The sequence below is a fragment of the Ulvibacterium sp. genome (assembly GCF_965248315.1).
In the GTDB taxonomy this organism is placed as follows: Bacteria; Bacteroidota; Bacteroidia; order Flavobacteriales; family Flavobacteriaceae; genus Ulvibacterium.
In genome coordinates, this window is record NZ_CBDFIX010000002.1 from 3,537,916 (window position 1) to 3,653,258 (window position 115,343).

At 40.4% G+C, this 115,343-nt stretch carries 103 protein-coding genes and 1 other RNA gene (2 of these 104 only partly in view); 49 read left to right on the forward strand and 55 right to left on the reverse strand.

Features of this window, described 5'->3' with window-relative positions; all coding sequences use genetic code 11:
* Together uvrA and ACP2AF_RS16745 are read left to right on the forward strand one after the other, a co-directional pair.
* Nucleotides 1–2,278 carry the 3' portion of an excinuclease ABC subunit UvrA gene (uvrA, locus tag ACP2AF_RS16740; RefSeq protein WP_425237295.1) on the forward strand. The gene continues 500 nt to the left of window position 1, outside the view, so the window shows 2,278 of its 2,778 coding nt (coding positions 501–2,778); the start codon falls outside the window, past its left edge; its stop codon occupies nucleotides 2,276–2,278.
* 381 nt (nucleotides 2,279–2,659) lie between these two features.
* Nucleotides 2,660–3,964: a hypothetical protein gene (locus ACP2AF_RS16745; RefSeq protein ID WP_425237296.1), complete on the forward strand. Its 1,305-nt coding sequence runs from the start codon at nucleotides 2,660–2,662 to the stop codon at nucleotides 3,962–3,964.
* A gap of 117 nt (nucleotides 3,965–4,081) precedes the next feature.
* Here the strand turns inward: ACP2AF_RS16745 and ACP2AF_RS16750 are convergent, their stop codons facing one another.
* The 4 genes from ACP2AF_RS16750 to ACP2AF_RS16765 are packed head-to-tail and all read right to left on the reverse strand — an operon-like array spanning nucleotide 4,082 to nucleotide 9,560.
* On the reverse strand, nucleotides 4,082–5,551 hold the full coding sequence (locus ACP2AF_RS16750) for a lipopolysaccharide biosynthesis protein (RefSeq protein ID WP_425237297.1): 1,470 nt from the start codon (nucleotides 5,549–5,551) through the stop codon (nucleotides 4,082–4,084).
* Nucleotides 5,551–6,822 carry a glycosyltransferase family 4 protein gene (locus tag ACP2AF_RS16755; RefSeq protein WP_425237298.1) on the reverse strand — a complete coding sequence of 424 codons (1,272 nt, stop codon included), beginning with the start codon at nucleotides 6,820–6,822 and terminating at the stop codon, nucleotides 5,551–5,553. Before ACP2AF_RS16755 ends, ACP2AF_RS16750 begins: the two co-directional genes overlap by 1 nt.
* Complete coding sequence (locus tag ACP2AF_RS16760; protein ID WP_425237299.1) at nucleotides 6,819–9,263, reverse strand: YfhO family protein; 2,445 nt, start codon at nucleotides 9,261–9,263, stop codon at nucleotides 6,819–6,821. The genes ACP2AF_RS16755 and ACP2AF_RS16760 overlap by 4 nt, the downstream gene beginning before the upstream one ends.
* Before the next feature lie 33 nt (nucleotides 9,264–9,296).
* Entirely contained in the window at nucleotides 9,297–9,560 is a 264-nt protein-coding gene (locus tag ACP2AF_RS16765) for a DUF4834 family protein (RefSeq protein WP_425237300.1), read from the reverse strand.
* A 125-nt stretch (nucleotides 9,561–9,685) separates the two neighbouring features.
* On the opposite strand from ACP2AF_RS16765, the gene ACP2AF_RS16770 reads away from it, so the two are divergent.
* Entirely contained in the window at nucleotides 9,686–10,765 is a 1,080-nt protein-coding gene (locus ACP2AF_RS16770; RefSeq protein WP_425237301.1) for a transporter, read from the forward strand.
* 97 nt (nucleotides 10,766–10,862) lie between these two features.
* Complete coding sequence (locus tag ACP2AF_RS16775; protein WP_425237302.1) at nucleotides 10,863–11,981, forward strand: GTP cyclohydrolase; 1,119 nt, start codon at nucleotides 10,863–10,865, stop codon at nucleotides 11,979–11,981.
* 70 nt (nucleotides 11,982–12,051) lie between these two features.
* On the opposite strand, the gene ACP2AF_RS16780 is transcribed toward ACP2AF_RS16775, so the two are convergent.
* The 3 genes from ACP2AF_RS16780 to ACP2AF_RS16790 form a co-directional block, all read right to left on the reverse strand.
* The gene (locus tag ACP2AF_RS16780) at nucleotides 12,052–13,311 is read right to left on the reverse strand and encodes an aminotransferase class I/II-fold pyridoxal phosphate-dependent enzyme (RefSeq protein WP_425237303.1); all 1,260 of its coding nucleotides are present in this window, start codon (nucleotides 13,309–13,311) and stop codon (nucleotides 12,052–12,054) included.
* 129 nt (nucleotides 13,312–13,440) lie between these two features.
* A complete protein-coding gene (locus ACP2AF_RS16785; protein ID WP_425237304.1) occupies nucleotides 13,441–14,481 on the reverse strand; it encodes a PLP-dependent cysteine synthase family protein in 1,041 nt (346 codons plus the stop codon).
* Between the two features lie 83 nt (nucleotides 14,482–14,564).
* On the reverse strand, nucleotides 14,565–16,700 hold the full coding sequence (locus ACP2AF_RS16790) for a S9 family peptidase (RefSeq protein ID WP_425237305.1): 2,136 nt from the start codon (nucleotides 16,698–16,700) through the stop codon (nucleotides 14,565–14,567).
* Between the two features lie 62 nt (nucleotides 16,701–16,762).
* Here ACP2AF_RS16790 and ACP2AF_RS16795 point away from each other — a divergent pair, with 62 nt between their 5' ends.
* Entirely contained in the window at nucleotides 16,763–17,089 is a 327-nt protein-coding gene (locus ACP2AF_RS16795) for a YbaB/EbfC family nucleoid-associated protein (RefSeq protein WP_425237306.1), read from the forward strand.
* Between the two features lie 121 nt (nucleotides 17,090–17,210).
* Complete coding sequence (locus ACP2AF_RS16800; RefSeq protein WP_425237307.1) at nucleotides 17,211–17,534, forward strand: DUF1508 domain-containing protein; 324 nt, start codon at nucleotides 17,211–17,213, stop codon at nucleotides 17,532–17,534.
* Here the strand turns inward: ACP2AF_RS16800 and ACP2AF_RS16805 are convergent.
* Together ACP2AF_RS16805 and ACP2AF_RS16810 are read right to left on the reverse strand one after the other, a co-directional pair.
* Nucleotides 17,529–18,551, reverse strand: coding sequence for a threonine aldolase family protein (locus ACP2AF_RS16805; protein WP_425237308.1), 1,023 nt, complete (start codon nucleotides 18,549–18,551; stop codon nucleotides 17,529–17,531). The two genes, ACP2AF_RS16800 and ACP2AF_RS16805, sit on opposite strands and share 6 nt — an antisense overlap.
* A gap of 65 nt (nucleotides 18,552–18,616) precedes the next feature.
* Entirely contained in the window at nucleotides 18,617–21,019 is a 2,403-nt protein-coding gene (locus ACP2AF_RS16810; RefSeq protein ID WP_425237309.1) for a zinc-dependent metalloprotease, read from the reverse strand.
* 202 nt (nucleotides 21,020–21,221) lie between these two features.
* On the opposite strand from ACP2AF_RS16810, the gene ACP2AF_RS16815 reads away from it, so the two are divergent.
* The 6 genes from ACP2AF_RS16815 (at nucleotide 21,222) to ACP2AF_RS16840 (ending at nucleotide 26,913) form a co-directional block, all read left to right on the forward strand.
* Nucleotides 21,222–22,685, forward strand: coding sequence for a circularly permuted type 2 ATP-grasp protein (locus ACP2AF_RS16815; protein WP_425237310.1), 1,464 nt, complete (start codon nucleotides 21,222–21,224; stop codon nucleotides 22,683–22,685).
* 135 nt (nucleotides 22,686–22,820) lie between these two features.
* Entirely contained in the window at nucleotides 22,821–23,768 is a 948-nt protein-coding gene (locus ACP2AF_RS16820; protein WP_425237311.1) for an alpha-E domain-containing protein, read from the forward strand.
* Nucleotides 23,769–23,807: 39 nt separating this feature from the next.
* Nucleotides 23,808–24,665, forward strand: coding sequence for a transglutaminase-like domain-containing protein (locus ACP2AF_RS16825; protein ID WP_425237312.1), 858 nt, complete (start codon nucleotides 23,808–23,810; stop codon nucleotides 24,663–24,665).
* 92 nt (nucleotides 24,666–24,757) lie between these two features.
* A protein-coding gene (gene prfB, locus ACP2AF_RS16830; RefSeq protein WP_425237313.1) for a peptide chain release factor 2 occupies nucleotides 24,758–25,856 on the forward strand; the annotation gives its coding sequence in 2 pieces (ribosomal slippage) (nucleotides 24,758–24,820 and nucleotides 24,822–25,856; 1,098 coding nt in all).
* Between the two features lie 90 nt (nucleotides 25,857–25,946).
* Nucleotides 25,947–26,288 (forward strand): arsenate reductase (glutaredoxin), encoded by a 342-nt coding sequence (gene arsC, locus ACP2AF_RS16835; protein WP_425237314.1) that lies wholly within the window; start codon nucleotides 25,947–25,949, stop codon nucleotides 26,286–26,288.
* Between the two features lie 130 nt (nucleotides 26,289–26,418).
* Nucleotides 26,419–26,913 (forward strand): hypothetical protein, encoded by a 495-nt coding sequence (locus ACP2AF_RS16840; protein ID WP_425237315.1) that lies wholly within the window; start codon nucleotides 26,419–26,421, stop codon nucleotides 26,911–26,913.
* Nucleotides 26,914–26,968: 55 nt separating this feature from the next.
* Here ACP2AF_RS16840 and ACP2AF_RS16845 read toward each other — a convergent pair whose 3' ends face one another.
* Complete coding sequence (locus tag ACP2AF_RS16845; protein WP_170158840.1) at nucleotides 26,969–27,142, reverse strand: hypothetical protein; 174 nt, start codon at nucleotides 27,140–27,142, stop codon at nucleotides 26,969–26,971.
* 159 nt (nucleotides 27,143–27,301) lie between these two features.
* On the opposite strand from ACP2AF_RS16845, the gene fumC reads away from it, so the two are divergent.
* The gene (fumC, locus tag ACP2AF_RS16850; protein WP_425237316.1) at nucleotides 27,302–28,699 is read left to right on the forward strand and encodes a class II fumarate hydratase; all 1,398 of its coding nucleotides are present in this window, start codon (nucleotides 27,302–27,304) and stop codon (nucleotides 28,697–28,699) included.
* A gap of 125 nt (nucleotides 28,700–28,824) precedes the next feature.
* On the opposite strand, the gene ACP2AF_RS16855 is transcribed toward fumC, so the two are convergent.
* Entirely contained in the window at nucleotides 28,825–29,712 is an 888-nt protein-coding gene (locus ACP2AF_RS16855) for a hypothetical protein (RefSeq protein ID WP_299536593.1), read from the reverse strand.
* Nucleotides 29,713–29,880: 168 nt separating this feature from the next.
* Here ACP2AF_RS16855 and ACP2AF_RS16860 point away from each other — a divergent pair, with 168 nt between their 5' ends.
* Together ACP2AF_RS16860 and ACP2AF_RS16865 are read left to right on the forward strand one after the other, a co-directional pair.
* Complete coding sequence (locus tag ACP2AF_RS16860; RefSeq protein ID WP_425237317.1) at nucleotides 29,881–30,354, forward strand: GNAT family N-acetyltransferase; 474 nt, start codon at nucleotides 29,881–29,883, stop codon at nucleotides 30,352–30,354.
* A gap of 3 nt (nucleotides 30,355–30,357) precedes the next feature.
* Nucleotides 30,358–31,185 (forward strand): MBL fold metallo-hydrolase, encoded by an 828-nt coding sequence (locus ACP2AF_RS16865; protein WP_425237318.1) that lies wholly within the window; start codon nucleotides 30,358–30,360, stop codon nucleotides 31,183–31,185.
* 15 nt (nucleotides 31,186–31,200) lie between these two features.
* Here the strand turns inward: ACP2AF_RS16865 and ettA are convergent, their stop codons facing one another.
* The 3 genes from ettA to ACP2AF_RS16880 all read right to left on the reverse strand — a co-directional run bounded on the left by ettA (nucleotide 31,201) and on the right by ACP2AF_RS16880 (nucleotide 34,276).
* Entirely contained in the window at nucleotides 31,201–32,892 is a 1,692-nt protein-coding gene (gene ettA, locus ACP2AF_RS16870) for an energy-dependent translational throttle protein EttA (protein ID WP_425237319.1), read from the reverse strand.
* A gap of 143 nt (nucleotides 32,893–33,035) precedes the next feature.
* The gene (locus tag ACP2AF_RS16875) at nucleotides 33,036–33,218 is read right to left on the reverse strand and encodes a CAL67264 family membrane protein (RefSeq protein WP_299536584.1); all 183 of its coding nucleotides are present in this window, start codon (nucleotides 33,216–33,218) and stop codon (nucleotides 33,036–33,038) included.
* Nucleotides 33,219–33,292: 74 nt separating this feature from the next.
* Entirely contained in the window at nucleotides 33,293–34,276 is a 984-nt protein-coding gene (locus tag ACP2AF_RS16880) for a Gfo/Idh/MocA family protein (RefSeq protein ID WP_425237320.1), read from the reverse strand.
* 73 nt (nucleotides 34,277–34,349) lie between these two features.
* Between ACP2AF_RS16880 and ACP2AF_RS16885 the strand changes: the two genes are divergently transcribed.
* Complete coding sequence (locus tag ACP2AF_RS16885; protein WP_425237321.1) at nucleotides 34,350–35,978, forward strand: acyl-CoA carboxylase subunit beta; 1,629 nt, start codon at nucleotides 34,350–34,352, stop codon at nucleotides 35,976–35,978.
* Nucleotides 35,979–36,038: 60 nt separating this feature from the next.
* On the opposite strand, the gene ACP2AF_RS16890 is transcribed toward ACP2AF_RS16885, so the two are convergent.
* The 16 genes from ACP2AF_RS16890 to ACP2AF_RS16965 all read right to left on the reverse strand — a co-directional run bounded on the left by ACP2AF_RS16890 (nucleotide 36,039) and on the right by ACP2AF_RS16965 (nucleotide 54,836).
* Complete coding sequence (locus tag ACP2AF_RS16890) at nucleotides 36,039–37,796, reverse strand: carboxypeptidase-like regulatory domain-containing protein (RefSeq protein WP_425237322.1); 1,758 nt, start codon at nucleotides 37,794–37,796, stop codon at nucleotides 36,039–36,041.
* A gap of 266 nt (nucleotides 37,797–38,062) precedes the next feature.
* Nucleotides 38,063–39,763 (reverse strand): carboxypeptidase-like regulatory domain-containing protein, encoded by a 1,701-nt coding sequence (locus ACP2AF_RS16895; protein ID WP_425237323.1) that lies wholly within the window; start codon nucleotides 39,761–39,763, stop codon nucleotides 38,063–38,065.
* Between the two features lie 68 nt (nucleotides 39,764–39,831).
* Nucleotides 39,832–41,178, reverse strand: a complete 1,347-nt coding sequence (locus ACP2AF_RS16900) for a M24 family metallopeptidase (protein WP_425237324.1) — start codon at nucleotides 41,176–41,178, stop codon at nucleotides 39,832–39,834.
* Between the two features lie 48 nt (nucleotides 41,179–41,226).
* Entirely contained in the window at nucleotides 41,227–42,309 is a 1,083-nt protein-coding gene (locus tag ACP2AF_RS16905; RefSeq protein WP_425237325.1) for an AMP-binding protein, read from the reverse strand.
* Complete coding sequence (locus ACP2AF_RS16910; protein WP_425237326.1) at nucleotides 42,290–43,225, reverse strand: lysostaphin resistance A-like protein; 936 nt, start codon at nucleotides 43,223–43,225, stop codon at nucleotides 42,290–42,292. The genes ACP2AF_RS16905 and ACP2AF_RS16910 overlap by 20 nt, the downstream gene beginning before the upstream one ends.
* Nucleotides 43,216–44,268: an o-succinylbenzoate synthase gene (locus tag ACP2AF_RS16915; protein WP_425237327.1), complete on the reverse strand. Its 1,053-nt coding sequence runs from the start codon at nucleotides 44,266–44,268 to the stop codon at nucleotides 43,216–43,218. The genes ACP2AF_RS16910 and ACP2AF_RS16915 overlap by 10 nt, the downstream gene beginning before the upstream one ends.
* Before the next feature lie 81 nt (nucleotides 44,269–44,349).
* Nucleotides 44,350–45,030 carry a metal-dependent hydrolase gene (locus tag ACP2AF_RS16920; protein ID WP_425237328.1) on the reverse strand — a complete coding sequence of 227 codons (681 nt, stop codon included), beginning with the start codon at nucleotides 45,028–45,030 and terminating at the stop codon, nucleotides 44,350–44,352.
* Between the two features lie 29 nt (nucleotides 45,031–45,059).
* A complete protein-coding gene (locus ACP2AF_RS16925; protein ID WP_425237329.1) occupies nucleotides 45,060–46,964 on the reverse strand; it encodes a sensor histidine kinase in 1,905 nt (634 codons plus the stop codon).
* An 802-nt stretch (nucleotides 46,965–47,766) separates the two neighbouring features.
* Nucleotides 47,767–48,519: a LytR/AlgR family response regulator transcription factor gene (locus ACP2AF_RS16930; protein ID WP_425237330.1), complete on the reverse strand. Its 753-nt coding sequence runs from the start codon at nucleotides 48,517–48,519 to the stop codon at nucleotides 47,767–47,769.
* A 32-nt stretch (nucleotides 48,520–48,551) separates the two neighbouring features.
* The gene (menA, locus tag ACP2AF_RS16935; RefSeq protein WP_425237331.1) at nucleotides 48,552–49,460 is read right to left on the reverse strand and encodes a 1,4-dihydroxy-2-naphthoate octaprenyltransferase; all 909 of its coding nucleotides are present in this window, start codon (nucleotides 49,458–49,460) and stop codon (nucleotides 48,552–48,554) included.
* A 7-nt stretch (nucleotides 49,461–49,467) separates the two neighbouring features.
* Nucleotides 49,468–50,067 carry an SPOR domain-containing protein gene (locus ACP2AF_RS16940; protein ID WP_120711611.1) on the reverse strand — a complete coding sequence of 200 codons (600 nt, stop codon included), beginning with the start codon at nucleotides 50,065–50,067 and terminating at the stop codon, nucleotides 49,468–49,470.
* Between the two features lie 188 nt (nucleotides 50,068–50,255).
* On the reverse strand, nucleotides 50,256–51,086 hold the full coding sequence (locus ACP2AF_RS16945) for a CvfB family protein (RefSeq protein ID WP_425237332.1): 831 nt from the start codon (nucleotides 51,084–51,086) through the stop codon (nucleotides 50,256–50,258).
* Between the two features lie 84 nt (nucleotides 51,087–51,170).
* Nucleotides 51,171–51,515 (reverse strand): DUF2853 family protein, encoded by a 345-nt coding sequence (locus ACP2AF_RS16950; RefSeq protein WP_425237333.1) that lies wholly within the window; start codon nucleotides 51,513–51,515, stop codon nucleotides 51,171–51,173.
* A gap of 20 nt (nucleotides 51,516–51,535) precedes the next feature.
* A complete protein-coding gene (gene menD / locus ACP2AF_RS16955; protein WP_425237334.1) occupies nucleotides 51,536–53,314 on the reverse strand; it encodes a 2-succinyl-5-enolpyruvyl-6-hydroxy-3-cyclohexene-1-carboxylic-acid synthase in 1,779 nt (592 codons plus the stop codon).
* Nucleotides 53,315–53,374: 60 nt separating this feature from the next.
* Nucleotides 53,375–54,412 carry an isochorismate synthase gene (locus ACP2AF_RS16960; RefSeq protein ID WP_425237335.1) on the reverse strand — a complete coding sequence of 346 codons (1,038 nt, stop codon included), beginning with the start codon at nucleotides 54,410–54,412 and terminating at the stop codon, nucleotides 53,375–53,377.
* 1 nt (nucleotide 54,413) lies between these two features.
* The gene (locus ACP2AF_RS16965; RefSeq protein ID WP_425237336.1) at nucleotides 54,414–54,836 is read right to left on the reverse strand and encodes a PaaI family thioesterase; all 423 of its coding nucleotides are present in this window, start codon (nucleotides 54,834–54,836) and stop codon (nucleotides 54,414–54,416) included.
* Between the two features lie 71 nt (nucleotides 54,837–54,907).
* Here ACP2AF_RS16965 and ACP2AF_RS16970 point away from each other — a divergent pair, with 71 nt between their 5' ends.
* Together ACP2AF_RS16970 and ACP2AF_RS16975 are read left to right on the forward strand one after the other, a co-directional pair.
* Nucleotides 54,908–55,549 (forward strand): alpha/beta hydrolase, encoded by a 642-nt coding sequence (locus ACP2AF_RS16970; protein ID WP_425237337.1) that lies wholly within the window; start codon nucleotides 54,908–54,910, stop codon nucleotides 55,547–55,549.
* Nucleotides 55,546–56,142, forward strand: coding sequence for a GNAT family N-acetyltransferase (locus ACP2AF_RS16975; protein WP_425238040.1), 597 nt, complete (start codon nucleotides 55,546–55,548; stop codon nucleotides 56,140–56,142). The genes ACP2AF_RS16970 and ACP2AF_RS16975 overlap by 4 nt, the downstream gene beginning before the upstream one ends.
* Here ACP2AF_RS16975 and ACP2AF_RS16980 read toward each other — a convergent pair.
* Nucleotides 56,115–57,047, reverse strand: coding sequence for a hypothetical protein (locus ACP2AF_RS16980; protein WP_425237338.1), 933 nt, complete (start codon nucleotides 57,045–57,047; stop codon nucleotides 56,115–56,117). The genes ACP2AF_RS16975 and ACP2AF_RS16980 overlap by 28 nt on opposite strands.
* A gap of 140 nt (nucleotides 57,048–57,187) precedes the next feature.
* On the opposite strand from ACP2AF_RS16980, the gene ACP2AF_RS16985 reads away from it, so the two are divergent.
* Nucleotides 57,188–58,093: a metallophosphoesterase gene (locus tag ACP2AF_RS16985; RefSeq protein WP_425237339.1), complete on the forward strand. Its 906-nt coding sequence runs from the start codon at nucleotides 57,188–57,190 to the stop codon at nucleotides 58,091–58,093.
* A gap of 101 nt (nucleotides 58,094–58,194) precedes the next feature.
* Here the strand turns inward: ACP2AF_RS16985 and dnaK are convergent, their stop codons facing one another.
* Together dnaK and ACP2AF_RS16995 are read right to left on the reverse strand one after the other, a co-directional pair.
* Nucleotides 58,195–60,108: a molecular chaperone DnaK gene (gene dnaK, locus ACP2AF_RS16990; protein ID WP_425237340.1), complete on the reverse strand. Its 1,914-nt coding sequence runs from the start codon at nucleotides 60,106–60,108 to the stop codon at nucleotides 58,195–58,197.
* Nucleotides 60,109–60,266: 158 nt separating this feature from the next.
* Nucleotides 60,267–60,722, reverse strand: coding sequence for a nuclear transport factor 2 family protein (locus ACP2AF_RS16995; RefSeq protein ID WP_425237341.1), 456 nt, complete (start codon nucleotides 60,720–60,722; stop codon nucleotides 60,267–60,269).
* 122 nt (nucleotides 60,723–60,844) lie between these two features.
* Here ACP2AF_RS16995 and panB point away from each other — a divergent pair, with 122 nt between their 5' ends.
* The 3 genes from panB (at nucleotide 60,845) to ACP2AF_RS17010 (ending at nucleotide 62,959) form a co-directional block, all read left to right on the forward strand.
* Complete coding sequence (gene panB / locus ACP2AF_RS17000; RefSeq protein ID WP_425237342.1) at nucleotides 60,845–61,663, forward strand: 3-methyl-2-oxobutanoate hydroxymethyltransferase; 819 nt, start codon at nucleotides 60,845–60,847, stop codon at nucleotides 61,661–61,663.
* 118 nt (nucleotides 61,664–61,781) lie between these two features.
* Nucleotides 61,782–62,264 carry a signal peptidase II gene (gene lspA / locus ACP2AF_RS17005; protein WP_425237343.1) on the forward strand — a complete coding sequence of 161 codons (483 nt, stop codon included), beginning with the start codon at nucleotides 61,782–61,784 and terminating at the stop codon, nucleotides 62,262–62,264.
* Nucleotides 62,264–62,959 (forward strand): RluA family pseudouridine synthase, encoded by a 696-nt coding sequence (locus ACP2AF_RS17010; RefSeq protein ID WP_425237344.1) that lies wholly within the window; start codon nucleotides 62,264–62,266, stop codon nucleotides 62,957–62,959. The genes lspA and ACP2AF_RS17010 overlap by 1 nt, the downstream gene beginning before the upstream one ends.
* A 64-nt stretch (nucleotides 62,960–63,023) precedes the next feature.
* Here the strand turns inward: ACP2AF_RS17010 and ACP2AF_RS17015 are convergent, their stop codons facing one another.
* Both ACP2AF_RS17015 and ACP2AF_RS17020 read right to left on the reverse strand, forming a co-directional pair.
* Nucleotides 63,024–63,887 (reverse strand): DMT family transporter, encoded by an 864-nt coding sequence (locus ACP2AF_RS17015; RefSeq protein WP_425237345.1) that lies wholly within the window; start codon nucleotides 63,885–63,887, stop codon nucleotides 63,024–63,026.
* Nucleotides 63,888–63,890: 3 nt separating this feature from the next.
* Complete coding sequence (locus tag ACP2AF_RS17020) at nucleotides 63,891–65,435, reverse strand: hypothetical protein (RefSeq protein WP_425237346.1); 1,545 nt, start codon at nucleotides 65,433–65,435, stop codon at nucleotides 63,891–63,893.
* 147 nt (nucleotides 65,436–65,582) lie between these two features.
* On the opposite strand from ACP2AF_RS17020, the gene ACP2AF_RS17025 reads away from it, so the two are divergent.
* The 3 genes from ACP2AF_RS17025 (at nucleotide 65,583) to pheT (ending at nucleotide 70,455) form a co-directional block, all read left to right on the forward strand.
* Nucleotides 65,583–66,755 carry a 2-isopropylmalate synthase gene (locus tag ACP2AF_RS17025; protein WP_425237347.1) on the forward strand — a complete coding sequence of 391 codons (1,173 nt, stop codon included), beginning with the start codon at nucleotides 65,583–65,585 and terminating at the stop codon, nucleotides 66,753–66,755.
* Nucleotides 66,756–67,874, forward strand: coding sequence for a 3-isopropylmalate dehydrogenase (gene leuB, locus ACP2AF_RS17030; RefSeq protein ID WP_425237348.1), 1,119 nt, complete (start codon nucleotides 66,756–66,758; stop codon nucleotides 67,872–67,874). It begins immediately after the preceding gene.
* A gap of 172 nt (nucleotides 67,875–68,046) precedes the next feature.
* Nucleotides 68,047–70,455, forward strand: coding sequence for a phenylalanine--tRNA ligase subunit beta (gene pheT / locus ACP2AF_RS17035; protein ID WP_425237349.1), 2,409 nt, complete (start codon nucleotides 68,047–68,049; stop codon nucleotides 70,453–70,455).
* A gap of 3 nt (nucleotides 70,456–70,458) precedes the next feature.
* Here pheT and ACP2AF_RS17040 read toward each other — a convergent pair whose 3' ends face one another.
* Nucleotides 70,459–71,028 (reverse strand): fasciclin domain-containing protein, encoded by a 570-nt coding sequence (locus ACP2AF_RS17040; RefSeq protein WP_425237350.1) that lies wholly within the window; start codon nucleotides 71,026–71,028, stop codon nucleotides 70,459–70,461.
* A gap of 203 nt (nucleotides 71,029–71,231) precedes the next feature.
* On the opposite strand from ACP2AF_RS17040, the gene ACP2AF_RS17045 reads away from it, so the two are divergent.
* Nucleotides 71,232–71,951: a hypothetical protein gene (locus tag ACP2AF_RS17045; protein WP_425237351.1), complete on the forward strand. Its 720-nt coding sequence runs from the start codon at nucleotides 71,232–71,234 to the stop codon at nucleotides 71,949–71,951.
* Nucleotides 71,952–72,016: 65 nt separating this feature from the next.
* Here ACP2AF_RS17045 and ACP2AF_RS17050 read toward each other — a convergent pair whose 3' ends face one another.
* Together ACP2AF_RS17050 and ACP2AF_RS17055 are read right to left on the reverse strand one after the other, a co-directional pair.
* Complete coding sequence (locus ACP2AF_RS17050; protein WP_425237352.1) at nucleotides 72,017–73,162, reverse strand: hypothetical protein; 1,146 nt, start codon at nucleotides 73,160–73,162, stop codon at nucleotides 72,017–72,019.
* A 26-nt stretch (nucleotides 73,163–73,188) separates the two neighbouring features.
* Entirely contained in the window at nucleotides 73,189–74,817 is a 1,629-nt protein-coding gene (locus ACP2AF_RS17055; RefSeq protein WP_425237353.1) for an ABC-F family ATP-binding cassette domain-containing protein, read from the reverse strand.
* A gap of 180 nt (nucleotides 74,818–74,997) precedes the next feature.
* Here ACP2AF_RS17055 and ACP2AF_RS17060 point away from each other — a divergent pair, with 180 nt between their 5' ends.
* Nucleotides 74,998–76,383 carry a transaldolase gene (locus ACP2AF_RS17060; RefSeq protein WP_425237354.1) on the forward strand — a complete coding sequence of 462 codons (1,386 nt, stop codon included), beginning with the start codon at nucleotides 74,998–75,000 and terminating at the stop codon, nucleotides 76,381–76,383.
* A gap of 68 nt (nucleotides 76,384–76,451) precedes the next feature.
* Here the strand turns inward: ACP2AF_RS17060 and fsa are convergent, their stop codons facing one another.
* The 3 genes from fsa to ffs all read right to left on the reverse strand — a co-directional run bounded on the left by fsa (nucleotide 76,452) and on the right by ffs (nucleotide 78,213).
* On the reverse strand, nucleotides 76,452–77,105 hold the full coding sequence (gene fsa, locus ACP2AF_RS17065) for a fructose-6-phosphate aldolase (protein ID WP_120711635.1): 654 nt from the start codon (nucleotides 77,103–77,105) through the stop codon (nucleotides 76,452–76,454).
* Between the two features lie 64 nt (nucleotides 77,106–77,169).
* The gene (locus ACP2AF_RS17070) at nucleotides 77,170–77,979 is read right to left on the reverse strand and encodes an SDR family oxidoreductase (protein WP_425237355.1); all 810 of its coding nucleotides are present in this window, start codon (nucleotides 77,977–77,979) and stop codon (nucleotides 77,170–77,172) included.
* A 135-nt stretch (nucleotides 77,980–78,114) separates the two neighbouring features.
* Nucleotides 78,115–78,213, reverse strand: an RNA gene (gene ffs / locus ACP2AF_RS17075) — signal recognition particle sRNA small type.
* 202 nt (nucleotides 78,214–78,415) lie between these two features.
* Between ffs and ACP2AF_RS17080 the strand changes: the two genes are divergently transcribed.
* The 8 genes from ACP2AF_RS17080 to ACP2AF_RS17115 all read left to right on the forward strand — a co-directional run bounded on the left by ACP2AF_RS17080 (nucleotide 78,416) and on the right by ACP2AF_RS17115 (nucleotide 86,297).
* Complete coding sequence (locus ACP2AF_RS17080; protein WP_425237356.1) at nucleotides 78,416–79,462, forward strand: glutaminyl-peptide cyclotransferase; 1,047 nt, start codon at nucleotides 78,416–78,418, stop codon at nucleotides 79,460–79,462.
* Nucleotides 79,459–79,851, forward strand: coding sequence for an acyl-CoA thioesterase (locus ACP2AF_RS17085; RefSeq protein ID WP_425237357.1), 393 nt, complete (start codon nucleotides 79,459–79,461; stop codon nucleotides 79,849–79,851). The genes ACP2AF_RS17080 and ACP2AF_RS17085 overlap by 4 nt, the downstream gene beginning before the upstream one ends.
* 70 nt (nucleotides 79,852–79,921) lie before the next feature.
* Nucleotides 79,922–81,451, forward strand: coding sequence for a choice-of-anchor Q domain-containing protein (locus ACP2AF_RS17090; protein WP_425237358.1), 1,530 nt, complete (start codon nucleotides 79,922–79,924; stop codon nucleotides 81,449–81,451).
* A 148-nt stretch (nucleotides 81,452–81,599) separates the two neighbouring features.
* Complete coding sequence (locus ACP2AF_RS17095) at nucleotides 81,600–82,331, forward strand: LytR/AlgR family response regulator transcription factor (RefSeq protein ID WP_425237359.1); 732 nt, start codon at nucleotides 81,600–81,602, stop codon at nucleotides 82,329–82,331.
* Between the two features lie 140 nt (nucleotides 82,332–82,471).
* Nucleotides 82,472–82,630 (forward strand): hypothetical protein, encoded by a 159-nt coding sequence (locus tag ACP2AF_RS17100; RefSeq protein WP_425237360.1) that lies wholly within the window; start codon nucleotides 82,472–82,474, stop codon nucleotides 82,628–82,630.
* Nucleotides 82,631–82,725: 95 nt separating this feature from the next.
* Nucleotides 82,726–84,810, forward strand: a complete 2,085-nt coding sequence (locus tag ACP2AF_RS17105) for a tetratricopeptide repeat-containing sensor histidine kinase (RefSeq protein ID WP_425237361.1) — start codon at nucleotides 82,726–82,728, stop codon at nucleotides 84,808–84,810.
* 5 nt (nucleotides 84,811–84,815) lie between these two features.
* Nucleotides 84,816–85,484, forward strand: coding sequence for a histidine kinase (locus ACP2AF_RS17110; protein ID WP_425237362.1), 669 nt, complete (start codon nucleotides 84,816–84,818; stop codon nucleotides 85,482–85,484).
* Between the two features lie 171 nt (nucleotides 85,485–85,655).
* The gene (locus ACP2AF_RS17115; RefSeq protein ID WP_425237363.1) at nucleotides 85,656–86,297 is read left to right on the forward strand and encodes a hypothetical protein; all 642 of its coding nucleotides are present in this window, start codon (nucleotides 85,656–85,658) and stop codon (nucleotides 86,295–86,297) included.
* A gap of 9 nt (nucleotides 86,298–86,306) precedes the next feature.
* Here the strand turns inward: ACP2AF_RS17115 and glyA are convergent, their stop codons facing one another.
* Nucleotides 86,307–87,584, reverse strand: coding sequence for a serine hydroxymethyltransferase (gene glyA, locus ACP2AF_RS17120; RefSeq protein WP_425237364.1), 1,278 nt, complete (start codon nucleotides 87,582–87,584; stop codon nucleotides 86,307–86,309).
* A gap of 111 nt (nucleotides 87,585–87,695) precedes the next feature.
* Between glyA and fahA the strand changes: the two genes are divergently transcribed.
* Complete coding sequence (gene fahA, locus ACP2AF_RS17125) at nucleotides 87,696–88,985, forward strand: fumarylacetoacetase (RefSeq protein ID WP_425237365.1); 1,290 nt, start codon at nucleotides 87,696–87,698, stop codon at nucleotides 88,983–88,985.
* A gap of 117 nt (nucleotides 88,986–89,102) precedes the next feature.
* Nucleotides 89,103–90,290 carry a hypothetical protein gene (locus ACP2AF_RS17130; RefSeq protein ID WP_425237366.1) on the forward strand — a complete coding sequence of 396 codons (1,188 nt, stop codon included), beginning with the start codon at nucleotides 89,103–89,105 and terminating at the stop codon, nucleotides 90,288–90,290.
* Nucleotides 90,291–90,321: 31 nt separating this feature from the next.
* Here the strand turns inward: ACP2AF_RS17130 and ytxJ are convergent, their stop codons facing one another.
* Nucleotides 90,322–90,717 (reverse strand): bacillithiol system redox-active protein YtxJ, encoded by a 396-nt coding sequence (gene ytxJ / locus ACP2AF_RS17135; protein ID WP_425237367.1) that lies wholly within the window; start codon nucleotides 90,715–90,717, stop codon nucleotides 90,322–90,324.
* Between the two features lie 169 nt (nucleotides 90,718–90,886).
* Here ytxJ and clpB point away from each other — a divergent pair, with 169 nt between their 5' ends.
* Together clpB and ACP2AF_RS17145 are read left to right on the forward strand one after the other, a co-directional pair.
* On the forward strand, nucleotides 90,887–93,487 hold the full coding sequence (gene clpB / locus ACP2AF_RS17140; RefSeq protein ID WP_425237368.1) for an ATP-dependent chaperone ClpB: 2,601 nt from the start codon (nucleotides 90,887–90,889) through the stop codon (nucleotides 93,485–93,487).
* Between the two features lie 119 nt (nucleotides 93,488–93,606).
* Complete coding sequence (locus tag ACP2AF_RS17145) at nucleotides 93,607–94,203, forward strand: TetR family transcriptional regulator C-terminal domain-containing protein (protein ID WP_425237369.1); 597 nt, start codon at nucleotides 93,607–93,609, stop codon at nucleotides 94,201–94,203.
* 12 nt (nucleotides 94,204–94,215) lie between these two features.
* On the opposite strand, the gene ACP2AF_RS17150 is transcribed toward ACP2AF_RS17145, so the two are convergent.
* Entirely contained in the window at nucleotides 94,216–95,931 is a 1,716-nt protein-coding gene (locus ACP2AF_RS17150; RefSeq protein ID WP_425237370.1) for a PorP/SprF family type IX secretion system membrane protein, read from the reverse strand.
* Between the two features lie 203 nt (nucleotides 95,932–96,134).
* Between ACP2AF_RS17150 and ACP2AF_RS17155 the strand changes: the two genes are divergently transcribed.
* Complete coding sequence (locus ACP2AF_RS17155) at nucleotides 96,135–96,683, forward strand: SixA phosphatase family protein (RefSeq protein WP_425237371.1); 549 nt, start codon at nucleotides 96,135–96,137, stop codon at nucleotides 96,681–96,683.
* Here ACP2AF_RS17155 and ACP2AF_RS17160 read toward each other — a convergent pair.
* Complete coding sequence (locus ACP2AF_RS17160) at nucleotides 96,655–97,407, reverse strand: DUF6503 family protein (RefSeq protein ID WP_425237372.1); 753 nt, start codon at nucleotides 97,405–97,407, stop codon at nucleotides 96,655–96,657. The genes ACP2AF_RS17155 and ACP2AF_RS17160 overlap by 29 nt on opposite strands.
* Before the next feature lie 117 nt (nucleotides 97,408–97,524).
* Between ACP2AF_RS17160 and smpB the strand changes: the two genes are divergently transcribed.
* Nucleotides 97,525–97,986, forward strand: coding sequence for an SsrA-binding protein SmpB (gene smpB / locus ACP2AF_RS17165; RefSeq protein WP_425237373.1), 462 nt, complete (start codon nucleotides 97,525–97,527; stop codon nucleotides 97,984–97,986).
* A gap of 2 nt (nucleotides 97,987–97,988) precedes the next feature.
* On the opposite strand, the gene ACP2AF_RS17170 is transcribed toward smpB, so the two are convergent.
* Nucleotides 97,989–98,630 carry a protein-L-isoaspartate(D-aspartate) O-methyltransferase gene (locus ACP2AF_RS17170; protein WP_425237374.1) on the reverse strand — a complete coding sequence of 214 codons (642 nt, stop codon included), beginning with the start codon at nucleotides 98,628–98,630 and terminating at the stop codon, nucleotides 97,989–97,991.
* 163 nt (nucleotides 98,631–98,793) lie between these two features.
* On the opposite strand from ACP2AF_RS17170, the gene ACP2AF_RS17175 reads away from it, so the two are divergent.
* The 8 genes from ACP2AF_RS17175 (at nucleotide 98,794) to ACP2AF_RS17210 (ending at nucleotide 106,297) form a co-directional block, all read left to right on the forward strand.
* Nucleotides 98,794–99,753, forward strand: a complete 960-nt coding sequence (locus ACP2AF_RS17175; protein ID WP_425238041.1) for a Gfo/Idh/MocA family oxidoreductase — start codon at nucleotides 98,794–98,796, stop codon at nucleotides 99,751–99,753.
* Between the two features lie 74 nt (nucleotides 99,754–99,827).
* On the forward strand, nucleotides 99,828–100,715 hold the full coding sequence (locus tag ACP2AF_RS17180) for a 3-hydroxyacyl-CoA dehydrogenase family protein (protein ID WP_425237375.1): 888 nt from the start codon (nucleotides 99,828–99,830) through the stop codon (nucleotides 100,713–100,715).
* A 7-nt stretch (nucleotides 100,716–100,722) separates the two neighbouring features.
* Nucleotides 100,723–101,958 (forward strand): DUF1015 domain-containing protein, encoded by a 1,236-nt coding sequence (locus ACP2AF_RS17185; RefSeq protein ID WP_425237376.1) that lies wholly within the window; start codon nucleotides 100,723–100,725, stop codon nucleotides 101,956–101,958.
* Between the two features lie 22 nt (nucleotides 101,959–101,980).
* A complete protein-coding gene (locus tag ACP2AF_RS17190; RefSeq protein WP_425237377.1) occupies nucleotides 101,981–102,640 on the forward strand; it encodes a YggS family pyridoxal phosphate-dependent enzyme in 660 nt (219 codons plus the stop codon).
* A gap of 39 nt (nucleotides 102,641–102,679) precedes the next feature.
* The gene (locus ACP2AF_RS17195; RefSeq protein WP_425237378.1) at nucleotides 102,680–104,047 is read left to right on the forward strand and encodes an exonuclease domain-containing protein; all 1,368 of its coding nucleotides are present in this window, start codon (nucleotides 102,680–102,682) and stop codon (nucleotides 104,045–104,047) included.
* A gap of 3 nt (nucleotides 104,048–104,050) precedes the next feature.
* Nucleotides 104,051–104,887, forward strand: coding sequence for an ion transporter (locus tag ACP2AF_RS17200; RefSeq protein WP_425237379.1), 837 nt, complete (start codon nucleotides 104,051–104,053; stop codon nucleotides 104,885–104,887).
* Nucleotides 104,887–105,807: a tRNA (adenosine(37)-N6)-dimethylallyltransferase MiaA gene (gene miaA / locus ACP2AF_RS17205; protein WP_425237380.1), complete on the forward strand. Its 921-nt coding sequence runs from the start codon at nucleotides 104,887–104,889 to the stop codon at nucleotides 105,805–105,807. The genes ACP2AF_RS17200 and miaA overlap by 1 nt, the downstream gene beginning before the upstream one ends.
* Nucleotides 105,800–106,297 carry a gluconokinase gene (locus tag ACP2AF_RS17210; protein ID WP_425237381.1) on the forward strand — a complete coding sequence of 166 codons (498 nt, stop codon included), beginning with the start codon at nucleotides 105,800–105,802 and terminating at the stop codon, nucleotides 106,295–106,297. The genes miaA and ACP2AF_RS17210 overlap by 8 nt, the downstream gene beginning before the upstream one ends.
* Before the next feature lie 56 nt (nucleotides 106,298–106,353).
* On the opposite strand, the gene ACP2AF_RS17215 is transcribed toward ACP2AF_RS17210, so the two are convergent.
* From ACP2AF_RS17215 to coaBC, 9 genes are all read right to left on the reverse strand, one after another.
* A complete protein-coding gene (locus tag ACP2AF_RS17215; protein ID WP_425237382.1) occupies nucleotides 106,354–107,064 on the reverse strand; it encodes a response regulator transcription factor in 711 nt (236 codons plus the stop codon).
* A gap of 6 nt (nucleotides 107,065–107,070) precedes the next feature.
* Entirely contained in the window at nucleotides 107,071–108,651 is a 1,581-nt protein-coding gene (locus ACP2AF_RS17220; protein ID WP_425237383.1) for a sensor histidine kinase, read from the reverse strand.
* An 82-nt stretch (nucleotides 108,652–108,733) separates the two neighbouring features.
* On the reverse strand, nucleotides 108,734–109,318 hold the full coding sequence (gene coaE / locus ACP2AF_RS17225; RefSeq protein ID WP_425237384.1) for a dephospho-CoA kinase: 585 nt from the start codon (nucleotides 109,316–109,318) through the stop codon (nucleotides 108,734–108,736).
* Nucleotides 109,315–110,271, reverse strand: a complete 957-nt coding sequence (locus ACP2AF_RS17230) for a CdaR family protein (protein WP_425237385.1) — start codon at nucleotides 110,269–110,271, stop codon at nucleotides 109,315–109,317. Before ACP2AF_RS17230 ends, coaE begins: the two co-directional genes overlap by 4 nt.
* A gap of 1 nt (nucleotide 110,272) precedes the next feature.
* A complete protein-coding gene (locus ACP2AF_RS17235; RefSeq protein WP_425237386.1) occupies nucleotides 110,273–111,283 on the reverse strand; it encodes a glycosyltransferase in 1,011 nt (336 codons plus the stop codon).
* Nucleotides 111,284–111,347: 64 nt separating this feature from the next.
* On the reverse strand, nucleotides 111,348–112,160 hold the full coding sequence (locus ACP2AF_RS17240) for an enoyl-ACP reductase FabI (protein WP_120711664.1): 813 nt from the start codon (nucleotides 112,158–112,160) through the stop codon (nucleotides 111,348–111,350).
* A gap of 106 nt (nucleotides 112,161–112,266) precedes the next feature.
* On the reverse strand, nucleotides 112,267–113,919 hold the full coding sequence (recN, locus tag ACP2AF_RS17245) for a DNA repair protein RecN (RefSeq protein WP_425237387.1): 1,653 nt from the start codon (nucleotides 113,917–113,919) through the stop codon (nucleotides 112,267–112,269).
* Nucleotides 113,920–113,978: 59 nt separating this feature from the next.
* Entirely contained in the window at nucleotides 113,979–114,866 is an 888-nt protein-coding gene (locus tag ACP2AF_RS17250) for a DUF4835 family protein (protein ID WP_425237388.1), read from the reverse strand.
* Nucleotides 114,859–115,343, reverse strand: the final stretch of a protein-coding gene (gene coaBC / locus ACP2AF_RS17255) for a bifunctional phosphopantothenoylcysteine decarboxylase/phosphopantothenate--cysteine ligase CoaBC (protein ID WP_425237389.1). It continues 721 nt past the right edge of the window; 485 of the gene's 1,206 nt are visible here — the last part of the coding sequence; its start codon lies off the right edge, out of view — the gene reads right to left on this strand; the stop codon is at nucleotides 114,859–114,861. The genes ACP2AF_RS17250 and coaBC overlap by 8 nt, the downstream gene beginning before the upstream one ends.

A 115,343-nucleotide genomic window follows, 5' to 3' on the forward strand; every position in this document is an offset into this window, starting at 1 on the left:
CGATAGAGATCCCATAAAATCGCTCCAACTTTTTTCCAAACAGGGATATGCCAGGATAAAATACAAGGGAGAAGTTATTCGTATAGATAATGCACCCAACGATATTGGCCGGGAATTCCATTTGGTAGTGGATCGTATTATCACAAAAGACGATGAGGATTTTTACAATCGGTTGGCCAATGCTGTGGATACCGCTTTTTTTGAAGGTAAGGGTGAATGTATCATTGAAGAACTGGTCACGGGAAAACAAACGAAATTCAGTAGTAACTTTGAACTGGATGGTATGCAGTTCCTGGAACCCAATGTACATCTGTTCAGTTTTAACAATCCTTACGGAGCCTGCCCAAAATGTGAAGGATATGGTGACGTAATCGGTATAGACGAAGATTTGGTGGTTCCCAACACCTCCTTGTCCGTTTACGAAAATACAATCTTTCCCTGGCGCGGAGAAAGTATGGGTTGGTATCGGGACCAGTTGGTGAATACGGCCTATAAATTCGATTTCCCAATACACAAACCTTGGTTTCAATTGTCCGAGGAACAAAAGCAATTGGTCTGGGACGGGAACGAACATTTCACCGGGCTCAATAAATTCTTTGCCCAGCTTGAGGAGAAAAGCTATAAAATCCAGAATAGGGTAATGCTTTCCCGATATCGTGGCAAGACCAAGTGTAACGTCTGTAAAGGAAGGCGATTGCGCAAGGAGACCGATTATGTAAAAGTAGACGGAAAATCGATTTCCGACCTCGTGGAACTATCCATAAAAAATTTGGCCATGTTCTTCGAAGGATTGGAATTGTCGGAGCACGATCAAAAAATTGCTTCCCGTTTATTGAAGGAAATCAATACCCGTTTGGGTTTTTTGGACAAGGTAGGCTTAAGTTACCTTACACTTAATCGCAAATCGAACACCCTTTCCGGAGGCGAAAGCCAGCGCATCAACCTGGCCACTTCGTTAGGAAGCAGTTTGGTGGGATCCATGTATATTTTGGATGAGCCCAGTATTGGACTGCATCCCAAGGATACGGAAAATCTGATTGAAGTACTGAAATCCTTACGCGATTTGGGCAATACTGTCATCGTTGTAGAACACGACGAGGATATTATGAAAGCTGCTGATGAAGTCATTGATATTGGTCCAGAGGCCGGCACTCATGGCGGTGAAGTAGTGGCTTATGGTCCTTTAAGTGAGATACTGAAATCACAATCGCTTACCGCTAGCTACCTAAACGGTTCCGAAGAAATATCGGTACCCAAGGAACGGAGGACCTCAAAAAATCATATTGAAATTAAAGGAGCACGTGAAAATAACCTCAAAAACATTGATGTTACCTTTCCCCTAAATATGCTCACTGTGGTTACTGGTGTTTCGGGAAGCGGCAAAAGTACTTTGGTGAAAAAACTACTGTACCCCATTGTTCTGAAGAAAGTAGGCGGCTATGGCGAAAAAGCGGGGCAGTTTACTTCGGCCGATGGGAAATACCAAAGCATTAAACATGTGGAATTTGTAGATCAAAATCCTATTGGTCGTTCATCACGTTCCAATCCGGTAACCTATATCAAAGCATATGACGACATACGATCTTTGTTCGCTACACAAAAATTGAGCAAGATTCGCGGATATCAGGCCAAGCATTTTTCATTTAATGTGGATGGCGGCCGCTGTGAAAAATGTAAAGGAGAAGGTGAAATTACCGTAGAAATGCAATTTATGGCCGATGTGCATTTGGAATGCGATACATGTGGCGGCAAGCGATTCAAAAAAGAAGTGTTGGAAGTAAAGTTTAATGATGCATCCATTAGTGATGTCCTAAACATGACCATTGACGATGCCATTATCTTTTTTGAGCATGGAAAGCAGACAAAAATCGTTACCAAATTAAGGCCTTTACAGGATGTGGGGTTGGGCTATGTGACCTTAGGGCAGTCTTCCTCTACCCTTTCCGGTGGAGAGGCGCAACGGATTAAACTAGCTTCTTTTTTGGTAAAGGGAACGACAAAGGATAAGGCCTTATTTATTTTTGACGAACCTACAACGGGACTTCATTTCCATGACATTAAAAAATTATTAAAATCTTTTGATGCCCTATTGGGCCGTGGCCATTCCATTGTGGTCATTGAGCACAATATTGAACTCATAAAATGTGCCGATTACATCATTGACTTAGGACCTGAAGGTGGAGAAAATGGTGGTAATCTTATGGTTCAGGGTACGCCAGAGGAAGTAATACAGGGTAAAAAGTCCTATACCGCGAAGTACTTAAGAGAGAAATTGTAAGTTGTGAGTTAGGAACGAAGAAGTCATTCCAATAGTGAAATCTTGCAGCTTTTATATCTCCTTCTTGGAAATAGATTAAAGTTCCACATATTCCATCAAACTTTATCTTATAATGGTACGTTTCCCTTCTCAATTCTTCGGGATTTTTTTCATTGATTTGAATTCTAGCTAGGGAGAAGTAAGCCTTACTTTTTTAGTAATTAAACTTGTCGACTTCACACCAGATCTTCGCTATTCTGTTTATTATCATTTTAAAAAACTGATAATTAGTAAGTTACATTTTTATCAATTTTTTGGCACGCTGTTTGATTTCTCCTAAGCGGAATGCAAATAGTTGCTTCCGGAACCACCCGTCAGCAGACAGGTTTAAAATCGCATATCATGAAACAGTTAGTACTCTTATTTACAGCCCTTGTCTTGGGAACCACGGGTACCCAAGCTGTAAGCACGGAAAATAACACTGCCATAAGCAGTGCCTACCGATTCAATAACTCCTTCATCTTTGTAGAGAATGGAATTACATTTTCGGTTTATCCAGATGGCGAATTTGATTTTTATATAGATAACCGCGCTAATTTTGGTGCCAATGTCAATATCGGTCGTTCCAATTTCACCTTTAACTCAGGATTCGATTACAATCCCTTTGTTCAGTATGATGATTACGGTGCAGTGATACAAGTGGAGAACGTTCCTGTTTTTTATGACCATTATGGACGTGTTGCACAAATTGGTAACATTTTTATAAACTATCGCAATGGGTTTGTATCCCGATTAGGTGGTATGAATATCTTTTATAATAATGGTGTATACGCCTACCACACCGGGTTTATAAATGTATATAACAGACGTTACATCTTTAGACCTTTCCACAGGTTCTTTGTAAGGCCAGCATTAGGATTCTGTTTGGTGTATAATAGACCGTATAGAAGGTTTTATAGCCCTATTCGATACACCTGGTACAGACCATACCGATATAATAAGCGTAGGGCCTATGCCAGAATTGGAAGAGAGCATAGATACAACCGTATCCGTAGGGAACGTGCCCGCGTCTATAGAAATGACAGAAGGGTAGCTGTACGCCAGAATAATAGTAGGAGAGCCGATGCACTACGTACGGAAAGAGGTGTTACGCGAAGGAACAACAATGTGGCACGAACCAATCGTTCGGTAACGCAGAGAGGTAATGTTTCCCGAAGCAACACTAGAAGAGCGGAAACCGTCAGAACAGAAAGAGGTGTTACACGAAGAGGTAACCTTTCCCGAAACGATGGTAGAACGGTACGTAGGGATGCCGCAATACGTTCCAACAACACTAGGGGAACTGCGGTAGATCGAACTCGAAAAATAGAGAGTCGTAACGTCCGTAAGGCAGATGCCAGACCTGCAAGGCAGAGAACGGTTACGCAACGTTCTACAACGGTACGCAATCCTAAGCGGAATGCAGTTACCAAAAGGACGGTAACCCAAACACCTAGGAGCAGAACGGTAACACGTAATACCAAGACCTATAAGAGCCCACAAAGGGCAACAACAAATAGGTCGGTACGAAAAGTGGCACCGACAAGGAATAGAAGTACTAGTGTTGCTACCCGTAGTAACTCAAGAAAAAAAGTAAGTAAGGCTCCTTCTAGAAGCACAAGGAATAGCGGAACTAGATCGCAATCCAGAAGTTCCAGAAGGCAATAAAAATAGTTTTTAGGTTGGTTAGTTGTTTAGCCCCGTAGTTGGATTCGTCCACTGCGGGGTTTTTTCAATTCAGTCCACTTGCAGAAAACAGGCCAAATTGTATAAACAGATTGGTTCTTATTCTTTAGGGGAAGCCTTTCCCAAAACTCTAGAAATCAAATTAAAAACGTCTTCGGACAATTTAAACCGATAAAGCACAGCTGTATAAATGGCCGTGATAAGTATACTCTTGAGTACAATATTTAAAATGGGGTGAAACGGAAATTGGACAAAATAAAAACCTAAACCTATGAGTAGTAAAAGTGCCAATACCTTGAGGGTTTCCGATGTAAAAGGTTGAATATTAAATTTGGATTTTACATAAAGTAGTTTGATCGTGTTGTAAAGGAAAATGGCCAAAAAAGTACCAAATGCAGCTCCTTCAATACCATAGTTCGGAATGAGCCATAGATTAAATACAATTATAGAAACTGCGAGAAACACGCCCATAACCAACAAAGTGCGGTAATATTCCGAGTTGTACAGAATTGAATTGTTATTCCCTAAAACCGAGTCGTACACTTTTGCTAATCCAACAAAAAAGACAATGAGGAAGCCATCACGGTATTCTTCCGGAAGCAACAGGTACAAGTCCTTTAAGTTGAGTACGATAAGCAAAAACAATAATCCCGAAACGATAAAAAGCGTTAAAGAGCTTTTTTGATAGAGCGTTTTTAAGGTAGGAATATCATGTTTCGTCAACAATTCTGCGGTAATGGGATAGGTAATTTGATGCATTGATCGAGAGGGAACGATTATGGTTGTCGCAATATAAACAGCCACTCCATAATAGGCCACATTTTCAATTTGGATAAACTGATTGATCATAAACTTATCAATTTCCAAAATGACTATAGCCGCAGATCCACCTAAAATAATTAGGGCGCTATAGTTAATAATACTTTTGGTATTTGATGGTAGATTAAAAGTCAATGTGGGCATCCGCAGTCGATAGGCATATATCTTCATGAGAATTGTCCGTAATAGATAAAGCGCAACCAAAGCTTTCAAAAAAACAGGTACTGATATGAATTCAAAATGGACCAAGACCAAGAGAATCATAACCACAATACGATTGAATACTTCTTTCATAAAATTTCCAAAGACCGATCTCATTTGGACCTTGGCCCAAGCATAGAATATTTCAAAATACGCCATCGCCATCCCGATCAAAAAAATATACCAGACATATTCCCGGACCATAGGGTTTTCCAGAGACAAAAAATTGCCAATGGTATCATAGGCCAAAAAGGAAATAGCAGCAATGGGAAGTACCATCAACAGGGGTAAAAATAGCATGAGGCTCAGGAAGCTATCGGAATTTTTCCGGTCAGAAAAGGTACTGTAAAACTTAACCAAGGTATTGGGTACACCAAAGGCCAATAATGGCATTAAAATAGCCGAGGTGGAGAGGATTACCGTTACCAGTCCATAGTATTCGTCGGATAAAAATCGGGTGTATAAAAAGAGGGTGTTTATGGCAGCTATACCAAATCCCAGATAGGTAATCACGGTGTTGCTCAATGATTGTTTTAATACTATACCCATCAGAGATATTCGGACAGTTGTTCGGTAAGCGCCTTACGACTATACTTTTCCACGTCTTTTGAAACCACATTCAATTTTCCTTGTTGATATGCGGCAAACCATTCTAAAAGTACATTTTTTAATTGGGAATTATCCTGATAGTCAAACACCTTGCCCGAATGTGTCTTCAAAATAATGGTACCTGCCTCCCAATTATTGGGGCCTAAGGCCAAAATAGGCCTTCTAGCGGCCATATATTCAAACAATTTCCCTGGAACAATGCCTTTGGTATCTTCCGAATCAATTTCAACCAATAGCAGAATTTGAGCGCGTTGTTGCCTGCGAAGGGCCTGGGCATGGGATACGTATCCTTTCATTTGAATATATGGGGCCAGTTCGTTTTTGTAAAGATTATCCATAACGTCCTCACTCACTACCCCGATAAACTCCAATTGTAACTCCTTTCTAAAAATTTCGTCTTCCCGGGCAATTTCCGATAGTACTTTCCATAGATTGTTTGGACTGCGACCCGAAAGTAGAGATCCAATATGGGAAATGGTGAATTTATCATCCAAATCGGCACCTCCCTTGTAGTCAGAATCAAAGCCATTGGTTATTAATTCAATAGGCTTATCCGTTAGGGTCTGGAATTCCTTTCGTGTGGTATCGCTTGTAGTAATCAACAAGTCCGCCCCGTTAAGTACCAAGCGTTCCAAAGCTTTATGCTTTTTTTGGGAGGATTTGGTGAGTCTGAGCTTTTTGTGATAACCAATGGAGGTCCAGGGATCTCGGAAATCAGCAATCCATTTCACTCGGTGTTGTTGCCTTAATTGCTGTCCGATTAAATGAACGCTATGTGGTGGCCCCGTGGTGGTGACCGTTTTGATGTTTTGTTTTTCAATAAGTTCGGAAAGGTAAGATACCGAAGGTTTTACCCAATATTTTCTGGCATCAGGAATAAAAAAATTACCCCGAATCCATAACATGGCTTTTTCCAAGGCAGATTGATTTTTAGTCCGAATAATCCCAGAGCTGATGCGTTTGGTCTTTTTTGTGGACAAGATTTCCGCAAAACTATAGGGTTCAAAAATCGGTTTTCTATGAATTTCAATCCCATGGGGTACTTCATCCAACAAAGAGTTGTCTTGAATAGGATAATGCGGATTTTCGGGGATAAAAACAATGGGGTCTACCCCGAAATCGGGCAAGTATTTTACAAATTTCAACCACCGTTGTACTCCTGGCCCCCCAGCAGGCGGCCAATAATAGGTAATGATAAGCACCCTTTTCATGGGGTAGTTCCTTTTTCTTTCTTTCGAGAGCGCCAAAAGGTATATCCAAGCCCGCTTAAAATAATCAACCCAAGCAAAGCGGAACTTGCCAAGGTAATTTGGCCTCCTAAGGCTACTATTTTCGGCTCAAACTTGAACTCTATGGTATGCTCCCCTTCTGGGAGCATTAGCGCTCTTAAAACATAATTTACCCTAAAATGCTTTTTGGGTTTTCCATCTACATAAACATTCCAGCCATACGGATAGTACATTTCCGAAAAGACAGCGGTACCCGCCTTGGAATTTACAGAACGATATGTCAAATGGTTGGGCTCGTAATCCGTTAAGGTGATGGAAGCGATGGAATCTACCGTAAAATTGAACCGGTTGATATTAGGAAACTTGGTGGTATTAACAAGGGCATTTCTTTTGGTATCTAGACTATCCAGGTCAAGAATTTCAGTATTGGCGTCCTCTACAGGTACTAGTTTTTCTACAAACCAAGCATTGCCATTAGCATCAGGATTCAAAACAGGGTAACTCCTACCCTCTTCATCTTGTTGAATCACATATTTTATGTTCAACATATTGAGAATCCCGATATTCCCTTGAGCGATATGAAAATAGAAGAGGTCCTCCATACCTGCAGGTTTTGCCGCATGGTAGCCTGATATGGTCTTATGAAAATATGAGGTGCGCGCACCTTCAAAGCCCTGTGTTTGATCGAACACCCTAAAATGGGTGATATCCTTTAGGATTTCAGTATCCGCGGGTGATTCCTGAAATGGCCTTGTCATACGTCTTTTGGCTATAAAATTTTCTTTGTTTACATACCTGAGGTTTACCCCTACCAAGTCCGATACCATTAATGCACCGAGCAGAATAACCGCAACATTCTGCTTGATTTTTTCTTTAAGAAAGAACCATAGGGCCAAAGCGGCCAAAAACACATAGATAAGTGAGCGAAAAAGATCACTGGTGTACACCGCCTTCCTATCGGATTGGATAAGATCCAATATTTCATCTCCGTAATACCGTTTTATGGTGTCATCATGATAGCCAGAAAAATCAAACATCCCCTTTACCAAAAACAATAGGATACCTAACCCAAAAACAATAAAAAACGAAATTCTGAGTGCCTTCAACTTATCGGTCTGTGAAACCCTATTCTTAAAAAGAACTTGTAGGGCCAAAATTGCCAAAACTGGCGCACAAAGCTCCAAAACCACCTGTATGGAAGATACCGCACGAAACTTATCGTATAGCGGAAAATAGTCGATCATGAAATCGGTCAGAAAGCTAAAATTCTTTCCCCAGGACAGGAGCAAGGACAGTAATGTACCTCCTAAAAGCCACCATTTTGCCTTTCCCTTTACCAAAATGAGCCCTAGAATGAAAAGGAAAAAGATAATGGCACCAATGTACGCTGGGCCAGAAGTTCCTGGTTGATCACCCCAATATAAGGTTACCCCACTTGAAAAATTTAGGGCTTGGCTGCGTGGAATGCCCTGGTCTATCAAAAAACCGTAGGTTTTTGAATTCTCTCCCAAATTTTCTTGGGATGATCCTCCAAAAAGACGGGGAACGAATAAATTCAAGGATTCCGAAATCCCATAACTCCATCGGGTAATATATTCCTTGTCCAAACCATCCGGATTCTCTTTGGTATTACCCTGATAATCTATGGTCAATTCAGATTTTCCCCGGGTACTCCAGTCAGCGTATTGCTTTGTGGCCATAAGACTGGTAGCATTGGTGGCAATTCCCAAGGCCACAGCTACCAATAAAATTCCAATGGAAACAAAAAAGTGCTTTAGCTCTCCCTTTTGTATGGTATAGACAAGATATGCCATACCCAATATAAGAATCAGCAGCATACCATAATAGGTCATTTGGTAATGGTTGGCCACCACTTCCAAGGCCATGGCCATAGCCGTAAGGACAAAGCCCCAAAGGTATTTTTTTCTAAAAGTTAATACGATTCCTCCTAGAAGTATGGGCAAATATCCCAAAGCGTGGGCTTTGGCATTGTGTCCCACACCCAGAATAATGATCAAATACGTTGAGAAACCAAATGCCAGGGCTCCTAAAACCGCAAGGCGATAATCTACCTTTAAGCAACAAAGTAGGATATAAAACCCTATAAAATAGAGAAACAAATAGTCCGCCGGACGAGGCAAAAAGCGAATAAGCCTGTCTAGTTTTTTTATATAGTCATGTGGATAGTAAGCCCCTAATTGATATGTGGGCATCCCTCCAAAGGCACTGTTTGTCCAATAAGGCTCCTCCCCGGTGCGCTTTCTGAAGTCATTCTGTTCCTTGGCCATGCCCGTAAACTGAACAATATCCGATTGTTCTATGACCTTCCCCTGAAGGACCGGGTGAAAATAGGCCAAGGCGGCAATAACAAAAAAAACAGTTACAAAAAAATGGGTGAAAAGAGCTTTAAGCGAGTTCTTCATTGGTCAATGCGAAGGTTGATCAAGGCAAGATAATCAATCAATTTCCTCAAAGTCAATATATTCCCCTACTTTTTTGGAAGCGTTGAATTTTTTAGACGGTTTCTTGTCTATAATTATATCCCCAATAGGCTCATCTCGTTGTCCGTTCTGTTTTGCAAACTCATCAAACCTTTCCTTAAAATGGGCCTCCGTTTTTTTGGCGGCATAGCTAAAAAGTCTTGGAGCAAACATTCTGAAGAGCATCTTTACGAGATAGTAAACCAGCAGAAGTATTAAGATTACTTTTAAAAACCCCATATTATTTCAATTGTATTATATCAAAAGTACAATTCTAGCGTTGTATTATCAGGGCAAAAGTGCTAAAATAATGATAAAACCACTAAACGATATGCCCATTTAGACTATTAATCAGCAGTTCAAAGATGAAGCAACTCGTTTATTTGATTGTATTTAGCTTTTCAATTTCTACATTCTCACAATATACCGATGTTATAAACTCCAACCGGCCGGGACTTTCCGTAAGTGCCTATGCCGTGGGAAAAAATGTGGTTCAAGCGGAAATGGGTGTCTTTTATGAACAACAGGACCATAACTTGTTGAATACCCAGTCCAATATCTGGGGAACCAACATTTCCTTACGATACGGACTTTTATTTGAAGAATTGGAGCTCAATTGGGAAGGCACTTTTCAAAACCAAAACATAACCTTTGCCAATTTTGGAATCGAAGAATCACGTACCAATTTCGGTATGAACCGTTTAGGTCTCAAGTTTTTGATTTATGACCGGTATAAGGCTCCTGAGCGCAACAAACCCAATTTATACAGTTGGCGTGCCAATAATCTATTCCAATTAAAAAACCTTATTCCATCCGTTTCCGTTTATGCCGGTGCAAATTTTGTATTGGGAGACAATCCCTTTTTCGCAGGAGACCCAACTGTATCACCTCGTATTATGGTAGCCACGCAAAGTAGACTAACACCTAGGTTCGTATTGATTTCCAATATCGCCTATGACCGGATTGGAACCGATTTTCCCGAATGGAGTTATTTGGTTTCCCTCTCCCATGCCTTCAGAAATCCAAAATGGAGTGTTTTTGTAGAGAATCAAGGTATAGACAGTGACAGATATTCCGACATCCTGCTACGCAGCGGGGTGGCCCATTTGTTCAATGAAAACCTTCAGGCAGATATTAATCTTGGGGCAAGCTTTAAAAACAACCCATCCCGCATATTTGTTACCATGGGGGCATCCTATAGATTTGATTTTCACAAGGATACCTTTAAACCTATTGATGAACAAAAGGCCGGTGAAAATGGAGGCCCTATTCAAAAAAACTCTATGAAGAAAAAGGAACGTGAGGAAAGGAAGAAGCTCAAAAGAAGTAAAAAAGGAAGCGGTGCAGAGGACATCGATTTGGGGCCCACCAAAAAGCAACTGCGAAAATTGAAAAAGGAGGAGAAAAAGAAAAAAAACAGGGATGGCGGTACCATTACGTTTTAACTTTCAAAACCGCATAATTGACTACTCAATAATTTAGTAGACAGGATTTTATTACCAAGTTAAATATACCTAATATTGACCCTACAAAAACTAACGTATGGTCACCCTCAAAGAGGTAACATCAAAATCTGAATTAAGGAAGTTTGTCAAGTTTCCTTTCGCCTTGTACAAGGACTCGCAATATTGGGTGCCACCAATCATCAAAGAAGAACTGGAAACCTTTGATAAAACCAAAAATCCCGCATTCAAAACTGCTGATGCTTGGTTTTTTCTAGCTTACAAAAATCAGGAAATCGTAGGGCGCATTGTTGCTATCGTCAATTGGCTTGAAGTTAATGAACAAAAAATTAGAAAAATTCGTTTCGGTTGGTTCGACTTCATCGATGATACGGAAGTTTCGGAAGCCTTGCTGAAAAAAGTGAGTGAGATAGGCCAAGAAAATGGGTTGGAATATATGGAAGGTCCCATGGGTTTTTCCAATTTGGACAAGGTGGGCGTGCTAATTAAAGGATTTGACCATATTGGGTCAATGGTAACTTGGTACAATTATCCTTACTACGAAAAGCATTACGAAGCGGCTGGATTTATCAAGGAGAAGGAGTATGTGGAAAATAAATTCCCTGTTGAGAATGCCGACCCGGCGATTTTTACCAGAATGAACGAGCTGGTAAAGCGGAGATATGGTCTAAAAGAGGTTAATTTCACAAAAACAAGGGATATTCTTCCCATGGTAGACCGGATGTTCGACCTCTTCAACGAAACCTATTCCAAATTGTCCTCATTTACACCGGTTACCGATCTTCAAAAGGCCTATTTCAAAAAAAAATATCTCGGGTTTATAAATCCGGAATACATTAAGTTCATTACAGATAAAAAAGATCATCTAGTTGCCTTTGCTATTGTAATGCCATCGTTTTCCAGGGCATTGCAAAAGGCAAACGGAAAACTAATCCCTTTTGGACTGTTTCATCTTTTAAGAGCCAAGAGAAACAATAAAAATGTATTGTTTTATTTGATAGGAATCCATCCGGAGTACCAGAATAAAGGTGTGACGGCCATCATCTTTAATGAATACTATAAAACCTTTACAGAGAAAAACATTGAGATGTGTTATCGAACCCCGGAGTTAGCGGATAATGTGGCCATTCGTCAAATGTGGAAGCATTTCAATCCCGTTATTTATAAGCGTAGAAGAACCTATAGCCAAAAGCTGTAATAATAGAATGGAGAGGTAATCCTTCTTAAACTTTCCGGAATTTGAAAATCGAGGTACAATCTAGGGATTGTTACTCCCCCATAGCAGCAGCTACAGCTGCTGATAACTTCTTGTATGTCCCATTTTGAAGGCGTTCGCGAATAGCGGAAAAAGCGTCCAAGGTCTCATCTATATCTTCCAACGTATGCGTGGCGGTCGGAATCATTCTAAGTAAAATTAATCCTTTAGGTATAACAGGGTAAACCACTATGGAACAGAATATTCTATGATTTTCCCTAAGGTCTTTAACCAACGCCATGGCTTCAGGAATGCTCCCGTTCAAATACACTGGGGTTACACAGGTATTGGTGTTTCCTATGTCAAAACCCTTATTCTTAAGTCCGTTTTGCAATGCATTCACGTTTTCCCATAACTTGGCCTTGAGCTCTGGTTGGGTCCGCAACATTTCCAAACGCTTTAGGGCTCCCTTCACATAAATCATGGGCAGGGATTTTGCAAACATTTGGGATCGTAAATTGTATTTGAGGTAGTCTATGATTTCCTTGTCCGCGGCTAAAAATGCCCCAATACCCGCCATAGATTTGGCAAAAGTGGCAAAATATACGTCAATATCATCCTGAACCCCCTGCTCCTCACCGGCTCCCGCACCTGTAGCTCCTAAGGTCCCAAAACCATGGGCATCATCCACCAACAGGCGGAATTGATATTTTTTCTTCAAGGCAACTATTTCCCTTAGTTTGCCTTGCTCTCCCCGCATACCAAAAACACCTTCGGAAATAACAAGGATACCTCCTCCTGTCTGTTCGGCCATCCTGGTCGCCCTCTCCAGGTTCTTTTCCAGGCTATCTACATCGTTATGCTTAAACGTGAATCGTTTTCCCATATGAAGACGCACACCATCAATAATACAGGCATGCGAATCTACATCGTAAACGATAATATCATCCTTTGATACCAAGGCATCGATTGCAGACATAATACCCTGATAACCAAAATTCAATAAATATGCGGATTCTTTGTGTACGAAATCTGCCAACTCACTCTCCAGTCTTTCATGATAGTCGGTATGGCCGCTCATCATTCGAGCTCCCATCGGGTAGGCAGCACCATGTTCCATTGCCGCTTCGCCATCAATCTTCTTAATTTCCGGTAAGTTGGCCAGACCCAAATAATCATTTATACTCCAAGTAATGACTTCCTTGCCCTGAAATCTCATTCGGTTGGAAATTGGGCCTTCCAATTTTGGAAAAACGAAGTAGCCTTCCGCCTGTGAGGCCCATTTTCCCAAAGGACCCTTATTTTCTGTTATTCTATCAAATAAGTCTCTCATGTAGCTTGGGTTGATTTTACCTGCAAAAATATGGATTTTTACCTTGGATTCATAAATTTTTACAGGCAAACAAAAAAGCAATGCCCAAACGGTATTGCTTTTTTGCGCACCACCAAGATGATGCTAAAGTTATTTTATAAATTGGATTTCTTGGGTCTCCTCCACAGTGTTACTATCAAAGAAACCCTGGTCTTCCATCCATTTATCGCTGTATATCTTGCTCATATAACGCGAACCGTGGTCTGGGAAAATCATCACAATATTACTGTCCTTATCAAAAATATCCTTTTCGCTTAATTGCTTTATGGCCTGCATTACGGCACCACTGGTATAGCCCACAAACATTCCTTCTGTCCTAGAAATCTCACGTGCGGTATGGGCACTTTGTTCGTCCGTAACCTTTACAAATTCGTCAATGGCCTCAAAATCCGTCGCTGCGGGAATTAGGTTTTTTCCAAGCCCTTCAATTCTATACGGATAGATTTCCTTGGAATCAAACTCTCCCGTTTCATGATATTTTTTTAATACCGAGCCATAGGCATCCACTCCTATGACCTTAATGTTAGGGTTCTGCTCCTTTAAAAACCGCGCCGCACCGGAAATTGTGCCACCAGTACCGCTACAGGCCACCAAATGGGTTATATTTCCATTGGTCTGTTTCCAGATTTCAGGTCCTGTTGTCTTATAATGGGCGTCTATATTCAGTTCGTTGAAATATTGATTTATGTAAATTGACCCTTTGGTTTCTTCATGCAATCGTTTGGCAACCTGGTAATATGATCTAGGGTCATCCGCACTTACATGGGCCGGACAAACGTAAACTTTGGCACCCATGGCTCGCAGCATATCTATCTTGTCCCTGGAAGATTTAGAGGTTACCGCTAGAATACATTCATAGCCCTTGATAATGCTTACCATGGCCAAACTAAAACCAGTATTTCCCGAAGTGGTCTCTATTATGGTGCTACCTTCGGAAAGAATTCCCTTTCTCTCGGCTTCTTCTATGATATAGGCCGCCACGCGATCCTTTGAGGAATGGCCTGGATTAAAGGCCTCTACCTTGGCATAGAAATTACCCTTGAGCTTGGCAGTTATTCTATCTAATTTTACAAGTGGGGTGTTTCCTATGAGTTCCAGGACATTGTTACAAGCGTTGATCTCATGTTCCATAAAGGCAGTATAAGTTTTGAATCAAACGGACTATTGAAAAATCCCTAAAATTCCTGGGCAAAATTACATTTTTTTTTGAATTATTATATTTTCCCTTCCAAATCTAATAAAAAGGCATATTCCTTTGCAGTTTCCTTCAAAGCTTCAAAGCGACCCGAAGCCCCTCCATGACCTGCATCCATATTGATATTAAACAGCAATAGGTTATCATCCGTCTTATGTTCGCGAAGTTTTGCCACCCATTTGGCCGGTTCAAAATACTGTACTTGGGAATCGTGTAGCCCTGTTGTTACCAACATATTCGGATAGGCTTTGGCCTCAACATTGTCATAAGGTGAATAGGACTTCATATACTCATAATACTCCCTTATGTTGGGATTTCCCCATTCATCGTATTCCCCAGTGGTTAAGGGTATGGAATCATCGAACATAGTGGTTATTACATCTACAAAAGGTACTTGGGCAACAATTCCCTTATAGAGTTCGGGGGCCAAATTGGCCACGGCTCCCATAAGAAGTCCTCCCGCCGATCCACCCATAGCATATAAATGATCTGGAGAGGTATATCCCATTTCTATTAAATATCGTGAACAATCTATAAAATCGGTGAAGGTATTCTTCTTCTTTAAGAGTTTGCCATCCTCGTACCAGGGCCTACCCAAATACTCCCCTCCACGAATGTGAGCAAGAGCAAATACAAAGCCCCGATCCAAAAGGCTTAAGCGTACCGTCGAAAAATTGGGGTCCAGGGTTACACCATAGGAACCATAGGCATATTGTAAAACAGGCGTATCCCTATTTAACGGGGTATCCTTGTGATATACAATTGACATTGGAATTTTTGCTCCATCCTTAGCGGTGGCCCATATGCGCTTTTCAAGATAGTTTTCCTTTTGGAATTGACCACCAAGTACCTCCTGCTCCTTCTTTACCTCTTTCTCCTTGGTCTTCATGTTAAAATCTATTACCGAACTGGGGGTAGTCATGGAGTTGTATCCAAATCGCAAGGTATCCGTATCAAATTCCGGATTTCTACTCACATAGGCTGTATAGGTCTCACTCTCAAAAGGGAGGTAATATGTATTGGTATTGTCCCACCGTGTAATCTTGATCCGGTTTAGACCGTTCTCTCTTTCAGAAAGCACATAATAATCCTTAAATATTTCAATATCTTCCAAAAGAACATCCTCACGATGTGGAATAAACTTTTCCCATTTTTCGGAAGATGTATCTTCTTCGCGGGCCCTCATTAACTTAAAATTGGTTGCCTTATCCTTGTTGGTCAGTATATAAAAAGCGTCCTTATAATGAACTATTGAATATTCCAGTCCTCTTTCCCGTGGTGAAAAAATCTTGAACTCTCCATCCGGTTCATCTGCCCTGAGGGTTCTAAATTCAGACGTAAGCGTGCTATAGGAACCTATAACGATGTATTTTTTGGATTTTGTCTTGTACACATAGGTGCCAAAGGTTTCGTCCTGCTCATGAAAGACTTCTGTATCTGATGAGGACGGCGTTTCCAATTTGTGTTTTAAGATTCTGTCGGCGCGTAAGGTAACGGAATCCTTTTTCACATAGAACAACGTTCGGTTGTCATCTGCCCAAACTGATCCACCCGTAGTATCTTCAATTTTGTCTTCATAAATCTCTCCGGTCTCCAAATTTTTGATTCTCAGGGTATACTGCCTTCTAGAAACTGTATCTACCCCAAAAACGGCCAATTTGTTATCTGGGCTAATACTAATGCCTCCTATGTTGAAGTAATCATGGCCTTTGGCCATTTCATTGCCGTTGAACATAATTTCTTCCGCAGCATCCAAGGAACCTTTAAATCGACTATAAATTGGGTATTCCTTGCCTGTTTCATAGCGGGTAACATACCAATAGCCATTCTGCTTATAGGGAACCGATGAATCATCTTCCTTTATCCGTGACTTCATCTCGTTGAACAGCTCTTGCTGAAAATCCTTGGTATGTTGGGTCAATTTGGTATAGTACTCATTTTCTTGCTCCAAATAATCGATTACGTCCGTATTGTCCCTTTCATTGAGCCAATAATAATCATCTATCCTAACTTCACCATGCGCAACCAATTCCTTATGTATTTTTTTGGCTACTGGAGCTGTTGTATCCGTCATATTTTTATTTTGCTGTGTACAGGAAATGGCAAAAGTAACATATCCCAAAAAAACTATTGAACGTTCCACTTTGTTAAACATGCAAATACAGTTATTTCGCACAATTTAGTAATTTTGAAGGTAACTAATCTAATTAACACAATATGTTTGGAGATATGATGGGTATGATGGGGAAACTCAAGGATACCCAAAGAAAAGTAGAGGAAACCAAAAAACGATTGGATACGGTAACATTGGAAGAAAGCACCACTGATGGACTCCTAACGGTAGAAATTACCGCCAACCGAAAAATAAAGAAAATACAGGTTGATGATAGTCTGTTACAGGACAAGGAACAATTGGAAGATTATCTTATCCTTACGTTGAACAAGGCCATTGAAAAGGCCACCCAGGTCAATGAAACGGAACTGGCCGCCGTGGCCAAGGAGGGTATGCCAAATATTCCAGGGATGGACAGTTTCTTCAAATGACTTGACCCCGCGAAAAAAAGAAGACCATTAGGTCCACAGTCTAATTTTGTTCTTCAAAAATTAATTGTTCGTATCGCTTTTCAGATACAAAAGATGTAACTTTAGGAAAAGCTAAATGTAAATGGTTGCAATTGAAAAAAACAATGGGGACGGATACCGATTTATTTTGAAATCAGAAAGTGGACAAACCCTTTTGAGCAGCATTCCATTTCCAAATGAATCCGAAGTCCAAAAATCCTTGCAAACACTTAAAAACTTAAAAAAGATTCCAATCGGTTTTGAAAGAAAGACCGACAATGAAGGTAAATTTCTTTTTAATATAAAGGACGATACTGGAAGTCTCATTGGACATAGCGAGCTTTATACTTCCGAGGCCGGAATGGAAAATGGAATAAAAAATTTAAAAAATCGCATTTACAGGCTTTCCGATTTGGGCGAACTATAATGCTTCCAAAATGGATAAAAAGATGTGATGCATCTCATCCGTATAGTCCAAATGGGTAACCATTCGTAATTTTCCCTGACCCATGCCGATGATATACACATTTTTCTCCTCCAGTCTTTGAACAAATGTTTCTGCGGACATTAGATTCTCATTGATCTCAAATATGATGATATTGGTTTCTATCGGCTCTATTTTTTTAATATAGGGTAGTTTTTGCAGCACTCCCCCAATTACTTTGGCTTTGGTATGATCCTCTGCTAATCTATCCCTGTGATGATCCAAGGCATAATTGCCGGCTGCAGCCAAATAACCGGCTTGGCGCATTCCTCCACCCAATATTTTACGAATACGCAGGGCTCTATCTATTTTTTCCTGACTACCTACCAAGACCGAGCCAACAGGACAGCCTAAACCTTTGCTCAAACAAACACTTATGGTGTCGAAAAGGTCGCCATATTGTTTTGGTGATTCGTTTTTTGCAACTAGGGCATTCCATAATCGGGCACCATCCAGATGGTACCCAAGGTTATATTTCTCACATACCTTTTTAATACTTTGTAATTCCTGAAAATCCCAACAAGCACCACCGCCTTTGTTCGTTGTATTTTCAATGCAGACCAATGAAGTTAACGGACTGTGATAAAAATCGGGTGGATTTACGGCTGCTTCCACTTGTGAAGCTGTCATCATACCCCGCTTACCATCCACTAGTTTACAGGAGACCCCACTATTGAAACTGGCCCCTCCCCCTTCGTAGTTATAGACATGGGCATACTTATCACAAATGAGTTGATCCCCTGGATTCGTATGCAGTTTAATGGCGGTCTGGTTGGTCATTGAGCCTGAAGGGAAAAAAAGCGCGGCTTCCTTACCGAAAAGATTCGCCACCTTGGCTTCCAGGGCGTTTACAGAAGGGTCTTCCTTAAATACATCGTCTCCAACTTCTGCTTTCATCATGGCTTCCAACATACCCGATGTGGGTTTAGTGACCGTATCACTTATAAGGTTTATTTTCAATGGATAGTTTTTATGGCTTTTGAATAAAATTCTGGCTCGAATATAAACTATGTTTTTTGAACTATCTAGTGGAAACAATCCATTCCAATGGGCGAGCCATCCGGGATTTTGGGAGCAGAATTCATTTTGAACTTGTCCGGGTGCTCATAAAAATTACGGATACGACGTAGCATTTCCAAGGCATCGATCTGCTCCAGAGCTTTACCGAAATTGGTTTCATTTATACTTTTTAGTTTGTCATTGGCCAAGGCATTCACTCCTGGGTGCACATTTTTGTTGGCCGCTAAATTCATGAGATGGTCCAACACCTTAAAATTTATGCTGTTCTGTACCTCAAATAGATAGGGATCCTTATGAACTCTTCCCAATGTGTACACAATTACCATGTCCAATACCTCTTCAAGACCTAAATTCTTGGGATCCAAAGCTTTTTGCTGTATTAATCGTGAGGCACGTTCTGGATGCAATAAAAAACCCAAGGTCATATCTGCCGCAGTTTCGGCAGCGGACAACGGATCGAACGAAACCCCGGTCTTTCCTTTGATGGATTCCCTTGTCCTGGGGTAGCCAAAGGCTCTAGGAGGGAACAATGATAGTTTCTCCTTGGGGATAGCGATTACGGAAGCGTTCAAGGTCTTTACCAAACCCGTCAACGCTTGCCTCTGTATAGCTGAATTTGCGATTTCCAAGGTGGTCTGTCCGTCTCCTTTTACCGAATAATTATATTCCATTCCCCCCAACATTTTGGCCGCAGCTTCCGTCTGGTAACGATGAAAAAAATACAATGGGACAAATACGTCTTCCAAAACAGTGTTAGGCTCACCAGACCGGATGTTGTCCAGTGAAAAATTAGAAATGGCAGTCTTTCTAACTTCAAGTACTTTATCCAACTCTTCACTTGCATTGGTTCCATTATCCCACAGATGTGCCAAGATATGTGAACTTCCGGCCGGACGTGCATCTTGATCGGTAATGAAACGAAGGCCTTCTTCCCTTGCCGTTTCCAAAATTTGGTCAAGACCTTGTTTTTCATCGGCACCTTCAGGGAAATCCATGTAGGAATAGGCAACCGTTACCTTGTCCCATTCCCCAATTCCCGTGGCATAGGTATCAGAAAAATCAATTTCCTTTTTTTTGACCGAAAATTGAGGATGCGGATAGTCCATTACCGAAGTCCTGCCATTGGTACTGGCTGCAAAATTGTGGGCAAAACCAAGGGTATGACCAATTTCATGTGCGGAAAGTTGCCGAATACGGGCCAATGCCAGTTCGAGCATAAGTTTGTGGTTATCGTCCCTTTCGGCAAAAGGTCTGTTCATTAAGGCTTGGGCTATCAAGAAATCTTGACGTATACGTAAACTCCCCAAGCTTACATGTCCCTTTATGATTTCCCCGGTACGTGGATCCGTAATACTACTTCCATAACTCCAACCCCGGGTAGAACGGTGTACCCATTGAATAACATTATATCGGACATCCAATGGGTCCGCATCATCGGGTAATATCTTTAATTGAAAGGCATCTTTGTATCCAATGGCCTCAAATGCCTGGTTCCACCATCTACCCCCTTCCAAAAGAGCGGACCGCACTGGTTCTGGGGTACCATTATCCAAATAATAGATAATAGGGTCCATGGCTTCACTAACTTTTAGGGAAGGATCTTTTTTTTGTAATCGATGTCTGGTAACAAAACGTTTTAAAATAGGTTCCTGGATGGGAGTGGCATAGTCGTAATAGGAAAAGGGATAGGAACCACAGCGCGGATCAAATTCCCGCTTCTCGTATCCATCGTCAGGTAATTCTATAAAAGAATGGTGCTGGGCCACGGTAACCAATGAAGGATTTGGTGTCACGGATTTTATCCAATCGCCTTTGGGTTCACCTTCAAAAGTCAACATAACATCAAATTCTACATTTTTTGGAAAGGCTTTGGTACGGTCCATATCCACCGCACTCCTGGACTTATCCAATTTATAGATCCCTTGTTCCCTACTTTTCAACCTTTGAGATACCCCATGCGCATCGCGCATTAAAAAATCGGTCAGGTCAATAATAAAACTACCGTTGACTTCTTTTTCTATTTCAGCTCCATAAAGCACTGATTTTGCAAAGGCTTGCCCAACGGATTTTCTTTCCAAGGCATTGTCCGTCAGGGCCCGAAACTTAAGATTGGGTTGTACCAAAAAAAGCTTGTTCCCGGCTTTCTTAAAATAAACCACTTGTTCATTCCCCAGTTGTCCCCGATCAAGACCAATATCGTTGCTTCCAATTCCGCTACTAAGGGAGTATATATAAAGGAATTCTTTTTCGAGATCATCGACTTCCAAATAGACTTTTCCATCTGCTTCATCATAATAAAATGTAAACAATCCCTGGAATTTTTTATAGTTTGTGTCCGTTTCATCAAATTGGGCATTTGAAGGCCGAACAAAAAAAACCAAAATGAAAATTAAAACAAGATATCTCATAAGATAGGGGTGCTGAGTTAGACAATTAAAAGTAGACAAAAAACCTCAAATTCGGATGCTCCTATGATATTCTATCCTAAAAATAAAATGACAGAAATTGACCCGTATTTTTACGTGTATGCTCAAAAAACAAAGGGATTATTAGGAATTTCTTATGGTAAGATATGCCGAAAACCGGTATATTAATAGGAAACAAAATAGCATGGGCAATCTTGAAAATCGAATATTCTCATCGTATCAAAGAAACCCGGAAATGTTTGATGAAATATTCGATAAAAAGGGTGAGGTGAAGGAAGTTTATCAAACGCTATTCAACCTATATGGAGGGCATTCGATTCAGGATTATGTTCGACTTAGCGAAAAGGCCAAAGCGTCTTTCTTTAACCAAGGGATTACCTTTCAGGTATATGGGGATAAGGAAACCAAGGAGAAAATTTTCCCATTTGATCTATTTCCCCGAATCATAGATACCGATGAATGGGATATAATCGAACGGGGGTCGATACAACGTAGTCGTGCTTTGAACCTCTTTTTATGGGATATCTACCATGATAAAAAAATCCTTAAACAAGGAATCGTGCCCTTGGAACTGGTAAGTTCATCATCCAATTATCTCCATCAAATGATGGATGTAGACCCTCCGGGAAGAATCTATAACCATGTTTCCGGAACTGACGTCATAAAGCATACAGATGGAAGCTATTACGTTTTGGAAGATAACATCAGATGTCCATCCGGGGTCAGCTATGTCATCTGCAATCGTACCGCTTTAAAAAGGGCACTTTTTGGCGTATTTAATCATTACCAGACCCACACGGTTACCAACTATGCCGAAAACCTTCTCGATTTGTTGGAAACCGTAAAACCAAAAGGAGTGGATATGCCAAATTGTGTTGTAATTACGCCGGGCATGTACAATTCCGCTTTTTATGAGCATTCCTATTTAGCAAAGACCATGGGTGTTGAACTTGTGGAGGGGCGCGATCTTTTCGTGGAAAACGATTTTGTCTACATGAAGACCATAAAGGGTCCAGAAAGGGTGGATATCATCTACCGTAGAATAGATGACCTTTTTATAGACCCTCTGGAATTTCTTCCGGATTCTGCCTTGGGAGTGCCTGGACTTTTTGCCGCATATAAAAAAGGGAATGTTACTCTGGCCAATGCCCCTGGAACAGGGGTTGCGGACGACAAGGCCGTATATACCTATATGCCCGACATTATTAAATACTATTTGGACGAAGAACCGATTATCAAAAACGTACACACCTACCATTGCAGTCGCTCCAATGAGCTAAAATATGTTCTGGAACATATATCCGAACTTGTAATAAAACCTGTGGACGAGGCAGGTGGATATGGAATATCAATTGGGAACAGGTTAACCAAAGATGAAATTGATGCGGTAAAAAAGAAGGTTTCCCAAAATCCAAGAAAGTATGTGGCCCAACCTATTATGTCGCTTTCCGTGCATCCTACTTATATAGATGGAAGTGAATCTTTTGAACAACGTCACATTGATCTCAGAACCTTTACGGTATTAGGCAAGGATAGGGAATTTGTACTTAAGGGAGGGCTGACCCGGGTAGCTCTTGAAAAAGGGAACTTGGTCGTTAACTCGTCCCAGGGCGGTGGGTCCAAGGACACTTGGGTTCTTAAGGAATGAACAATGGTAATTATTCGTAGTTGTAAATATTGGCAGGCCATCTGTATATTGTTCGCCCAACCTATTGAAAATGACCGAAGCCTATGCAAAACGAAAAAAATTGAATGACCTAAGAAAAATCAAAACAAAAACTACATGCTAGCACGAGTAGCCAACAACCTTTTCTGGATGGGACGTTACATAGAACGTTCTGAGCATATGGCCAGATACCTTAATGTAAATTATTTTTCCTCCCTGGATGCACCCAATCAGCTTTCCCAGTCCAGACAGTTTGTTCTTCGATCTATGCTTTTTATGGTGGGGGAACCGGAATATGATGACACGGTTACCCTAAACGAAGAAGAGGTACTGCATAAAATTGGTCTAAATAGGGACCTTCCTTTTTCGATTATCAGTAACATAAAATATGCCCGGGAAAATGCCAATAGTGCGCGTGACCTGATTTCTACCGAACTTTACGAGGCAATCAACAAATTTTATTACTTTATCCTTAACTATCCCGTTGATACTTTCGTAAAAAGGGGACTTTATGATTTCACGGTCAACATCACTGAAATGACGGCCGTATTGCGCGGAAAAATAAGGGGTACGTTACTTCACGATGAAGTATACGCCATTATAATGATGGGCATGAATATAGAACGAGCTACCCAGATCATACGAATTATCAATGCAAAATATAACGATGCCTTAAAAGCCCAAGGAAGCTATGGCGACAAGTTCAGTCATAGTTTTGAATGGACTACCCTCCTAAAATGTGCTGAAGCCTATGACATGATGCGCCGGTTCTATAAAAAAACCCCGACCAGTGTTACTACCCTTGAGTTTTTGATATTGAACCCCAATTGCCCAAGGTCCATTATGAATAGCTTAAACCAAGTCTATAACCATATTAGGGTATTGGATTCCAGCCTGCGCTACAATAAAAATTCCACCGCTTTCTTAGTGGGAAGGGTACGAGCGGAGTACCAGTACAAGTATATAGAAGAAATAGAGGGTGACATTAAAAAATTTATCAACACGCTTTTGAACGACCTTACCGAAATCAGCCAAAAAATGGAAAAGGAGTTTTTCAATTATTGATGTTGTTCTTTCCTATATTTACCGCACTCAACTTTCTACATGTATCAGGAATATTCTATTGAATATAGGGCAAAAAACCATTATGATAGCCTGGTTGATGATGCCTACTGGCAGTTTTTAATCATTCCAGAGGATAATGAAACCCAGCAATTGGTATCTCTGGAATTCTCCAATTCATTACACGATGTAAACCAGACTTCCATTAACGGTTTTGGATTTAAAACCATAAAAGTACATCCCAGACAAAAATTCAATGATATTTCCTTTGAGGCCTTCTTTAAGGTCATCAAAAAGGAAATGAATCCTTTTGACTTTTCGTTGACCCATGATATCGAAATGGACTACCAAAGATTGGAAGACTTGGAATTTAAGGTAGATTTTGAGCCTTTCTTGCGCGGAACGCGTTTTACCCATTTACCAGAAAAGCATAAGAATATCTTTTGCTTCGACAAAAGTAAGTCCATCTTCGAAAATTTGCAGGATTTAAATCAGTGGGTGTTCGACCAAGTCTATTTTAAAGTTGGTGTAACCGATGTAAATACCACTTTGGAAGAAATCATTGAGAAAAGGCATGGGGTATGTCAGGATTTTACGCATTTGTTTTGTGCACTGGCCAAGGCTAACCAAGTTCCAACAAGGTACGTTTCCGGTTACCTCCATCAGGGCAATGGTTATTTTGGCGATTCCCAAATGCACGCTTGGGCGGAAGCATATCTTCCCCATGTAGGTTGGATCGGGTTTGATCCCACAAATAATCTCATAGCCAACACCAATCATATAAAAGTCTGTCACGGCAAGGATTATGAAGATTGTTCCCCTTTAAAGGGCGTTGTATATACCTTAGGGGATAATAGAACCTCATATACCGTTAAGGTATTGGGGGAACAACAACAATAAGGAATTTGTAAGGTGAACTATCGCCATTCAATACCTTTGATTTTTCTTCTACATCAAAAAAAGAACCTTATTTTTACTGGAAATTAAATTACATGATAACTACAGATCAATCCAAAGATCTTATTGAGCGCCTTGGTGCGTTAAGGAGGTATCTTTGACATCGATGCCAAACGTATTGAGATAGAGAACGAAGAGGAAAAAACCCTGGCCCCGGATTTCTGGGACAACCCCCAGGAGGCACAGGCCCATATGAAATTTATCCAGTCCAAGAAGCAATGGGTGGACGATTACCAAGCCGCGGAAACTCTAGTAGGCGATTTAGAGGTATTGCTTGAGTTTCAGCAAGCTGGAGAGGTTTCGGAAGCTGAGGTTGAAAATCAGCATGAAAAGGCTTTGGGCGCCTTAGAGAAATTGGAGTTCAAGAATATGCTTTCCGAAGAAGGTGACGAACTTACGGCCGTGCTTCAGATTACGGCCGGCGCCGGTGGAACGGAAAGTTGTGACTGGGCAGCCATGCTCATGAGAATGTACATGATGTGGAGCGAAAAGAACGGTTTTAAGGTACGCGAACTCAACTATCAGGAAGGTGATGTGGCCGGCATAAAAACGGTTACCCTGGAAATTGAGGGCGACTTTGCCTTTGGCTGGTTGAAAGGAGAAAACGGGGTACACCGTTTGGTACGTATTTCTCCTTTTGACAGCAATGCCAAAAGGCATACTTCTTTCGCGTCGGTCTATGTATATCCCTTAGTGGACGATAGTATAGAAATAGAGGTGAACCCGGCCGATATAGAAATCACAACGGCACGATCCAGCGGTGCAGGCGGGCAGAATGTAAATAAGGTAGAGACCAAGGTACAACTGGTCCATAAGCCTACCGGTATTCAAATTTCCTGTTCAGATTCCCGAAGTCAGCATGACAATAGGGCTACGGCCTTGAAAATGTTGAAATCACAATTGTATGAAATCGAGTTGCGTAAAAAAATGGAGGCTCGTCAGGAGATAGAATCATCCAAAATGAAAATAGAATGGGGATCTCAGATCAGAAATTACGTAATGCATCCCTATAAATTGGTGAAAGATGTCCGTACCAGTGAGGAAACCGGAAATGTGGATGCGGTTATGGATGGGGATATCGATAGGTTTTTAAAGGCCTATTTAATGATGATGGGACAAAAAGAAGAGGATTGATTCCCAGGCCGTTGGTAAGACATGCATTGTTGACCACATTCGACCCCATAGTACGATGGTTTCGAAAAATTAATAGCTAAGACCCAAACAATGATAAAGATATATCACAACCCCAGATGTCGTAAGTCTCGTGAAGGATTGGAACTCCTAGAAAAATCCGGGAAGGAATTTGAAGTTATTAAATATTTGGAAGATGTACCCACAAAGGAGGAACTTCGCCAGATATTAAGCTGTCTTTCCATTTCCCCTGAAAACCTTGTACGCAAGAATGAGGCTATTTGGAAGGAAAAGTTCAGAGGTAGATTGCTCTCCGACGAAGATATATTGGATGTCATGATCCAATATCCCAAACTAATAGAACGCCCTATCGTGGTGAATGGGAACAAAGCAGTGGTCGGTAGACCGCCTGAACGTATCCAGGAGGTCTTATAGAGATACTGTTCGCTTCTTTAGTTTAAAGTTTAAGAATTTGGTATATTTATTGATTGCTTGCTTTAGCAAGGTTTTAACCAAGGATCGTTGGGCCTTGGGTTACATTTAGAACACTATAAAACAGAACGTCATGAAAACCAATACACGCTTTCTAATAGCTTTTTTTGTGCTTCTGCTCGCGGGTGCGGAACTGCAAGCGCAATACGGGTATGGAAGAAGGAATGGATATGGCTACGGTTATGGAAGGGGCAGAAGTGCTATTCCACAAGCAGATATTACACCCAAAGAGCCTGAGCCCAAGACCGCCGAAGAAATTGTGGATGGTGAAATGCCAAAAATAGCGGCAACTTTGGAACTCAATGAATTTGAGACCGCTGTTTTGAGTTCGGTTCTTAAAAAATATCTACAGAAACGTATGGAATTGCGAATTTTGGAGCTTCCCCCTGATAAAATGCGAGAGGGTATGGCAAAAATTACCGAGGAGCAGGATGAGGAACTAAAAGCTGGACTGCCTTTGGAAAAATATGAGGCCTTTGTTCAACTTCAGAAAGACGGCCTTCAAAAAGCGCAAAAGAAGCAAAAAAAGCAAAAGAGAAAAAAGAAGAAATCCAAGGACAAGGAATAACGGTTTCATTGATGTCTTTTTGCAAAAAATAAAAGAAGCCAAATGGCTTCTTTTTTTATGCTTCTCTCTTGGCCTTCTTGGCCTCTCTTTTTTCTTTAAAGAGTTCTATCAAATTACCTGTCAACCAATACGGAACAACAAAGACCAGTAGAAAAATCATCAACCAAAAACCTATGGTTAAAATGGTTAAAAAAGCTAGGAATCCCAAATATTGGTCAAATTCGAACATATCTCTTATTTTAACGATACAAAGATAGTTTGAAAAATAGGAATATTGCAAATTGAAATCAAAAAAATATCATCCTTATTATTACCGATTTTTTGAAGAGTCTCAATGGAAATGAAACCGCTAAGGCGTACCTTTGTTGTAAATCAAATCACTTTAAAAATGAGCTTTAGAATAGAAAAAGACACCATGGGCGAGGTAAAGGTACCTTCGGACAAATATTGGGGTGCCCAAACGGAGCGTTCAAGAAATAATTTTAAAATAGGGCCATTGGGATCCATGCCTTTGGACATCGTATATGGTTTTGCCTATTTAAAAAAGGCGGCGGCCTTTGCCAATCATGAGTTGGGTGTTCTTTCCGAAGAAAAAAGGGATTTGATCGCCAAGGTTTGCGATGAGATCTTAAACGGGCAGCATGATAGCCAATTTCCTCTGGTCATTTGGCAGACCGGTTCGGGCACTCAAAGCAATATGAACGTTAACGAGGTAATTGCCAACAGGGCCCATGAAATTGCCGGAAATACAATAGGTGAGGGTGAAAAGACCATTCAGCCGAATGATGACGTAAATAAGTCACAGTCTTCCAATGACACATTTCCTACTGGAATGCACATCGCCGCGTATAAAAAAGTAGTTGAGACCACAATTCCCGGGGTGACCCAACTTAGGGAGACACTACATAAAAAAGCGCAGGAATTTGGAGAAGTGGTAAAAATTGGCCGGACACATTTAATGGATGCGACACCATTAACCTTGGGGCAGGAATTTTCTGGTTATGTTTCCCAGTTAGACCATGGATTAAATGCCTTGAAAAACACTTTGGACCATTTAAGCGAACTGGCTTTGGGGGGCACAGCTGTAGGAACTGGGCTCAATACCCCAAAAGGTTATGATGTTTTGGTGGCGAAATACATTGCCGAGTTTACAGGACTCCCTTTTAAGACTGCAGAAAACAAGTTCGAGGCCTTGGCCTCACATGATGCCATTGTGGAAAGCCACGGGGCATTGAAACAATTGGCTGTTTCCCTAAACAAAATTGCCAATGATATTCGTATGATGGCCTCAGGACCACGGTCAGGTATCGGGGAAATAATTATCCCGGCCAATGAACCAGGCAGCTCCATTATGCCAGGAAAGGTAAACCCCACCCAATGTGAAGCTCTGACCATGGTCTGCGCACAGGTAATGGGCAATGATGTGGCCATTACGGTTGGTGGAACACAGGGACATTATGAGCTAAATGTATTTAAACCTGTAATGGCGGCCAACATACTTCAATCTGCCGAATTGTTGGGAGATGCTTGTGTAAGCTTTGATATAAATTGTGCAGCAGGTATTGAACCGAATCATGAAACTATTAAAACCCTATTAAACAATTCCTTAATGCTGGTCACCGCTTTGAATACCAAAATAGGATACTATAAAGCTGCTGAAATTGCCAATACCGCCCATAAAAATGGAACGACACTTAAGGAAGAGGCCATTAATTTGGGGTATGTTACTTCAGATGAATATGATGCGTGGGTAAAACCTGAAGATATGGTGGGTAGCCTTAAATAGTCTGGAATTCGCCTTCTACAACGGAAGTCAAATAGAATAGGTATATCCAGGAACAGGTTTTCAGAAACAAAAAAAGGGTCGATTCTTAAGAATCGACCCCTCTTTGTATTAATGGATAGTGTATATTATTTAAGTGTGAACTTGGAGGTTCCCAATAATTTCAATCGGTCGTCATAAACGTTTACCATGTAATTTCCTCCTTGAAAATCACCAGCTGGCTTATTGATATAATCACAAACGTCCAACGATTTATTCTCATAGTAGAAATTGGTTCCTTTGCTATAAGTTACGGACGCTCCAGAATCATTAGTCTTGGAGAAGCTTTCTCCTAGGACATTCCCTTGAGGATCCAATACTTCCAAAAAGAACTCCCTGTCACCGGCCTCGGCAATTACGTTATCCGCAACAGTGAAGCAAATTTTAAATTTGTCCGTTCTTTTGGCCCTGGAAGTAGAAACCAATTTTCCATTGTTGCGCTCTTTTACAGCATCAACATTGAATTTAGATAAGTTTAATGCAGAACCTTTCTCAACAGCATCGGCCAATTGTGTGTTCTGTACAACCAAGGAATCGTTAAAAATGGTCTGCTTCTCCAATTCGTTGTAAGTGCTGTCCCGTTGCATAGCAATGAGAGTGTTTGAACGTGTCAAAGAATCTACTTGTTTCATCAATTGTTCCCTTTCCGCCTTTAGCACACTAACTTGTCTTCTGTACCTTGACAATGAGGCAATATCCCCTTTCATAGATTTTACAGAATCGATATACTTGGCAATGTTGTCTCGTGCCTCTACCAATTCCTCATTGGTAGCATTACTCTCCAAAATAGCTTTGTCATATTCTGATTTTAGGCTATTGAGATCCTCGACCACAAGTGCCTTTTCTTCGGTAAGTACGGTCTCCGTTTTCTTTTTATCCTGATAAAGACTAACGGTGTAGATGATAGTACCTAGAAGTACCACACCTAGCAAACCTGCTAATACCTTCAATCCGTTGTTACTTTTTGTTTCAGTCATAATGTTAAAATTAAAATAAGCTTGTTTAACTTTTAAAAAGTGTTTGTTCGTATCAGTCTATATACGGTTCATTTTTCTTTTTAGATTTTTTGGCCGAAAAAAACTAAAAAACCTACAACACAAATCGGCACATATAGTAACTTTACAGTAAAGCGATTTTACTTTCCCATGTCCCTAAGAATAGTACCATTTGAACCCAAATATGCCCATAGCTTTAGGGATTTGAACATCGCTTGGCTCAAAAAGTATTTTCATGTGGAGGACAAAGATGCATTGCTACTTGAAAATTGCCAAGAATCCATTATCGATATAGGTGGATTTATTTTTTTAGCTGAATATAAAGGTAAAATTGTGGGTTGTTTTTCCTTTATCCCTTATGACGAGAAAGTTTTTGAATTAGGCAAGATGGCCGTCGATCCCAACCATCAAGGTTTAAAAATCGGTCAAGAGTTGTTATCCTTTGCCATAGAGTTTGCGAAAGAAAACCATTGGAAAAGCATCGTATTGTATTCCAGCACCAAATTGGATGCCGCCCTTCATATCTATCGGAAATATGGCTTTGTAGAGGTAGAATTGGAAAAAGAGCTTCCCTATGAACGAAGCGATATCAAAATGGAATTAATATTCAATTCAAAAAATTGATTCATGAAAAAATTGTTTTTTGGACTTTTGGGCTGTTGTTTTACTTTTTTGGGCTGCAAGGAAAAAGCAAAGCCTTCACCTCACATAGACTCGGATCCTTTCCAAGCAATTGAAAAACCTGCTCCACCTGCTCCACCTTCTCTAAATGGCGAACAGGGTTCCGAGATTAAGATTATCCCTATCTCCCATGCCACGGCCGTATTGGAATGGAAAAACATTACCATTTATGTAGATCCCGTTGGCGGCGCGAAAGTCTTTGAGGGACAAAAAAAACCGGATCTAATTCTAATCACGGACATTCACGGTGATCATCTTAGTTTGGAAACTTTGCAGGAGTTGGACACAAAAAGGGCAAAAATAATAGTTCCGAAAGCTGTAGCCGATAAAATACCCGAAGAATTCATTCCTCAAATCGACGTTTTGAACAACGGCGATTCCAAGGAACGCTATGAAATAAATGTTGAGGCTATTCCGATGTATAACTTACGGGAAGAAGCTAAAAAATTCCATGAAAAGGGCCGTGGCAATGGATATGTTTTGAATATGGGTGGCCAAAGACTTTATTTTTCAGGTGACACGGAAGATATCCCTGAAATGCGAAGCTTAAAAAATATCGATAAAGCTTTTGTTTGCATGAACCTACCCTACACCATGACCGTGGAAAATGCCGCTGAGGCGGTCTTGGAATTCCGGCCAAAGGAGGTATATCCCTACCATTATAGAGGAAACCCCAATGTTAGCGATGTTGCTAAATTCAAGAGACTGGTTAATCAGAAAAATCCCAATATAAAAGTCGTGCAATTGGATTGGTACCCCGAGGATGACTTTTGAGGCTATTTAAGATGATTATCGTATCAATTTCTTGTATTTTATCCGTTTCGGCATAAGATCGGAACCCAGACGTTTCTTTTTATTCTCTTCATAGTCCGAGAATGAACCTTCAAAGAAATATACCTGCGAATCACCTTCAAAGGCAAGGATATGCGTACAAATACGATCTAGGAACCAGCGATCGTGAGAAATGATAGCCGCACAGCCTGCAAAGTTCTCAAGACCCTCTTCCAAGGCCCGTAAGGTATTTACATCCAAATCGTTGGTAGGCTCATCCAATAATAGCACATTGCCCTCCTCTTTTAAAGTCATGGCCAAATGAAGCCTATTGCGTTCTCCGCCGGACAACATGTTTACCTTTTTGTTCTGCTCACTACCTGAAAAGTTAAAACGACTTAGATAGGCCCGGGAATTCACCTGTCTTCCGCCCATCATGATCAATTCCTGTTCATCGCTAAAGTTTTGCCAAATGGTTTTCTCAGGATCAATATTTGAATGACTTTGGTCTACATAGGCGATTTTTGCCGTATCCCCTACTACAAATTCTCCGCTATCTGGAGTTTCTTCGCCCATTATCATCCTGAAAATAGTTGTTTTCCCTGCACCATTTGGTCCAATAATGCCTACGATACCTGCTTGGGGCAGTTTAAAATTCAAATTTTCATATAGCAATTTGTCCCCATAGGCCTTGCTAACCCCTTTAGCTTCAATAACATTAGTTCCTAAACGGGGTCCATTGGGGATATATATTTCTAGTTTCTCATCCAATTGTTTTTGGTCCTGGCTCATTAATTTATCGTAGTTCTTTAACCGGGCCTTTTGTTTGGTCTGTCTTCCTTTCGCGCCCTGTCGCACCCAATCCAATTCCCTTTCCAGTGTCTTTTGACGTTTGGAGGCTTGCTTGCTTTCCTGTGCCAAACGTTTTGCCTTTTGGTCCAACCAACCGGAATAATTGCCTTTCCAAGGAATGCCCTCCCCCCTATCCAATTCCAGAATCCATCCGGCTACATTGTCCAGAAAATAACGATCATGGGTTACGGCTATTACGGTTCCCTTATACTGGGCCAAGTGATGTTCCAACCAGTGTACGGATTCCGCATCCAAATGGTTGGTAGGTTCGTCCAGCAATAAAACCTCAGGTTCCTGAAGCAACAATCTGCACAAGGCTACCCTTCTTCTTTCCCCTCCTGAAAGTACCGAGATCTTTTGATCACCCACTGGGGTACGTAACGCATCCATGGCAATCTCAAGCTTAGTATCAAGCTCCCAAGCGTTAGAGGCATCGATCTTATCCTGGAGGTCGGCTTGCTTATCCATTAGCTTTTGCATCTTATCCGCATCTTCATATACCTCTGGCAAACCGAACATATCATTGATCTTGTTATATTCGTCCAAAATGGCAACGGTTTCCGAAACTCCTTCCTTTACTACTTCGAGCACAGTCTTCTCCTCATCCAGTTGTGGTTCCTGTTCCAGATAACCCACGTTGAACCCAGGGGAAAAGACAACATCCCCTTGATAGTTCTTATCTACTCCGGCGATGATTTTTAGCAAAGTGGATTTTCCAGATCCATTAAGGCCAAGAATCCCAATTTTCGCACCGTAAAAAAAACTGAGGTAAATATTTTTAAGTACCGGGGTATTCGCATTCTTGTACGTTTTTGTAACCCCTGCCATTGAGAAAATGACTTTCTTATCGTCGCTCATTTCTTAAGTATTAGTTTTTGGATTAATGTTGAAGAGACTGTTTTAATGGGTTGTACCTTTTAAATGGGATTCCTATAGATAAGCCAAAGTTATACATATCAAAAGTGAACCTACCGTACTTGATTAAGAGGAAATTTTAAGTTTTAGACCCTTCCCTTTAGTGCATTAAAGACCCATGCGATAGCAAAAAAACCGATACCGACCGATGCAAAGCCCCATCCTGCAACGTCATCATATCTAAATGCTCCAAGCGCTATCAGCGCGCACCCTACTACGATCATAATAAATGTTGCCCAGGCAAGCACCGTGTTTTTGTTCATTCCCATTTGTGCTAGTTTGGTTTGTGGTAGCTCCAAATATCGGAATTTTATGGGATTTTCTGTGATTTGGATCGGTAACTTTATTCTTCAAAGGGAAAAACGATTCCCGTAAGTCGGCGGACTTCATCCAATAATCCTATCAAATCCAAACTATTTTGATGGGACCATAGGTCACTTTCCAGCTTTTGGGATTTTAAACAGGAATGTACTTCCTCAATTTCATAGGTGTATCCCTTACCCTTTGTTGGTAGATCAAAGCTATCCAAGCCATCACCCTTTTCCATGGAAAACCCTTGTGCCTCATGCCATCTAGGGTGAATGAAAATTGAACCCTCGCTACCAGCTATTTCAGCTTTCATTTCTGAATTGGAGGTCAGTCCGCTGTACAATAGGGCCTGGGCCTTTTCATATTCAAAAATCATGGAAGTTTGCACTTCAACCCCGGTTTTGTAAAATTGGGAGGCTGCCTTTATTTTTTCTGGTTTGCCTAGCAGTACATAGGCTAAAAAAATAGGATAAATCCCAATATCCAACAATGAGCCCCCAGCCAAATTTGGATTTAACACCCTTCCTTCCTTCGATCGGTCCAGTCCGTAAAACGCAAAGTCTGCATGGAGGTAGCCAATTTTACCAAGTTCACCAACATCAACCAATTCCTTTACTTTACGTATGGTCGGGTTGAATCTACTCCAAAGGGCCTCCATTAAAAAGACTTGGTTCCGTTTGGCGCAAGCTATCATTTCTTCAACTTCGGAAAGGTTTACGCCCATAGGTTTTTCGCAGAGTACATGTTTGCCATGATTCATCGCCTTAATACTCCATTGGGCATGTAGGGTGTGTGGAGTGGCGACGTAGATGACATCAATTTCGTCACAATTGAATAACTCCTCATAACTTCCAAAAGCATGTTTTGCATTGTACTCTTTTGCAAATAGTTCTGCTTTTTCAATATTTCTAGAGGCCACGGCTGTTAAAATTCCATCCGAAACCAGCTTCAGGTCCTTTGCAAAACTATGGGCAATCTTGCCCGGACCTATGATTCCCCAACGAATTGTATCTCCCATATCGGTTTTTTATTTTGCCAAAGTTAATCAATAATACTGCTATCTTTATGCTTTAAAAGAAACTACCAATAGCATGGATCTGAAGTTCAACAAAAATGAAGATCATAACAAATTATTGCTTTCCGAGCTTAAAAAGCGTTTGGCACAGGTAAAACTTGGGGGAGGTAAATCCCGGATAGAAAAACAACATTCACTCGGAAAAATGACCGCTCGTGAACGTATCGATTACCTATTGGACAAGGGGAAGGATAGTTTGGAAATTGGAGCTTTGGTCGGTGAAGATATGTATCCGGAACATGGCGGCTGCCCATCCGGAGGTGTTGTTGTAAAAATCGGATATGTATCCGGAAAACAGTGTTTGGTAGTTGCCAATGACGCCACCGTAAAGGCCGGCGCATGGTTTCCAATTACAGGGAAAAAGAATTTAAGGGCGCAGGAAATTGCCATGGAAAACAATCTGCCCATTATTTATTTGGTGGATAGTGCCGGGGTATTTTTGCCTATGCAGGATGAAATCTTTCCTGACAAGGAACATTTTGGTAGAATTTTTAGGAACAATGCCCAGATGAGCAGTATGGGAATACCTCAAATTGCCGCGGTAATGGGCAGTTGTGTAGCTGGTGGTGCTTATTTGCCCATTATGAGTGACGAAGCGCTTATCGTAGACAAGACTGGTAGTATTTTCCTGGCTGGAAGCTATTTGGTAAAAGCGGCCATTGGAGAGGAAATAGACAATGAAACCCTGGGCGGGGCCACTACCCATTGTGAAATTAGCGGTGTAACCGATTATAAGGCCAAGGACGATTCGGACGCATTGGATACTATTAAACGTATTATGGGTAAAATAGGGGGTGTCAATGAAGCCGGATTCAATCGAATTGAAGCCACGAAGCCCAAAAAAAATCCGAAGGATGTATATGGTATTCTTCCTGGTTCGCGTACCGACCAATATGATATGCTGGAAATTATAGAACGGTTAGTTGACGCTTCGGAATTAGAGCAGTACAAAGAAGGCTATGGAAAAACCATTTTAACCGGCTATGCAAGAATCGATGGTTGGGCCGTTGGGATCGTAGCCAACCAACGTAAAGTAGTTAAAACAAAAAAGGGGGAAATGCAATTTGGGGGTGTTATCTATTCCGATTCGGCGGACAAGGCTACCCGTTTTATTGCCAACTGTAACCAAAAGAAGATTCCCTTGGTTTTTCTACAGGATGTCACCGGCTTTATGGTCGGTAGCAAAAGTGAACATGGTGGTATCATAAAGGATGGTGCCAAAATGGTGAATGCAGTGGCAAATAGTGTGGTTCCCAAGTTTACCATTATTATTGGAAATAGCTATGGTGCAGGAAATTATGCCATGTGCGGAAAGGCTTACGACCCAAGATTCATCGTATCCTGGCCGAGTGCCGAACTTGCCGTTATGAGCGGTAATTCGGCTGCCAAGGTATTGTTGCAAATAGAAAAAGCTTCCTTACAGAAGAAAGGTGAGTTGATTACCAAAGAATTGGAAAACGAGCTTTTTAACCGGATTAAGAATCGATATGACAACCAAGTATCCCCTTATTATGCAGCAGCGCGCTTATGGACGGATGCTATAATTGATCCATTGGAAACAAGAAAATGGATTTCTATGGGCATTGAGGCAGCAAATCATGCGCCAGTTAAGAAACCGTTTAATATGGGGGTGTTACAGGTATAAAAACCAATAAGTTGCTTACATCACAGGTAAGACCCAGACCCTTATTTGAACTCCCCTTGTCTACCTAACGGAAAGCATTCCGTCTGCTTTAATCTTGAACAATTCTTGATTGCGATTCTTGGCCATCAACTTAAAAACCCTGGATTCCTGTTGTTGGGAGGGTTTTCCATAATTTTTATAGACAGTAGCCTTAAGATAGGACGGGGTTAGACTTTTATTTCCCAAATAATTTACATTCACCTGCCAGATACCTTCCGGGTCATAAATAAGATGTTCTTGACAGGAAAAACCGTTTTGTTTTTCATCCTTAATAAGCTCCTCATTGTCAAACCCCGTGTGCTTAAAGGTATAATACTGTTTGTTACCATTAACGAACTGTAATTCAAATTCTGCCTCACCATCGTTCCATTCGAAGACCAGCCGTGTTCCGTTAAAATCATCCTCATCGGATACGTAAAACATTTTTTCCTGGGAAAGTACTTCTCCCTCTTGGCCTAATAAATTGTTGAAGTCCCGATTTAGAATATTGGAAAAGGTATCCGACTTGCCAAAAAACCCTTCGCGCATCAAAAACTGGTGCCGGGCGTAGAGCAGAGCGGCCCGTTCAATTTTTCCGCTGTTTCTGTAGGCATTCGCCAAATCATGGTAGGACTGCTGGTAATGAGGGCGAAGGACGAATATTTTTTTATAGAGCTCCACCGAAGCCTCGTAATCTCCCTCTTCATCCGTTTGATAGGCCAAAGCCTTGAGGATAGTCGGATTATCGGAATACCGTGCCTCAATAGTCTTTGTAATCATTTCCACCATCATTTTATCTTGCCATTCCTTTTGAAAGTAGGTACGCGTATCCAAATAAAAATAGGGAGATCTACCATTTACTTTTTCAAGTTGGGCATAGCTTTCCTTGGCCTCTTTAAAGCTAACCGTAGAGCGTAAAGTTTGTAGGTAAATGGGTGTGGTTACATCGTCTAGGCCAATGGCATCGCCTTTTTTAAAAAGGTTGTTCCGTAATTTTGCCTGGTCGTATGGAGTGCTTTTTCCAGGTTCCCTATTGAAATTGGCCGTTTTCGTATTGATGATAACGAGACCACCCGCGGCTAGGCTACCATATTTGTTCAACGCCCCCAGGCCTTGTATAACGGCCATTCTTTCAATATTTTGTATGTCGATGAACATGGGAACTTGTTGGAGCAAAATCCCATCCACTTCGAATAAAACCGGTGTTCTTGTATTAATAGATGTAATCCCTCTGCGAAAAAAAACCTGAATATCATTTAAATTTAGGCCCGTAGTATTAGTGGGGGTTAAGATATTTGGAACTTGCGCGCGCAAGAGTGTTAAGATATCAACCGTAGATGGATTAATATTCTTTTCGTATATGATTTGGACCCTGGATGGCATCATTCTGGTATCCATAATACCATGAATTGTTTTAATCAAGTTTTTATCGGTATTGTAAGCCAGGCGAAGTTCCTTTTGCGTCCTGTGGTATTTTTTTTTGGTTACAACCACCTCATCCAATTCTTGAATATCCTCCTTTAAGGTTACGTTTAAAAAGGTCGTAACATCTTCTACCAAAATCTCCAAGGTTTTTTTGCCTACGTAACTGTAGACCAAGGTTTCTCCCTCATGGGCGCTGATTTCATATTTCCCGAATTCATCGGTCCTTGCCAGCCTGTCCGTATCTTTAACTGAAATGTTGACGTCCTTAAGAGGGTCTTGGCCATCAGAAACCGAACCCCTTATTGTTCTAAGGGTTTCTTGCGAATAAACTTGGGAAAAGAGCAAAAAAAGAAATGCAGGAAAAAGATACTTCATAGGGGTTCGTGTTTTAGTATTGTTTAATAAAACCATTAAAAAGTACCACAAAAATTACGCCAAACATCATCCATGTAAATGTGATTTTGCTCTTGAAGTTGAAAAGAATTTCTATTATTTCCAATCTGCGTGTCCGGCACGATCTCGACTGCTAGCGGTATCCCAACTTTTTGATACAATCGTAACTGAATCCCCTCTCGTTTTTGTAATCACATCAATGAAAGACAGTATGCAAGTTGTAGCAGAAAGTAATTTCCATACCAATTTCACCTAGCAGTGAGCATATCACTCGTTTGAACCTTGAACAACTCCTGATTGCTATTTTTGACCCTTAATTTAAAAACCTTGGATTCATGTCTTTGATAGGGTTTTCCATAGTCATAGTAAGCCGTGGCCTTTATATAGGTGGGCGTAAGACTTTTATTTCCCAGATAGTTGACATTTACTTGCCAAGTTCCATCGGGTTCGTAAATTAAATATTCCTGGCACGAAAAACGGTTCTGCTTCCCATCCTTGAAATGGGTTTCATTGTCAAACGACGTGTGTTTAAATGTATAATACCGCTTGTCGTTGTTTACAAATTGTAGTTCAAATTCGGCTTCGCTATCGCTCCATTCGAATACCAGCCGTGTCCCGTTAAAATCATCCTCATCGGATGTAAAAAACACCTTTTCCTGCGACAGTACTTCTGCCTCCTGTACCAATAAGTTATTGAAGTCCCTGTCTAAAATATCCGAAAAGGTTTCAGACTTATTGAAGAGCCCTTCGCGTAACAAAAATTGGTGTCGGGCATAGAGCAGAGCCGCCCGTTTGATCTTTCCACTGTTTTTGTATGCATGTGCCAAATCATGATAGGATTGCTGATAGTGCGGGCGTAGGATGAAAATTTTCTTGTACAGTTCCAATGAGGCACCGTAATTCCGTTCTTCATCCAATTGATAGGCTAAAGCTTTAAGGATAATAGGGTTATTGGAGTAATTGGCCTCAATATTATTCGTAATCATTTTGACCATAGCCTTATCCATGTATTGTTTTTGAAAATAGGATCTCGCATCCAAATAAAAATAAGGCGACTGGCCATATATCTTTTCAAGCTGGAAATAACTCTCCTTAGCTTCGTTCCAATCAACCGTAGCGTGTAACATCTGTAGATACATCGGTACAGCCAAATCCTCCGGGCCTATCGCATCCCCTTTTTCAAAAAAATTGTTTCGCAACTTCGCCTGGTCATAGGGGAGGTTTGTTCCAGGTTCCCGGCTGAAATTAACCACTTTTGTGTTGATGATTACAAGCCCCCCCGAGGCGAGACTACCATATTTGTTCAGTGCTCCTAGTCCTTGTATAACAGCGATTCTATCTATGTTTTGTATGTCTATAAATGTGGGTGGAGTCCGAAACAATACACCATCTACCTCCCATAGACGCGTAGAATTAGCCATGACAGCTGATCCGCTAGGATAAAAAGCTGGGATTCTTGCCCGTAAAATTGATGAAATATTAAGAGCAGAAGGATTAATATTCTTACCATCAATAATGTGGGCCCTAGATGGTATCCTTCTGATATCCAAAATTCCAAAAATCGTTTTTATCAAATTCTTATTGCTATTATATTCAGCAAAAAGTTCTTGTTGGGTCTTATGATATCTTTTCGTAACCACCACCTCGTCCAATTCCTGAATCTCATCCCTTAAGGTTACATTCAAGAAGGTGGTTACGTCCTCTACCAAGATCTCCAAGGTTTCCTTGCCCATATGACTATAGACCAAAGTCTCACCTTCGCGGGCCTTGATTTCATATTTCCCGGAGGCATCGGTCCTCGCCAACCTATCGGCATCCTTAATGTTGATATTTACGTCTCTTAAAGGGTATTGGCCATCAGATATTATGCCCTTTATCGTTTTGATTGTCTCTTGGGAATGGACATGACCCAAAAATAAAAACAGAAATACTGGAAGAAAATGCTTCATAATTTCGGGGGTTTTTGATATTTTTTACTAAATATATAGAAAAAAAACCACAAAAACAATGCCAAATACTATTCTCCTAGATGTTCCTCTACCCTTGGTATAAGGAGTAATTTCGTTTGTCTTCCATTCACATATCTAAATCCATCCTCACCATAGAACCCGGCCTCTTCCAACATAATCCGGATGTCCCGTTTCCATTCTGGAATGGTTACCGTTGTATTTAGCTCTATGGCATAGACCGTATTGGGCCGTAACGGATAATTTTCTCCATCGGCTTTCATAACCCCGTCTTGTGCATCCCACATACCTATAGTGGTGCCCGCGGAATGCCCGTAAGATCCCAAGGGATGGGTATAAATGGCAGGGCGTAGCCCTGCTTCACGTCCGTCATGTAAGGCCTTGGCTAAAATCTGATTTCCTGTACGGCCCACAATCATATTTTCGGTCAGGAAATCCTGAACCTTATTCCCTTCTTTTAAAGCGTCTTGCAGGAATTTAGGTGCTTCCTTTTCCTTAGGCTTAAGTATATAGGCCAATTCTTGGCAATCGGTATTTAAACGTAAGTAGGTGATCCCAAAATCGCAATGCAGCAAATCGCCGGGCAGAATAACCATATCCTCAGGGCGATTGGAAAAGGAATATAGGTGACTCACAATTTCCTCGCTGGTCCGTTGTACATCAACGGTAGGATGAAACCAAGTTTCTAGTCCCAAATCCGTCACTTTTTGACGCATCCACCACTCTACATCTGTGGTCGTTGTAACTCCTGGGGTTATGACCTTTTCTGAAAATGCTTCCGCTATGATGTCATGCGTTATATCCACCAACTGATTGTAAATAATCATTTCACGAGCGGTCCGGGTCTCTATCCATCCAACCGTCAATTGCTCTGCCGAAATCACTTTTTTGTGATGCTTTTTTGGTAAATTCTGCATGAATTCCTCATGGTCGGTCTTATCCAGGCCATCCGCAATATTATGGTCCTTGGAAAAGTTGAGCCCAATTTTCTTTGGATTTCTTTCCTCGATCAATTGCATCAAACGCTTCCATTGTTCGGGTTCCTTTTCCTTATCCCAAACGGATAGGATATTATCCCCAACATTGTAACGGGCTACTGCCAATTTATCAATCGTGTTTTGCGTTTTGTCTCTATAGAAAACCAAAATGGTGCGCCTGCGAGCATTCAACCAGGTGGCTGGTAACATGGTACGTAGCACGGGATCCTCATTATATTCCCTTGAAATCAGTATCCACATGTCAATATCCGTTTCGTCCATCAGTTGGGGCAAGAGATTATTGAAACGATCGGCCAGAATCTCATCTATTACTTTGGCCCTTTCGATTTCCGGGAGGATTTGTTGAGAAAACAGAGATAGATATAGCAGGAAGAAAAAAAGAGATAACTTACTTTTCATAGAACATTTTTTTTTATAAGAATTAGTAAAAATCTTAGGTTGGTGATTTCAAAGTATTTTTAATGTTTCATGCCTTAGGATTTTTCCATTATCCGTTTCGCTAAACTTTGAAACCGCATAAATGGCCTTCGGAACTTCAAATTTATCCAAAACCCCAGAAGATATGATTTCTTGTAAAAAGTAATCGGTATCCGTTTCACCTTCAACAAGCAATACTAATTTTTGCCCCAGCTTCTCATCAGGCAATCCTGCGACAAAGAATCGATCTGTAATTATTTGGGACAATTTGGCCTCGATTTGCTCTGGAATCAGTTTTATGCCTCCAGAATTGATTACGTTATCATACCGCCCCAACCATATAAATTCGGTTTTTGAAATAAGATGTACCAAGTCATTGGTAATTACCTTATCATCACAAACGTCCGGTGCATCAATAACAAGACAGTCCCTAGAGTCTGTGGAAACGGTTACCCCAGGAAGCGTTTGGAAAGAGGTTTCCACTATTTTTGAAGGGATTGCAGAGTGTATTTTTCTAACCGCTATATGGGTTATGGTTTCCGTCATTCCATAGGTCTCAAAAATAGTAGTGGACTCATGTTCTACTTTTTTCTTCAATGTATTCGATACCGAGGCACCTCCAACCAATACTATTCGTATTCGTTTTAACCGACCCAATGATTTTTCCAGTTGTAACGGTACCATTGCACAGAAATCATAGGAATTGGTATTGTATTCCAACGGATTTGAGGAAGGTTCTACATAATGGAGTTCAAGACCCAAAACCATGGCACGTACCAACATCATTTTCCCGGCGATGAAATCACAGGGCAAACACAGCAATGCAGAACTTCCCGGTTCCAGTTCGAAGAAATCTCCGGTGGCCAAGGCGGAATTCACCATTTGGCTTTTCTTGAGAAGAATCGATTTTGGTATTCCCGTGGAACCAGAAGTCTTAACTTTAACATCTGGCTTTTCATCAAGCCAATCCAACAAAAAATCCCCAATGGCCTGTTCAAAAAGTGCACCCTCCTTTATTAAGCTATATCCTATCTCCTTTAGTTCATCTACGGATGGATGAAAGCCATTAAACTTAAACCTAAAGTGAATGTCGCTATACTTGGGTTTCGTCATTATTAGATGTGAAAAACTCTTCTCGAGATAAGATGGGGCCGGCCAATCGTTGCTTCCAATTTTTCCATTGGTACTTTTTGGAAAAGATATATAGAAGTATGGGAAAGACCACAAAAACTGGCAAAAAGGCGTCAAACCCCAAATCCGGTTCGGCCACGTTTTTATAAATGGCATCCACCTGAAAAGCCGTACTGTCTGCCGTTATTAAAAGTGCCGTTACCAAGTTATTGGATGCATGAAAACCCAAAGCCAATTCCAGGCCTTCGTCCATTAAAGTCATAATCCCCAAGAAGAAACCAGTACCGATGTAATAGACCATAATACCGTAGCCCAATTTACCCACTTCCGGATTTCCCAAATGCATCAACCCGAACAAAACGGATGTAATGAACAATGGTACCCACCGATTTCTTGCCATAATACCTATTCCTTGCATCATATAGCCCCGAAACAAATATTCCTCGAAACTGGTTTGTATGGGAATCAGTAATATGGCTATTATCAGCAAATACAAAAATGGCTCCCATCTGAAATTAAGGATATAGTCCTCTGGGGCCACCACAATATCTATTCCGGTTATTACTATGGTAATAGTTGACCAAAGTGCAAAGGCAAAGAAAACCCGTTTCCAATCTATTTTTTGTCTGGAAGTCGTTAATGAGGTTAGTGTCTGTTTGTGAATGAACTTCACCCAGAGAAACAACAAGGCAAGACCGACTATAAAGGGAATCAGCATCTCAATTAAAAATCGGTTGGCTCCTTTCCTGTTAATTTCCGCCTCCATTATGGCTTCAATATCCAAGTCCAAAAGCACTATGGCCAAGTAGTTGAGTACCATGAGCCCAATGAAGCCCAAAGGGATCAAAAAATATTTCCAAATACCTATTTCTCCTTTGTACCCTTGTTCTACATACATAAGTTCTCGATTAAATTGGTTTCCCAATATTTATCATTTCCATAACCCAATTGGCCGTCTTTTACGGCCAATGGGCAGTTAAAATTATTAGTAAACAAACTTCCGGTGCCCAATCCTTGGGGCATTGGGTTGTTAAAGGTAAACGTCCACTGTGCAATGGCATTAAGGCCTATATTGCTTTCCAAGGCACTGGTTACCCACCAGTCAATATCGTATTCATTGGCCAAGGCTATCCATTCTTCACTGCCCTTAAAACCTCCAATCAAACTGGGCTTTAAGATAAGATAATGTGGCTGGATGATCTGCAACAACTTTTTCTTTTCCTTAAGTTCAAAAATTCCGATCAATTCTTCGTCCAAAGCAATAGGCAAGGGAGAATCTTTACACAACCTTTTCATTTCCAGGTATTGACCTGGCATAATCGGTTGTTCTATGGAATGTAGGTCATAACTGGACAAGATTTGAAGTTTTTCCAATGCCTCTTTTGGCCCAAAGGCGCCATTGGCATCTACTCGAAGTTCAATATCCGCTTTCGAATATCTTTTGCGAATAGATTCCAAAAGCTCTATTTCTTTATTGAAATCGATGGCCCCAATTTTCATTTTTATGCAAGAAAAGCCTTCCACCAATTTTTGTTGGATCTGTTCATACATAAAACCTGCATCTCCCATCCAAATAAGGCCATTGATGGGGATTGTGCTTTCTCCTCTTGTAAAAGGGGATTCAAAAAGTTCGAGAGAATTTTTGGATCTCAAGGAAATAAAAGCCTGTTCTATACCAAATTGGATACTGGGAAAGAGTTTTAATTCCTCATAAAGGGTTTCCCTGCCCAAAGAAATGTTATCGCAAATCCATTGGAGCTTATCTTCATAACCCACCACATCGTCTACACTTAGGCCTCGTAATAGTCCACATTCCCCTATCCCCAATTTTCCATTTTCTTCCAAGATAAGAAACCAAGTCTCCTTTTGGGTTAGTATGCCCCGCGAAGTGCCACTGGGACGTTTAAAATTGAGAATATGTTTTTTATACCTGGCTTTCATCCGTTACGCCCAAATTTAGACATATTTTTGGGGTCATAGATGATGGAAACACCTTAAAGTTTACCAAAAATAAGAAGAGTATCAAACGGTCAATTCCTGTCCTATATCCAATAAATGGAGTGTTTTACCCGCTTCCTTGAACTTTCTTTTGGCTTCTCCATGGTCAATTTCAATATATCCAAAAGTATCAAAATGGTAGCCCAATATTTCAGGACACTCAATGAAATCCGAAGCTAGAATAGCATCGTCTACACCCATTGTAAAGTTGTCGCCAATGGGCAAAACGGCCAAATCCAATTTTGTTTTCATAGGAATCAGCTTCATATCCATGGTCAATGCCGTATCCCCGGCAATATAGATTTCCTTGTTTTCCGCTGAGAGAATGAATCCACCTGGCTGCCCACCGTAGGAACCATCCGGAAAGGAAGAAGTATGAATGGCGTTTACGTATTTCAATCGTCCAAAATCAAAATTCCATTGACCGCCGTGGTTTATAGGGTGCGCCTCAAGACCTTTGTTCTGATAGTGTACCGCAATTTCATAGTTGCTTATTATAGTCGCACCTGAAGCTTTGGCAATTTGTTCCACATCCAAAGTGTGGTCTTGATGCGCGTGAGTCACTAATATGTAATTCGGATTAAGGTCATCAATGTTTATTTTACCAGATGCCTTTTCATTGCCCGTGATAAAAGGGTCTACTAAAAGTGTTTTGTCTTTAGTCTCAATGAGCAAAGAAGCGTGGCCCAAAAAAGTAAATTTCATTATTGAAGAGTTTAGGTTACTCTCCAAATTTATTTAAAATTGAACCAAAAGCGAACCCCTTCCGCTGTTTTATCAATGTTCAATTTGGTCTGTAGCTGATTGGCCAAACGGTTCATTAATCGTATCCCCATAGAGGAGTTGGTTCGTTCCTCGGTATCTTCCGGTAGACCGACCCCGTTGTCCGAGTACTCAAAAAAGCCTTCTTTGTCACCCATTTTTCTCAGGTGGATGTAAATTTTGCCATTTTCCTCGTCATAGGGAAAGGCATATTTAAAGGAGTTGGAGACTAGTTCGTTCAAAATGAGCCCAAAAGGGATAGCTCTATCAATATCCAGTTCTACACCTTCGGCGTCTATTGTAATATTGATATTATGTCCGCCTTTTTTATAGACCGATTGTACACTGTTAATTAAGCTTTCGATATACCCCTGCATTTCGATTACCGAAAGGTCATCGTTCTGATAGAGTTTTTGATGAATCAACGCCATGGCCTTTACCCTACTTTTTCCTTCTTCAAGGGCCTCTATAGCCGCTTTACTTCGTGTATTTTTAGTTTGAAGGCTCAATAGGCTGGAGACCATTTGTAGGTTGTTTTTAACCCTATGATGTATTTCCTTAAGAAGTGAATCCTTTTCTACCAGGGAATTTTCAATTATATGTTTCTGTTCTGCGATCAACCGTTGGTTCTTTATACTTTTTAGATAGGCATAAACCAAACCTGCAAATCCCAATAGTGTGAAAATCAAGGAAATGAACACTAGATTTATCCGTTCGTCCTGTGCTATCATTTCACTGCGCTGCTCCTCCAAAGCCTGCTTTTGGGCTGCCATTATAGATCGTGTGTTTGCCTTTTCCTCAGCCATGACCGTGGCCAATTGTTGCTTTCTTAATTCTGATTCATTGATACTTATGGAATCGTTGATTCGAATGTTCTTTCGCAAATAAAATGAGGCGTTTTTATAGTCGTCGGTCCTTTCATAATAAATGGACAGCAATCTATTCTTTTTTATTTTGTTCTCTGTTTTCCTTAGCTGCATATCATCACTCAAAAAGTCCGTAGCCTTTTCCAGATCCGCCAATTGCAAGTAGCATTCGGCAATGGCCAGACGATTTTCGATGATATCCGCAGAATACAAACCTTTGGTATACTCGGTCATTTCTTCGATACTCTGCTCCAAAAAAGGAATGGCATCCTCGTATTCTCCTAATTGCAGGTGACATTTTCCAATGTTTCCACGTATTTTACTACTTAAAAGGTTTGCCTCTTGTACCTCCGCCTCAGATTTAATCTTGGTTACATCGTTCAAAAAAACATCTATGAAACCTTTGGCTTTTTTATAGGAATTCAGAGAGGTAGGTGTGGATTTGTCCAACCTTAGGTAGGTTCCGACATTATTGTAGAATTCGGCCTGGGCAAAATAGTCCTTTTCGTCCACGGTTTTTTTAACGTGTTCGAAGTAATCGTCCATGGCCTTGCGATGTAATCCTAAATTGGAATAAATGTCATAAAAAGCGATGTTTTCCGTAATTCCCAATTCCTTCTTTTCCTTCCGAATATCTATTTGTTCCGCGTAAAGTTCCAATTTGGAATAGTTCTCGTCCATGAGATTCAAAAGAATGGTTCTGGTATCCAGATCAAGGCCTTCCTTTTTGGCATACAATTCCTTGTTTATGGCAAGACTCTTATCATAATCCCCAATGTCATAATATATTTGGGATTGCATAAGTTTGTATTGCTTTACCGCGGTTGTATCTTCTTGTTTTTGAGCATTGTTAAGAAATACATTTACCGTATCCAGCCAATCATATGCCGAATTCTCCAAATAACGATTTGGAGCATCAAAAAAGAACTCGAATCTTTCTTCGAGCGTTTCCTTGTTTTGAAATTTTACAAAAAGACCTTCATCAGTTTCAGTGGAATCTTGAGAAACCATAGAACTAATGCAAAAGAGACAATGGAAGAATACTAATAAGGTTGGGCCAAGCAGATTTTTCATATCATAGTACGGGAACAAAACCAAACATACCGTTATAGTCCGGTCCTGCGAAATTTTTGTTGTAAACCAAAACAACAGTTTGGTACGTCTCCATTATTGTAAAAACGTCTTTTTTACTACACTGATTGTTCTCAAATTCTTTTTTTAACCATAATCTAAAATAGATTTGAGCAGAACGTTGATATTAAGGCTAAAATAAGACCACATATACGCGAAAAAACCCTATTAACATATAAAGCCTCCATGCAATTACATCAAAAAATAAAATGATAAGTTTTGGGGTGTCCTAAGGACGGTTCAAAAATATTGTATGAAGGCCATCCTTTTTGATTATTGTTGTGTAACCCCCGTTTTTTGTTGTGAAAATTAGAATATCATTCCAGGGGCGTATTTCATCCGATTTTTTGAGCATTTGGCCGAAGTCACATAAGCCCAAATTTCTAAAAGAAAATATTGTACTTCAATTTGCAGTTTCTTGAAAATAGAAAACCATACAAAAACTAAAAAGAGCCCTGCCATTAAGACACGACTCTTTTACGAGAACACTATATGAAAATGAAAAAACTATTAATTCAATTGAAGCTTGTAAATTAATACAGGACTAAAGTAATTCACTTTAAGACAGAGGCAAAATTAATGTTGTGAAGGAGCTGAAAACTGTTGTGTCCAAGCTATAAACCGCTATAAAAAAAGAAGACATGTGCCACATGTCTTCCACTTCCGTATAAAATGAAAGATTTTAAGAGTTCATTGCAGAAATGATAAACTCTTTGAAATCTTTAGATATTGGAATTAGGGTATTGTTTATCATAATATCCTTGGAGTTTATGGCATCTATATGATCCACATTCACAATATAGGATTTATGGGCCCTGTAGAATTTGTTCTTCGGTAATTTCTCTAAATAGTCCTTTAGCGGGGACCTTACCAAAAACTTTTTATCCACGGTATTTACTTCCAAATAAACATTATCCGCCTTTATGAACTGTATGTCTCCAAATTGTATCCTGTAATACAAGTGTTGTTTTTTAACAAAAATGGAGTCCTTTAAGACTGAATTTGACATTGGGGCTTCTACGGCTCCATTCTCTTCAGAGGCCGTTTTACCAGTACCATAGGTAAAGTTGGAAAGCGCAATTTCTATGGAAGTATATAAATCCTGTTGTTCAAATGGTTTTACCAAATACCCATTGGGTTTAACCGTCTTGGCATTTTCTACGGTGGCACGATCAGAATTTGAGGTCACAAAAATAAAGGGTATGTCATAGTTCTCCCTAATATGTTTGCCCAAATCGATTCCTGTTTTGTCGGAGGCAAGTATAATATCGATCAAGACCAGGTCAACCTGCTGTGTCCTTAAAACTTCTTCCGCTTGCTCATATACTATTACGTTATCAACAATCTCATAACCAATCTCTTCTAGCATAGATTGCATATCGTCCGCAATGATAACATTGTCCTCTACAATAAGAATTTTTATAGGTTGTTCCAAAGTAGTTGTGGTTTAGATGGTTAGACTCAAAATTACAAAAAATTATTAAAACTGATATAGAATATGATGGCGAGAGCAAAAGTATTTAGGGCCAATTTCTTAAGTTCCGGGTCCAATAGGACGGGGGCATCTGTTTTATAAACACGAAGCATATGAACAAAAATTGGTACGAATAGTACTAAGGAAAGAAAATGGTACCAATTTGTAAAGTTCAGTAAAACAAACCAAAGTAATGTCGCAAATGCACTGAACAAAAGCAATGCGTGATAGGTCTTACCATTTTTGAATCCAATTCGCACCACAAGGGTGTTCTTATCCGCTTGCGCATCGGATTCATAATCCCTTAGGTTATTGAGGTTAAGAACACCTACACTTAAAAAGCCTATGGTACAGGCCGGCAAGAGAGCTTCTAAATGAAGAACCTGAGTGTTTAGGAACATGGACCCCAGGACAGCAACCAAACCGAAGAAGATAAAAACAAAAAGATCTCCCATTCCTTTATACCCATAGGCAGAAGATCCCACAGTATACTTTATAGCGGCCCAAACACTTGCTGCGCCCAACACTATAAAGAGCAAGAGGTAACTTATTTGTTCTTTTCCAAATGCAGTGTAAACCACGACGAGAATCAAAAAAAGGTTAAGAACGCTTGATATAACGATTCCTTTTTTCAATTCCTCCTTGGACAGCAGTCCGCTTTGTAAAGCACGTTTTGGCCCTATCCGAGACTCATTGTCCGTACCTTTAATCCCGTCGCCATAATCATTGGCCAAATTTGACGTAATCTGGAATCCTATTGCGGTAAAAAGTGCCAAAACGAATACTAGAACATCTACTTTTCCATAAAGATTGGCCAAGGTTGTTCCTACAATGATACCAGATACCGATAGCGGTAGGGTCCTTAAGCGTAAGGCATCCAACCAAATTTTAGTTTTTGGCAAAACTTCTTTAATAGGGGTCTTCTATTTGGATTCTCTTGCCATCCTGGTAAGAGGCAACGAAAGCATCCTGGAAACCAAGATCTACCAGCTGTTTTCTAAATTTTTGGGCTTCTTCCAAAGTCTCAAAATTCCCCAAGGAATACGAATAAAACGGGTTGGTCTTAACAAACATGGTATTTGTAAGCGCCTTTGAAGCAAGCGTTACATTATTGTCAACGAAAGATTTGATCTGAACGGAATAAATCTTTTCTTTTTCCAAAAATTTCTTGGCCAAATAAAATTCATTCACCAGACTAAGCTCCTGATTTTGTAATTTAAGATTATCTATACGTGTTTTTATCGCATCCAAACTATCAATGGAAACCAGCAAGTTTTCCTGTTTTTCAAAACCGTTGGAACTACTTAGGCCAGCCGTAAAAGATGTAATGGCAAGGGTCCCGATAAGGAAAAGTCCCGTAACGCCGGCCAAGACGTTTCGCTGTATCTTACTTTTTTTAAGCTCCTTGTTCTTGAACTTTATTTGATCTAGAAGACGTTCATTGATTATCTGAGCCTTGTCGATATCCTTGTGCAATTCCAGTAAATCGCTTTCTTCAATGAATGGCATGCAGCGTATAGTTTTATGGGGTATATCTTGTGTTAAAGTTAACCAAAATACTTTAATGTTAAAAAGGTCTTATATCCTTTGTTGCAAAAATATAACTTTTGGTGGCATAGGAAAGGAAAACTGTGGTTAAATTGATATAGTGAATTGATTTTCATTTCGTTAAAGAAAATTCGTTTCAAAATTTATACTCAAATAACCTGAATGCCATTTTCTTTTATTTCTATTTTTCGGGCTTTGTATAATGTCCCCACACCTTTCTTAAATGTCTTTTTGCTCATTTGAAGTGTCGCTTTGATATCTTCAGGATCTGATTTATCATGAAGTGCCAAAAAGCCATCATTCTGCAGGAGGGTCTCATAAATCTTGTTTGCTGCGGGTTCTAGGACATTGACCCCCATAGGTTGAAGTGATACATCAATTTTATTGTCAGGTCGTATGCGTTTAATAACGCCTTTGGTATTGTCTCCTATAGCTACTCTTTTGAAGACTTCATTGGAATAGACCAATCCTTTATGCAGATTATTAATTATTACCTCCCAGCCCAAATCTGTACTTCGCGTAAAAATCAAATCCACTACTTCCCTTTCCTTTATGGATAAATCCTCATTATCCAAAAACTTGTCCAATTTATTGGATGCTACCAAACGTTGGGTCTTCGTATCGAGATAACAAAACACCACGTACCAATGGCCCTCTTTCATTTTTGACCTTTGCTCCCTAAACGGTACCAAAAGATGTTTTTCCAGGCCCCAATCCATAAAAGCTCCAAATTCGTTTACCTCGGCTACTTGCAACAACTGGAACTCGCCCCTCATTATTTCAGGTTGCAAGGTTGTTGCAATCGGGCGTTCTTCATGATCCAGATAGCAGAAAACTTCAAGTTCTTCCCCTATTTCATAAGTTTTAGGTACATATTTGTTTGGCAGAAGTATCTCATTGCCTTCATCATCGCCCAGAAAAAGTCCCACGCTGGTATCCCTTAAAATTTGAAGGCTATTAAATTTTCCAAGTAGAAACATGATGTAAAAGTAGCGTTTAAAAATTCTATAAAAAAAACCGTCCGCCAATTGGCGGACGGCTTCTAATGCTTATATAACAAGCTATTAGTTATACGTTGAAGCTTTGTCAAAATGTTTACATAACATATAGTAGACAACCGCTCTGTATTTGCTTTTTACGGAGCTACCATATTTATCCACCACGGTCTTAACGGCATCCATCAATTCAGGCCCATCCGCTAAACCCAACTTTTTTACCAGATAATTGTTCTTAACGGTTTCCAATTCCTTGTCGTCCGCTCCGGAAACTTTGGAAGCATCCAAATTGTAAATGGCAGGACCCAGTCCAATGGTAACTTTGGTCAATAAATCCATGTCCGCTGTTTCGCCAAATTTTTCCTTGATGTCCGCGGCATACTTAGCTATCAATTCGTCTCTTTTACTGCTCATAATAGTTAGTGTTCTATAAATTAATGGTTAATAAAATCCGAAGATAAAAAATCAAAGTAACCGAGCAAAATTTTATCGTTCAATAATCTTGGAGTGCGAACTTCCAATAATTTAGGTTTATCGGACTGTGCATAAAAAAACTTCAATGCATTTTCCAAGTCCTTAGACCCACTCACTTCGGTATGCTCAAAACCATACAAATTACAGATATGTTTCGCATCCAAATTTTGGACAGTTTCAAAATAGGTCTCAAAATTCGGAGTATCTTCCCGCCCTGGTAAAATCCTAAAAATTCCACCTCCGCCATTATTTATCAGTAGTATTCTAAAATCGGGTCGGATATGTCCGTTCCATAAAGCATTACTGTCATAAAAAAAACTCAGATCTCCGGTAATTAACAAAGTAGGTTTCTTACTATATACAGAGGCTCCAATTGCTGTTGATGTACTCCCGTCTATGCCGCTGGTACCTCGGTTGCAAAACATTTTTATGGAAGGATGCCAATTAAAAAGCTGAGTGTAGCGAATGGTGGAACTATTGGCCAAATGCAATTGATAATCCCTTGGTACACTGCTACCTATATAGTAAAAAGCCAAGAGATCGGAAAATGGGATCCGGTGTATATATTCCAGTCTCTTTGATCTAAAATTTTCCTTGATATTCTGCCAGTAATCGCGATAATTCCCTTTCGTATTTTCCTCATATACATCCGACAGTATGACTTTTAGAAAGCGGTTAGGGTCCAGTTTTATGTGATGGGAGAGTGAAAAAAAAGTGTCATAGGCCTTTATTTTGTCAATATGCCAATGATGTTCGGCCTTATACTTCCGTAAAAATGCCTTGATTTTCTTTGAAACGATCAACCCCCCAAAAGTGAGCAGAATCTCCGGTTGCAACTTTCTAAACAAATCATCCTTTTGGTCTAACTTTTCTATGGGCGCAACCAAGGTATCTATACTTGGGAAGAAATTGGGGTGATGTAGATTTGATGTTGTTTCCGTAAAAACGATTACGGAAGGGTCATTGGCCAATATATCCAAAACCTTTTGATCAATGCTATTTGGTTGACTTACCCCTACCAGCACCAGCTTACGTTTAGCAGTTTTCCAAATTGAGGTTAAGGGCTCTAAATCCAAGCCTGGGAGTAGATTTTTTTGCTTGTTGAAGACTATATTGGGTTGTACCGTACCTTCATCGATAAAGTCATACAAGGGCTCCTCGAAGGGGGCGTTAATATGTACTGGGGTTTTATGGACATATGCCAAGTTTATGGCTTCATTTAAACTAGTATCATTGAAAGATTGGATTTTTTCCTGGGTATTTTCAATGGCATTTTCGGTAATTAAATCCGATGCATATTTTTTTACCTTTTCCACTGCATGTGAAACGTCTTGTCTTAAATTTACCGAGCATCCTATGTGCCTATGAAAAACATCGTCCTGACGTATCGTCTGCCCATCTCCGATATCTATCTTATAACCGGGCCGATCCGCAGAAATGATGATAAGGGGAATATTACTGTAAAAGGCCTCGGCAACAGCGGGATAATAGTTTAAAAGAGCACTGCCCGAAGTACATACCAGGGCGACCGGTTCCTGTAAATGCTGTGCAATCCCAAGTGCGAAAAAAGCAGCACAACGCTCATCTACAATGCTGAAACATTTAAAAAAAGGGTTTTCAGAAAACCCAATGGTCAAAGGAGCATTTCTCGAACCCGGAGAGATAACGATATTTTGGATACCTTTTGCCTTACAATGCAAAATAATGGTCTGGGCCAAGGGAATGGTGGAATATCTCATGTAGGGCAAAAATACAACGAGGGTAATTCTAAACCAATCTAAACCAAAAAAACTAAAGGTTTAAATAAGCTGTAACAATGTCTTGCTCTTGGCCACAGTCTCTTCCCATTCTTTTTCAGGGTCGGAATCTTGTGTAATACCGCCACCAGTATAAACAACAACTTTGTTCTCCTTGATTTGCGCACAGCGTAGATTCACATATAATTCAGTCTTAGCATCGAAATTAAGCTCCCCCAAAAAGCCGGTATAAAATTCCCTATCGTAGTTTTCGTTATCATGAATAAAATCAAGGGCAGGTTGTTTTGGAAAACCACAGATTGCGGGTGTCGGATGCAGGAATCTAATAACAGGACCTATGCCGTCTTTCAAAAAGACCCCGGAAATCTTGGTTCGTAAATGCAGAAGGTTTCCTGCTTTGACCGATTCCAGCTCTCCTTTTTTGATATCACTGGCCTTATCCCGTAGAACATCGAGTATATAATCCGTTACCAAATCCTGTTCCTTCAACTCCTTTCTACCCCATACTACCTGATCATCTCCACTATAAGGTAGCGTTCCTGCCAATGAAATTGTATTGAAATTCCTATTTCTAACCTGTAACAAGATTTCTGGGGTTGCTCCTAACCAAAGTCCTGTATTGGGGTGAAACCAGAGGTAACAGAAGGCATTTGGGTACTTGGACAGAAGACTTTGGAATAGTTCCAATGGACTCTCATTAAAATCCACTTCAATTTTACGGGATAGGACAACTTTTTTAAAATCCCCTTGTTGGATTGCGGCTATACCTTTTTGGATCAGATCAAGATGAACCTTCTTCTGTTCCAAATCAATTTGGATTTCGGCACCGCTTTTACAATTTGGGGGTGTACCAAAATCAAAATCGACTTCATGTTTTTGATTGGGACGCAATAGTATGGTGGGTTTCCATTCAAAAGCGGCCATTACGAACCCCGTTTCCGTAAAATCCGAAACGGAATGCAATGTATTATCCTTTTGAAAAAGAGCGGTAACCCGAGTATGATTCGGCTTCCTGTAAACAACAAAAGGAAGTCTGTCCCTAAATTGGGCGGACACCTTGTCCATAAGTTCCAAAGACATACTAACTTTTTGGCAGGGAAATGGTGGTTAATTTACATGAAGAAATCAAGTTTTCTTGCGCATCCGTAATCTTAATTTCCCATAATTGGGTGGTACGCCCCTTATGGATTAAAAGTGCTTTGGCGAACACCTCACCATCACGTATGCTTTTTACATGATTGGCGGATATTTCTATACCACGAACAAAAAATTTTTCCGCATCCAAAAAAATATAGGACGCCATACTCCCTACACTTTCGGCCAAAGCAACGGATGCCCCGCCATGTAGGACACCATCAGGTTGATGGACCTTTGCATTAACCGGCATTTTAGCCACAAGATAATTCTCACCTACATCAATATATTCGATCTCCAAGTTTTCCATCATTGTGTTTTTGGAAGAATTGTTACAGACCTTCAAAATTTTTTCCTTAAAATCGTCCATGAAATTTTTTTACAAAACTACGTATTGCCTAGTGAACAAATGGTACTACTTGGAAACAGATTTTAAAAACCATGAAAGAAAAAAAAATACGTTACAATACTACAGGTACCTATGAAACATTGAACCATTTGGAAAAATCCACAAAAAATGTTTGGATAGTACTCCATGGCATGGGGTACTTAAGTCGATTTTTCTTGAAACATTTTAAAGAATTACCGCCCGATGAAAATTATATCATAGCTCCCCAGGCCCCTTCCAAATATTATTTGGACAGTGCATATAAACATGTAGGGGCCAGTTGGTTGACAAAAGAAAACACTATTCTAGAAACCAAAAATGTTTTGGCCTATTTGGATGCTATTTGGGAAGCTGAAAACATTCCCGAAAATTGCAAGTTAATCGTTCTTGGTTTCTCTCAGGGAGTTTCCATTGCGGCCCGTTGGGCAGTCCATAAAAAACTACCAGTTCATCGACTGGTGCTTTACGCCGGTGGAATCCCCAATGAATTAAGGCCTACAGATTTTGATTTCTTGAGACGGAACAAAACCAAAATCGAGATATTTATAGGTAACAAAGATGAATACATAACCGAAAAAAGGCTGAAAGAAGAATTAAAAAAAATTCGGTCACTTTTTGAAGGGCGGGCTGAAGTGATTATTTTTGAGGGCGGTCATGAACTCAAAAAAGAAATCATTAACAGCTTAGTCGAATAGCAGTGGCAGTTACTTTGGAAAACCTACGGGTAAAACTTAGTCCGTTAAAGCCGGAAGATTCCGATAATTTATTTCCAATCGCCCAACAAGAAAAGTTGGTCCAATACTCCCCTTCCGATATTGCCACGTTACCTGCACTAAAAAATTATATCGACATAGCATTGGAACAGCAACTTCAGAAGAGCAGCATTCCATATGTTATTTTTGACAAAAACGCGCAGTCCTACGCGGGTTGTACGCGGTATATGAACATCGATTGGAAGAACAAGGTCTTACATATAGGATCCACTTGGATAGGAAGAGAATTTCAGGGAACGGGCCTCAACAGCAATGTGAAATTTTTGATGTTGCAACATGCTTTTGAAGAGATAGACTTCGAAAAGGTGGAGTTTCGCATAGATGAAAGAAATGAACGTTCTAGAAAAGCGGTGGAAAAACTCGGTGCAAAACTGGAAGGCATATTGCGCGAAAATGTATATCTGCTGGATGGCTTTAAAAGAAACACCTGTTGCTATGGGATTTTACATCATGAATGGAAGCGAATTAAATCCGAACGCTTCGCAGGCTATTCCTCGTCTTCAACTTCCTCTTGAAATTCGAAATATTTTATTCGTCTCGTAGTATAGGCGTTGTCCGGTGTAACGATCTGTTTCACCCAATTACCCTGCTCACGGTCATCATATTGGTAGATATATTCCTTTGCTTTCTCGGAATTTCCTTTTTTTTCGACCAATTTCGAAAGTGCCCCACTACTATCATAAGTAAAAACGGTAGTGTGTTCCGGTACAAATTGTCGGGTCTTTTCATCATATCCAAAATGAATGCTGGAAATTAATTGGCCAGAGGCATCAAATATTTCCTCAGTAGCGGTAAGAGGGTCTCCATTTAGAAATCTTTTGGTCAATATGACTTTTTCCAAAGTCCCATTCTTAGCCTTTCGACTGGACGTCCGAATAGATTTTTGTTCAACTCCATTTAACCTGTAGGTTCTTGTTTGCTCGTCCTTATATGATGTATATTCAATACCGGTCTCGTCCGTACCATTATTATTGGTCCTAATAATTTTAACCACTCTATCATCGGTATCATAGAAATATTCATATTGGTCCAGGAATTCCTTCTCATAGGAAACTATTTTTTCAGTAATCTTTTTGGTTCCAAGGGAATCCAGTTCATAAAAATGGGCAATGGATGTACTGGTATCAAAGGTATTTTCTCGATAATTTTCCAAGCGCTTTTCCTTTAAGAAACCTCCATCATATTGGTAATAGGTTACATCGTAGTCCGAGTCGCTATAACGGGTAACCGATTTGGCCAACAATCCATTCTCATCAAAATCATATTCTTCCTTCCCATAATCAGTGATTACCAAGCATGATTTTACATCACCGTTTAAATCAAAATCCTCCCTTGTGAATATTTTAATTTCTTGGGAAAAGATATCGGTTGCGACGAGGTTTAGAATAAAACAAAAAAACAGTATGTAGTTTTTTATCATAGTATAACATGGTAAAGTTCAAAATACGATTCCACATATCAAAAGTACTTTATTTAAAATCAATTTCCATACCAGAAGTTGGCGTAAAATCCTGTTGTACCTATCTTTACCATGGCTTAGTCTATCCCAAAAACAAAATCATGACACGGACCTTACTTCTTATGCTACCTTGGTTTTTCCTTCTAGGTTGCTCTCAAAAAAAGAAAACCAGTACAAAATTTCCTGAATTCGAGATAGGGGTGGTGGCGGACTGTCAATATTGTAATTGTAAATCAAGTAATCAGCGCTTTTATAGGCAATCGCCAATGCGCCTGAAGGAAGCTATAGATACTTTAAATACATATCCTTTGGATTATTCCATTCACTTGGGAGATTTCATTGACCAAAGTTTTGATAGCTTCGATACGGTTGCCCCTATTTGGGCGACACTAAAATCCGATCGGTTCCATGTGTTGGGAAACCATGATTTTAGTGTGGCAGATTCATTGAAGCCTTATGTTTTGGAAAAAATGGAATTGCACGATCGCTATTACAGCATAGTAAAGAACAAGTGGAGATTTATTGTTCTGGATGGGAATGACCTAAGTTTACATGGGGCACTCTCCGAGTCCAAAAAGCAACAGACCGATTCACTTTTTAAACTTTTGGAAGGAAAAGACATGCCTAACGTTTTTCCTTGGAACGGTGGGTTAAGTAACGACCAGTTGAATTGGGTAGAGGGTCAATTAAAACTGGCCACATTGAACGAGGAACGTGTGGGCATGTTTTGCCATTTTCCAGCTTTGGGCGTATCCAATTCACACAATTTATTGAACTATGAAGAATTACTGAACCTCATCGGAGAAAATGATTGTGTGAAATTCTATTTCAATGGCCATAACCATGCAGGTGACTATATTGAAAAAGATGGCGTACACTACTTGACTTTCAAAGGGATGGTGGATACCCAGGATAGTACTTCATTTGCAAGGGTAGCCTTTAAAAAAGATTCAATATTTGTGACCGGCTATGGTAGAGAGCTTTCAAGAAAGTTTAAAATAAATTAACGGACCGTAGCTTTTCCCTACTAAGATGAATTGAATAAAAAAGGGCACTATCAAATATGATAATGCCCTTTTAATAATTATTCCCTACTCCCCATCGGTGTTTATTTCACCTCTTCAAAATCTACATCCTCAACGTTATCACCTTCCTTAGTGTCTCCTCCACTAGCAGCTTCCTCGCCATTGGGTGACGGGCCGCCTGCTTGCTGGGCCTCCGCCTGTGCTTTGTACATCTCTTCAGAAGCAACTTTCCAAGCTTCGTTAATTTTCTCCAAAGCAGGAGTAATTACGGCCAGATCCTTGCTTTCATAGGCTTTCTTAAGTTCCTCCAAAGCATCCTCGATCGGTTTTTTCTTGTCATCGGACAATTTATCCCCGAATTCCTTTAATTGCTTTTCGGTCTGGAATATCATTCCATCGGCCTCATTCAATTTATCAGCCGTTTCTTTGGCTTTTTTATCGGATTCGGCATTTGCTTCCGCTTCGGCCTTCATTTTCTCGATTTCCTCCTCGGTCAATCCAGAAGATGCTTCGATACGAATGTCCTGAGACTTATTTGTGGCTTTATCCGTAGCGGAAACTTTAATAATACCATTGGCATCGATATCAAAAGTAACTTCTATTTGAGGTGTTCCTCTTGGTGCTGGAGGAATCCCATCCAAATGAAAACGTCCTATGGTTTTGTTGTCACCCGCCATGGGCCGTTCTCCTTGCAGTACATGAATCTCTACCGATGGTTGATTATCAGCTGCGGTGGAGAATACTTGCGATTTTTTGGTGGGAATCGTTGTATTCGCATCGATTAACTTGGTCATTACACTTCCCATAGTCTCAATACCCAGGGATAATGGTGTAACGTCCAACAACAATACATCCTTTACGTCTCCTGTCAATACCCCACCTTGGATAGCTGCACCGACGGCAACTACTTCATCCGGGTTCACCCCTTTAGAAGGTTTCTTCCCAAAAAACTTTTCAACGGCCTCTTGTACAGCGGGAATCCGGGTAGAGCCACCAACCAAAATAATCTCGTCGATATCGCTCTTTGAGAGTCCAGCAGCTTTTAGTGCCGTTTCACAAGGTTCGATAGTACGTTTAACCAAATCATCGATCAACTGCTCAAATTTGGAACGCGAGAGACTACGAACCAAATGCTTGGGTCCAGATGCTGTTGCTGTTACGTAAGGCAAATTGATTTCCGTCTGTGAAGAGGCGGACAATTCAATTTTTGCCTTCTCGGCAGCTTCACGTAAACGTTGCAGCGCCATGGCGTCATCGCGTAAATCGATACTTTCGTCTTTTTTGAACTCTTCGGCCAACCAATCGATAATCTTCTGATCCACATCATCACCGCCCAAATGGGTATCCCCATCCGTGGCGAGTACCTCAAATACACCATCGCCTAATTCTAAGATGGAAACGTCATGCGTACCACCTCCAAAGTCGAAAACTACAACCTTTTGATCAGTATGTTTTTTATCCAACCCATAAGCCAAAGATGCAGCAGTAGGTTCATTGATGATCCGCTCTACGGTAAGTCCGGCGATCTCACCTGCCTCTTTTGTGGCTTGACGTTGTGCATCGTTAAAATAGGCCGGAACCGTAATTACGGCCTTGGAAACATCTTGTCCCAAATAATCCTCTGCCGTCTTTTTCATCTTTTGAAGGACCATCGCAGAAAGTTCTTGGGGCGTATATAAACGCCCATCTATATCTACACGGGGCGTATCGTTATCACCTTTAACTACTTTATAAGGCACACGGTTCGCTTCCTTGCTAGACTCGGAGTATTTATTTCCCATGAACCGTTTAATCGAATAAACCGTTTTACCAGGGTTGGTCACCGCCTGTCTTTTGGCCGGGTCACCGACCTTGATCTCACCGCCTTCAACAAATGCAATAACAGAAGGAGTGGTCCTTTTGCCTTCCGCATTGGGAATGACCACCGGTTCGTTTCCTTCCATTACAGAAACACAGGAGTTGGTAGTACCCAAATCTATTCCTATTATTTTACTCATTCTTTATGTTTTAAATATTAGTCTTTTTTACAATCGATTTCTAAATGTCAAACAATATGCCAAGGGCGAGGAAACTGACAGGATGTCATTTTGGATAGGTACTAATTTTGAAAAATTAGCTCAAATTAAGGGTCGCAAGCACAATTGAGGTTACGAAATCAATCACAACCCTCCTTCCTTCGAGTATCGATTAAATAAATGATTTTCCAACTGCCTTCTTCCCTAAACAGTTGAAAGGAATTGACCCCACAGTGGTGGAATTCCCCATTGATCCAAAACTCATAAGGTGTCCAGGCATGAGCCATAGACCCATCTATTTGTATGTGATACGACTTGATTCTCTCTTCAAATTTTGTAGTTTTTGGAATACCGACAATGGATTTGAGAAAACCAGGGAACTTATCCTCTCGCACATATTCCTTCCCTTCTTTGTCCTTGGCAATGGTCTGCAAAATAACGGTATGGGAAACTGTCTTTTTGATGACCGTGGAGTCCTGATCATGAAATCCATCAAAAAAGGTTTCGATGGTTCTTTGAACGGAGACTTCATCGCTTTCCTGAGCGGAAACCGTAAAACAGATTACAACAAAAAATAAGTTTAGTACGTGTTTCATTCCATATATATTTGATTCAAAAATAAAGAAAGATTCTTCATTTTGATTCGTAACACAAGCTTTTCGCAGAAAGAAGGAATAACAACAATTTCCTTACATTTATCCTGCCTAAACAAAACTAGATGTCCACAGCAAAAAAAGAATATAAGCGAGTAACGGTAAAGTCGCTCGTGGAAATGAAAAAAAACGGAGAAAAAATTTCCATGCTTACCGCATATGACTATTCCATGGCCAAAATAGTAGATGCGGCCAATGTGGATGTTATTTTGGTAGGCGATTCCGCCAGTAACGTTATGGCCGGCCATGAAACTACATTGCCCATAACCTTGGATCAGATGATTTATCACGCAACATCCGTAGTTCGAGCGGTGAAAAGGGCCTTAATTGTTGTGGATATTCCCTTTGGCAGTTATCAAAGTGATCCCAAAGAAGCTTTACGCTCAGCCATACGGATTATGAAGGAGAGTGGTGCACATGCCATTAAATTAGAAGGCGGTATTGAGATAAAAGAATCCGTAAAACGAATCCTCAACGCCGGAATCCCCGTTATGGGCCATTTGGGCCTTACACCCCAGAGTATCTATAAATTTGGCACATACACGGTCCGGGCCAAAGAAGAAGAAGAGGCCAAAAAATTGATGGACGATGCCAAACTTCTGGAAAAACTGGGATGTTTTGGTATTGTGTTGGAAAAAATTCCGGCGAAGCTTACAAAAAAAGTGTCCGAGGGGCTTACCATTCCCACAATTGGAATAGGAGCTGGCAAATATGCGGACGGTCAAGTGCTTGTTATCCATGACCTATTGGGAATGACCCATGAGTTTAATCCTCGTTTTTTAAGACGATACATGAACCTTTATGAGGACATGGGCAACGCAATTTCTGGATATGTGACCGATGTGAAAAACAAGGATTTTCCTAGTGACGAAGAACAATATTAAAGTTTCCAATCAGGTAATAACCATTAAATTTTAGTTTTCTTCTTGTCCCGTATCGGCTAAAAAATCATATGAAAATCAATGATTTTTAGTTATTGGAAAATGCATCCAACAGAAGATTATGTACAAAAAAATCGGAATATTGGTTTTGGTATTGTTGAATATTGGTTGTGATCAACTTTCAAAGGATATTGTCCGGAAAAATGTTGCTCCCATGGATTATATTCAGGTCGTTAGGGAAAATCTTATCCTAACCAATGTGGAAAACACCGGGGCCATGTTAGGATTTGGTCAAAACCTATCCCCTATTCCAAAACTTATATTTCTTCAAATTCTTCCCGTATCGGTTTTGCTCATTTTGTTGTTTCGCGTCCTTCAAAAATCAAATTTGAACAAGTGGCTTATCATTGCATTTGCCTTTGTCATAGGTGGGGGCATTGGTAATCTGATAGATCGTATCATCCATGGTTCCGTGACCGATTTTTTTCAAATTAAAATTGGAATACTGCGAACGGGGATTTTTAATATGGCGGACGTGTCGGTCACCATTGGGGTTTTGCTTATTCTTTTTCTTTCTATCGGCAATAAAAAAATAGCTGTATAGTGTCCGAAAAAATTCTTTCCACTCCACAAAACCTTCAGGTACTCTATGAGGACAATCACATCATTGTAATCAATAAAAAACCTGGGGATATTGTTCAGGGTGATAAAACAGGAGATATACCGTTAAGCGAAATAGTAAAGCTTTACATTAAAAAAAAATATAGGAAGCCCGGTAATGTTTATCTAGGGGTAGCCCATAGGTTGGATAGGCCAACTTCGGGTATCGTGGTCTTTGCAAGAACTTCTAAAGCTTTGTCCAGACTGAACAAAATCTTTGCAGAAAAAAAAGCGAAAAAGACCTATTGGGCCATCGTTAAAAACCGACCAAAGAAGAAAGAGGGTGTTTTAACCCATTGGCTAAAACGCAACCCAAAACAGAACAAATCATACGCTCACAAGTACGAAATTAAAGATAGTAAAAAGGCAATTTTGGAGTACAAAACCATCCAAGAACTAAATAATTACTATCTCTTGGAAATCGATTTGAAAACGGGGCGACATCACCAAATTCGAGCGCAACTGGCGGCCATCGAAAGTCCCATAAAAGGAGATTTAAAATATGGTTTTGATCGAAGCAACCCCAATGGCAGCATACATCTCCATGCTAGGCTGCTTTCCTTTATCCATCCCGTAAGTAAGGAAAAAGTAGTATTCCTTGCACCTCCACCTTCAGATTCTATTTGGAATGCTTGCTGATATTTCTTCTTAGTATTATGCACACTCCAATCAAAATCATGGCCCTAGAGCGAATGGACGGACCTCACCGATATGAACGTATACTTTCTATGATCACCGAAGCCAAAATCATTATTCCCCCCAATACTGTAGTCCAAGTAGGGATCTCGGAAAGGAATAAGGCCCCAATGATAATTCCATAAACCGGTTGAATACAACTTAGTATACTTACGGTAGTGATTGAAAAATGTTTGAACGTATTAATAAACATGGTATGCCCTAAAGCAGTGGTAATAACAATTAAGCCAACCAGTCCTTGCCATTGGTCCTGTACCGCTGAGAGGTCGTACATAAAATATACCGGAAATAACAAAACGGTAATAATGACCAATTGATAGGTCATTAAAACAGATCCATTGTACCTGTCTACTTTGGTTTTTAAAATAAGGTTGCGAACGGCATAGCAGAATGCAGAGAATACCCCAAAACCAATGGCAATGGTATGGCCATTATCGAAACTAAAATTGGGCACCAAAAAATAAATCCCGAAAAGTACCAAAACAGCCAATAACAGATGTACGGGCTGAAATTTGGTCTTTAAAAAAAAAGGTTCCAAAAAAGCGGTAATCACTGGATAGGTAAATAAGGATAACATACCAATGGCCACGTTGGAAAGTTGTAATGCCTTAAAATAAGAGAGCCAGTGGATACACATCAAAAAACCACTTAAAAAGATAGGGAAAACATCCCGTTGCCGCAGTCGAAATGATATGCCGCGCCATTTACAATAGACAACTAATAGGAGAAAGGCCAAAGCGGCCCGTAATTCAATGGTTAATGGAACAGGTAGGTCTATAAACTTCCCAAACGGACCGGAAGTTCCCAATAACAACATTGATATATTTATCTCAATAAAATTACGGGTACTGATGGTAGTTTTTGAATCCAAATGCTAACGTGTAAGTTTCATGGCTTTTTCACGGATAATTTCCGCTACGGGCTTGTTCTGTAAATGGCTTTCTAGCCAAGAAATAATGTCCAAATACAAAAATGCTCTTTTCTCATAGGGATGATCTTCATATTTTTTTAATTGGGCATGTAACTTTTGAAATTCGCCTCGAAGTTCATGGGGATAGATATTTCCTAGGTTCCTCAAAAATTTGATCATTTCCTTTTGAACGGCATGTAGATCGTTCATCTTCAACAAAAACTTATAGGTGCTTTTCAGTTGCACTTCCAAATGGTAATCCATTCCGGCCTCGTAATGCGCCACCAAACTCAATACCCGGGCAAAACACATTAAATCCTCCCTCATTTTTAAACTCTTGTTGTTGATAATCTTCTTTAAATATTGGATACACATTTTATTGTCGCCAACACCGAAATAGAGACAGGCAATCTTATAATATAAAATCATGATATGGTGGGCATCTATACGCTGTTTGTGCTTGTTAATACCGTATTCTATTATCTTTACCAGATACAATCCTTTTTCAAAAGTACCTTCCAAAAAATGTAGATTCAGTTTATTGGCATTGAGATACAAAAATGCTAAAGATGAAATATTATCATTTTTTGGAAAATCATTGGTTTTTACTATTTCTTCCAGTTTTTCAAGTGTTTGTTTAAATTGAGAACTGTATTTAACATAAAACAAAGATTCTAACAAGTAGTGATTCCCCTTTAAAAAAAAGACGGGATTTAGGTTGATCATATCGGGGCGTTCATAGAAGAGGTCTACCCATTTGCTAGCATATTTATAGGAGGACAAGAAATCCTGAACCAAAAAACTGTACCACAAGTGCGCCTTGTACAACCATAACTTTTCCCGAAACCCCAAATCCTCCAAGTTGTATTTAGGCAATTGCCGCTCAAAATATCGCTTTACCCTAGTATAGTCCTCGTCGCTACGTACATAGCCTAACTTCAACATCAATCCATAAAGTTGTAAGGATAGATTGCTCAGCTTGCTGGTCATTACATTTTGTGCCGATAGTTCTTTGGCCTGTACGGCCAATTCATCCGCCCTATCCGGAATACTCCGGGTGATATACTGAGTCTCGATTATTTTTTCCAACTCAACAATCTCGTAAGCAATATTCTTTTCCTCATTTTCAATGGCCGTGGTCTTGGCCTTATCCAAAATTTTGAGGCTTTGTTTGTACAGTCCTTTTTGGTAAAGTATGGTGGCAAAATCCAACTGTTCCCGAATTTGGACCCGAACATTTTGGTTAACCGGATTCAATCGTAAACTCACTAAAATTTGTCGATACAAGTGCGCTTTTAAATTGGACAACTGCGCCTTTTTTACAATACCACTGGCCAAAATGGTTCTTTCATCATAGGCCCTGATTTTATCCAAAAGATTAAAAAGTGCCAAAAACTTGGCGTCCGTATTCACTCCCAGCCGACCTACATATAACTTGAATTGCCTTTTCTCGGATTTTGAAAGCGATTTCACCAGTACGAACAATGCATCTTTATGCTCACTTGTCATCGTAAAAAAAAGTGTTTAAATAATTGTTAATCAGATTTTTAAAAAACCGAAAAAGTGGATAAACGTTGTAAATGTTATTCTAAATTTTAGGTCGTTTGTCCTATTGGTCATATATTCGTATAGGCTAGTTAAAACTAAGTAAAGATAATGAGTAAAGATAAAGTACAAATTTTTGATACCACACTTCGAGATGGCGAACAGGTACCCGGTTGTAAATTGGATACCGAACAGAAACTCGTTATAGCGGAACGGTTAGATCAACTTGGTGTGGATATTATCGAAGCGGGCTTTCCTATATCAAGCCCAGGGGACTTTAGCTCTGTTACTCAAATTGCCCAAGTAGTGAAAAATGCCACCGTGTGCGGACTTACCAGAGCAGTGAAAAAGGATATAGAAGTGGCTGCAGAGGCCTTAAAACCGGCAAAGACACCAAGAATACACACAGGAATAGGCACTTCCGACTCCCATATAAAACATAAATTCAATTCCAATAGGGATGCCATAATTGAAAGGGCGGTTCAGGCGGTAAGTTATGCCAAGACCTTTGTTGAGGATGTTGAATTTTATGCTGAGGATGCAGGGAGAACGGAGAATGAGTTTTTAGCAAAGGTCTGTGAAGCCGTGGTCAAGGCCGGGGCCACTGTTTTGAATATCCCTGATACCACCGGCTATTGTTTGCCCGAAGAGTACGGTGCAAAAATGAAGTACCTAAAAGAAAATGTAAAAGGCATTCATAAAGCGACGCTCTCTTGCCACTGCCATAATGATCTAGGGTTGGCTACGGCCAATTCCATATCCGGGGTAATTAACGGTGCACGTCAGATAGAATGTACGATAAACGGCATTGGAGAACGTGCAGGGAATACCTCTTTGGAAGAAGTAGTGATGATTCTTAGACAACATCCCTACCTTGGTCTGGATACCAATATCAATAGCCGACTACTTTACGATACCAGTCAAATGGTTTCCCAAAAGATGGGAATGATGGTACAGCCCAACAAGGCCATTGTTGGTGCCAATGCCTTTGCGCATAGCTCTGGAATACACCAAGATGGAGTTATCAAAAACCGTGAGACTTATGAGATAATAGATCCCGAAGATGTAGGGGTCACGGAATCTTCTATAGTCCTTACGGCAAGAAGTGGAAGGGCCGCTTTGGCGTATCGCGCAAAAAAAGTGGGTTATGAACTTACCAAGACCCAACTGGATGGCGTATACGACGAATTTCTAAAATTCGCAGACCGGAAAAAAGAGGTTCTTGATGAGGATATTCATGAAATTATTGAAGCCAGCAATCTAAACACCGAAAGTCTTACATAAATGCGATTGAAAATCGCCCTTTTGGGAGGGGATGGGATAGGCCCCGAAGTATTGGCCCAAGCCGTGAAATGCCTTAACGCTGTGCATGAAACTTTTGGCCATGATTTCCTTTTTACAAGTGCTTTGATGGGGGCCGTAGCTATTGAAAAGACCGGAAAACCTCTTCCAGAAAACACTTTAGAACTCTGTACAAAATCGGATGCCGTACTGTTCGGCGCTATTGGGACACCTCATTTTGATAATGATCCTAAAGCCAAGGTCCGTCCCGAACAAGGCCTTTTAAATCTTAGAAAAACTTTGGGGCTTTTTGCCAATATAAGGCCTGTAAAAGCTTTCCCGGCAATGCTAAAACAATCACCATTAAAGAAGGAAATTGTTAAGGGCGCTGACCTGGTCATCTATCGGGAACTTACCGGGGGAATTTATTTTGGAAAAAAACAGCTAAGCCAAAATGGCACTTTTGCTTCGGATATTTGTGAATATTCCGAGTCGGAAATAAGTCGTATCGCCCATATGGCATTCAAAGCAGCAAAAAAACGTAAAAGGAAATTAACCTTGGTGGATAAGGCCAATGTTCTGGAAACATCACGTTTATGGAGAAGGGTAGTAACCGAGATTTCGGAAAGCTATCCTGAAATAGAAATGGATTGTATGTATGTGGACAACGCGGCGGTACAGATTATGCTAAATCCCAAATTGTTCGATGTAATCCTAACGGATAATATGTTCGGAGATATGCTTTCGGACCTGGGGAGCGTAATTATCGGTTCTGTTGGTTTGCTTCCGTCAGCGTCAATTGGTGAAAGTAATGCGATGTTCGAACCCATACATGGTTCCTATCCACAAGCAAAGGGCAAAAATATTGCAAACCCCGTTGCCTCGATCCTAAGTACGGCAATGCTTTTGCAGCATTTTGGTTTGTTCGAGGAATCCAATGCAGTGGTGGCCGCAGTCCTTAAATCTTTACAAAAGAATATTGTTACCCCGGATATCATGGGAAGTAGTAAATACGGCACCGACTATGTTGGCGATTTTATTGCGGAAAACATAGTTGACCAAGATCAAGATTTCAACATGAATGATGAAAACATAGGTTTGGGCAAATCCACCATTATCTAAATCGCATTCTAAGTTTTAATTTCTTATCAATCCCCTTGGTTTTGTTGGAACATAAAATTAACGAACCGCGTATTGTGTTACTGTCCTCCCACATGGAATAGAACAATTCACTTGAATCTATATTGAATGTCTTAGTGCATTGTTTTATCTTTACGCGCTCTAACGCCAACTGATGAATATCTCTTACAACTGGTTGAAACAATTCCTCAAATTAGATTGGACACCAAAACAGACCGCCGAACTTTTAACCGACCTAGGCCTCGAAGTGGAAGGCATTGCTTCTTTTGAGTCTGTAAAAGGTAGCTTAAAGGGCTTTGTTGTTGGCCATGTACTTAGCTGTGAAAAGCATCCCAATGCGGACAGACTCAAAATGACGACAGTGGATATTGGGCTCGAACAGCCTCTACAAATAGTCTGTGGAGCGCCAAATGTGGCAAAAGGGCAAAATGTTCCGGTGGCTACCATAGGTACCACACTTTATACGGAAGATGGTGATTCCTGGACTATTAAAAAGGGTAAAATACGTGGAGAGGAAAGTCAGGGTATGATATGTGCAGAAGATGAGCTAGGGCTTGGCGACAATCATGACGGTATTTTGGTACTTAGTAGTAGTTTGAAACCCGGAACCCCTTGTTCCGAAGTTTTTGAAATAGAAAATGATGAGGTCTTTGAAATAGGGTTGACCCCTAACCGTGCGGATGCTATGAGCCATTATGGAGTGGCCAGGGATTTAAAAGCTGGTCTTACTGAAAGGGAGATACAATTGGAGTTGATTACACCCCCGGTAAGTCACTTTAATGTGGACAGCCGATCGCTTAAAATAGACATAGCCGTAGAAAATCCGGAGCTGGCGCCACGTTACTGTGGCATTACGCTAAGTAATCTCATCGTACAGTCCTCCCCAACTTGGTTACAGAACAGATTGAGGGCTATAGGTCTTAAGCCTATAAATAACATAGTGGATGCCACCAACTATGTACTACATGAGTTGGGACAGCCACTACATGCCTTTGATGCCAATCGAATCCATGGTAAAAAAGTTATTGTTAAGACCTTACCTAAGGGTACAAAGTTTACAACTTTGGATGGGGAAGAAAGGGAATTGCATGAAGAGGATTTGATGATATGCGATATGGAAAAACCCATGTGCATCGCCGGAGTTTTTGGAGGAATTTATTCAGGTGTCACAGAGGACACTACATCGATTTTTTTGGAAAGTGCTTATTTTGATCCGGTCTCTATTAGAAAATCGGCAAAAAGACATGGTTTAAATACGGATGCTTCCTTTCGTTTTGAACGTGGAATCGACATTGAAAATGTGGAATACGCCTTAAAACGTGCAGCCATCCTCATTAAGGAATTGGCTGGAGGTGAAATTACATCCGATGTCATAGATCTTTACCCCAAGAAAAAAGAAGATTACCAGGTTTTCTTAGCTTTCGACAAAATCAATGGTCTTATTGGGCAGGAAATCCCGAAGGACTCCATAAAATCCATTCTAGCTTCTCTGGAAATCAAGGTCATGAATGTGACCGAAACAGGATTGGGTGTAGTGATACCTTCATATCGCGTAGACGTACAGCGCGAAGTTGATGTTATTGAGGAAATCTTGAGGATATATGGCTATAACAATATAGCCTTTGGAAAAAAGTTGAATGCATCCATCGCCCCAACCTCAAAATTTGAAGATTATAAAATTCAGAATACTATTGGGGACTTATTGGCCTCTCAAGGTTTTTTTGAGATACTTACCAATAGCCTTAGTTCTCCGGAGTATGAAACGACCAAGGAGACGGTGGCCCTGTTAAACCCATTAAGTTCTGATCTATCCGTTCTACGAAAAAATATGGTCTACAACGGATTGGAGGTGATATCCCACAATCTGAACAGAAAAAGACAAGACCTGAAACTCTTTGAATTCGGGAAAACGTATTATAAAAAGGGAGAGTCCTATAACGAACCTAAACATTTGTCTTTGTTCATAACAGGAAATAGGAATCAAGATAACTGGATTACATCTGCCAAAAAAACAGATTTCTTTTATCTGAAATCTATCGTGGAAAATGTTTTGGCACGGCTTAAAATCCAGGGGCTGATTTCCACCCCGTCGGAAAATGATTTTATTTCGGAGGGTGTATCCCTAAAAAGGCAGGAAAAGGAAGTTGCGGTTTTAGGAATTCTTAAGACATCCGTTCTAAAACCATTTGATATAAAGCAGGAAGTTCTTTATGCGGATTTCAATTGGGACAATGTCCTATCATTTGTAAAAAAAGGGAGGATAAGTCATCAGGAAGTTCCTAAGTATCCTGAGGTAAAGCGAGATTTCGCCTTGTTATTGGATAAAAAAGTGACTTTTGACCAAATTTATCAGCTGGGGCTAAAAACGGAAAAAAGATTAATTAAAAATATAACGCTCTTTGATGTTTATACAGGCAAAAAACTACCTGATGGTAAAAAATCGTATGCAGTCAGTTTTATGTTACAAGATGAAAAAGGCACGTTAACGGATAAGCAAATAGATAAAATTATGGCCAAGTTACAGCATACCTATGAGACCGAGCTTGGTGCCGAGCTCCGTTGACCATTACATTTGGTGCGGTACGATAACACTGTCTATTTCATGAATAACACCATTGCATTGGTTGGCATCCGCGGTTGTAATCTTTGCAGAATTGCCGAAGTCGTCCGTTAGCACAATATCAATTCCTTCCATCGTCACCACTACCTCCTTACCCTGCACCGTGGTAAATGTAGCGCGCCCGTTGCCCCTGCACATTGCCCTAAGAATTTGAGAGGTTGTAAATTTTCCGGCAATGATATGATACGTAAGTAGGGCTTTCAAATCTTCCTTGTTCTCAGAATCCAAAAGATGGAGGGCTTTTCTTAATGAAAACTCCTCAAAAGCTTTATCTGAGGGTGCAAATACCGTAAAGGGACCATCGTAGCCCAAGGTTTCCTCCAAATCAGTCGCTTTGATCACCGCGGAAAGTGTCCTATGGTTTTTAGAGTTTTGGGTATTCTTGATTATGGACTTTTCGGGATCCATTTTGGAAAGTAGTACCGCAGAATTCGTAGAAGTAGGATTTCCTTGTGCCAAAGAAATTAAAGGAAAAAGCAGGAAAAAGAGTGATATGGAGGAAATTAAATATTTCATAGGTCAAGGAATTTTGGGGCAATCATGTAACGTATTGGGAAAACATACGGTTTCGTCTACAATATATCAAAATCACAAGGTTTTTCCGTTCATAAAAACCATACTCCCTATAAATTAACATAATTTTAACAAATCGATTTTCTCATGCAAAATTTTTCAAATAGGAAATGTTTAAATTTGAGACAATTGCTAAAAGAAAAAGAATGTTATTAAAAAGAACCAACATCGAGGAACGGCTTGGCAGAACCCTAAAAAATGCCACGGATTCCCAAAAAATCTTAGACGAGGTCTTTCGGATACTCGAGAGGGACCAACAAAGTACGGAGCGGATACAGCTAAGCTTATCCGGTGGTAAATCAAATATTATCAATCACTTCGATTTCGATTTGCTGGATACCCGTAAAATTTACCACCTAGCGCAAATAAAGCAGATTTGTATCGATTACCGCTTGCGTTTTCTGGACTCTAAGTATTTCAAGGGCGAAATCCCCAATGAAGCGGTTGCCAAGATCAAAAAATTGGAAAAGGAGCACGGAATTGAAATTACAGGGTACAAAATCATTGCCCCTTCCAAGCTTTTTAAATTGGCGGACAAGGACGACCCCCTGCTTTTGGTGCCCATAGGAAACAACTACTTTTACTTGATCCATAAATGGGGAAACGATCTTCACCCCTTTAGAAAGGCCCTTATGTGGCCATTTAAAAGTATTTTAAATCTTACTGCCATTATTTTTGTTGCCAGTTATTTGGTAACCCTCTTGGTTCCCAATGGATTGTTTTCAAAGTCTAGTTCTAGTGCCGAATTTTGGATTATCTACTTTTTCATGTTCAAGTCCATTGCAGCCGTTGTAATTTTTTACGGTTTCGCCTTAGGGAAGAACTTCAATCCGGCTATATGGAACAGTAAGTATTTTAATGCCTAATTTTTGTTGAAGGAAGTACTAAAAATGCCCCTGTACAGGGGCATTTTCTTTTATATCTTAAGACTCTATTCTACGAATATCTGGATAGGTATACCGTCCAGGTCCAAATTATCAATAAATTCCGGATTGGGTAAAGGTTTAACCCTTAGAAGGCCGCCTTTACTATCGCCCGAGGATTTCTCATATCCAATCAAAATTAACTCATTCTCCTCATCATAACTTACCATGGAGGTACTTTCTATTTCAAATTCCACATTACGCTGTGCTTCCGTCAAGAAATTTTCGAAGGCGTAAAGTACCGCCAGATTTTCATTAAAATCGTAAACTGCCGGAATTAAAGGGTAAATGCTATTAGATCCTGGTAGCATTTGGTAGTACATTTTGCCAGTTTTGTCAAAATAATCAAAATCGGATGCCGTGAAATTGGGTTCTGTATTTTCCCCATACTGGGTATATTCAAATGACATAGTTGCACTATCCAATGTAGTATGCAATTCGTCATAACTTATAATGATATCCTTTTCCGGGGTTTTAAAAATACGGCGAACATCAAAACCCAAATCCATTTCATGTATCAACAAATTGGTACTTGTGTCCATGACGGATAGGCTATATTCATCGGTTATCTCCTCATCTAGGGTAAGTATAAACAACCGGTTGTTCGCAATAACCATTTGTACCGGTTTTTTGTCTAGCTCAACATCAATGAATTCGGATTCCTCGGAATTCAAATCCCAAAGCCTAACGAAATAGGTGGTTGCCTTTGAAGTGACCTCTAATTGGTAGGCCACAAAAAAAGTGTCTTCCGAACGGGCAATGGCATTGGCCGTAAGGTTGCAATCCCCTAAGTCCGAGAATACTTCCATTTCCTGTGATAGATCTTCTTTGAAATCATAGGCCATAATTCTACCACTGCAAGGAGTTTTTTTCTGGTATAGCCCCATTAAAACTCCATCTGTATAGGTTAGTTGCGGAAATGTAATATCTGGAAAAGGGCTTTCCGAAGGGTTTAGCGTTATCTCCTCGGCCTCCGCATTCAATAAAGAACTTGTAAGCATTCCTTCTTTTTTAAGAAGTAGGGTGTAGTCCGCTTTTGTCTCAGGAGGATTGGGAGAGTTATCCCCATCCAAAGTTCCTCCGTCTTCTGATTTGCTGCAGCCAAAAACGACCCAGCATGCCAATAGCATGTAAAAAATTTTGTAGGTCTTCATGATGTAGGAATTTGGGATGAACAAAACTATACCGGAATCGCGTACATTTTTTCTCGCTGCTCCCGTATCGTCTTGTCAGACATATATTCATCAAACGTTAAATATCTATCAATGTTGCCTTTAGGAGTCAATTCTATAACCCTATTGGCCACTGTTTGGGCAAATTCATGGTCATGGGTAGTAAAAATGACCGTTCCCTTAAAATTTTTGAGGGAGTTATTGAACGTAGTAATGCTTTCCAAGTCCAAATGATTGGTAGGTTCGTCCAAAAGTAGAACGTTGGCTCTGAGCATCATCATCCTACTTAGCATACACCTTACTTTTTCGCCTCCAGAGAGCACCGTGCTTTTTTTTAGGGCCTCTTCCCCACTGAATAACATTTTTCCTAAAAATCCCCGGATATACACTTCTTCCCGCTCCTCTTCGGTCTTGGCCCATTGTCGTAACCAATCCACCAAATTGATGTCTTCTTGGAAGTATTCCGAATTATCCGCCGGAAGGTAGGATTGTGTAGTAGTAATCCCCCATTGATATGTGCCATGTTGGGCCTTTCTATTTCCGTTCAGGATTTCGTAAAACGCAGTGGTAGCCCTGGAGTCCCTTGAAATTAGTGCCACTTTATCTTGTTTGTCCAAGTTGATATTAACTTTCTCAAAAAGTATTTCACCATCCTCGGAAGAGGCCGCCAAATTGTTAATATTCACTATCTGGTCACCCGCCTCACGTTCCCTTTCAAAAATAATGGCGGGGTACCTTCTACTAGAGGGTTTTATATCTTCTACCTTTAGCTTTGAAAGCATTTTCTTTCGGGAAGTAGCCTGCTTGCTCTTGGCTACATTGGCACTAAACCGCGCAATGAACTCCTGTAGCTCCTTGGCCTTTTCCTCCGCTTTTTTATTTTGTTGCGCTCGTTGGCGAGCGGCCAATTGGCTACTTTCATACCAAAAGGTGTAATTCCCAGAATACAAGTTTATTTTACCAAAATCTATATCTGCAATATGGGTACAAACTGCATCCAAAAAATGACGGTCATGGGATACCACGATGACTGTATTCTCGTAATCTGCCAAAAAGTTTTCCAGCCATTGTATGGTATCGTAGTCCAGATCATTGGTAGGTTCGTCCATAATCAATACATCAGGGTTACCAAAGAGGGCCTGTGCTAAAAGGACGCGCACCTTTAATTTAGAATCTATTTCGGCCATTGTGGTGTAATGCAATTCTTCGGAGATTCCCAGATTGGACAACAAGGCGGCCGCATCGCTATCCGCGTTCCATCCATTCATTTCTTCAAATTGAACCTGTAGTTCCCCAATTTTATCCGCATTTTCATCCGTATAGTTGGCATATAGGGCATCTATTTCCTGTTTTATGGCAAAAAGGGGCCTATTTCCCATAACTACAGCTTCCAAAACGGTATGTACATCATAGGAATTATGATTTTGCTCCAAAATGGACATACGCTTGCCCGGTTCCAATTGTACATGTCCGGATGTGGGCTCGCTTTGATTTGAGAGTATTCTAAGAAATGTGGATTTTCCAGCACCGTTGGCCCCAATGATCCCGTAGCAGTTTCCCTGCGTAAAGGCCACATTCACCTCATCGAACAATACTCTTTTTCCAAACTGCACCGATAAATTTGATACGGATAACATAAGCTGCTTTTAAAAATTTTGTGCAAAAATAAAGAAATTAATGGGTCTGGGACCCATCATCTTTTTAAACCTGTCGTTTATCGATGACCTTAACGCAACTGTCTAATTTTTAACTCGCTATTAACAGCCTTGCGCATACCGGTTTCTTAATTTTGTTCGTTGCACAATAGATACTTTTATATGCATAAACATTTACTTTATCTATTTCTTTTCTTATTGGTGGGTTGCAGTGTGACCGAAAAAAAATCGGAAAACGTCTTTTTCGCGGGAGAAGTTGTAAACCCTACAAGCAAATACATCATTCTATACAAAGGTGAAAATAGTATCGATTCAGCCCAATTGGATGCAAATAATAGATTTTCCCTTGAACTCGACTCCCCTGAAAACGGTCTTTATCATTTTAAGCATAGTCCTGAATTTCAATATGTTTATTTGGAGAAGGGCGATAGTCTATTGATACGACTCAACACTATGGATTTTGATGAGTCCTTGGTGTTTTCAGGTTCCGGTAGCGAAATAAACAACTTCCTTTTGGAGCTTTTTTTAGCCCGTGAGGCCGAGCAGTCCATAATTTATGGTATGTATCGATTGGAACCCGAGGATTTCAATAAAAAAATCGACTCCCTAAAACAGTCAAAACTGGAAGAGTTGGAAATTTTGGTAGAGGAATCGGAGTTATCCAAAAGGCAAAGGGAGATTGCAGAGGCCAGCATTGTTTATAACTACTATACCTATAAGGAGAAGTATCCTTTTAAGCATAAATCATATACGGGCAACAAAGTTGTTGACGAACTTCCTCCCAACTTTTATGATTACAGAAAAACGGTCACTTATCAAAACAAGGATTTTACATATCTGAGGCCTTACTATAACTTTATGATCAATCATTTTGGGAATCGGTCATACATGAGCTGCTCCAAAAAATGTGGTATAAAAAACGATGTGGTCAAAAATCATCTGCATTTTAATATGCACAAACTTGGCCTCATTGATAGCCTTGTAAAGGATAAAGATTTAAAGGACAATTTATTTCGAAACGTAGCTTTTGATTATCTTTTACAAATACATGATACCGAGGAAAATAATGAGATTTTCATCAAGGAGTTTCATAAGCTTTCTGAGAACAACAAACACATTTCGGAAATAGACGAACTGTACAAGGGTATACTCAACATACAGCCGGATAAGGAGATTCCCAATATTAATGTTTTGAATAGTGAAGGAGAAAGGGTTTCCCTCAAGGAAATTGCCAAAGATACCAAGACCGTCTTCTATTTTTGGTCCGGAACGGATAAAAGACATTTCGACAATATTACACGAAGGGCGGATTATTTATCCTCAAAAATGTCCGAATATAGGTTTGTAGGTATAAATCTAAAAACAGATGATACCAAGTGGAAGATTATGATAGAAACCAAAAATTTGGATAAGAACAACCAATATAGGGCCGTGGATTTTGAGGAAGTCACAAAGGCATTGGTCATCTATCCAATGAACAAATGTATTATTACGGAAGATGCGAAAATTGTTGATGCCTTCTCCAATATGTATGCTTCTTCCTTCTAAAAATAAAAAGCCCTTGGAAACCAAAATCTCCAAGGGCTTTTATTAGATTTCCTTTTTTTTGACCTATCTCAATTTCCTTTTTTATAATCGGCTAGAAATTTTTCCAGACCACTGTCCGTTAACGGGTGCTTTAAAAGCCCTTCTATAGAAGATAAAGGCCCGGTCATAACATCCGCCCCAAGTTTGGCACAATCTATTACGTGCATCGTATGCCGTACGGAAGCCGCCAAGATTTGTGTCTCAAAGCCATAATTGTCATAGATGTGACGGATTTCGGCAATCAAGTTGAGCCCATCCGTAGAAATATCATCCAATCTGCCAATAAAAGGGGAAACATAGGTGGCTCCGGCCTTTGCAGCCAAGAGGGCTTGCCCCGGGGAGAAAACCAAAGTACAATTGGTACGTATGCCCTTATCCGAAAAATACTTCAATGCCTTTACGCCATCCCGTATCATAGGGACTTTTACAACAATCTGCTCATGTAGTTCGGCTAGCTCCTCGCCTTCCTTTATAATACTGTCAAAATCCGTGGAAATAACTTCAGCGGAAACATCGCCATCCACTATGGTACAAATGTCCACATAGTGCTTCAAGATATTGTTGCGTCCGGTTATGCCCTCCTTTGCCATAAGGGAAGGGTTTGTGGTTACACCATCCAAAACCCCTAATTCCTGGGCTTCCCGTATTTGATCCAAGTTGGCCGTGTCTATAAAAAATTTCATTTGCGTCCTCGTTTTAGGGTTATAAAAATACCTTTTGAAATATTAAAATTATCAGAAGTTAAAATTACAACTTATAATGGTTAAGTAGTAATTTCTCGTATACTTTATCCGGTAATAATTTCTTTAGTATAAGGGAAAATTTTTGCATAAAAGAACCCACCTTATAATGCACTTTTGGCTTCTCTTTTTTAATAATTTCCCACACTTTTTGCGCAACTTCCATCGGGTTGCCTCCCTGTTTCACTCCTTCGTTCATCAATGCAAGGGTGCGACTATAGGCCTCCTCGTAAGGTGAATTCTCCAAAACAGGTGCATGATAACGGCCCGAAGCAATGTTAGTGGCATAGTCCCCAGGGGCCAAACTGGTAATTTTCACACCAAAGCCTCTCGTTTCCATACGCATCGCCTCCATTACAAGTTCCAGGGCTCCTTTTGTGGCCGAATATACTCCTCTATAGGGAAGTCCCATATAACCGGCTATAGAAGTAATATTTAGGATTAGTCCCGATTTCTGTTTCCGCATTTGGGGCAGCACCGCCTTGGCCATATGTAAAGGACCGTTAAAATTGGTGTCAAATGCCTTTAAAATCTCTTCATGCGGTGTCTCCTCAACGGATCCGGTAATGCCTATCCCGGCATTATTCACCAAAATATCCAAACGTCCTTCTTTTTCAATAAGTGCTTTTAGGGCCGTTTCAATGCTTTTTGGGTCACGGACATCCAACTCCAGCAAATCGAAAGCTTTAAAATCCGGATACTTTTCCAAACTTCTCGTAGTACCATATACTTTTAATCCCCTTGATACCAAGTACGATCCTATTGACTTTCCAATACCGGATGAGCCTCCCGTTATAAGGACAATTTTTTGCTCCATAATGGTTGCAAATTAACAAATAAATATGGCGACCGAGCAAGGAACACCAGGTTTGGCTATTGAAGCCAATCCTAAAATAAGTGTCATGCTCGAAAAATCAAACAGGAAGCTAGCGACCTAAATTCAGCGCATAAAAAAAGGCAAGCTACCTACATCGCACCGCTACGACCGTATACCCTTGCTGCGTTCCCACCCTGGGGGATTCTACAGGAGCTGGTCGTGTAGGACTTGCCTAACTGCAAATATACAACCTTTTAAACCTTTGCCAATTGTTTTATGCGCTTAAATTATTGGTATAAATTGACCGGAATTCTAGGTTTGCTATTATTTTTGTCTAAATAAATCGAATATAAACAAGGGTGCAACGGACATGAAACAAGATGTCGCTTTAATGTGATTGCCGTTCCCCATACTGAAATACAAGAAACACAACAGAATGAATATTCTCAAGTTTATAACCATCAATAGTTTTTGGCTTCTTTTCCTTGCCTGTGGAAGTGGCAACACCAAGCCATCGTCATTATTCGCCATTGAATTGGAGGGAAACAAAAACAAGTTCAAAAAAAATGAAACGGTAGCGATAGGTTTAAAGAACAAAAAGGAAAAAACAATCCATAGTGTCACCTACTCCATAGATGGTAAGGAAATGCCGATATCGGGCAATACCATCACCTTGGATATTCCCACTCTGGGAAATAAATTGCTGAAGGCAACCGTGGACTATGACGAAAGTTCCGTAGAAATTACAAAAAAGATAAAAGTGCTGGCTTCCAAAGCTCCCGAAATTTACACCTATAAGATTATAAACGAATACCCTCATGATATCAATGCCTATACCCAAGGCTTGGAGTTCCACAACGATACACTCTATGAGAGTACGGGTCAAAAAGGAACATCTTGGTTACGAAAATTGGATTTTGAAAAAGGGGAAGTCCTGCATCAAATAGATTTGGATGACACCTATTTTGGGGAAGGTATTACGATTTTAAACGGTAAAATCTACCAACTTACCTGGAGGGGCAGAATAGGATTTGTATATGACCTAAAGAGTCTCAAAAAGCTGGATAATTTTCAATACGGTAAAAGCAAGGAAGGCTGGGGGCTAACAAATGATGGGGATAAAATTTTCAAGAGCGATGGAACGGAAAAAATCTGGTTTCTAGATCCCGGAACCCTTACGGAAATCGGTAACATACAAACGGTAACCGATAAATCCATCTTTAACATGGCCAACGAACTGGAATATGTAGATGGCAAGATTTACGCCAACGTGTACCAAAAGGAGAGTATGATGATCATTGATGCCAACAGCGGTGCCATTGAAGGCGTGGTCAATTTTGGTGGATTAAAGAAAAAGGTCACCCAGCATGAGAAGTTGAATGTACTCAATGGGGTTGCTTATCATCCAAAAAGAAAAACTTTCTTTGTGACCGGCAAAAACTGGGATAAGCTTTTTGAAGTCCAAATTGTAAAAAAACAATGAGGGCTTTTGAGAAGACCATTACAGTGATTCCAGAAGATCTGGACGACCTGAACCATGTGAACAATGTACGCTTTGTCCAATGGATACAGGATGTCTCAAAGGAACATTGGCAAAAGGTGGCGACTCCGGTAATGCAAAAAGACGTGGTTTGGGTGGTTATGAATCATAATATTACCTATAAGAATGCGGCCAAATTGGACGATGTTGTTAGAATACGGACCCATATTGCCCAAAGCAGGGGCGCCACTTCGGTACGAGCGGTTGAAATGTATAATGATAAAACAAATGAGCTTTTGCTCCGTTCAACTACCGAGTGGTGTTTATTAAATGGCATTACGCTTAGACCCATGCGAATATCCCAAGACATCATTCAACTATTTTCTGAATAAAGGAATATTCTTTTTTTCTGTCTTTTCCACAATTGGATGGGAAACACAGAAATTGGAAACAAACCAAAGGATGCGTCCATACTTATACGTTATATCGCTACTCTGTGCTGTTGTTCTCTGGACTTCCTGTAGAAAGGATTTTGAATATGCCCCAAGTGCAGGAAACCTGGAATTTTCCAGGGATACCGTTTATTTGGATACCATTTTTTCAAATATTGGTAGCAGTACCTATTCCTTTAAGGTATATAACCCCACCAGGGATGACGTTCTGATACCTTCGATCCGATTGGACCAAGGGCAGGAAAGCGGGTACCGTTTAAACGTGGACGGTATGGCCGGTAAGGAGTTTAGGGATGTTTCCCTACTTGCCCAGGACAGTCTCTTCATCTTTATTGAGACCACATTTGATATTGCCAATACAAATGAAACTACCTTTTTATATACGGACGCCATTCTATTTGATTCGGGAAGCTTTTTGCAGGAGGTACAATTGGTCACTTTGGTGAAGGATGCTGTTTTTTTGTATCCTAATACCCTAACGGACGGTACCACGGAAACCATAACCGTGGGGCTGAATGGCGACGGAATGGAAATAAAGGTTGAAGGTTTTTATCTTTCGGATAGTCAGCTCAACTTTACCAATGAAAAGCCTTATGTCGTTTATGGGTACGCCGCCGTTCCTCCGGACAAACAGCTAAGAATAGATTCGGGTGCCCGCGTCCATTTTCATAAGGATTCGGGAATTTATGTGACCGAGGGTGCTTCTCTTCAAATCAACGGAGCGTTAAGCACGGACCCCCTGTTGCTGGAAAACGAAGTTGTTTTTGAAGGGGACCGTTTGGAGCCTGAATTTTCGGATATCCCCGGACAATGGGGCACTATTTGGATAAGCCCCGGAAGCGCCAACAATGCCATTAATTATTTAACCATCAAAAATGCCACTGTAGGGTTGTTGGTAGAAGGCAATGGGGAATTGCAGTCCCCTACACTTACCTTGAACAACGCGCAGATACATAATAGTTCCAGTGTTAATCTTTGGGCAAAGCATGCATCCATACTGTCCGAAAACACAGTTCTGGGAAGCGCAGGAAACACCTCCCTATATTGCAATGTTGGAGGTGACTATACGTTTATCCATGGCACCATTGCCAATTACTGGACCCAAGGATTTAGGCAAGGGACCGCCCTACAGATCGACAATTTTTCACAATCAACATCGGAAGACCTTATCAATGCCTCTTTTACAAACTGCATTATTGATGGCAATATGGCTTTGGAGCTATCGTTGAACAGTAATGGCACCAATGCGTTCAATTATTTCTTTACCAATTGCCTATTAAAGTTCAGGGATAATAATGGAACGTTTTCCCAAAATCCATTGTACGATTTTGGAAATACGGATATTTATAATCAAATACTCCTAAATCAGGAAATTGATTTTATAAATACCGGTGACAATAATTTCGATATCGGACAATCGTCCGCCGCCATAGATAATGCAAATTTTGAGGCCGCCCAAGCCGTTCCATTTGATATAAAGGGCATTGATCGCACGACTGCCCCGGATATCGGTGCCTATGAAAACACTACTCCTGAATAATTTGTAGGGGCTCTCCGGCAATTGAAGGTCTTTTCCTTCAAAAAACTCATTTTCAGTGAATTATACACAAAAACCTCATTTTTTATAAGGTTTTTCTACGGTCTATTATGGACAAGTATCACTAATTTGCATTAAATTATCTTGGCCCGTGGAGTATACCTATGCCATAATCGACTCTGATGCGACTTCCAATTTGCAGCTACAGCATTATTTGGACGAGTATGGTGATTTTAGCTGTACCGCTATGGCCAGAAATGACGATGAAGGGTTAAATGCCATCTTAAAATTCTCTCCGGATGTTGTTTTCATCAATCTCAACGAGAAGGCACGTTCTTTCTTTAGAATGATCATGGAGCTGCATCAATATGTAGAACAGATTCCTTTGCTTATCGGGATATCCAAGACCACGGATTACGCATACGAGGCCATTAAGAACAGTTTTTTTGATTACTGGCTTCTTCCTTATAATGAGTTTGACATCCGTAAATCGCTGCTCCGGCTTAAAAAGCGGATGCCGAAAGAGGCCGAGCCCCAGACCATTTGCCTAAAGTCCTATTCCGATTTCCAATACTTGAACACGGATGACATCCTATACCTACAGGCCGATAACAACGCCACCGAGTTCATTATGAAGGATGGTTCCGTAACCAGTGCCTTTAAGACCCTAAAAACCTTTGAAAATCAGTTGCCCAAGAATTTTGTCCGTATTCACCAAAGCTATATTGTAAATACCAACTACATCTCGCGTATCAATTACGGCAAGTCCATTTGTGCGTTGCGATCTGGGCAACAACAACTCCCTTTTTCCAAGTCTTACAAACAGAATATTGACGGCTTAAAAAAATTGCTTTCAAAAAACACCATTTCTGCCCTGAATTAAAAAAATCCTCGCAGATTTCGGTCAAATACCTTCAAAACCCTGTCATTTACTAGCATTTAAGGTTTTACAAGCTTCTTGCCTACCCGCTTTATTAGTTTAGCAACATAATAAATTATTTATAACCATTTAAAACTAAGAAGATGAAAAAGGCAGCAAGTATTTTAGCGATTGCGCTAATGGGAATGGGAATGGTTTCCTGTGAAAATGATAATGCGATGGAAGAGACACAGGCATTATACGAGACTTTAGAAGAGGATGCTACGGACGGCTCACAATCTAACAACGAGACACGGAAGTAACCCGTTACATTTATAACAAAGCAAAGCTTCAAATGTTGATGACATTTGAAGCTTTTTTTTTACCTTGTATAAGGCAGGTTAAAATGCAACCAAATATGATATGCAAGTATGTCTTACTACTGGGTGCGGTATTCTTCATTTCCTTTGCCAATCCAAGGGTTACCGCTCCTCCCCCAAAGGCTGTTCCAACATCCCAAGATAGTGTTCTGTTTTGGATACAGGAAGGGCGAAACACTACATATTCTCAGGAAGAACGGGCTGAATTCCTAAAAAAGGCCTATATCGTTACGGAAACCGATGCCCCTGATTCCCTAAAGACCAAGTATTTTTCAAGGCTTTCCTTGGCCTATCTACAATTACCGGATTCTTTGTTGTTTCGGAAAACCAATAAACGAACGCTTCAATTGGCCCGTGAAACCCAGGATTCCGTGGTAAAGGCGGAGGCCAACTGGGACCTGGCCCTATTTTATAGAAGTATTGCCATTGCGGATAGTGCTTATTATCATTATGGGCAGGCTCTTAAGTTATATAGTGCACTTAAAAATGATTTTACTACTGCCCAGATGTTGTACAACATGGCGGTAGTGCAGGCGGATGTTAAGGATTATACGGGTAGTGAGATCACTACGATACGAGCCATAGAACTGTTAAAACCCTTGGATAAATACCAGCAATTGTATAATTGTTACAATAATTTGGGAATCATTACAAATGAACTAAAGGAATACGATCGAGCCATTGGTTATTTTGATATGGCGCTGGACTATCTATCAAAGCTTGATGAAGAAAACACATATGAATACCAGATACTTAATAATATGGGAATTGTATATCAGGAACAAGGCTTCTATAAAAAGGCCATCCCCTATTTTAAACAGGTTTTGGATGCTGACAGCCTTCGCTTAAAAGATTCACAGCTTTTTGCTAAGGCGATGAACAATCTGGCCTATAGCAAGTTTAAGACTGAAAACCATGTAAGTTTACCCAGATTATTCAATAAGGCCATCAAAATACAGGACAGTATTAGGGACTATGTCGGAATTTCAAGAAGCTATTACAATCTTTCTGAATACTATTTGTCCCAAGGCGATACTGCTCAAGCCATGGTTCAGGCCCAAAACGCCAAAACCTATTCGGAACAGAGTAGCAATAATAAACGTTTGTTACAAACTCTTCAATTGATGGCCCGCTTGGAGCCCCAAAACGCACTGGCATATACCCAACGCTATATGGTTCTGAACGATAGCCTTATCCAGGAAGAGCGCAAGGCCCGCAACAAATTTGCCCGTATCCGTTTTGAAACGGATGAGTTTATCGCGGAAAATGAAATTTTGACCCGGGAGAAACAATTGTGGGCCGGGATAGCGGTAGGGCTTCTTCTTTTGGGATTGGCCATTTATGTTATTGTGGATCAGCGTGCCAAGAATCAAAAGCTGCGCTTTCAACAACAACAGCAGGCCAGCAATCAGGAAATATTCAATTTGATGCTTGCACAAAAGCAGAAAGTGGAGGAAGGCAAAAAAATGGAACAGAAACGTATCTCGGAAGAATTGCATGACGGTGTCCTCGGTAAAATGCTCGGTGCACGTATGTTGCTAACTGGCCTTAATAAAAAAGCAGACGAGGAAGCTATAACCCAAAGGGCAAGGGCCATCTCTGCCTTACAGGAAGTAGAAGGGGAAGTCCGATCGATTTCGCATGAATTAAGCCACGCTGCTTATCAAAAAATCCATAACTTTATACATTCCATTAAAGATCTGCTGAAATCTTTACAGGAAAACACCAGCATAGCACATAATTTTAGCTATGATGACACCATTAATTGGGACGGGCTTACGGGAGATATTAAAATCAATCTGTACCGTATGGTTCAGGAAACGCTCCAAAACAGTGTAAAGCATGCTCAATGTAAAAATGTGTCCGTGGATTTTGCAAAGGAAGAAAATGACTTGTTGATTACCATTGCCGATGATGGTATAGGTTTTAGCACCAAAAGGGGCAAAAAAGGCATTGGGATGCGCAACATAGCGTCGCGTATAGAAAAATTGGGAGGGTCCTGGGATATTACAAGTACCCAAGGAAAGGGTACCACGGTATTGTTCAGGATTCCCATTAAAAAGCCTACTGCCTTTGAATCGACCAATGGGCAACAGGAACTTGAAAAAGTAAAAACAGCATAGGTATCATGAAGTATGTTCGCATTTTGGCAATAGACGACCACGAGATGACGCCCCTGGGCTATAAGTACGTTTTGGAAGACAAGGACTTGGGTGGTTTTCAAGTAAAAATGGATGTAGCTTCCAACTATGAGATGGGAGAGGAAAGCATTCGGTCCTCCGCCAGAGGGCTCAAATACGATATCATTTTATTGGACATTCGTTTGTTTCCTACTGAATCCCATGAACCAAGGAGTGGGGAAGATCTGGGCATTTTGGCCCGTGAACTGGTCCCGGAGACCAAAATTGTGTTCATGTCCTCTTTTAGTGACAACTATCGAATCAATAGTATATTCGCCTCGGTAGATCCCGATGGATACATGGTAAAATCGGAAATTGACGAAAAATCCTTGATTGCCATGGTACAAACGGTAGTTACAAACCCGCCTTACTATTCTGCTGGTGCGTTGTCTGCCATCCGAAGAAAAATGGCCAACGATGTTATTTTGGACGAGCAGGATAAAAAAATTCTCTATTACCTTTCCATCGGAACCCGCACCAAGGATATTGGTGAATTGATTTCAGCGGCCAATACCACCGTGGAATCCAGAAAGCGTCAGCTAAAGACTCTATTTGGCGTTGAAAATGGCAATGATTTGTCCTTAGTAGAAGAGGCAAAGAAAAGAGGGTTTTTATAAACCAAAAGATTTTTTGATTATTTGATTTTTCAAGATGTTGATTTTCAGCATCTTAATCTATTATTCTTTTTTTTTCTACGAAAACCTCTTTTTTTATAAGGTTTTTTTGTGGTCATAACCAATGGGTAAAAAGTAACTTTGGTTGTATAAGCTTATTTTTTCTTATTGCATATGCCGTTCTATCTGGATAACTTCAAGGATAACCCTCATTTTAAATTCAATAAGGATTATAAAATTCAGGGATTGGAATCATTTAAAAATGATTTGGAAAGAGACTTTTTTGCAAAAGCAGGAGTATGTAATTATACTTCGGACAAAAACGAATCCTTACTTGCTATTGAATTAAACTGTAACCTGGCCTTAGTAGAACTTTTGTTTTATTTCAACCGGGGGGATTGGGGAAAGGACGGATTCCTTAGGACTCATTTGCAGGATTTGGCCAAAAATAATGGGGTGATGGTTGACATTGATGAACTTTCCATTCATCTTAAGGATACTTCGGTTGTAATCAATAGGATTTATAACCAAAGCGTAGCCCAGCAGTTTGAAAACATCCTTACCGAGATAGCTCATCACTATGTGCATTTCACCAAGGGACTGTCCGAGGTACCTTATGAAATATTTGTTCCGGTCTTTGAAGAAACCAATTTGGAAACCAATACTTCGTTTCTGAATATGGCACATGGAAATAATACCAAGAACGATTATTTCAAATATTGGGGGGCATACTACCTATCCCAGAACGACCCTTCTATCTATGATTTGGATAGTTTGTCTTTGATTTCCGGAGACTTATATATGCTTAATCACTAAAAAGGATTTTTAGGAGGCGTTGAACAATGCTCTGCCCTGCATTAGTGCATGCACTTTTTCCGTTACTTTTTCTATGTTTTTCTCGTCTTCAGGGCTTGAAATAACCGCATCAATAAGATCTACAATAGTGGCCATATCACTTTCCTTTAGGCCTCTGGTTGTAATTGCGGCTGTACCAAAGCGTATTCCAGAGGTTACGAACGGAGACTTATCATCAAAGGGCACCATGTTTTTATTTGCAGTGATATCAGCTTTTACCAAAACTTTTTCAGCATCTTTACCTGTGATATTCTTGTTGCGTAGATCAATGAGCATCATATGGTTGTCCGTTCCACCCGAAATAATATGATAATCCTTGGCTACAAAAGCTTCTGCCATAGCAGCCGCATTTTTTTTGACTTGTACCATATACTGCAAAAATGAATCGGATAGTGCTTCCCCAAAAGCAATAGCTTTCGCCGCTATGATATGCTCCAATGGGCCGCCTTGGTTTCCAGGAAATACCGCCAAATCCAAAAGGCCGGACATTTTCCTAAGATTTCCATTCTTTAATCGGATTCCAAAGGGGTTTTCAAAATCATGGCCCATAAGAATCAATCCACCTCTAGGTCCACGCAAGGTTTTATGTGTGGTGGTGGTAACTATATGGCAATGTGGAATGGGATCATTCAAAATACCTTTGGCAATCAATCCTGCTGGATGCGCTATATCTGCCAATAAAAGGGCGTTTACACTATCCGCTATTTCCCTAAATCGCTTAAAATCCATATCCCTGGAATAAGCGGATGCCCCGGCAATGATCATCTTAGGCTTTTCTCGATCGGCTATTTCCTGTATTTGATCATAGTCCAATCTTCCGGTTTCTTTATCAACCCCATAAAACACGGGATTGTACAAACGACCTGAAAAATTCACCGGAGATCCATGGGTAAGATGTCCTCCATGTGATAGATCAAAGCCTAATATGGTATCACCCGGTTTCAAGCAGGCATGATACACCGCGGCATTTGCCTGTGATCCGGAGTGTGGCTGAACATTGGCATATTCCGCTCCAAAAAGTTCCTTGGCCCTTTCAATGGCCAATTGTTCAATTTGATCGACCACTTCGCAACCTCCGTAATAGCGTTTCCCGGGATATCCCTCGGCATACTTATTGGTCAATACGGATCCGGCCGCCTCCATGACTTGCGGGCTTGTAAAATTTTCCGAAGCGATTAGCTCAATCCCATTGAGTTGGCGTTCCTTTTCGGCTTGAATCAGCTCAAAAACCTGATCATCTCGTTGCATAGTAACATCGTTTGTTAAATGAGGCGTAAAAATACAAATTGCCCCTTGTTCAAGTGCATAAAATAATATATTTGATACAAAATTTATTAAACGTGAATTAACAATTGAACTATGCCTGCTCAAACCAATGACCCCAACAAAAAGACTTGGCTTACTGTATCCGAGGACTCGGATTTCCCCATACAGAACATTCCCTTTGGTGTTTTTTTGACCAGGGACGATATTATTACCATAGGCACACGTATTGGAGATTATGCCATTGACCTTGGGGCCTTGCATCAGTTGGGGTATTTTGAAGGTATTCCATTAACTGATGATATTTTTTTGCAGGACACCCTCAATGATTTTATCTCTGACGGAAAAAAGACCTGGCGATCGGTGCGCAACCGTATCGGCGAAATCTTCGATATAAGGAATGATACCTTGCAAAATAATGAAGATCACAAAAAGACAGTCCTTTTCTCCATGGAGGAAGTAGAAATGAAATTGCCGGTTCAAATTGGTGATTATACGGATTTCTACTCCAGCAAGGAACATGCCACCAATGTGGGGAGTATGTTCCGAGATCCGGAAAATGCACTGCTGCCTAATTGGTTACACCTTCCCGTAGCCTATCACGGGAGAAGTTCTACCATTGTACCCAGCGGAACACCGGTGCGAAGACCCTTGGGACAGACCTATCCGAAGGGAGCAAATACCCCCCTTTTTGGTCCCTCCAAGTTAGTGGACTTTGAACTGGAAATGGCTTTTATTACTACGGATGCCAATGCATTGGGGGAACCTATTCCGCTAGAGGAAGCGGAAGATTACATATTTGGCTTGGTTTTATTCAATGATTGGAGTGCCCGGGACATTCAAAAGTGGGAATATGTTCCATTGGGGCCATTCTTGGCCAAGAATTTTGCATCTTCCATATCGCCATGGATCGTTACCATGGATGCCTTGGAACCCTTTAGGGTACAAAGTCCAAAACAAGATCCAGAACCCCTACCCTACTTAAAACAACAGGGCGAACATAGTTTTGACATCAATTTGGAGGTGGACCTTACCCCTAACAATGGAATACCCACTACGGTAACGCGATCTAACTTCAAATATATGTATTGGACGATGGCACAACAGATGGCCCACCATACCATAAATGGCTGTAAGGTAAACAGTGGTGACATGATGGGTAGCGGTACGATCTCCGGATCTAGCCCGGATTCCTATGGGTCCTTATTGGAATTGAGTTGGCAAGGAACAAAACCCGTTAAGCTAAAGGATGGCTCCGAAAGAAAATTCATTGAGGACAATGACACCGTCACGTTGCGCGGTTATTGCCAAAAGGAAGGTATCAGAATCGGTTTCGGTGAAGTGTCCACCCGCTTACTTCCTGCTTTGGAACATAATGGGAAATAAAAGTTCCGGATTAGGCTTTTGAACGAATCTATACGATAGTTCATCGTTTTACGTTAAAACTAAAAGTCGTTTTGGCACGGCTCTTGGATTTAACAAGAAAACAATAAAAACAAAGCCATGAAAAAATCCATACTATATTCTGCGATTTTGGTTCTATTCGTAGCCTGTGGTGGTGTTAAGAAGACACAAAAAGCTATCAATTCCGGCAACTACTACAATGCGATAAACAATTCTATCCAAAACTTGTCTCAGAACAAGACCAGGAAGAGCCATCAGCCCTATGTTATGTTATTGGAAGAGGCCTTTCAAAAAAACACCGAACGTGAATTGAATCATATCAACTTTCTAAAGAAGGAGGGTAATCCGGCAAATTATGAGGCCATTTATAAGGGATATAACAGGTTAAAGGACATCCAACAACGCATAAGGCCTTTATTGCCTTTGACAATCCTTGAAGAGAACAGGCAAGCCCAATTTTCCTTCAAAAACTATGATGACAAGATTATAGCCGCTAAAGAACAGTTATCGGACTATCTATATAACAATGCAACTACCCTCTTATCCAATGCCACTCAAAAACAGGATTACCGAAATGCCTATGAGGATTTTAGCTATTTATCGGAAATAAATCCTGGATATAGAGACCATAAAGAGAAGATGGAAGAGGCCTATGCCAAAGGGTTAGACTATGTAAAAGTAGATATGGTAAACCATACCGATCAGATAATTCCGGCCAAATTGGAAGAAGAGCTACTCAACTTCAATACGTATGGCTTAAATAATCAATGGACAGAATACCACACCAATCATTTGCCACAAATACGATATGATTACACGATGGATGTGGCCTTAAGGGAAATTAATATATCTCCTGAGCAGGTAAGCGAAAAACAGATTATCAAAGAAAAACAGATCAAGGATGGCCATGAATATGCGCTGGACCGAAATGGGAATGTGGTAAAGGATAGCCTGGGGAACAAAATAAAAATCGATAAATTCCGAACGGTACGCTGCAGTTTTTATCAATTTACGCAATTCAAGACCGCCCAGGTAGTCGGTATGGTAAGTTTTACAAATCTACGTACCAAACAACAAGTGAATTCCTATCCCCTATCCAGTGAATTTATATTTGAGCATGTTTACGCCAATTACGACGGAGACCGGAGAGCCTTGGAAAATGACTTGGTCGCGTTACTTGATTTGGCAGCAGTGCCCTTTCCGAGTAACGAGCAAATGGTATATGATGCCGGCGAGGATTTAAAATCAAGATTAAAATTCATACTGACACAACAACGCTTCAATTAACAAAAAAGCCCGGCCATAGTGCCGGGTTTTTTTATACAAATCTTTCCAAGTCCAATTCATTAATGGCCCCATGGGAATCATGTGCCACGGTTACTCCATTTCGTATGACCAAAATTTGAGGTGATTGATGCAACACCTGAAACCTATAACCTGCCTCATCGGACACTTGCCGATACGCATGCAAATCGAGAAAATAGAAATCCATTTGATGTTTCAAAGCATTCAAATTCCTCCCGAATATATTCAGAACCATTCGACTAATACCACATGTAGTTGAATGTTTAAAGATTACTTGGGCCTTTGTATGCGATTTTTTCTCTATTTCGCTCAATTGATCCAAAGAGGTAAGGGGAATCCATTGGACTGGGTCTTCCGCACCTTTTGTTTCCTTTTCCCCACTCCCAAATAAGTCCTTGAAAAATCCCATTCTAATGTACTGTTTTTAAGAATTCGTTTGTTCCGGTAAAGCATAAGGTCTGCCGAAATGTCTTGTATTTATTGGCTTTTACCGTCATTTTGTCCGGCATAGACCATTGGTAAGGTTATTGACCTAAGGTTACCAAAAATACACATTAACGATAAAAATAGTACGATATATGAACTTTAATAATTTCACCATAAAATCACAGGAAGCTCTTCAGCAGGCCCAACAATTGGCTCAGGCCATGGGCCATCAGCAGATAGAGAACGAACATATTTTTAAGGCCATTTCAGAAGTTGAGGAGAATGTATTGCCCTTTATTCTAAAGAAGCTGAATGTTAACGTTTCCATGCTAAATCAAACTCTTGATAAAGAATTGGAAAGCTTTCCGAAGGTATCCGGAGGTGATATCATGCTCTCCCGTGAGGCCGGAAAAACAGTAAACGAGGCCAGTATTATTGCTAAAAAAATGGAGGACGAATTCGTCTCCTTGGAACATATGCTTTTGGCCATTTTTAAATCCAAGAGCAAGATTTCGCAAATCCTAAAGGATCAAGGCGTATCCGAAAAAGATTTGAAATCCGCCATAGAAGAACTTCGGAAAGGCGGAAAAGTCACCTCACAAAGTGCCGAGGACACCTATAATTCCCTCGACAAATACGCACGAAATCTTAATCAATTGGCGGACAGCGGAAAACTGGATCCCGTAATTGGCAGGGATGAGGAAATTAGACGTATTCTACAGATCTTATCACGAAGGACAAAGAATAATCCTATGCTGGTAGGAGAGCCTGGTACGGGGAAAACAGCCATAGCGGAGGGTCTTGCACACCGGATCATACAAGGCGATGTCCCCGAAAACTTGAAGGATAAGGTAATTTACTCCTTGGATATGGGTGCATTGATAGCAGGTGCCAAATACAAAGGTGAATTTGAGGAACGCCTTAAATCCGTAATTAAGGAAGTGACCTCCTCCGATGGTAATATCGTACTTTTTATTGATGAAATCCATACCCTTGTAGGTGCAGGTGGTGGTCAAGGTGCCATGGATGCTGCCAATATCCTAAAACCTGCTTTGGCCAGAGGAGAACTAAGGGCTATTGGCGCCACGACTTTGGACGAGTATCAAAAATATTTTGAAAAGGACAAAGCCTTGGAACGAAGGTTCCAAAAGGTAATGGTATACGAACCCGACACGGAAAGTGCCATTTCCATTCTTCGCGGCATCAAGGAAAAATATGAAGCACACCATAAGGTACGCATCAAGGACGAAGCCGTTATCGCTGCCGTTGAACTTTCACAACGCTATATCACCAATCGGTTTTTGCCCGACAAGGCCATTGACCTGATGGACGAAGCCGCGTCCAAACTCCGGATGGAAATCAATTCCAAACCCGAAGAGTTGGATGTGTTAGATCGAAAAATAATGCAACTGGAAATCGAGATAGAGGCCATTAAGCGTGAAAATGATAAGGCGAAATTAAAATCGTTGAACATTGACCTCGCCAACCTGAAAGAGGAACGCAATGAAATTTTTGCCCAATGGGAAAGTGAAAAAAGCGTAGTGGACAATATCCAAAAGACCAAAAAGGATATTGAGGATTACAAATTGGAGGCGGAACGTGCAGAGCGTAATGGGGATTATGGAAAAGTGGCCGAGCTGCGCTATGGAAAAATAAAGGAAGCCCAGGAAAGATTGGAAAAACTTCAAAATGAGCTTCAGGAGCAACAGCAATCGGATACTCTTATCAAAGAGGAGGTTACCCAAGAAGATATCGCCGAAGTTGTAGCCAAATGGACCGGGATTCCGGTAACCAAAATGCTACAGAGCGAACGGGAGAAATTATTGAAGCTGGAAAAGGTTCTACATAAACGCGTGGTAGGACAAGAAGAGGCCATACAGGCCGTGTCCGATGCCATCCGTAGAAGTAGGGCCGGATTACAGGATACCAAAAGACCCATAGGTTCGTTCCTGTTCTTGGGTACAACAGGGGTTGGAAAAACCGAGTTGGCCAAAACCTTGGCCGATTATCTGTTTGACGATGAGAACGCCATAACCCGAATTGATATGAGCGAATACCAGGAGCGGCATTCGGTAAGTCGACTGGTAGGTGCGCCTCCGGGCTATGTGGGCTATGATGAAGGAGGACAGCTGACAGAAGCTGTGCGGCGCAGACCCTACTCGGTAATATTGCTGGACGAAATAGAGAAAGCGCACCCGGATACCTTTAACATATTACTACAGGTTCTTGATGAAGGAAGATTAACGGATAATAAGGGTCGCGTTGCAGATTTCAAAAACACGATCATTATTATGACCAGCAATATGGGAAGCCATATCATTCAGGAAAAATTCGAGGACAACCTGGATATCTATAGCGCTACAGAAGCAGCGCGCATAGAAGTCTTAGGACTGCTACGTAAAACCATTCGTCCTGAATTTTTGAACCGTATAGACGATATCATCATGTTCACTCCATTGAACATGGAAAACATTGTGGAGATCGTAAGGCTTCAATTGGACCATTTAAAGAAGATGATCGCCAAGCAACATATTGCGATCGATGCAACGGATGAAGCTATTACCTATCTGGCTCAAAAAGGATATGACCCACAATATGGGGCAAGACCTATAAAGAGGGTCATCCAGAAAGAAGTACTCAACAATCTGTCCAAGGAATTGTTAAGTGGAAGAATAAAGGCGGATAGCGTTGTTCTCATTGATTCATTTGACGACACCCTTGTTTTTAGAAACCAAGATCAGTTGGTAGAATAAGATTTACGACATAAAAACTAAAGGCTGGCTTCCGAAAGAGGTATGGAAGCTGGCCTTTTTTATCAACATATATACCATACAGTATGTAGTTTTTTTATATTCGTATAAAATTGATTGCCATGACCACCAAAGCCGAAAGAACCACTGCCTACATTATAGAGACCGTTGCACCTATATTTAACAAATTGGGTTATGTAGGTACGAGTATGAGCGATCTTACAGAGGCCACTGGACTTACAAAAGGGGCGTTATACGGAAACTTCGAAAACAAGGAGGCACTGGCTTTGGCCGCTTTCGAATATAATCGTGGTAAATTGCTTTCGTCCATTGGGGAATCCCTGGAGATAGAAGGCACCTCGCTGAAAAAAATCTTCAACCTCCTAAAATTCTATAGGAATTATGATGTCTATACTGTGGATATGGGAGGGTGCCCCATTCTGAATGTTGGTGTGGATGCGCAGCACAACAATACCCTTTTGGCCGCTGCGGCAAAGGAAACCATAAAGGAAATTGAAGGAAAAATTGCGTTGGTCCTTGAAAATGGAATCAATGCAAATCAATTGAATCTTCCAGTGACCCCGCTGCAGTTCGCCAAGCAATTATTTACGATGTTGCAAGGTGCCATTGCCATGTCCACCATAACCAGGGACCGGAAATATCTAGTAAATACCGTGGCTTACCTGGAAGTTCTTATACAAAGGGAAATTGAAAAGTAATCCCTCGATAATTTAATTCCCTACAACCCTGAAAATCCAGGTTTTGTCAGGATATTTCCCATTGAAATTGCTGTCCCGGGCGTTTCGGGCCTCATTCATTGTATTATAACGTTCCAAATACACGTAGTTATAGTTGTTCTTGGCCCTAACAAATGATTTTGGTGCAAGACCTTGGTTCTGCAGATCCTTCATAAAAGCTTCGTAGTACTTCTTGGTTCCGAATACATTGGTAATAAGATAATAGCCGGGTTCCAAGTCCCCTTCGGCCTTGACTTCCTCATATTTTTCTCCAGCTTTTGGCTTATTATCCTGCTCTTCTTGTTGGGCCACTTGATCTTGTTCAACTTGTTTTTGGGCAGCTTCAGCTTCAGCAATTTTTATACTTTCCAAGGAATCCTTTTCCCTTTGCTGCCGAAGTTTTTGAGCCGCTGCCAATGCCTCTGCACGTCTAACGTCATTTATTGAATCTAGTTTTCGTTGTTGCTCATCCCTTGCTTTGGCCAGGTCTTCTTCCTTCTTGGCTTGTTCAATAGCCGCTTTGTTACGTTCTTCCTCAAGTCTTGCCGCCTCTGCTAAGGCTTCTCTCTCCCTTTTGGCCGTAGCTATGGAATCGCGTCGTTTTTGTTTGGCCAATGCTTTTTCTTGCACTGCAAGCTCTCTTGCTTCCTTCTTGGCCTGTCTTTGTTGAGCCCTTTCAGCAGCTTCCTCTTCTTTGGCAATTGCCTCCGCTTTCTCTATCTCTTCCTTGGTTTCTTCCTCGGTAATCAATTCTTCTTGCTTCGGTTCTTCTTCCTCCTCCATGACACGTATTTTACGACGCTCCTCAGGCTTTCCAATGAAATAGGAGGCCACAATCTCAAAAGATGGGTCTTGTGAACTAATGGCCGAGTTTGTTCCGAATTCCACCAAGGCCCCTACAGAAAATCTTTTGAAAAAAGTACCTCCCCCGCCAAGGGAAATTCCATAATAGTTATTGTATCCCATTTGTGCCCAATAGGCGGTCTTGCTAAGAAGTACATTAAGACCCACTTGGTTCTCAAGTTCAGGTATAGTACGTAAATACAACAATGGTCTAAGAAAAGCCGTGGGATCCCTACTAATACCTATTGGCATGTCATAAGAAACCATTCCCATATAAATCTTATCGGCTGGAACTGTATTTCTACCTTTGTCCGTGAAGTTATAATCAAAAAGGTTTTCCGATGCTAGACCAAAAGAAAAATTTTCGACCGACAACCGGACTCCCGGGGCCAATTGCAAGATAAAATCCGTTGAGGGTTGCAATATGGGTATGGGGATATTCGGATCTATTTGAAACCGATCATCCGCAAGCTCTTGCTGAAACCCAAAAAGGTTAAACCCAAAACCAAGGCGTATAAGGGAATTCAACTTTATCTCTTGGGCGTAATTTAGAATTCCCCCGGTATTAAAAAAAATACCGGTGTTATGTTGAAAAAATGCAACACTTGCTGCTGAGGATTCATTAATCTTTCGGGTATAATTCAAAAACAAGGTGGTAGGGTCGGCATCTATACTTTGCCATTGCCAACGTGTCCATAAAGAAACGGACTGGGGATTATTGCGATCCAGGGAAAAGGCCGGATTAAAAAAACTGGAGTTATACTCGGTTAAATTATGTTGTCGAAAATCCACCGGAAGGGAAACCTCCTGTGACCGGGCGAAAAAAAAAGTGGCAATAATCAGAAAAGGGGTACCAAATTTAACCATACGCAAAAAAACAAAAAACTAGCTGGTTTACATACTATTTAGCGGTAATTTTAGTTACAGTAAAAAGAAAATTCCCCACAAGGGAAAACCCAATGTTTTTATCCAGAGGCGAAAATGGTAAAAACCAGCAGGTGGCAACACGAACAAAATGAGGGTATTATCTGCTGTTCTGGGGTAATCAAAGTAAATAATCAAGCCAATTGATGAAATCGATAAAATTAGTATTAGCATTAGTTGTACTCTTCCTTTTCCAAGCTTGCAATGAAGATAAAAAACCGGAGGAATCTTATGCGGATGGTATATCTACCTTTTACTTCATCCGCCATGCGGAAAAAGATCGTTCAAATCCTGACAATGTAGATCCCGAGCTCAATCAAAAGGGACTGGGGCGTGCTATGCATTGGGCGGAAATATTTGACGATGTACCACTGGATGCCATTTACACTACGGATTATGAAAGGGCAACTATGACAGCTGCGCCAACATCGGTAAAGCAGGATATTCTAGTACAATACTATATGCCCGAAGAAATTGATATTGAGCAATTTAAGGCAGATAACCTCAATAAGAATGTTTTGGTCGTCGGCCACAGCAATACCAGCCCACAATTTGTTAATCTAATGATAGGGGAAGACAAATATGGGCCTATGGACGATTACGATAACGGCAGTTTGTATATCGTACAAATTGTTAACGGTACGGTAACAGATATGCGATTACAATTTAATTGTAATTGCCCGGAAGGACGGTAATATTCTTCAATTCTATTTCTGACAGCAACTCCAATTGACCGGCCATAAATAGACTATCCATTTTTTGAACCGCAATCGTCTGGTCAATAGGTTTGTAATTTTTGTAATCAACAAAACGTATTCCATTTACATAGCGCTCGTTATAGGCTTGCCTAAAACGCTTACCTCCTCCATCTACATGAAACTCGTAAGCAATATACTCAGGTTTTAGGGTGGTCACATCAAACCAATACACATAGATATCATCATAATCATCACCTCCATCCTCTTTATCAAAAGTTATCTGTACCTCGTGATAGTCCTTCCCTTTAATTCTTGACCTGCCCAAATACTTCTTATTTACTGCGGGGTCATTAAGTCCATAAGGCAAATAGGCAAAGTAATGAACGGAATTAACAGAATTGCCATACTTGTTTGCCATGGAATCCGGCAGATGTACCAAACTATCGTTAACGAAACGTTGAAGTCCATTATGTTGTTTAACATCCAAAACCGTATTGGAATCTATCTGTGAAATGCGCTTTAAAATTTTCCTGCCATCCTGGCGCTCCATCACATAAGATCTATCCCTAAAGTCAAAGGAAAAGGTGTTTTTTTGGTACCCTTCGCCTCCACTTATCTTAATGCTGCCATTTACAATTTCCTGGGCCGAAAGTTCTGTTTTGACCTTTTGCCCACAGGCCAGAATCATGCTAATACAAAATAAAACGATTGCCTTGTTCATACGATAACCTTGCGCTATTATGGTACGCGAATTTGCATTAATCTTACAAAATATCCGTGGTATATCCTTTTTATAATGAATTGTTGTACGGATTATTGTTCCTATTTTTGTCGTCCCATGCAACAGAACATCAATATAAAAAATAAAAGAGCACGTTTTGAGTACGAATTTTTGGATACCTACGTCGCCGGAATTGTCCTCTCAGGTACCGAGATAAAGTCCATTCGGCTAAGTAAGGCTTCCATTTCCGAAAGCTTTTGCGAATTTAATAACAGGGGCGAACTCTTCGTAATCAATATGCAAATTGATGAATACTCCCATGCATCGCATTTTAATCACCGTCCAAAAGCAGAACGAAAGCTTTTACTGAACAAGCGTGAACTCAAAAAATTGGAAAAGGAAGTAAAAACCTCCGGGCTTACCATAATTCCCTTAAAGCTTTTTCTAAATGATAGGGGGCTTGCCAAATTACAAATTGCCCTGGCCAAGGGTAAAAAGCTTTATGACAAGCGGGAAACCATTAAGGACAGGGATAACAAACGGGACCTTGACCGAATAAAAAAGAGTTTTAATCGTTGAACTTAATTTTTATCTTCCAATAAAGGAACAAACCGGAAAGAACCGTACTCTTTTTTTTCAAATTCCTTTTCGGATTTTCTGTGGTAAACCGTCATAATCTGTTCATCTATTCCTACGGGGATAACCAATCTGCCTCCAACCTTTAATTGGGACATGAGTGCCTTCGGAACTTCTGGAGCACCTGCGGTTACAATAATACCATCAAACGGAGCCTCTTCCGAAAGACCTTTGTACCCATCACCGAAAATGAACTTTTTGGGGCGGTATCCCATCTTTTTGAAGAAAATATTGGTCTTTTTAAAAAGTGTCAATTGGCGTTCTATAGTAAAGACTTTTGTCTTAAGGTAGATGAGAACGGCGGTTTGGTATCCGCTCCCTGTGCCTATCTCCAAAATTTTTTGATTCGGTCTTATGTTCAACAATTCAGTCTGAAATGCGACAGTATAAGGTTGCGATATGGTTTGTTCGGCCGCAATGGGAAAGGCCTTATCCTGATAGGCATGCCCTTCAAAACTACTGTCCATAAACAAATGTCTGGGTATCGTTCGGACGGCATCCAACACTTTTTGGTCTTTGATGCCCTTAGCGATTAATATATCCGCCAGTTGGTTGCGCATTCCCCGATGCTTTAAGGTATCCTTCAATGGTTTGGTTTTATACGACGAAGTTAGAACGGAAAATATCAAAATACAAGTTCCAAATTCCAATTCTCTTTCCAAATAGAAAATTCCAATATGGAACTACAAACAACATTCAACAAACCTTTAAACTCACAAACTATCCTTACTTTTGAAAAAATTAAAACGTATGCTCAAAGTCGGTGTTTTGGGAGCAGGACATTTAGGAAAAATACACCTGCGGTTACTCAATGAATCCTCGAAATATGAATTGATCGGTTTTTATGATCCAGATGCCATAAATGGGGAAAAAGTGGCCACGGAATTTGGATATTCCTATTTCGAAAACATGAACTCCCTCATCGATGCCGTAGACGTAGTGGACATAGTTACCCCCACCCTTTCCCATTATGATTGTGCCAAAAAGGCAATGGAAAAGGGCAGGCATGTGTTTATTGAAAAACCGATTACCAATACCCTAGAGGAGGCCCAAGAACTGTTGGCACTGGAAAGCAAGTTAAATGTAAAGGGGCAAGTAGGGCATGTAGAGCGTTTTAATCCGGCCTTCTCTGCGGTTAAGAATAAAATAAAGAATCCTATGTTCATTGAAACGCACAGGCTGGCCGAATTTAATCCTAGGGGTACGGATGTGCCTGTGGTGCTTGATTTAATGATACACGATATCGATGCCATCCTTAGTGTGGTAGACTCAAAAGTAAAACAAATAAACGCCAGCGGTGTATCGGTCATAAGTCACTCGCCCGATATTGCCAATGCGCGTATTGAGTTTGAAAACGGGTGTGTAGCCAACTTAACGGCTAGTAGGATTTCTTTGAAAAACATGAGGAAATCACGGTTTTTCCAAAGGGATGCCTACATTTCGGTCGACTTTCTGGAAAAAAAGGTCGAGGTCGTTAAGATGAAGGACGCACCCGAAAGCCCCGGACAATTTGATATGATCCTGCAAAATGCCGAAGGAGAAAAAAAACAAATCTATTTTGAAAACCCTGAAATTGAAGTGAACAATGCCATTTTGGACGAGTTGGAAACCTTTGCAGAAGCCATAAATAGGGATACCGTTCCGGTGGTCACTTTAAAGCAGGGTACCCATGCGTTACAAGTAGCACTACAGGTAATCCAGTGTTTTTAGGAATATCTCAGAGGCTAGAAGTGAAAATTGAACACCACGGGTATAGAAGAAATCTTTAAATGTTTAATAACACTATGAGTAAGATAGCAGTCATAGGTTCTGGAACCATGGGAAATGGAATCGCCCATGTATTTGCCCAAAATGGAAGCGAGGTAAATCTAGTGGATATTTCCAATGATGCCCTAAAGAAGGGGCTTGCCACCATCTCCAAAAACTTGGACCGCATGGTTGCCAAGGAAAAAATTGATGCGGAAACAAAAAAGGCCACTTTGGGCAACATCACTACCCATACCTCCCTTAATGAAGGAATACAGGGTATTGACGTTGTAATCGAAGCCGCTACCGAGAACTTGGAAGTTAAGCTCGATATTTTTAGGAATCTTGATGAAAACTGCGGTCCAAATACAATTTTGGCAACCAATACATCCTCAATATCCATTACCCAAATCGCCGCAGTGACCAGTAGACCGGATAAGGTGATTGGGATGCATTTTATGAACCCAGTGCCCATTATGCCCTTGATAGAAATAATCCGAGGCTATAGCACTTCGAATGCCACTACGGATAGCATTATGGAACTTTCGGAAAAGTTGGGAAAAACACCCGTAGAGGTAAACGACTATCCCGGATTTGTCGCCAATCGTATTTTAATGCCCATGATTAATGAAGCCATAGAAAGCCTATTTAATGGTGTTGCGGGGGTAAGGGAAATCGATACGGTGATGAAGTTGGGAATGGCACACCCTATGGGGCCTTTGGAGTTGGCCGATTTTATCGGATTGGATGTTTGTCTATCTATTCTCAACGTAATGTACGATGGTTTTAAAAATCCAAAATATGCGCCTTCCCCCCTATTGATAAATATGGTCACTGCAGGAAAATTAGGTGTAAAATCCGGAGAAGGGTTCTATTCGTATTCAGGGTCACGAAAAGCGGAAAAAGTTTCTTCCCAATTCAAATGAATCTCAAATGGCAATAGTAAAACCCTTTAAGGCCATACGTCCTGCCAAGGATAAGGTCGCTTTTGTGGCTTCTCGATCCTATCAGGAATATTCAAAAAAAGAGCTGGAAGCCGTATTGAGTTTTAATCCGTTTTCATTCTTGCATATTATCAATCCAGGGTACAAGTTTGATAAAAGGGTTTCCGGTCCCAAACGTTTTAAATTGGTTTACAACAGATATTTGGAGTTCTTGGAAGACAATATCTTTTTAAAGGATGCCAAGGATAGTTTCTATTTGTACGAGGTTAAAAAAGATAATTTTCAATGTTGTGGGCTCTTCTGTGCAACCAGTGTTGAAGATTACCAAAGCAATATCATAAAGAAGCACGAAGATACCATTCGTCCCCGTGAAGAATTATTCGCCCACTATTTGGAAACCGTGAAATTTAACGCAGAACCCGTTTTAATGACCTACAAGGATGATAAAACTATTTCAAAAATCATAGCAAACGAAAGACGAAACGAGCCAGAATACCACTTTACAACAACGGATAAGGTTACCCATAGGTTGTGGGTCATTTCTGAAACGGAAACCGTGAATCAACTGGAAACCGCATTCATCAAATTAAAGGCCTTGTACATTGCTGATGGACATCATAGAAGTGCCTCATCGAATCTTTTGGCGCAAATATCCAAAAAAAATAATCCAGACCATACGGGAAATGAGCCCTACAACCGTTTTATGAGCTACCTTATTCCTGAATCCGAAATCAAGATCTATGAATTCAATCGTATGGTCAAAGATTTGAATGGATTGACCAAAAAAGAATTTCTTATAAAGCTGGATGGGTCTTTTAGAATCGAAAACAAGGGGAACACGCTCTACAAGCCTACAAAAAAGCATCATTTTAGCATGTATCTGGATGGGGAGTTCTATTCTCTCTACCTTCGGAAAAAGGTATATCGTTTTACCGATGCCCTTAGCAAATTGGATACCCAAATCCTTTTCAAAACTGTTCTGGGACCTATTTTGAACGTTCAGGATCTACGGAATGATAAGCGTATCCAATATGGTTACGGAAAACATAATATTATCCGTATGAAGGATGAAGTGGACCAAGGTAATTTTGCCGTAGGTTTCAGTCTTGTTCCCATAACCATGAACCAGATTAAGGCCATTGCCAATGCGGGATTGACCATGCCCCCCAAAAGCACCTATATAGAGCCCAAACTTAGAAGCGGGCTCACCATTTATGAACTATAACTCTAAAACTTTTTATTTACCTATGTCCATAACCAAAAATCTCAAAAAAATAAAGAATACCTTACCGGATGATGTTACCTTGGTTGCCGTCTCCAAGACCAAGTCCATTTCAGAAATTAGGGAAGCCTATGATGCTGGTCATATCATCTTTGGTGAGAATAAAATTCAAGAGATAATCCAAAAATGGGAAAGCATGCCCAAGGACATCCAATGGCATATGATAGGACACGTGCAGCGAAACAAAGTCAGGTATATGGCGGGATTTGTCTCTTTGATACACGGAGTGGACAGCATAAGACTGCTAGGGGAAATAGATAAAAGAGCAAAACAAAATAACAGGGTCATAAACTGTCTTTTACAAATTCATATCGCGGAGGAGACTACCAAATTTGGATTAAGCGCCGATGAACTAAATGAAATCATCCATTCGGATGAATTTCAGAAAATGAAGAATATTGCTATTGTAGGCTTAATGGGGATGGCTACTTTTACGGATGATACAAATCAAATTAGAAGGGAGTTCAGGTTTTTGAAAACACTTTTTGATTCTACAAAAAAAATAATTCCGGATATTTCCATTCTTTCCATGGGCATGAGTGGGGACTATGAAATAGCCATTGAAGAGGGCAGTAACATGGTACGTATAGGAAGTAGTATCTTTGGGGCAAGAAACGGACATTAGGATTAAACTTCTTTTGAATCTGGCAAAACAGCTTATTGCATGTATGCAGTTTTAGATATTGAGACAACAGGTGGCAAATACAATGAAGAGGGCATTACAGAGATTGCCATACATAAATTTGACGGCCACCAAGTAGTTGATAAGTTTATAAGTTTGGTGAATCCGGAAAGAGAAATACAGCCCTTTGTTGTAAATCTGACGGGAATCAATAACAAGATGTTACGGACTGCCCCAAAATTCCATGAGGTGGCCAAACGCATTGTGGAAATTACACAAGACAGTGTATTGGTGGCCCACAACGCACAATTCGATTATAGAATTCTTCGGACCGAATTCAGAAGGTTAGGTTATAACTTTGAGCGTAAAACATTGTGCACCGTAGATTTGGCCAAAAAACTAATTCCGGATGCTGAATCGCATAGTTTGGGCAAACTGGTGCGTTCATTAGGAATCCCCGTTAGTGATAGACATCGGGCCAATGGAGATGCATTGGCCACTTTAAAACTTTTTAAGGTATTGCTTTCCAAGGATTTGGATAAATCCATAGTCAACCATATCATGCGTTCGGAAACGCAGGGTGAACTTTCTCCAAGACAATTGGATATGGTTGAGCAGATGCCTTCGGAAACAGGGGTTTACTATATGTATAACAAAGAGGGGGAGCTAATATTTCTAGGGAAATCCAACAATATCAAAAAAAAGGTAAACGAGCACTTCATTAAAAATGGTGAACGCGCAAGACAGATTCAAAAAGAAACCAAAAAGGTGATTTTTGAGAAAACCGGGAGCGAATTGGTCGCCCTATTAAAAGAGAACGAGGAATTAAGGCGTAATAAACCCAAGTATGCCCAGCATAGGAGAAAAAAGTTATTTTCCCATGCGGTTTATCAAGTTATGGATGATTGCGGTTATGTTACCTTAAAGGCCGCATCACATACTTTTTCCAAAGGGATGGTAACCACTTTTAATAGTTTTCAAGGAGCCAGAAAATTTATTCGCCAAATCACCATCGAAAATGAATTGTGTGAAAAACTAAATGGACTTGTCGAAGCTAAAAACAAATGCCTGGAATCCAAAGATGGCTGCTGTAAAGAAGCCCATAAGAACGGAAAAGATATTTTAGATTACAATAAAAGAGCTCTGGAGGTATTGGCAAAATTTTCCTTGGCCGGTAAAAATATCGTTATTGTGGATAAGGGAAGGGAAACTGGGGAATACAGTGCCATTCTTATAAAAAATGGAGCCTTTCAAGGGTTTGGATACTACGACCTAAACCATCAAATTAATAATATTCATATCTTAGAATCCGTTATAACACCTATGAAGGGTGATGCGAACACCACCCACATCTTGGAATCGTATCTCAGAAAAAAAAGGGTTATAAAGATTTTGGACTTAAATTCTTGATGTTTGGAAAGTCAAAACACGGATAAGGATTGGAGATATAAGCTTCATGCTGTCATTTACGGAACGCATACCCGGATCGGCAAGTTATTCGATATCATCTTGCTGGTTGTAATTGTCTATAGCATTATAGTCGTTATGTTGGAAAGTGTTCCCCGTTTTGATGTGAAATATCATAGATTTTTAGATATCTCGGAATGGGTAGTCACCATACTCTTTTCCATCGAATATATTTTACGTATTATTTGCATAAAAAGGCCAAGCAAATACATTTTTAGCTTCTTTGGAATAATTGACCTACTCTCCACCATTCCAAAATACCTCTCTTTTTTCCTTGTAGGTTCACAATACCTAACGGCCTTTAGAGCCCTTCGTCTGCTTCGGGTTTTTCGAATATTGAAATTGGTACGGTTTGTAGGGGAGTCCAACAATCTTGTTAGAGCGCTCAGGGCCAGCCGCACAAAAATATTCATTTTTGTTTTTTTTGTCCTTGTCATCTCCATTCTATTAGGTACCACTATGTATTTGATAGAAGGACCACAACACGGTTTTAACAGTATTCCCCATAGCGTTTACTGGACTATTGTAACATTGACTACCGTGGGATACGGGGATATATCCCCAGAAACCGGTCTGGGACAGATTATTGCTACATTGATTATGATTATCGGTTACGGTATTATTGCAGTACCAACGGGTATTGTTTCGGCTGAATATGCCTCCTCTAAAAAGAACCTTAAAAACGTAGACGAAGGAAGGTGTTGTCAGAATTGCGGTTCGGAAATCATGAGGAGCGATGCGCGTTACTGCCGTGTATGCGGTCATAAATTAACGGATGATTAATGACCGGTAAGTTTCTGATCAATGTTATTGGACCTACGGCTATTGGAAAAACCAAAATGGCTATTGCCCTTGCCCAATACTTTGATACGGAAATAATTTCGGCGGATTCCAGACAGTTCTACAAGGAAATGCGAATAGGTACTGCCGTACCTTCCATTGAAGAATTAAATACGGTACCACATCATTTTATACAATTTAAAAGCACTTTTGAACCGTATTCGGTAGGAGATTTTGAGCGGGATGCCTTGTCTCTATTGAAACAACTTTTTGCAAAAAAAAATGTAGTCGTTATTGCAGGAGGAAGTGGATTGTATATCGATGCCGTTACCAAAGGTCTGGATAAGTTTCCCAAGGTTGCTCCGGAAGTCCGTAAGGAACTAAACCAGCGCCTAGAGGTTGAAGGTATTGAAGGTCTCCAAAAACAATTGAAGCAACTGGATCCTATACATTACGACAAAGTAGATCTTGAAAACCCTCATCGCCTCGTGCGGGCGTTGGAGGTTTGTCTTGGAACTGGAAAACCCTACTCCTCTTTTTTGAAAGGAAAAAGCCAAAAAAGATTTTTCTCTGTAGTAAATGTTGGACTTCAGGCAGATCGAGAAGTGATTTACAAACGTATTGACAAAAGAGTAGATCTCATGATGCAAGAAGGACTTTTGGAGGAGGCAAGATCATTACATCACCATAAAAAGGAAAACGCATTACAAACGGTTGGATACAAGGAGCTTTTCAATTACTTTGAAGGTATTTGGGAGTTGGATTTTGCGATATCCGAAATTAAAAAAAATACCAGAAGGTTTGCCAAAAGACAACTCACTTGGTTTCGAAAAGATGAATCCATCCTTTGGTTCCCTTATGACTGCGATGTGCACGAAGTCGTTGAATCCATAAAAGATAAAATGAAAAGCGACAATGGTTAAAACTACTGTTTTCTTTATTATGGGCGTGTCCGGTTCAGGTAAATCTACCGTTGGTAAGCTACTGGCAACAGAGCTTAATGTTCCCTTTTTTGACGGGGACGACTACCACCCGGATGAAAATGTGGCAAAAATGGCCGCTGGAAACCCTCTAAATGATACTGACAGAAAAGAGTGGTTATTACGGTTGAATGCTTTGGTACGCAAAAATTTGGATTCGGGAGCCGTTATTGCCTGCTCTGCGTTAAAAGAAAGCTATCGTTCCCAACTTGCGGACGGCGTATTAGAAAAAATCAGATTTGTGCATCTAAAGGGTAGTTTTGAAGAAATTCGGGATAGAATGCAAAAAAGAAAAGATCACTTTATGCCGCCAAAACTGCTAAAATCTCAATTCGATACTTTAGAACCCCCTGAAAGGGCTATTTCAATCTCTATAAAACAAAGTCCTTCATCCATTGTTCTGAAGATTCTCGAACATCTTAACCAAAATTAAAAAGGGGCGGATATTGAATATCCGCCCCTTTTTAATTCATGATGTAAAGGAGAAGGTTAACTTTCGGTCTTTACGACCAACCTAAATCCCTCTCCATGAATATTCAATATTTCTACTGTATCGTCTAGTTTCAAATATTTCCGCAACTTGGCGATATAAACATCCATACTACGGGAAGTGAAGTAGTTGTCATCCCTCCATATTTTTGTCAGGGCCAATTCCCTGGGCATCAAATCGTTTTCATGCAAAGCCAATAAACGCAGTAATTCGTTTTCCTTAGGAGATAATTTTATGGCCTCTTCATCCCTATATTTCAAAAATCTCAATTTTGAATTCAAATGAAAATTTCCTATTTGAAACTCAAATTTTTTACTATCTGCCAATGAATTGGAGGCTTTTCTTTGAAGTATCGCTTTAAGCTTCATTAGAAGCACCTCAGAATCAAAAGGTTTGTTCAGATAATCGTCCGCTCCCGCCTTATACCCTTTTAAGACATCTTCCTTCATGGTCTTCGCCGTAAGAAAAACTATAGGGACGTTCTCATTTTTTTCGCGTATTTCCTTGGCAAGAGTGAATCCATCCTTATAAGGCATCATAACATCCAAGATGCAAACATCATAATTATCCTTTTTAAATTTTTCAAATCCCTCCATCCCGTTTTTGGCCAAGGTCACGTCAAAATCGTTCATTGATAAGTAGTCCTTAAGAACAATCCCAAAATTCGGGTCGTCCTCAACCAAAAGTATTTTCTTATTTACTGTTTCCATAAGTTGTTAAATTAAAGGTAGTTTTATGTAGAAAATGCTTCCTTTTTCTTTTTCACTTTCCGCATAAACCTCACCTTGATGATCTTCAATTATTTTTTTTACATAGGCTAGACCCAAGCCATGTCCTTTTATATTGTGTATGTCTCCTGTATGCTCCCTATAAAACTTCTCAAAAACCTTTTTTAAAACCGCTTTGCTCATCCCAGCACCTTGATCCTGAATTTTTACGATAATGAAGTTCTTGGCAACTTCAGAATACACATCGATTTTAGGCGCTTCAGGGGAATATTTAATGGCATTGTCCAAAATATTCACTACTACATTGGTAAAGTGCACATCATTGGCCAAAACCTCTGTTCTGTCCGCATCCAAGTGGGTCTTTATATAACCTCCACGATCGCCGACTATGAGCTTTACATGTGCAATAGCCCTTTGGATTATGTCGTGTACATCAACCCTGTCCTTACTGATATCCAACTGGTTTTTTTCCAGTTTGGAAATCCGAAGTACATTTTCTACTTGAGCGTGCATACGTTTATTCTCGTCCCGTATCATTTGTAAGTATCTCTGTACCTTCTCCTTATCATTGAATGCCTTAGGGTTCTTTATGGCCTCTACGGCCAAATTTATGGTAGCTATAGGTGTCTTGAATTCGTGGGTCATGTTATTGATAAAGTCCGATTTTATTTCGGAAATCTGCTTTTGTCTAATGAGTTGGTATATTGCACTTGAATAGGCCACTACAATAACCAAGGTGAACAAAAGTGATAAAGCCGCCATTCCCAAAACAGATTGCACTAAAAACCGCTTCTTTTTCGGAAAGGATATCAAAAGGGAAAAATTGGAATTGCCCTCGCTATCCTTGAAAATGGGACCTTCGTAAAATTTTCCCTCCTCAAATTTGAATTTTCTAGATTTTACTTTGGTAGGAAGCCCCTTGCTATACACCCCATATTCAAAAACAATTTCCATCCCGCGGTTTCTTAATTCGCGATCCAGAAGCAGTTCTATCTCCTGTTTGGAAACCCTTTTATGAATAGGTACTTGTTTTGCAAACTCACTGAAAACTTCCTGAAACTGAGCCTTTTCAATAGAGGAAAGCCCTCCTATTTTTTGCAATTTTTGTATAGGGTTAAGCTTATACTGTTTCCCATCCAGACCAAAATCTTCCTTGAAAATGGTCTTTGTCCGCTTGCTGGTATAACTTTTAATTGTAGTGGTATCATTTACACTACCATTGTCAAAGAACGTGGATGCTATACCGTAATCTTCTTCCAAGATACCGTGGGAGTAAAAAAGTATCTCATTGGAGTTTATATCACGGTCAATAAAAAAAATGTTTCTAAGATGAGATCCTTGGAGCTCCCCAATACTATCTTTCTGATTAAGGTACCTATCAAAATAATCCTTGGTCTCCCTTTCTGTTATTTTGTCGGTTACCTTGTTAAGTATCTCACCAATAGTATTGGAGAATTGTTCCTCCCTGTCCTCTACCGATCTTTTTATCCAAAATACTTGAACGAAGATTATCCCGATTAGAGATAGGCTCATTAGGATAACCAAAAGAACAAACAATCTCTTATTCATCTTCGGGTAAAATTAAATATTTAACAACTAGTATTTTGTACGTTTAACCTAACCTTAACAAAAATGTTAAAATGGCAAACTATCAGTTATTATCAAGGAGAAGGCTATGTATTTCCTTAACTTTTAAACGTGTTTCATCTAAATTTTCGTTGTTTATCACGAAATCGGAAAGTGGAATTTTTTTCGAATCGGGCCATTGGTTACCCATTCGCTCCAATATTCTTTCACGAGAGGAACCATCCCGTTCTAAAATCCTATCAATCCGTATTTCCTCTGGAGCGCTAACCAAAATAATTTTATCATAAAAATCTTGGTTTTCATTTTCAAATATAATGGCCGCTTCTTGAATAAGATAACAGAATTTTTGTCTTCTTGCCCAAGACTTAAAACTTTTTCTCACTAACGGGTGGACGATCTCATTGAGCTTTTTTAGCAATTCCGCATCCCTAAAAACCTTCTTCGCTATATAGGAACGATTCAGTTTCTTGTTGGAATAGGCTTCCTCCCCCAAAAGTTCACTTATCTTCTTCCGTGCCGTTTTGGACGAAACCATCAACTTTTTGGCCCGCTCGTCTGAATTGTACACCGGCACTCCTAGCTCTTTAAACATCTTGGCAACGGTACTTTTACCGCTTCCTATCCCACCTGTTAGACCAATAATCCTCATTCCCGCTTTAGTATAAATTCCACCTCGGCCTCCAAAAGATTGGCACTGTAGATGTCCTTTGGGCTCTTTGCCAATTTCAGGGAAAGTGCTTTTGCGTTATCTTCTTTTACCACTCCATAATCTGCTACAACTTGAAAATTGGATTTTTCCAAATTCCTCAGTTCCTTAATCTTGGCCTTGCACAAAATGGAGACACTATCCGGAAAAGTTCTGATCTGGGTTCCTTCCGGTAGGTTTATCACCTCTATGGGAACTTGAATCACTTTTTCGGAAAAACGGGCAATCTTACCCTTTATGGAAACAGATTCGGAAGAAAACGTGGTATGCTTTAATTGCTGAGGCCTTATGATCATTACTTTTCTGGCGAAGTCGCTAGTAAGTTCGTTCAATTGTAATTTGGAGCTCTTGACACTTTGGATGGTATCAATTTCCCCCTTAGGTCCTGTTATGGTTATTTTTTCGGGCTGTACCTCAAGATCACCATCCAACAAATAGTTCTGCACAAGATTCAGCTTTATCTGAGGGCTTACGGGAACTTCCTTGGATGTAAGTTTTAGGAAATCAAGGAAAAGGGTGTCCCTGTCCATTTCCAAAAGGGTCATTGAGCCAGAAAGTTGTCTTTCAATCTGTTTGCGATAAACTTCTTGCGGGACATAAAACTTAGAATGGGTCATTTCCATCTGGGATAAATCAATCTTTACGGATTTATTCTTAAAATTGAAGCCAAGGAATTGGAATCCGACAGCTCTCAATTTTACATTTACCGTATTCTTAGAGGCCTCATCCAACAAAAGGCTGTCCGGTACCTTCACATATTCCAAATTAAAAACCGCGTTACTTACATAATCCTCGGACAAGTTACTTATAAACCAAGCTAGGCCAGAGCAAAGCAAAAACAATAGGAATATTTTTGCCTTTCGTTTCTTTAAGCTCCGCTTTATCTTGTTTATCACCTTATCCGTCTGTTTTAAAGAACAGTTTTGGGAACAGTTCCCAAGGCTGTCGTTTGCTAAAATTAACCCAAATGGTCGACTTTAGAAAACCGTACCCATAACCGAAAAATTGTATGCATACCGCCAACAGGGAAAGAAGGGCCACTGACAAGTTTTTCGTTTTTAGCAACGCATCCAAAAAAAGCAAGACGAAATAAATACCGTAACATAGGATGGGAAGAAACACTCCAACGGTTAATAATAGTACAGACAACAGTAAACCCAAACAAAAAAAAGTGGGAAACCAATAGGTCATTTTTGAGGTCCTGGGATGCCATTTGTTTAAAATGGGGCGGACCATTCCAAACTTGTTCACTTGAATATAAAATTTGTTCCAATCAATTCGGCGTTTGTGGTACACATAAGCTTCCGGAATCAATTTTGTCCTGTATCCCCTGTTCCAAATACGAATGGTAAGATCCGGGTCTTCCCCTGGATGGATATTTCCAAATCCCCCAACATCTTCAAAAGCTTTTTTAGAAATGCCCATATTAAAACTTCTGGGTTGAAATTTGCCCAGACTTTTTTTGTTGCCCCGTATTCCTCCAGTGCTTAAAATAGAGGTCATGGCGTAGTTGATCGCTTTTTGGACCAAGCTAAATGATTCATGCGCGGCATCTGGTCCACCAAAGCAATGCACGAACTCCTGTCGAAGTGATTTTTCAACTTCCTCCAAATACCCTTGGGGCAAAATACAATCGGAGTCCAGTATAATGAAGTAATCTCCTTTGGCTTTTTGCATCCCATAATTGCGGGAATCCCCAGGTCCTGAATTGGCTTTTTGGAAATAGGAAATCGTAAGTCGGTCACTAAACTCTAGGACTACATTTTTAGAGTCCACTGTGGAACCATCCTCAATAATTACAACTTCGTAAGGTTTGGTAAAGGTCTGTTGCACCATACTCTCCAATAGCTCCCTTATTTCTTCTGGGCGATTATATACGGGAATTACAAAGGAAAACGAGAGGTTCATAGGCAAATTCTAAAAAAGCAAAAGCCATGCACTGAGTGCATGGCTTTTAAAGGAACTATATGTTTTATTTTGAAAATGCATCGACAACTTCTTGACTCACGCCCGTATGGGAAAAGCCCCCGTCGTGAAAGAGGTTCTGCATGGTCACTTTTTTGGTAAGGTCGGAAAATAATGACACGGTATAATCGGCACAGTCATCGGCGGTTGCATTGCCTAAGGGAGACATTTTTTCCGCATAGCTGATAAATCCGTCAAACCCCTTAATACCTTGCCCTGCCGTGGTAGCCGTGGGAGATTGGGAAATGGTATTTACCCTTACTTTTTTCTCTTTCCCGAAAAAGTATCCAAAGCTACGGGCTACAGATTCCAAATAGGCCTTGTTATCCGCCATATCATTGTAATCCGGAAAGCTCCGTTGCGCGGCAATATAGGTCAATGCTACCACACTCCCCCATTCATTCATGGCATCGGCCTTATAAAGGCTTTGCATCACCTTGTGAAAGGAAAGCGCGGAAACGTCCCATCCCTTTGCGGTAAAATCATAGTTCTCATCTGTATACTGCCTACCCTTACGGACATTAACGGACATTCCGATTGAGTGCAGTACAAAATCCAATTTTCCGCCAAGGATTTCCATGGATTTGGATACCAAATTGTTCAGATCATCCTCGTTGGTGGCATCGGCCGGTACTATTTCCGAACCTGTGCTTTGGGCCAAGTCTTTAATTTGACCCATTCGCATGGCAATGGGTGCATTGGTCAGTACAAAGGTCCCACCTTCCTCATGAACCCGTTGCGCGGTTTTCCATGCTATTGAATTGGCATCCAATGCCCCAAAAATAATCCCTTTTTTGCCTTTCAGTAAGTTATAAGCCATATATACGGTTTCTTAGGTTGATGCGCAAAGATATTAAAATTAACTACGGCTTTCGTTTGCGAAAACATGGAAAAAATTCAAATTCCAATGTGCTGCCTTGCCTTTTTTAATTTAAGAGTTGTCTGGCATGTGCCATGGCCGAATCTGTTAGATCCTTCCCCCCCAACATTTCAGCAAGTTCCACAACCCTTTCGTCCAAATTCAACTTTTTCATTTGGGTACGGGTAGTTCCATTTTCTTCGGTTTTATACACCTTAAAATGATGGTCGCCCTTTGAGGCCACTTGTGGTAAATGTGTAATTGAAAAGACTTGCATAGTTTTGCTCATGCCCTGCATAATATCCCCCATCCGATTGGAAATTTCCCCAGATACTCCTGTATCGATTTCATCGAACATGATGGTCGGTAAATTTTCGTATTGCGCCAAAACAGCCTTTATAGACAACATAATACGTGAAAGTTCACCACCTGAAGCTACTTTTTTTAAGTCGCCGAAGTCCGTCCCCGCGTTCGCCGAAAAAAGAAAAACCAAGTCGTTCTTTCCATTAACCTTAAAATTTTGCGAATCCTGTATCTCCAATTTAAAGGTTGCACTAGGCATGCCCAAAGAAGCCAAACTCTTTTCCAATTGCTGCTTTAATTCGGGGAGAACTTTCAATCTACGTTTTCCCAAAGTATCGGCAATTTGTACCAGAGCCTCTTTTTTAACTTCCAATTGCGCCTCTTTTTCAGCTATGGAGGCATCCAAATTTTCAGTAGCCGATACTTTTTGGCCCAATTCCGATTTAATAACCAAAAGCTCCGTTACGTCTTGGGCTCCATGTTTTTTCTGAAGGTCGTATAGCAATTGTAGCTTTGCACCTGTTTCTTCCAACAATTTTGGATTGGCTTCTACTTGCTCAAGATAGGATTCCAGTTCGGAACCGAGATCATCGATTTCTAAGTATATGGATTGTATCCGCTCGTCCAATTTGCCAAATTGATTGCCAAAACTTGACAACTTACTAGAAACTTGTTTTAATTCCAACAACAGATTAATGACCCCTACCTGCTCATCGTTCAGCAATTGATGTCCCTTTGAGAGTTGCTCCAAAATGGTCTCCACATTGCTCAACTGTTCGTATTGTTCTTCAAGCTCTTCCTGTATTCCAGTTTCCAAAGGCGCTGCTTTCAATTCCTGCAGCAAAAAATTGTTATAGTCGTGTTCCTTTATGGCATTCTTCTGAAATTCTAAAAGCTGTTCAAGCTCTTTCGAAGTATTTTGATAGTCGCTCAACTTATCCGAATACTCGGAAACGATTTTTTTGTTGTCCGCTAGGGCATCGATTACCTTTAGTTGGAAATCGTTTTCCGTAAGGCGTAAGGTCTGATGTTGCGAATGCACATCGATTAGGCTATCCCCCAACCGGGAAAGTATGCCCAAAGTAACCGGAGTATCGTTGATAAAGGCCCTGGACTTACCACTGGGCAAGATTTCACGACGTATAATAGTCTTGGGGTCATAGTCCAGGTCATTTTCCTCAAAAAGCGTTTTTAAATTGTATTTTTCGATTTCAAATTCTGCCTCGACGATACATTTTTTTTCCTCGTTCCGAAGAGAGGAAAGATCGGCACGCTTACCCAAGACCAAGGACAATCCACCCAATAAAATGGATTTACCAGCTCCGGTTTCCCCGGTAATACAACTGAAACCTTGCGTGAAGGAAACGTTTATATCATCTATAAGGGCGTAATTTTTTATAAGAAGGTTGTTGAGCAAGGCACTGGTCTATTAGTGCAGCAAAGATAATTGATATTCCGATGAAAAAATGGGAAGGATCAGTATTTTATATCATTCCAAGTACTGGAATATAGCGGAGCAATACGGTTAAGGGTTTCCTTTAACTTTACGATATCCACTTTGGGACCGTCCGAAAATATATTTTGAATTTCCTCGGATTTAGCATCAAAAAAAGTCTGGACTAAAAATGCGTTTGGTCTACGTTTTATCATGGTCTCGAACAAGTTCATGGTACCAGCAATGACCTGTTTCCCGGTACTGTTGTTATCCCCAAAAATATCCAGACCCTTTCTATGGTAATTGTACATGGCCACTCGATATTCCCTGAAGGTATTGGAAAGCAGATTGTCCACGAGCTCAAAGCGACTGCGGTTACTGGATTGACTCCACCCTGCCGAATTACTCCCTTGCGCCTGGGTAACAATGCCTTGTGCCGTTCTGTAGTGTTCGGTACCCCCCTCCAATGAGAAGGTATCCGCATCCAGCCCCAAAATGATGTATACGTAGTACGAGATTACACTCACCAAATTGGACTCGTAAACATTCTGATTAAAGAAGAGAGGTTGATATTCGATATATTCAAAATTGAATTGATTGTCCTTGTAATTGAAGATCGGTGTTTCATAGGAGGTGTTAAATACAGGCCGAGAGGATTGAATCTGTATGTTGGCTTCAAATCGATTATTCTCAAAATTGGTTACCGTAATGAACATTTGGGCATTTACCCTTTCGTTTTCCTGATATACCCTGTTCGTCCATTTGTTCTTATTGATAAAGTCCGTCAGGGAACGCTCCAAGGTTACGAATATCTGTTGGTTGGTCTGCGAAACCTGATCCGAATTTACAGTAACTGTACAGTTCATTTCCTGTGCCAGTGCACCTGAAAAAAACACGGAACAAAACAAGACGATTAGAATGCTACGCATGGATTCTGTTGATAATTTCCTTAAGGATGTCAGAGGCTACCGCCGACTTCTCCTTTACATCAAACGCGGTTAAGTTTAAATTCTTGTCTATAAAGGTGATTTTATTGGTCGGTTTTCCAAAACCGGCCCCAGAATCGTTTAGGGAATTCAGTACTATGGCATCCAAATTCTTTTTTTTCAGTTTTTTCTTTGCATTCTCAATTTCATTTTCGGTCTCCAATGCAAATCCCACCAAATATTGTTTTTGCTTTTTTTCTCCCAAGGACAATAAAATATCTTTGTTCTTGACTAGGTCAATGGTCAGTTCGTTCTCTTTCTTTTTTATTTTTTGCTCGGCCACGGTTCTTGGTCGATAATCGGATACAGCTGCCGCAGAAATGACAATGTCCATTTCCGGGTAATGGGAATGCGCCATATCATACATCTGTTCCGCGGAAACTACCTTATGAAGATCGATCTCTGAATGGCTTATGCTCA

Bases quoted from the DNA above. Each gene is read 5' to 3' on its own strand.
- ACP2AF_RS16745 (WP_425237296.1), top strand. From the start codon at position 2,660: ATGAAACAGTTAGTACTCTTATTTACAGCCCTTGTCTTGGGAACCACG.
- ACP2AF_RS16750 (WP_425237297.1), bottom strand. From the start codon at position 5,551: ATGGGTATAGTATTAAAACAATCATTGAGCAACACCGTGATTACCTAT.
- ACP2AF_RS16755 (WP_425237298.1), bottom strand. From the start codon at position 6,822: ATGAAAAGGGTGCTTATCATTACCTATTATTGGCCGCCTGCTGGGGGG.
- ACP2AF_RS16760 (WP_425237299.1), bottom strand. From the start codon at position 9,263: ATGAAGAACTCGCTTAAAGCTCTTTTCACCCATTTTTTTGTAACTGTT.
- ACP2AF_RS16765 (WP_425237300.1), bottom strand. From the start codon at position 9,560: ATGGGGTTTTTAAAAGTAATCTTAATACTTCTGCTGGTTTACTATCTC.
- ACP2AF_RS16770 (WP_425237301.1), top strand. From the start codon at position 9,686: ATGAAGCAACTCGTTTATTTGATTGTATTTAGCTTTTCAATTTCTACA.
- ACP2AF_RS16775 (WP_425237302.1), top strand. From the start codon at position 10,863: ATGGTCACCCTCAAAGAGGTAACATCAAAATCTGAATTAAGGAAGTTT.
- ACP2AF_RS16780 (WP_425237303.1), bottom strand. From the start codon at position 13,311: ATGAGAGACTTATTTGATAGAATAACAGAAAATAAGGGTCCTTTGGGA.
- ACP2AF_RS16785 (WP_425237304.1), bottom strand. From the start codon at position 14,481: ATGGAACATGAGATCAACGCTTGTAACAATGTCCTGGAACTCATAGGA.
- ACP2AF_RS16790 (WP_425237305.1), bottom strand. From the start codon at position 16,700: ATGTTTAACAAAGTGGAACGTTCAATAGTTTTTTTGGGATATGTTACT.
- ACP2AF_RS16795 (WP_425237306.1), top strand. From the start codon at position 16,763: ATGTTTGGAGATATGATGGGTATGATGGGGAAACTCAAGGATACCCAA.
- ACP2AF_RS16800 (WP_425237307.1), top strand. From the start codon at position 17,211: ATGGTTGCAATTGAAAAAAACAATGGGGACGGATACCGATTTATTTTG.
- ACP2AF_RS16810 (WP_425237309.1), bottom strand. From the start codon at position 21,019: ATGAGATATCTTGTTTTAATTTTCATTTTGGTTTTTTTTGTTCGGCCT.
- ACP2AF_RS16815 (WP_425237310.1), top strand. From the start codon at position 21,222: ATGGGCAATCTTGAAAATCGAATATTCTCATCGTATCAAAGAAACCCG.
- ACP2AF_RS16820 (WP_425237311.1), top strand. From the start codon at position 22,821: ATGCTAGCACGAGTAGCCAACAACCTTTTCTGGATGGGACGTTACATA.
- ACP2AF_RS16825 (WP_425237312.1), top strand. From the start codon at position 23,808: ATGTATCAGGAATATTCTATTGAATATAGGGCAAAAAACCATTATGAT.
- arsC (WP_425237314.1), top strand. From the start codon at position 25,947: ATGATAAAGATATATCACAACCCCAGATGTCGTAAGTCTCGTGAAGGA.
- ACP2AF_RS16840 (WP_425237315.1), top strand. From the start codon at position 26,419: ATGAAAACCAATACACGCTTTCTAATAGCTTTTTTTGTGCTTCTGCTC.
- ACP2AF_RS16845 (WP_170158840.1), bottom strand. From the start codon at position 27,142: ATGTTCGAATTTGACCAATATTTGGGATTCCTAGCTTTTTTAACCATT.
- fumC (WP_425237316.1), top strand. From the start codon at position 27,302: ATGAGCTTTAGAATAGAAAAAGACACCATGGGCGAGGTAAAGGTACCT.
- ACP2AF_RS16855 (WP_299536593.1), bottom strand. From the start codon at position 29,712: ATGACTGAAACAAAAAGTAACAACGGATTGAAGGTATTAGCAGGTTTG.
- ACP2AF_RS16860 (WP_425237317.1), top strand. From the start codon at position 29,881: ATGTCCCTAAGAATAGTACCATTTGAACCCAAATATGCCCATAGCTTT.
- ACP2AF_RS16865 (WP_425237318.1), top strand. From the start codon at position 30,358: ATGAAAAAATTGTTTTTTGGACTTTTGGGCTGTTGTTTTACTTTTTTG.
- ettA (WP_425237319.1), bottom strand. From the start codon at position 32,892: ATGAGCGACGATAAGAAAGTCATTTTCTCAATGGCAGGGGTTACAAAA.
- ACP2AF_RS16875 (WP_299536584.1), bottom strand. From the start codon at position 33,218: ATGGGAATGAACAAAAACACGGTGCTTGCCTGGGCAACATTTATTATG.
- ACP2AF_RS16880 (WP_425237320.1), bottom strand. From the start codon at position 34,276: ATGGGAGATACAATTCGTTGGGGAATCATAGGTCCGGGCAAGATTGCC.
- ACP2AF_RS16885 (WP_425237321.1), top strand. From the start codon at position 34,350: ATGGATCTGAAGTTCAACAAAAATGAAGATCATAACAAATTATTGCTT.
- ACP2AF_RS16890 (WP_425237322.1), bottom strand. From the start codon at position 37,796: ATGAAGTATCTTTTTCCTGCATTTCTTTTTTTGCTCTTTTCCCAAGTT.
- ACP2AF_RS16895 (WP_425237323.1), bottom strand. From the start codon at position 39,763: ATGAAGCATTTTCTTCCAGTATTTCTGTTTTTATTTTTGGGTCATGTC.
- ACP2AF_RS16900 (WP_425237324.1), bottom strand. From the start codon at position 41,178: ATGAAAAGTAAGTTATCTCTTTTTTTCTTCCTGCTATATCTATCTCTG.
- ACP2AF_RS16905 (WP_425237325.1), bottom strand. From the start codon at position 42,309: ATGACGAAACCCAAGTATAGCGACATTCACTTTAGGTTTAAGTTTAAT.
- ACP2AF_RS16910 (WP_425237326.1), bottom strand. From the start codon at position 43,225: ATGTATGTAGAACAAGGGTACAAAGGAGAAATAGGTATTTGGAAATAT.
- ACP2AF_RS16915 (WP_425237327.1), bottom strand. From the start codon at position 44,268: ATGAAAGCCAGGTATAAAAAACATATTCTCAATTTTAAACGTCCCAGT.
- ACP2AF_RS16920 (WP_425237328.1), bottom strand. From the start codon at position 45,030: ATGAAATTTACTTTTTTGGGCCACGCTTCTTTGCTCATTGAGACTAAA.
- ACP2AF_RS16925 (WP_425237329.1), bottom strand. From the start codon at position 46,964: ATGGTTTCTCAAGATTCCACTGAAACTGATGAAGGTCTTTTTGTAAAA.
- ACP2AF_RS16940 (WP_120711611.1), bottom strand. From the start codon at position 50,067: ATGCCATTCATTGAAGAAAGCGATTTACTGGAATTGCACAAGGATATC.
- ACP2AF_RS16945 (WP_425237332.1), bottom strand. From the start codon at position 51,086: ATGTTTCTACTTGGAAAATTTAATAGCCTTCAAATTTTAAGGGATACC.
- ACP2AF_RS16950 (WP_425237333.1), bottom strand. From the start codon at position 51,515: ATGAGCAGTAAAAGAGACGAATTGATAGCTAAGTATGCCGCGGACATC.
- menD (WP_425237334.1), bottom strand. From the start codon at position 53,314: ATGAGATATTCCACCATTCCCTTGGCCCAGACCATTATTTTGCATTGT.
- ACP2AF_RS16960 (WP_425237335.1), bottom strand. From the start codon at position 54,412: ATGTCTTTGGAACTTATGGACAAGGTGTCCGCCCAATTTAGGGACAGA.
- ACP2AF_RS16965 (WP_425237336.1), bottom strand. From the start codon at position 54,836: ATGGACGATTTTAAGGAAAAAATTTTGAAGGTCTGTAACAATTCTTCC.
- ACP2AF_RS16970 (WP_425237337.1), top strand. From the start codon at position 54,908: ATGAAAGAAAAAAAAATACGTTACAATACTACAGGTACCTATGAAACA.
- ACP2AF_RS16980 (WP_425237338.1), bottom strand. From the start codon at position 57,047: ATGATAAAAAACTACATACTGTTTTTTTGTTTTATTCTAAACCTCGTC.
- ACP2AF_RS16985 (WP_425237339.1), top strand. From the start codon at position 57,188: ATGACACGGACCTTACTTCTTATGCTACCTTGGTTTTTCCTTCTAGGT.
- dnaK (WP_425237340.1), bottom strand. From the start codon at position 60,108: ATGAGTAAAATAATAGGAATAGATTTGGGTACTACCAACTCCTGTGTT.
- ACP2AF_RS16995 (WP_425237341.1), bottom strand. From the start codon at position 60,722: ATGAAACACGTACTAAACTTATTTTTTGTTGTAATCTGTTTTACGGTT.
- panB (WP_425237342.1), top strand. From the start codon at position 60,845: ATGTCCACAGCAAAAAAAGAATATAAGCGAGTAACGGTAAAGTCGCTC.
- lspA (WP_425237343.1), top strand. From the start codon at position 61,782: ATGTACAAAAAAATCGGAATATTGGTTTTGGTATTGTTGAATATTGGT.
- ACP2AF_RS17020 (WP_425237346.1), bottom strand. From the start codon at position 65,435: ATGACAAGTGAGCATAAAGATGCATTGTTCGTACTGGTGAAATCGCTT.
- ACP2AF_RS17025 (WP_425237347.1), top strand. From the start codon at position 65,583: ATGAGTAAAGATAAAGTACAAATTTTTGATACCACACTTCGAGATGGC.
- leuB (WP_425237348.1), top strand. From the start codon at position 66,756: ATGCGATTGAAAATCGCCCTTTTGGGAGGGGATGGGATAGGCCCCGAA.
- pheT (WP_425237349.1), top strand. From the start codon at position 68,047: ATGAATATCTCTTACAACTGGTTGAAACAATTCCTCAAATTAGATTGG.
- ACP2AF_RS17040 (WP_425237350.1), bottom strand. From the start codon at position 71,028: ATGAAATATTTAATTTCCTCCATATCACTCTTTTTCCTGCTTTTTCCT.
- ACP2AF_RS17045 (WP_425237351.1), top strand. From the start codon at position 71,232: ATGTTATTAAAAAGAACCAACATCGAGGAACGGCTTGGCAGAACCCTA.
- ACP2AF_RS17050 (WP_425237352.1), bottom strand. From the start codon at position 73,162: ATGAAGACCTACAAAATTTTTTACATGCTATTGGCATGCTGGGTCGTT.
- ACP2AF_RS17055 (WP_425237353.1), bottom strand. From the start codon at position 74,817: ATGTTATCCGTATCAAATTTATCGGTGCAGTTTGGAAAAAGAGTATTG.
- ACP2AF_RS17060 (WP_425237354.1), top strand. From the start codon at position 74,998: ATGCATAAACATTTACTTTATCTATTTCTTTTCTTATTGGTGGGTTGC.
- fsa (WP_120711635.1), bottom strand. From the start codon at position 77,105: ATGAAATTTTTTATAGACACGGCCAACTTGGATCAAATACGGGAAGCC.
- ACP2AF_RS17070 (WP_425237355.1), bottom strand. From the start codon at position 77,979: ATGGAGCAAAAAATTGTCCTTATAACGGGAGGCTCATCCGGTATTGGA.
- ACP2AF_RS17080 (WP_425237356.1), top strand. From the start codon at position 78,416: ATGAATATTCTCAAGTTTATAACCATCAATAGTTTTTGGCTTCTTTTC.
- ACP2AF_RS17085 (WP_425237357.1), top strand. From the start codon at position 79,459: ATGAGGGCTTTTGAGAAGACCATTACAGTGATTCCAGAAGATCTGGAC.
- ACP2AF_RS17090 (WP_425237358.1), top strand. From the start codon at position 79,922: ATGCGTCCATACTTATACGTTATATCGCTACTCTGTGCTGTTGTTCTC.
- ACP2AF_RS17100 (WP_425237360.1), top strand. From the start codon at position 82,472: ATGAAAAAGGCAGCAAGTATTTTAGCGATTGCGCTAATGGGAATGGGA.
- ACP2AF_RS17105 (WP_425237361.1), top strand. From the start codon at position 82,726: ATGATATGCAAGTATGTCTTACTACTGGGTGCGGTATTCTTCATTTCC.
- ACP2AF_RS17110 (WP_425237362.1), top strand. From the start codon at position 84,816: ATGAAGTATGTTCGCATTTTGGCAATAGACGACCACGAGATGACGCCC.
- ACP2AF_RS17115 (WP_425237363.1), top strand. From the start codon at position 85,656: ATGCCGTTCTATCTGGATAACTTCAAGGATAACCCTCATTTTAAATTC.
- glyA (WP_425237364.1), bottom strand. From the start codon at position 87,584: ATGCAACGAGATGATCAGGTTTTTGAGCTGATTCAAGCCGAAAAGGAA.
- fahA (WP_425237365.1), top strand. From the start codon at position 87,696: ATGCCTGCTCAAACCAATGACCCCAACAAAAAGACTTGGCTTACTGTA.
- ACP2AF_RS17130 (WP_425237366.1), top strand. From the start codon at position 89,103: ATGAAAAAATCCATACTATATTCTGCGATTTTGGTTCTATTCGTAGCC.
- ytxJ (WP_425237367.1), bottom strand. From the start codon at position 90,717: ATGGGATTTTTCAAGGACTTATTTGGGAGTGGGGAAAAGGAAACAAAA.
- clpB (WP_425237368.1), top strand. From the start codon at position 90,887: ATGAACTTTAATAATTTCACCATAAAATCACAGGAAGCTCTTCAGCAG.
- ACP2AF_RS17145 (WP_425237369.1), top strand. From the start codon at position 93,607: ATGACCACCAAAGCCGAAAGAACCACTGCCTACATTATAGAGACCGTT.
- ACP2AF_RS17150 (WP_425237370.1), bottom strand. From the start codon at position 95,931: ATGGTTAAATTTGGTACCCCTTTTCTGATTATTGCCACTTTTTTTTTC.
- ACP2AF_RS17155 (WP_425237371.1), top strand. From the start codon at position 96,135: ATGAAATCGATAAAATTAGTATTAGCATTAGTTGTACTCTTCCTTTTC.
- ACP2AF_RS17160 (WP_425237372.1), bottom strand. From the start codon at position 97,407: ATGAACAAGGCAATCGTTTTATTTTGTATTAGCATGATTCTGGCCTGT.
- smpB (WP_425237373.1), top strand. From the start codon at position 97,525: ATGCAACAGAACATCAATATAAAAAATAAAAGAGCACGTTTTGAGTAC.
- ACP2AF_RS17175 (WP_425238041.1), top strand. From the start codon at position 98,794: ATGCTCAAAGTCGGTGTTTTGGGAGCAGGACATTTAGGAAAAATACAC.
- ACP2AF_RS17180 (WP_425237375.1), top strand. From the start codon at position 99,828: ATGAGTAAGATAGCAGTCATAGGTTCTGGAACCATGGGAAATGGAATC.
- ACP2AF_RS17185 (WP_425237376.1), top strand. From the start codon at position 100,723: ATGGCAATAGTAAAACCCTTTAAGGCCATACGTCCTGCCAAGGATAAG.
- ACP2AF_RS17190 (WP_425237377.1), top strand. From the start codon at position 101,981: ATGTCCATAACCAAAAATCTCAAAAAAATAAAGAATACCTTACCGGAT.
- ACP2AF_RS17195 (WP_425237378.1), top strand. From the start codon at position 102,680: ATGTATGCAGTTTTAGATATTGAGACAACAGGTGGCAAATACAATGAA.
- miaA (WP_425237380.1), top strand. From the start codon at position 104,887: ATGACCGGTAAGTTTCTGATCAATGTTATTGGACCTACGGCTATTGGA.
- ACP2AF_RS17210 (WP_425237381.1), top strand. From the start codon at position 105,800: ATGGTTAAAACTACTGTTTTCTTTATTATGGGCGTGTCCGGTTCAGGT.
- ACP2AF_RS17215 (WP_425237382.1), bottom strand. From the start codon at position 107,064: ATGGAAACAGTAAATAAGAAAATACTTTTGGTTGAGGACGACCCGAAT.
- ACP2AF_RS17220 (WP_425237383.1), bottom strand. From the start codon at position 108,651: ATGAATAAGAGATTGTTTGTTCTTTTGGTTATCCTAATGAGCCTATCT.
- coaE (WP_425237384.1), bottom strand. From the start codon at position 109,318: ATGAGGATTATTGGTCTAACAGGTGGGATAGGAAGCGGTAAAAGTACC.
- ACP2AF_RS17235 (WP_425237386.1), bottom strand. From the start codon at position 111,283: ATGAACCTCTCGTTTTCCTTTGTAATTCCCGTATATAATCGCCCAGAA.
- ACP2AF_RS17240 (WP_120711664.1), bottom strand. From the start codon at position 112,160: ATGGCTTATAACTTACTGAAAGGCAAAAAAGGGATTATTTTTGGGGCA.
- ACP2AF_RS17250 (WP_425237388.1), bottom strand. From the start codon at position 114,866: ATGCGTAGCATTCTAATCGTCTTGTTTTGTTCCGTGTTTTTTTCAGGT.